This is a genomic window from Mesorhizobium sp. GW821-FHT04C10 (assembly GCF_059420305.1).
In genome coordinates this window covers 1-115,343 of record NZ_JBWKTL010000002.1, presented here as the reverse complement: position 1 = coordinate 115,343, position 115,343 = coordinate 1, and the positions used below count along the sequence as shown (strand labels likewise).

Sequence of the window (115,343 nt, the reverse complement as noted above, 5' to 3'; positions counted from 1 at the left end):
CCAGCGGTGGCCCCCTCGGAGTGTCGGATCCGATCAGCCCACTGCCGATTTCCCGCACCTTCATCCGCGCAGCGCAGGAGGCCGGCATCCCCTACAACCGCGATTTCAACGGCGATCACCAGCACGGGGTTGGCTTCTATCAAACCACAACGCGCAACGCGCGCCGCAGCTCGGCCGCCGTCGCCTACCTACGTCCAGCTATGGCGCGGCCCAACCTCACCGTCTGGACCGATGCGCAGACGCTGCGCCTGAACATCGAAGCCGGACGCGTGACGGGCATCGACGTGGTGCGTAAGGGCCAGACGCGGCCTGAAACGGTCAGCTGCGGTCGCGAGGTGCTTTTGACTTCCGGCGCGATCGGCTCACCCAGGCTCTTACTGATGTCGGGCATTGGCGATGCGCCGGAACTGATGGCGCTCGGCATCGATGTGAAGCACCACCTGCCGGGCGTGGGCAAGAATTTTCACGACCACTTCGACCTGTATGTGGTGTCTGAACTGACCGGTGATTTCAGCTATGACAAGCACAATCGCATCGACAAGTCGCTGATGGCGGGCCTGCAATATCTGCTGTTCAAGAATGGGCCGGTGTCTTCAAATCTCTGCGAGGCTGGTGGATTCTGGTTCACCGACGAAAAGTCGGCCGCCCCAGACATCCAGTTTCATTTCATGCTGGGCTCGGGCATCAACGACGCCGAGACAAAGCTGTCCAACTGCGGCGTCACGCTCAACACAGCGCATATGCGGCCTCGCTCGCGCGGCACGGTGCGTCTGGCAAGTGCTGATCCGAAAGTGGCACCACTGATCGACCCCAATTTTTGGAGCGACCCGTATGACAGGCAGATGTCGCTTGCGGGTCTACGTGTAGCACGCGAGATCATGCGCCAGGATGCTTTCAAGCCCTTCGTCAGCGCCGAGCGCCTGCCGGGGAGCTCTCTGGTATCTGACGACGAAATCGTCGCGCAGGCGCGCCGCTACTCCAAGACCGATTACCATCCGGTCGGAAGTTGCCGCATGGGGCGTGACGACATGGCGGTTGTCGATCCCGGCACTCTCAAGGCCCATGGTCTGGAAGGTCTGCGCATCTGCGACAGCTCGATCATGCCGCAAGTCGTATCTTCGAACACCAATGCGCCGACGATCATGATCGCGGAGAAGGCTGCCGACATCATTGCCGGCAAACCAGCCTACGTGCATCCGCCGGTCGCCGATGATCGGTCGCGGTGGGCCGGCGCACGATGAAGTGGCCGGCGGCGGCCTGACCGTCCGCGTTCCCTCAGCTCGAGCTCAGGCCGCGAGGCCTTTCACGCCGAGAAACTGCGTCATCCGGAATGCCGCCAGATCGGGATCTCGAAATAGGTGCGCCCGATCGGCGAGTTCGAACAGCCTTGCATAATGCATGCTGGACCGTGCCGACTCCATGCCGCTGAGCAGTGAGAAATGATCTTGGTGGCCGTTGAGCCAAGCCAGGAAAACCACACCGGCCTTATAGTACTGGGTTGGCGCCTCAAAGATGTGTCGCGCAAGTTCGAGGGTGGGATCCAGGATCTCGCGAAACAGCACCGTGTCACCCTTGCCGAGTGCGACCAGAGCTGCGGCCGCGCAGGGCGCTATCGGGTCGAAGATGCCAAGCAGGGCGTGTGAGTGTCCGTCCGCGTCTCCTGCAATCAATTCGGGATAGTTGAAATCGTCGCCAGTGAACATAGCAACCCCTTCAGGCAGCCGATTTCTCATCCTGATTTCGTGATCGGCGTCCAGAAGTGATACCTTGATGCCCTCGATCTTGTCGGCGTGCGCAGCGATGAGATCGATGACGAAGCCGGTTGCACGCTCTTTATCGTCGAAGCCCCAGTAGGTTTTCAGACGCGGATCGAAAGCCTCGCCAAGCCAATGAAGGACGACCTTCCCGCTGGACTGCTCAATCAGGCGCCGATAGACGAATGCATAGTCATCAGGCCCTTTTGCCACTGCCGCCAGTGCCGGACTTGCCATCAGGACGGATATGGCGCCCAGGCCTTCAACGAAGGCGAGTTGCTCCTCGTAGGCGCCAACAATGCCGTCGACCGAATGTGGCGGCTCCACGAGGTTATCTGTACCGACACCACAAGCCAAAGCCGCTCCCTCGATCGAACGAGCTTCTCCCGCGGAGCGCGTCATGATTTCTCTGGCACCGGTCCAGTCGAGGCCCATGCCGCGCTGAGCGGTGTCCATGACCTCGGCGACCCCAAAGCCAAGGGACCAGAGATGACGGCGGAAAGCCAAGGTCCGGTCCATGTCTATGGTCGACCCGTTCCAGGGCGATGCGCGTGACAGCGGATCGCTCACCACATGCGCGGCGGCATAGGCGACCCGGCCGAACGGTTCACCGTTTACCTCCGGATAAGAGCTCGCCTGGCTGATCTCGTGACGTTTGTGCCCGCCCTCGAGCGTAGGCAGAAAAATGGTCGCCATCTACCGCTGTCTCTCCATCCAAATGAGTAACAGTTTTATTACTTACGGATTGAGAATGCAATCGGATAGGACCGCAAATCCCTGGCTGGAAGCTACCAGGTCAGCGAGAAAAGAATGAAGTCGGCCACGTGTTTGCGACGCTCGACAATGTACGCATCGGTGGCGATCGATGGGTCGAAAATGGCCGAAAGAGTGTGTCTGTTGGCAAGGCCAAAGTAGCAAACTCCAGCGATGTCGATGTAGAACTGCACGGTGTCCAACCTGCGACGGAACACACCCTCGGCAACGCCGCGATCGATCAACCGGTCGAGGGTTTGCACCAATGGCCGTTGCATGGTCCTTAGATCGGGCGATTGCGACACGAAGCGCCCGCCGTTAAGGTTTTCCTGGCTTAGCAGAGCCATGAACGACGGGTTGGCAACATAATAGTCGAAGGTGAATTCGACCAGCCGGCGTATACCTTGCTCAGGGCCCAGCGCTTCGAGATTGAGGCTCTGCTCCGCATCGCGTATCTGCTGATAAGCAAACTCCAGCGTGGCCGCGTACAAACTCTCCTTGCTGTCAAAGTAGTGGTAGAGCATGCGATGCGAGAGATTGGCATCTCTGATGATATCCACAACGCGCGCACCACCCAGTCCGTACTGAGCGAAGTGCTTCATGCCGGCCTCGAGAATTCGCTGCCGGCTCTCGGCGGGATTGCGTCGTTTCGGCTCAGCTTCCGCGGTCCCAGTTATCGCTGCCAACGTCCGTCTCCCAGGCCAACCTGTCACTCAAACCTCAGGATCGCCGGTCCGGTGTCAAGACGCGGCAGACATCATGCGGCGACCCATTTGAGAATATGGCTCGCAACCACCGCCAGCGTGCCGTCGGCCTTCCTGATCTCGATGTCCGCATTCGACCGTCGCTTGTCAAGGTCGACATCGACGATGCGGTACGTGACGGTGATCGTGTCGCCAATGCGAACACCTGATAGAAACCGGATGCGATCGTAGCCAAGCGAAACCGGCGTTTCAGGCGAATTGGCGCGCGTGGCGTTGCAGGCCATGGTCGAGCACGCGGACATGTAGCCGACAAGCAGTGCGCCGTGGGCGATACGGCCCCCGTAAGGCGTCTTCTTCATCGCTTCCTCATCGACATGGTTGGGCGACAGATCCCCAGTGATGCCGGCGAACAGGTAGACGTCGGATTCCGACACGGTTTTAGAGAATTTGAACTCATCGCCAACGGCAACATAGAATTCCGACATCAGATTCTCCTAATTTGTTTCGCTAGCGAGCGCGGCGAAAAGCGCTGGATCCATAAGACCTGGATTGTCGATGACAGGCACGAAATCCATGTGGTCCAGGATATCGCTCTGCAGGTCCATGCCAGGCGCGATTTCCGTCAGTACCACGCCCCGCTCGCTAAGCGCGAACACGGCCCGTTCCGTGATGTAGGTAACTTTCTGGCCGCGGCGAACCGCCTCTCGGCCGGAAAACGTGATGCCGGACACGCGGTCGACCAGCTTTGCGATCTGGCCGTGCGCATGGATCTCCAGGCGGCCATTGGCCGTGGAAAGCCTCAACCCCTTGGCCGCGAAGCTGCCGCAGAACACGACGTTCCGCGCCCCTTGCGAAATATCTATGAAGCCGCCTGGGCCGCTCATGCGCCCAGCGATATGGGACACGTTGACGTTCCCGTGGCGATCCATTTCGGCCATGCCGAGGAAGGTCTGCGCCAATCCGCCGCCCGAATAGAAATCAAACTGGGACGCCGAGGACACGATGGCCATCGGGTTCGAAGCGATACCGAAAAGGTCTCCCGTCATCAGGACGCCGTTGTGCAGGCCCTGCTCGACGGTGATCCAGTGCTTACCGGCGTCTTTGCCTTGCGCCATCAGGTAGGCGACGTCCGCCGACATGCCGAAGCCGAAATTCAGCGAGCCGCCCTCGACGAGTTCCGACAGCGCACGATGCGCGACAATGCGCCGGATCGTATCCGAAAAGTCCGGCGGGGTGACCGCCGCGCGTTCTTCCGAAAGCCCGGCCAGACTGAGATTGTAGGGCCCGAAATAGGTCTGCGTTTGATCGGGCGTGACAACCACGGCGTCGATCAGCGTTCCGGGAATGGAGACTTCCCGCGGCCGAAACGAACCTCTCGGCCTAATCTCGCGGACCTGTGCGATGACCCGACCACCGCTGTTGCGCGCTGCAAGAGCTACGTTGAAGGCGTCGAGATCGGCCGGCTCCTCGATGGCGCTGATATTTCCGTCCTCGTCCGCGAAGGTGCCGCGCACCAGTCCCACGTCGACCTTGAACGGGAGATAGCGCAGGTACTCCTGGCCGTCGATTCTCATGAGCTCGACGACATCCTCCACGCTGCGCGTGTTACAACGGCCGCCGCCATGGCGCGGATCGACGAAAGTACCGAGCCCGATTTTCGTGATCAGCCCAGGACGGCCGGCGCCGATCTCGCGCAAGAGATGCACGATGGCGCCGCTCGGCAGACAGTAGCCTTCAATGTCGCCGTTGCGCGCCATGTCAAGCATCTTGGGCGACCAAGTCCAGTGGCCGCCGATCACCCGCTTCGTCATGCCCTCATGGGCGAAGCGGTTGGTTCCCTTGCGGCTCCTGTCTCCGATGCCGAGCGCATGCACCAGGGTCAGCCCCTTTGGCCGGCCGGATTCGAGAAAGGACTTCTCGAACCCCGCCAGAAGTTCGTCGGGCTCCAAAAGGCCGCCGCCGGATCCGGTGGTGGCGATCACCGCTCCGTCGCGGATTTCTTTAAGGAGCTGGACGAGGCCAGCCTGATCCAGTTGAAAAACGGACATCTCGAATCCCCGAAATCGCGAATGGCAGCGGCCTCCCGAACGCTTGCACTTTCGAGCAACTGGCCTTAAGTAATAATTCTGTTCATTTATCGATCGGTGGGCAAGCAGTCAACGCCCGCGTCTAATTTCGGAGTTCCATATGACCGCCCGCCCCAGCCTCCCGCCTGCTCCTCGCAAGCTGAAGAATCTGATCGGGGGAAGCTGGAGCGACAGCGATGGCGGTGAAATCGTTCGCCTTAGCCCCGCCCATGGCGTGCCCGTCTCGATCGTGCCGGCAGGTACCGCGGCGGATGTCGACCGGGCAGTCAACGCGGCACGACGTCGGTTCGATGCAGGCGGCTGGGCCGATCTTTCGGCGGTAAACCGTGCGGCAATCCTTCGCAAGGCCGCCGATCTGATCATCCAGCAGAAGGACGAGCTTGCGCTGATCGAAACGCTCGAAAGCGGAAAGCCCCTGTGGCAATCGGCCAACGAGATCATAGGCGCCGCCGACCTCTGGTACTATGCAGCAGGGCAGGCGCAGGCGCTGCATGGCGAAACATTTAACAATTTCGGCCATGATTCGCTGGGGCTCGTGCTGCGCGAACCCGTTGGCGTCGTCGGCCTGATCACGCCCTGGAATTTCCCGTTCTTCATTCTTGCCGAACGCTTGCCGTTCATTCTTGCGGCCGGCTGCACGGTTATCGTCAAGCCGAGTGAGCACACCTCGTCGACGACCCTGATGATGGGCAAGATCCTGGAACAGGCTGGCTTGCCTGAAGGCGTGGTGAATATCGTCACAGGCTATGGCGATCCTGTCGGCCAGTCGATCGTCAACCACATGGATATCGACATGGTTTCTTTCACCGGGTCGACCCGTGTCGGCCGCTCGACCGTCATCGCCTCGGCATCCAACATCAAGAAGGTGAGCCTGGAACTGGGCGGCAAAAATCCGGTCATCGTCACAGCCGACGCCGATCTCGACAAGGCCGCCGACGGTATCGTCTACGGCGTGCTGCACAATGCCGGCCAGTGCTGCGTTTCCGGCAGCAGGCTGATCGTCCATGAAAGCATCGAGAAGCCGCTGACTGATTGTTTGCTCCCACTGATGGCGAAGGTGCGGGTCGGCGATCCGCTGACGCCGGAGACACGGGTTGGAGCAATCGTCAACGAGGCGCAGATGAAACGTATTCTCAGCCTTGTCGAACAGGGCAGGGCGCAGGGCGCGGAGTTGATGACTGGCGGACTGCGCATCGAGCCGCAGGCAGGCTATTTCGTCGCGCCGACGCTGCTGAGCGGGGTGACGCAGGACATGACGATTGCCAAGGAAGAAGTGTTTGGACCGGTGCTGGCCATGTCGTCCTTCAAGTCGACCGAAGAAGCGATCAGGATGGCCAACGACACGGAGTACGGCCTGTCCGCGACAATCTGGTCGACTGATCTGCGTAGGAGCATGGAGCTGATGCGCGGAGTTCGCGCCGGTCGCGTGTGGATCAATACGACGATCACGGGTGGACCCGAGATGCCGATCGGCGGTTACAAACAATCCGGATTAGGGCGCGAAACCGGCCTGTCTGGCGTGGCGGAATATACAGAGGTCAAATCCGTGATCGTCGACCTGGGTGCCCGTGAGCCTTGGGTGATTGGCTGATTTGTACTCCGTCGCACGAACCGGTAACCGCCGAACTGCTCGATCGGGTTCAAATCCGGCGAGCATTTCGGCAGGAGTAGAAGTCAGACGCGCCACGAAATGTCTCTGCCATGCTAGCCGACATCTTGGCCGATGCAACCAATCTCGGTCCGAAGCGGATCGGCTGCGCATCCGAGGGCATCAGCGCCCATCAGATCGGCTGGATGCGCGCCTTCCATGCCCGATCAGAAACCTATCGCGCCGCTCAGGCCTGCATCACCAACGCTCATGCCCGTCGTCCGCATTCCCGCCTATGGGGGTAATGGGACGACCGCGTCGTCCGATGGACAGTCCTTCCAGAGTGGCAAAGCGCGGAGACGTCAATCTGCACTAGGTGTGTAGTCCCTGAGGGTGATGGTGCATCATCGAGCCTGAGTCGTCAGGATGAGGATGCTCTATGGCAAGTGTTCTTCACGGCAGCGCCCGCGTGCCGCCGGCGCTGCAGCTGCCGAACGTCTTTCGCGCAGCGATCGGACGTCAGATACAACGAAGTCCGGATGGCGGTATCATCATCAAATCAGCCGTCGCTGTTTTTTGGTTGACAAAGGCCCCGTTGTTTAGCGGACTTTCAACGCGAGGTCCTCATCTGGCGTGGACATGGAATGCCAAGCACGCACCGCTGAGCTCATCGATCACCGTCAGCATGCGGAAAGCCTTCCGTCATGGGTGCGATCGGCTGTTTTAATTGGCGTCGGTTTGATTGTTGCGCCGGCTCGCAACCGGAATGACGTTTCCGGTGGCGTCGAAAACATGAATGTCGCGCCGCGCCGTGAAATCGACGCTCTGCGAGCGCGCAATGGAACTCTCCCCATCCACCTTGACCAAGAACTTCTCGCTGACGCCGGGTAGATCCACATAGAGGATCTGCACCTCGCCGAGGTGCTCGACGAGATCGACTGTTCCGGTAAATGCCGGCTCGGCCCCTTTTCCCTCGGCGATCCGCAGGTTTTCCGGGCGGATGCCGATGCTGACGGCCTCACCTTTCGAAAGCCTGCCGGGTTCCGCCGCCAGATCGAGGGTGACGCCGCAATCGAGCCGGCAACGCGCCGACGTCCCGGTGCGGTCGACGACCTTTCCCTTCAGGATGTTCATCGCCGGCGAGCCGATGAACTGGGCGACGAAGAGGTTCGCCGGCTTCCGGTATAGTTCGGTCGGCGTGCCCAGTTGCTCGATGCCACCGTCCTTGAACACGACGATCCGGTCCGCCAGCGTCATCGCCTCGACTTGGTCGTGGGTGACGTAGATCATTGTCACGTCGGGCATGCTCCGCTTCAGCTTGGCAATCTCGATGCGGGTGGCGACGCGCAGTGAGGCATCGAGGTTGGATCACTGGCTAGGGGGCATGCCAGCGGATGCGAGGCGTTTGAGCGCTTCCGGCACGCTGACCCCACGATAGCTTTCCCGGGTGCCCTCGCCGATCACGAGATCTCGCCTCCTGGCTTTGGCGATCTCCCTGTCGGCATCGGTGACGTCGGTTTCTCGCTCCGTTATCCAGTGCAGGAAGGCATCGTCTGCCTCTTTGACAGGACGGCCGGTAGCGGTCGATATGCGGTTCTTGGACAATTCGGAAAGCGGACGCAGGGTCTGGGTCGGATTGTACTCTGTACGCTTGTTCAATCCCGTGATCTTCACATCGCCGTTAGGAACCCGGCCAGAGGCATCGTACACGAAAGCGGATGCGATCCTATCGAACGCAGCATCTTCCTCTTTCGGTCGGTGAACGACGTCGCGCATCTTCCTGTTCGGTACCGCCAGTCGAGTTATTCCGCGATCGTTGATTGCATCCAGAACCTCACGATGATCCAAGGTCTCCAGGATAACTTCGCGGCGGGCGGGCCAGAAATCGTAGTGTGCATGAGCACCCAAGCCGCGTCCTATGTGGAAGGCGTAGATTTCAGGATAGACGGTCAGGTTGGTCCTGCGAGAGGCCTTCGCGTCGTAATACGCGCACATGGCGGCCTGCAGCAGATGCGTCGCGCCTAGGCCGCCGAATGCCTCGTCTATCACAAGACCGAAACGATCCAGCGGGTTCCAATCGGGAAACAGTTCATCGATCGAGGAACGCCTTTCAGCGATTTCAATTTCGAAGAGCTCTGACTTGAGCAGCGCCATCACGTGCATGATCTAGTCTCACAGTTCTGAACCGATCCGGTGACAGCACTCGCTGTGACTCGATGGCTCTACCGTTCGTGACAAAATCACAGCTCGCCCACCGTATGCCATACGGAAAAAATTTGTGCCGTCATAAATTCAGTTGAACTGCGTTCCACGGTGTTCCACTCTGGAGAGACCGAACGCGCCGTTTGATGAAGCCTTCGCGCCCGCGCGCATCATATTCGGCAGTCGCGTATCTGCTATCAAATCAATCTATACGTAGATGAGTTTTTTCAGGCTACGCGGAGAGCCTATCGTTTCGTAGGTTCCTGTGGTGTCGATTTGTTCTGCGCAGCAATAGCGGACAGACATCCGGGTGGGAGCAGAGCATTAAACCGCAGACAGCGTCCGAGCAGATCTCGATCGTCTTCTATCTAATGCCGGAGTTCGATCTGCTGGCATACTCGTCAGCGACCGGCATGCTGCATCGAGCTAATCGAGTCCTCGGCTACGAGGCATATTCATGGCGCATCGCCTCAGCGTCCGGGGAACCCTTGGAAGCCGCATGCGGCACCCAAGTCAACTCGCAAACATCTCTTATTGCTGAGCGCAAGGAGCTGCTCATGGGCACCCGCCCCTCGATGATTGTCATATGTGCAGGAGATCACGCCGAGACGCACAGTTCGCGAGGTCTCGAAGCCTGGGTCAGGGAATGTCGGCACCATCGAGTTATGTTGGGAGCCTTGGGTACGGGGACGATCATCCTTGCGAATGCCGGCGTTCTAAAGGACAAGGCCTGCGCCGTTCATTGGCAGTCCCGGCCTGCTTTCAGTGAGCGTTTCATGGACGTGGAAGTCCTGCCTTCGATCTATGCGGTAGATGAGACCTTCTGGACCTGCTCCGGGAGTACGGCTTCTCTCGACATGATGCTGCATCTGGTCGGAAGAGATTTTGGACCGGCAGTCGTGTCTCAGATTTGCGAGCACGCGATGATCGAACGCGTGAGAGGCCCGAACGAAGCGCAAAGGATACCCTTCGTTAAGGGCGGGCGCCTGTCCAATCCTACAGTCGTCAAACTGGTACAGGAGATGGAGCGGACAGCTGACGACCCGATTCCTATGAACATGCTGGCGAAGTTGATCGGCCGCTCGCGCCGCCACATGGAGAGGCTTTTCCAAAGAGAGATAGGCTGCTCGCCGAGCAGATATTATCTCCTACTCCGGTTGGAACGTGCAAAGTTGCTGCTGGTTCAGTCCAACATACCCATCGTTGACATCGCGATAGGCAGCGGGTTCGTCTCCGCCTCTCACTTCTCTAAGCGCTTTCGCGATGTTTATGGTCTGGCACCTCAGGAACACCGTAAAGCGAAGACGGACGACAATCGGCCCGCCCGCCACCACTCACATCAGCAGTGCCTGAAGCCCTTCACCGGGAGTGAACGGATCGTTGAAGTCGACCACGAATTCCGAACGTGACGTGATCCAGCCCGTTCCCGTACGGCGACTCGGACACCCCGATGACCATGATGTTCCGACTCCTTCATGATCTCGACATCCAGCGTGGAATCGAAGATCGAAGCCGTCTGAAGCCTGGCTCCGACGTTCAGCTTCCCTTGAATGAAGAGCTGGACAGTAGCGGCCGTGGACGGCACCCCCCGCGGGGGACCGGTACACGCTGTTGGGAGGATATTCGCAACAGCACACCTTGCGCTGGTATCCGTTCCCCGCATCGCCATCGAGTGGACCTGCGAAGATGACGAAAGACAGCGGACCTTCGTCGCCGAAGACGGGATGAGCAGGGTGCGAGACCTTGCGGGCGAGCGGAACGAAAGCTTTGGCGAAGCGGACCAATTCTTCTTCGTCCTCTTTCACCATGGAGAAGCCGAGCTTCGATGCGTCCACAACCGGGTAGAAGGCACCGGTCCAAAGCATGTCGAATGTAACCTCTCCCCAACCGGGCACGTCGACTACACGACCTTTCTCAGCCATGAAGGAAGGAGACCCTGCTGAATAGGTGACAGCCATCACCTTGCCGTCCCGGCATTCCGCCAGCGTCCGGATAGGGCCGCCGGGAGCCTCCAGGGTCACTTCACGTAGGCCGTCCTTCATTGGAATGCGTCCGGTGCTCATCGTGTTCGTACCGGAAATCAACGGGAACCCATCAACTCCATGATGATGAACCCTGCACCGGCATCAGGATGGGCGCTTGGAACTACCAGATCGGCAAATGGAGACGGATGCCCTCACCGCGGCTCGGTCAGCAGGATTTTTCTCAACCAGTCGCCGTTGGCCCTTAGATATTGCATCTGTTCGACGACGGAGCTACCGGGTAGCGGTTTGACACCGCAGACAACGATACGGTGCAGGTCTCCACCAACGTGCACGTCGACAACTTCGATAGTCGGATTGCGCAACGATACGGTCTGCGGCTGGCTGTCCATTGGTAGCTCCCGAGCGAGTGATCTAGTTCTGTGTGAGGTTGGATGCCCTACCCGGAAGTCGAATATCGGCTTGTCTTAAGGGTGAGAACGCTGCCCGAACTGCTACCTGTCGGGTGCCTGTTCGCCCGACGCTGAGAGTGCGGCTGTGATTTGCCGAAGAGAGATTTCACCCAACAGCTTTCCATCAGAACCAGCCACTACAGCGGTATCCTGATCGGAACTCGCCAAGTCCTTGGCAGCTTCCTCGAGGGTCGTGCCTGGCGCGAGGCGGACGAGCGATTTTGGCTCAGGCGAGGAAAGCGGGTTCATGATGGCTTCGACCTTCAGGAACCGTGCGCGGTTCACGTCTTTCACGAACCGCCGGATATAGTCGTCGGCGGGCCGCAGAAGGATGTCCTGACTGTCGCCCTGCTGGACGATCAATCCATCCCTGAGGATTACGATGCGGTCACCTAACCTCAGGGCTTCGTCCAGATCGTGTGTGATGAAGACGATCGTCTTGTTCAGCTCGATTTGCAGTTCGAGCAGCATCGTCTGCATGTCCGTGCGGATCAGCGGATCCAATGCCGAATAGGCTTCGTCCATGAGAAGAATGGATGCATCGTTGCTGAGCGCTCTTGCCAGTCCTACACGTTGTTGCATCCCACCGGACAGCTCGTGCGGGTAGCGCTGTTCGAAGCCCTTCAGTCCGACGCGCTCGATCCACCGCATTGCGATGTCGCGGGCCTTCGACCTCTCGAAGCCTCGGACCTCCAATCCAAAGGTTACGTTGTCGATCACGGTGCGATGCGGCAGCAATCCAAATCGCTGGAATACCATCGCGGTCTTGTTGCGGCGGAACTCGCGCAAATCGAGTTCTTTCATGCCCAGAACGTCCTGATCATCGATGATGATCGAACCCGCAGTTGGCTCGATCAGACGGTTGATGTGCCGGATCAGCGTCGACTTGCCGGAACCAGACAACCCCATGATCACCTGGATCTTGCCAGCGGGCATCGCAATGTTGATGTCGTTCAGGCCGAGAATGCGGCCATGCTTATCGGCAAGCTCCGACTTCGACATCCCGTTTCGGACGGCTTGGATATACCGTTCAGGTGCCGGGCCGAATATCTTGCAGAGATCGCGGATCTCGATCGATGCACCGCTACTATTCATGCGCGGAACCTCGGTGTTTTTGCAAGCGCTGGCCATAGGCCTGGCTTATCCGGTCGAAGATGATGGCAATGCCCACGATGGCGAAGCCATTGAAGATTCCCTGGGTGAAATACTGGTTCGCGATCGCCTGCAGGACGTTGAGGCCCAGACCCTGAACGCCGATCATGGAAGCGATTACGACCATGCCGAGAGCCATCATGATGGTCTGGTTGATCCCAGCCATGATGGTCGGAAGCGCGAGTGGCAGTTGCACCTTAAAAAGCTTCTGTTGCCGAGAGCATCCATAGGCATCAGCCGCTTCCAACACTTCCTTGTCGACCAGACGGATACCGAGGTCGGTGAGCCTGATGATAGGAGGAATCGCATATATGACGACCGCTATGAAGCCGGGTACACGGCCGATGCCGAGCAGCATCACCACCGGGATCAGATACACGAATGGAGGCATGGTCTGCATGATGTCGAGTATCGTCTGCATGACCCCGCCGACACGACGGAAGCGGTTCAGGATTATCCCGAGCGGGATACCGATCGCGATGGCGAATATCGTGGCCGTGAATACCAGGGAGATCGTCCTCATCGCGTCCTGCCAAAGCCCTAACAGACCGATGGCGATCAGAACGCCGATGACCGATAGAACCACCGAGCGGCTTCGAGCGCACAGCCATGCTATGGTTGCGAGCACGATGATGACGATGGGCCAGGGCGCTCCGGTAGCCACGTTCTCGAAGAAGATGAGAATGCGCTGTAGCGGATAGAAACTGTTTTCGATCGCCGCCCCATATGCACGCGTGAATGTTCTCAACGACCCGTCAATGAAGCGTTTCACGGCCAACAACAGGCCAGGATCGAGTTGAGGAAACTTAAAGAGCCAGTCCATTCAGCAATTCCAGTACAATTTCAAACAGCGTCAACGCAGCATAAACACGGCGACCCGGACAGGCCGCCGTGCCGTAAAGTGTGATCGTAGTCGCAACCGGTAGGCAGGTGCGCAGGATGCGACTGCCGCGAAACCAGATGGATCCACGACGGCCAGCGGTTTTCAGTTCGCGGCGGCTTTTACCTTTTCTGCGACATCTGCAGACACCCACTTCGTCCAGACCTCAGGCATGTTCTTGATGAACCACTTGGCGCCGTCCTCGCCGTTTGCCTGATTGTCGGTCATCCAGAGCATGATCTTGCCGACTTCAGCCTGGGTCCAGCTCCGTTTGGCGAAATACTCTTTTGCTTCAGCGACGTCGTCGCGCTTCATGAACGCTGCGGTTGCGACCGTCACCTCTTCCGCAGGTACCCAGTAATTCACCTTCGGATCGGGGCAATCCTGCTTGGAAGTGCAACGGGCCCATTCTGCGTCGTCGTGAGGACCCTGCAGCATCAACATGGGATACTTCACAAGAAGCGATGTCGGCGCCCAGTATCCGGCTATGAAACCCTGCTTCTGTTCATATGCCTTTGTGATGACGCCATCCAGAGCCGCACCCGATCCGGTGGGGACCAATACGAACCCCTTTTTGTCCGCTTCAAGAGCTTTGAACAACTGACCCGTCACGACCGTAAGGCCCCAACCCTGCGGTCCCTGGATGATCCATCCCTTGGAGGGATCTTCTGGTGATGGGAAGAGTTCGGGGTGCTTCATCGCATCGTCGACGGTCTTTATGTCCGGGTGGGCGTCGGCAACGTATTTGGGAATAAACCAGCCCGAGGTGGAACCGTCGCTGATCGCGAGGCCGATTTTGGTGACACGGCCTTCGGAAGCTCCCTTGGTATATAGGTCGCCGACGACAGACGGTGACACGGCCGGAGAGACGTCGGGCTGACCTTTCTCGATCATTGAAGTGAGAGTTGGAACCGTATCGCCAGCCACCACCGAAACGTTGCAGCCATAGCCGTTGTTGAGAATGAACTGATCGACATAGGTGTTCACTTCAGCTGATTGCCAATTGAAGGCTGACAGCGTGATGTCACCGCATGCCGCGTGGGCAGCGCCGCCACTCATCAGAGCGCCAAAAGCGGCAAATGAAAGCAAATACCTTCTCATTAAGTTCTCCCATCACTATGACATTGTTGATCGTTGGTTCTTGTCACCCGGATTGGATAAGCGGGGTAGAACATGTCGTCAAACATTGGAAAGGGCCTGTTTTTATCGCAGTGGGCTCCACCGTAGCCTCGCGCTGGCGCTTGAAGAAGTACCTAAACTGGCTCCGGCAGCCCTGGAATTCGCGATAAGCTGCTATTATCGCTGCAGAAATCAGAACTCGCGTTGCGTGACGCTAGTAGAGGAAAATAAGTCAGGATTTCGAGCGAGAGGAACTGTCATTGAATGGTTCTATGGCGAAGCACTAACTTTTCGCATCCGGCTCAGCGGCTTTTCCACGGGCTAAGGAGTAAGGTTCGCCTATCTTGAGCCTCCAGGGAGCGGAGAGGGCCATTTTGCCATTCAAAGTGAAATGTCCCGAGTAAGCGGTCTTGACCAAATGCCCATCGGTGAAAATGTATGACCCGCAGATTCTATGGCTTGCCTGCACTTACGACGCTCGCCGTCTTCGAAGCCGCGAGCAGGCACCAGAGTTTCACGATCGCGGCACGTGAACTGAATGTCACTCCGGGTGCAGTAAGCCGCCAGATCAAACAGCTGGAAACCGAACTCGGCTCGCAGGTATTCGTGCGGCGGTCAACTGGAGTACATCATACCCCAGTCGGGGCCGACCTGTTCGTTGCGATCTCTTCTGCCTTCGCCAAATGCTCCGAGGCAATCACCGCGGCCAAGGCGGGACGAAAGGACGAGAGCATTACTCTCGCATGTACGGATTCGTTCGCCACCTTGTGGCTCACGCCACGTATGGCCGACTTCTGGCAACGGTATCCTGACATCTCGGTCCACCATCTCATATCTGACAACATGCGAGACTTCCGCAGATCCGAGGTCGATCTGCGCGTACGATGCGGCAAGGGTGTTTGGGCGAATGAAACCGCCGAACTGTTATCACGTGAAGAAATGTATCCGGTTTGCGGAATAGACTTTGCAGCGCGACACGCAGGAATACAGGAAACCGAACTCTCATCTCTTCCTCTGTTGGACATGGATTGGACCGACCCCGAGTGGCCCAGTTGGGATGATTTTTTTCGCAGTGCAGGCATTGCCAACCCGTGGATGCAGCGTCGGCGGTTCGGAAAGTATCCGCTCCTAATGGCCGCCGCGGAATGCAATCAGGGTCTCGCCTTGGGTTGGGATCTCATGGTCAGGCCCCTGATCGAGTCCGGACGCCTCGTGCGATTGACCGGTCTGACCGTCCCGGCGCCGATCGAGTACTACGTCACATGGAACAGCAACCGGACGTTGCCGAGCCGCGTCAGGACCTTGAAGGACTGGATACTTTTGGCTGCCTGACGGCGACCACGCGTTGAGTTCGTCTCACACCCCGGTGAGCTTTTCGAGAATACAGCCGGAACCAGATGCATGCTAGCGGTTGCTGATGCGCCCGCGTTGAAGGTCGGCGCGGGGCCCAAGACTTACTCCGAGGAAATCCATGTCGATCCACGGCACGATGCTGAACCTCCTGCAGAACAGACAGAAGAACTTCAGCTTGGAGCGGCCGTTCTACACGGACCCCGACTTCTTCAAGGTCGACATCGAGTTGATTTGGTACAAGGAATGGCTGTTCGCCGGACATGAATGCGAACTTCCAAAGGCAGGCAGCTACTTCACGCTCCAGGTCGCGGAATACTCCATAGTCGTTGTCCGGGCCAGGGACGGCCAGATACGCGCGCTTCACAACACTTGCAGACACCGCGGCAGCAAGGTCTGTACAGAACACAAGGGAACCACAGCCCGGCTGGTCTGCCCTTATCATCAATGGACGTACGACCTTGATGGCAGCCTCCTGTTCGCGAAGACGATGGGTTCTGACTTCGATAGGACCGCATATTCCCTCGCAAGCGTGGCCTGTGAGACAGTCGAGGGCATCATCTACATCTGTCTAGCCGATCAGCCGCGTGATTTCGCCCCAGTGCGTGAGATGCTCGGCCCGTATGTCCGGGCTCACGGCATGAAGGATGCGAAGATCGCTCACGAAACGACGATCATCGAGAAGGGTAATTGGAAGCTAGTCTGGGAAAACAACCGCGAGTGCTATCACTGCGCGGCGAACCATCCTGAACTCTGCAAGACCTACCCCGAGTCGCCCACAGCCACTGGAAATGACGGCGGCGCGACGGATCCCGAGGTCATCGATCTCTGGTCACGATGTGAGAGAATGGGTTTTCCAAGCCGATACGCAATCGATCCGGCTGGCCAGTTCCGCGCGACGAGAACGCCACTCATCGACGGCACGGATAGTTACACCATGGATGGAAAGATAGCGGTTTCCAAGAAGCTGTCGGGCAACCATGATGTCGGTTCGCTAGGTGCGCTGCTTTTCTACCACTACCCATCCACTTGGAATCACTACCTGAGCGACCATTCGATTTCGTTCCGTGTCGTGCCGATCAGTGCCACCGAGACGGCTGTGACGACGAAATGGCTCGTTCACAAGGACGCGGTTGAAGGCGTCGACTACGACCTCGATCATCTGACCCACGTTTGGATCATGACGAATGACCAGGATCGTCGGGTGGTGGAGGACAATACTTCAGGAGTGCTCTCTCCTGCATATCGTCCGGGCCCATATTCAGAGGCCTATGAAGGCGGTGTTGCACAGTTCGTCGACTGGTATTCGAACTTCATCTCGCCGCGCCTTTTGTCAGGCTCGAAGCCGCGTCTCGTCAGCGTCGCGTGAGGTCCGCGTGAACGCTATGACCGATCACGCGCTCTATCGCTATCTCGACGAGATGGCTCCTTGGAACAACCGCTTCCAGGTTCTCGAGGTGGTCGGCGTGACCGACGAAGCACCGGAGGTGAAGACCTTCACTTTCCGGTCGGATGCGCAAACCTGGTTCCGATATCGACCAGGCCAGTTCATCACGCTGGAACTGCCCACCACCGAAGGTCCATTGCACCGGACCTACACATTGTCCTCCAGTCCATCACGGCCATTGTCGATCGCCGTGACGGTGAAGGCCCAGACCGGCTCAATCGGCACGCGCTGGATGTTCGACAATCTGAAGCCGGGCAGCCGGATCACTGCGATTGGCCCGCTTGGAGACTTCACCCACCACAACCATCCGGCCTCGAAATATCTGTTCATTTCGGCCGGTTCCGGCGTAACGCCGATGATGTCGATGCTGCGCTGGCTGAACGACTGCGCACCACGGACGGACGTAGCCTTCGTGAACTGCGCCCGTCGACCCGAAGAAATCATCTTCCGCAGGGAACTCGAACTGCTCGGCGCGAACATGCCGGGCCTGTCGCTCGGCTTCATGATCGAGAAAAGGTCTGCCTCGCGCGAAAGCTGGTTCGGGCATATGGGCCGCATCGATGCGGTCCATCTGCCGCTGCTCGCACCGGACTTCCGCGAACGCGAGGTCTTCTGCTGCGGCCCCGATCCCTTCATGCGCGCCGTCCGCAGTATGCTGGAAGCAGCCGACTTCGACATGAAGCACTACCATCAGGAAAGCTTTGGCGCACCGCCGCCAGAAGCACTGCCGAGTGCACCGAACATCGCCGACGAGACCCCCTTGGAAGCGAAGATTTCGATCCGTTTCGTGGGTTCCGATGTCGATGCCGAATGCCTGCCCGGCCAGACCGTGCTGCAGGCGGCGCGAGCGTACGGTGTCCGGATTCCGGCTGCGTGCGAGTTCGGCCTCTGCGGCACCTGCAAGATCATGAAGGTCTCCGGAAAGGTCGACATGAACCACAACGGCGGAATCCTTGACGAGGAGGTCGCCGAGGGATTCATTCTTGCCTGCTGCTCCAGGCCGCTGTCGAACGTTGAAGTTGAGGCTTGATCGGCCAGCTATAAATCCAGTCAATGCGAGGACTTCAATTTTTCCGCCTATAAGGCTGAACGTCGTTCCGGTATCGAACAAGCGTCGGCCGATGGGTCGGCGAGGCATTTGGCAACCTTGACCTCCGAAGATTGTGGCTATCGGGGAGCGTTGGCCGCTAAAGCGCCTCCAAGATGCAGTCCCTGGAGGGAACGATGTCATTGGCCGATGAACCTCTGGATCGAGATATCGGGTCTACACTCGAGCTTTGGCGTTATCCGGTCAGCTCACTGACGGGCGAGCGCATGCACCGAGCGCCCGTTTCATCTCGCGGCCTTGATCTGGATCGCGCTTACGGTCTGTTTGACGAAGACACGAACGACATCGTCTACCCCTCCATTCAAAAGCATTGGAATGTCGCGCCACTGTTCGCGGCTCGGATTGTCGACGCAGGCACACTCCAGATTTCGAGAGACTCCGAAAGCTGGCACGACGCCGACGATCCAGCAATCGCGGAGGTAATGGCAAGGAGCTTCGGCCGGAGAGTGCGGGCTTGTCGATATGGAGAGCACCTCGGAAACAAGATAGCAGCTTCTCGATACGAGCTGAGCCCGATCCATCTTTTGAGTCGGCAGTCGATCGAGGCGCTGCGTCGATCTCTGCCAGAAAGCGAGATCGACGAACGCCGCTTCAGGCCCAATATTCTGGTCGACATTCCCGATTCGGTTGAAATGCCCGAGTACAGCCTCCTAGGAAAGGAGTTCCGGATCGGCAATGTACGGCTACGCGGTACGAAGCCGTGTGGCCGATGCAGTTTCACATCACTTGAGCAGCAGGGGGTGCCGGAGGATCGACGCGTTCTTCGCACCCTCATCGCGCAGTTCGAGAAGAACTTCGGCATTTATTGCGATGTCCTAACCGACGGCGAGATAGAGGTCGGTGACCGCCTGAAAGTATCCTGGCCGGTGCCCAAGCTTGCGCCGATCATAATCGTGGGAGGTGGTCAAGCCGGAGCCATGACGGCGAAGGCGCTTCGGGACCTGGGTTCAGATTCCCCTATAGAAATCTTCGGAGACGAGCGTCACGCTCCCTACGAGCGCCCTCCATTGTCCAAATCCATCGGGTCTCGGGACGACGGGAAGGTGGAACTAACCAGCGTGCTTCCACCTGACGAGATCGAGCGCCTGGACATCAGATTGCATCTCAACAACCGTATCACAAGCATCGATCGTACAAACCGGACGGTCGAAACGTCGGACGGTAGCCGACATGCCTATGAATTCCTCGTTCTCGCTACTGGCGGATCCGCGCGGCGCCTCCCGGGAATCGATCGAGGGTACGGCCACGTTCACTCGGTCCGCACAGCAGAAGACGCGTGGCACTTCAGGCAGCGCCTGGCTCGCAGTTCGAAACTCTTTGTCCTCGGAGGAGGATGGCTTGGCCTCGAAATCGCCGCAGCGGCGAGAACTATTGGTTGCGAGGTGACACTGTTCGCGAGGCAGAAGCGGCTCTGTGCGAAAGCGCTTCCTAAGGTCGTCAGCGACTTCCTGGAGGCAAGGCATCGCGCGGAAGGGGTGCATCTTCGTCTAGGCGTTGAGCCGACATTCAGGGAGACACCCGAGGGGATTGAGGCGGAGATTGGGGAAACCGTCGAACGGGCCGACACTCTCGTCGTCGCTATCGGGATGACGGCGAACGACCTCCTCGCGAGGCACGCAGGGCTGAGCTCCCATGATGGGGTGGACACGGACCAAAATGGTGCCACGGAAGATCCGCGGATTTTCGCCGTCGGCGACGTCGCGCGCCAGCGGGGTCCCAATGCAGCGCAGGGATCACGTATCGAAAGCTGGCACAACGCCAATGAGCAGGCCGTACGGGCAGCGAGAGCAATCCTCTCAAAGCCGACCGATGCCATCCCCCCTGCCCGGTTCTGGTCGACGCAATACGACCTCAACCTGCAGATCGCAGGACTCCCTGACCCTACAGCGAAACCTGTCTCCAGTTTATACGGGCCTGCACCATACTGGGAATTCCATGGCTTCGCGGTCGGCATCAACCGACCGGGCGACGTCCATCGGTTCACGTCGAGAATATCAGGGCCGAACCATTCTTCAGAATCCTTGTCGAGGTCGCGCCCGACCCTCGACGACACGAACTCGACGCTTGAACACCTGTGCCACGCAGATGAACTCCGCGAAGGACAGATTTCGCGCTTCGAGCACACGTCCGCGGGTCCTGTTTCGGCCGGCCTGCTCGACGGCAGGCCGTTCGCCGTCCACGACAGATGTCCACATGCCGATGCCTCTTTGTCGGAAGGTTTCACAGAGGGACGGCGGATCGTATGCCCGCTGCATTTCGCCGAGTTCGACGTGGAGACCGGCGAAGCATTTAACGCCCCGCCAGGATGTGCAGATCTCGCCTGCTACACAGTCGAACTGCAGGGAACGGAACTGTTCATTCGGGTCCCCCGAGGAAATGCCGCAACCTGAATGCGCCAATCCCACGGAAGGCTTCCAGCAGCCGATGTCGCTACCGACTTTGAAACAGTCTATTCCGACTGTGAGCTTAAGCTGGGTTCCCGCAATTCCGAAGTGCTGCTGAGAAACCAATCAACGATCTTCTTGCATGAACTGTTCGCAGTCGCTCTTTCGTTCGCAAGCAGGAAATGGGCGCGGTCGGTCCGGATTTGCATATCCAGCGGACGCACGAGCAAACGGTTGTTCAGCAGCTGCTGCGCGGACATCGCCCAGCCCAGCGAAATTCCTTCTCCGGCCAATGCCGCCTGTAGCGTGAGCTGATAGTCATTGAATACGATGTCAGGTTGAATCTCCGTCGCGTCACCTCCTGCGAGTTCCACCCACTCCGACCAGCTCATTCGCTTGCGGTACAAATCGGAAGAATGAAGCAGCTTGTGTTTGACGAGGTCGTTCACCGTCTCCGGTCTCGCATGGGACCTTAGATAACCCGGCGAGCAAACCGGGAATATCACTTCGTCTGCTATAAACCAGCTGTTGTCCCGAGAGAAGTTGCGAGGCCGGACCCAGCAGGTGATATCCACTTCCTTGTCCGGTTCGATATCACGATCTGTCGAAACCACCTTGATCCGGACATCCGGGTGCTCCTCCTGGAAGTGATATAGCTGGGGTGCGAGCCAATGAGCGGCGATCGATGACGACGCGGCGAATGTGATGTACTTGGCGCCGTGGCCTGAGATGGTTTCCAGCTTCTGCTCGATGCCGCGAAAACCAGAGCGCACTTCCTCGTATAACTGGATGCCGGCTTCAGTCAGGTGAACGCCGCGATTGTCCCGCTCGAAGAGCTCGGTACCGCAGTGCTTCTCGAACAGCTTGATAGCATACGAAATGCTCGGCTGCGTCACATTGAGCTCAAATGCGGCGGCTTTGAAACTGAGATGTCGTGCAGCCGCTTCGAATACGAACAGCGATTGGGTAGAGGGAACCAGTCGGCGAAGCTTTGACATTAAGTCATTCTATATCAGCCTCGATCTTTCCCGTCTACGAGCAGAAACCCTGCCGCGCTAGAAGGGCATGACGAACACATCTTATCGGATGCTCTCCAGTGTTTCCGATTGGCCCTCTAAGCGAGCTGACCGTGGCATCCCTAGCACGTTCTGATAAGCGTATTGCGATTGACCCGCCCCATCCGGAGCCGACGCCGTCTGGCTGGTTTCTGACTTCTGGAGCGGACCTGCCGCTGATACCTCAGCGCGGCGACGTGGAGTGCGAATGCCTCGTTGTCGGTGCCGGATGGATGGGCCTTCATGCGGCCCGGAGATTCGCCGAGCTCAATCCCGATGCGCGCGTCCTGCTGGTCGATGCGGGCCGGATCGGCAACAACGCCTCGGGCCGGTGCATGGGCTTCGTCATTGATCTCGCCCACAATCCCCGCAAGAAGGATTTCGTCGAGGACATCAAAGGCAATAAGGAAGAGCTTTTCGTCAATCTGGACGGCATATCGTACATCCGCAGCGCGGTCGAAGAGCGCGGGGTCGACTGCGATTGGGACCCTCAAGGAAAATACCACAGCGCGGCGACCGATCATGGCGTCGAAGATCTAAAGCGCTTTTCCGAAGCCCTGGACGTTCTCGGACAGAAATACAGCTGGGTCGAGAAACCAGAAATCCAGAAGATCACCGGAAGCAGGCACTACATCAGGGCGCTTCACCATCCCGGCACCATCCTCGTCCAGCCCGCGAAGTACCTGAAGAACGGGGCGCGCGCCCTGCCTTCCAACGTAACCGTTCACGAAGACACCCCGATCGTCGGGATGACTTTGGACGGTTTGAAGCACATCTGCGAGACGCCGACGGGAACTATCCGTGCGAAGAAGATAATTCTCTGTGCGTCAGGCTATCTGACGAAATTCGGATTCTTCCCGCACCGCGCGATACCGCTTTACACCTTCGCGAGCATGACAAGGGAGCTGACGCAGTCCGAGTTGGCGCAGGTCGGGGATCGTTCCGCCTACGGCCTCATCCCGGCCGACAGCTTCGGCACGACGGTCCGCCGGACAGTCGACAACCGCCTGTTCCTGCGGAATGTCTACTCCTATGCCACCGATTTCAAGACCACCGAAGCCGACGTGATGAAGGCCCGTATCCAGCAGCAGGTCGCTTTCGACCGCCGTTGGCCGCAGCTTTCCAAGATGGGTTTCGAGGCGAGTTGGGGCGGACTGCTGACGCTGGCACAGAATGGCGGGATGGTCTTCGGCGAACTGGCGCAAGGCGTGTACGGGGCGGCATTCTGTAACGGCACGGGCGTTGCGCGCGGCGCCGCATTCGGAAAGGCAGTCGCCGAGTTGGCATGCGGAATGTCGTCGCCTGTCATCGACATCCTGAAGAGTCGCGCGAGCCCAAGTCGGCCCTATCCGCGGATCATAACCTCGATGGGCGTAAGTTTTGTGACCTCTTTGCGCTTCCGGCAAGCAGGTGCAGAGGTTTAGGATTCAAGGGAGAGAAGAAATGGCTGATCTGAAGGGCATCAATCTGGCGATGCAAACCCCGTTCAACGCGAACGGGGAAATCGAATACGGCGTCCTCGAGGAACTGATCGACAAGTATATCGACGCGGGCGTGCATGGCCTCGTCCTGGGTGCTGGAACGGGTCAGCATCCATACCTGACCGAAGCCGAGTGCAACCGCCTCTATGAACTCGGAGCGAAGCGCATCGACGGTCGCTGCAGCCTTATCTGCCAGTCGTCGGCCCTGAACATGGACGAGGTCATTCGCCGCTCGAAACATGCTGAGTCGATCGGTGCTGACGCGATCATGGTCCTTCCGCCCTATTTCGAAGGGCCGTCGGACGATGACGGTATCCTCCGGTTCTACTCGGAGGTGAACGACGGGGTCGGCATCGACATCGTCGGCTACAACATCCCGCAGGCGACCGGTCTGTCGGTCTCCCCCGAGCTGTTCCGTCGCCTCAGCGAGTTGAGCAACTTCAACTTCATCAAGGACAGCGGCGGCGACTTCACGTCTCATCAGGAATACTTGCAGATCAACGGCGGTGTCCTGAACGGCTGCGACCCGATTACGGTCTATGCCCTGATGGCTGGTGTGCCCGGTGTCATTTGGGGTGCGGCAAACTTCATGCCCAAGGAAGCCGTCCAGCTGTACGAGCACGTCGCCGCGAAACGCTTCGACCACGCTCTCGCACTCTGGGCGAAGATGTTGCCATCCCTCCTCCATATCTGGCGCTCGCCGTACACTCCATCGGTACTGAAAGCCGCCCAGTGGCGTGGGTTTGGTACGGGCAACGTCCGCAAGCCGCTGGGCGCTCTCTCCCCTGATCAGGAGAAGGCCCTCCGCGCCGCCCTAGAACCGCTTAACGCCTGATCCGATGAAGGTCGTTCTTGTCGGGGCTTTGGGGACGATAGGGTCCGCAGTCGCTGCGGAGCTTCGCCGCAGGCATGAAGTGATCACCGCCGCGCGGACCGGCGGCGATCACCATGTGGATATCGCAGATCCCAGATCGATCACTCGATTCTACCAGGAAGTCGGCGAGTTCGACGCGCTGGCCTGTATGGCGGGTGCCGTGCACTACGCGCATCTCGCTGATTTCACACCTGAACAGTTCGAGATCGGCCTGCGGAGCAAGCTCATGGGCCAGGTGAATCTGGTCCTCCAGGGTCTGCGTAGGATTCGAGACGCTGGATCGTTCACGCTGACCTCGGGCCTGACCAACGAAGACCCGATCGTCCAGGGTGCGGCATCGTCGCTCGTAAACGGTGGGCTGGAAGGTTTCGTGAAGGGTGCAGCGATTGAGACGCGACGCGGCATCCGCATCAACGTGGTCAGTCCGACCCTCGTCAAGGAATCTCTGGAGGCCTACGGGGAGTTCTTCCCCGGAGTTAAGCCCGCTCCGGTGCGGGATGTGATCCTCGGATATCTGAAAAGTATCGAAGGATCGCAGACCGGCCGTGTCTATAGGATGGGCTGGTCCAAGGACGTTTGAAGTTCCGTCGTCGCTCAAGGAGGACAAGTATGCGCGACCATCTGTTCATAGACGGACGTTGGCTTTCACCTGCGAAGGGAGGCACCTTTGAGGTCTTGAATCCTTCCACCGAGGCGCGGCTCCACGATGCCCCGGCAGGCACATCTGCCGATATCAACCTCGCCGTCAAAGCGGCCCGCAGGGCGTTCGATGTCGATGGGTGGGCCAAGACCACCGGGAAGGAGCGCGCGAAGTATCTCAGGGCGATCGCCGACGGTATCCGCTCGCGTCTGCCGGAACTAGCCCGACTGGAAGTCCTGGACAATGGCAAGCCGCTTCCCGAGGCCGAGTGGGATATCGGCGATGCGGCAGGCTGCTTTGAGCACTACGCGGGTCTCGCAGAGTGGCTCGACGTGGACACAGAAGAAGTGATCACGCTCCCCGACGACCGCTTCCGGTCGAAGGCGGTCAAGGAGCCGGTCGGCGTGGCCGGGGCTATCATCCCTTGGAACTACCCCCTGCTGATGGCGTCCTGGAAGGTCGCGCCAGCACTCGCTGCGGGGTGCACGATGGTCCTGAAGCCGTCCGAACTCACACCTCTCACCGCACTTGAACTCGGCGCGATCGCAGAAGAGGCAGGTCTCCCGCCAGGAGTGCTGAACATCGTCACGGGATTGGGATCGGAGGCCGGACAGGCCCTGATCGACCATCCCGACGTCGACAAGCTCGCGTTCACGGGATCGGTTACGACAGGATCGAAGGTGATGTCGGCCGCCGCGCGCGACATTAAGCGCGTGAGCCTCGAACTCGGCGGCAAGTCGCCGTTCCTCGTTTTCGACGACGCCGACGTCGAACACGCCGTCGAATGGATCATGTTCGGAATCTTCTGGAACCAAGGTCAGGTCTGCTCGGCGACCTCGCGGGTAATCGTCCAGAAAGGCATCTACGAGCGTCTCCTCGCACGGCTGATCGAGGAGACGTCCCGGATCACCATCGGAGACGGCCTGGAACCGGGTATCCTGCTCGGGCCTCTTGTGTCGGCAGGCCAGCACCGCAAAGTGACCGCCGCTATCAATGCGGCCCGGGCCGCCGGAGCGACCGTGGCCTATGGTGGAACAAAACCTGCGGGCAGCGATCGTGGCTACTTCATTGAGCCGACGATCCTGACGGATGTCCAACTCGACAGCGATGCATGGCGCGAGGAAATCTTCGGGCCCGTCGTCTGCTTGAAATCCTTTGAAACGGAGGAAGAGGCGATCAGTCTCGCCAACGACAGCCGATACGGTCTGGCCGCCGCCGTGATGTCCAAGGACGACGATCGCGCCGAGCGCGTCGCAGAGGCACTGCGAGCGGGCATCATCTGGATCAACTGCTCCCAGCCGACCTTCAGCGAAGCTCCCTGGGGTGGATACAAGCAGTCAGGCATCGGCCGCGAACTAGGTCGCTGGGGGCTCGAGAACTATCTCGAGACCAAGCAGATCACGCGTTACGCCACCAGTGATCCATGGGCTTGGTACATCAAGCGGTAGCCCCGCTTTCCATTGTCCTGTTTGCCTGATCAAGTGAGGGTCATCCTGTGAATATTCCTTCCAAAGCGCGTGTTGTGATCATCGGCGGAGGTATTTCCGGCTGCTCGGTCGCATACCATCTGGCGAAGCTCGGCTGGACCGACATCGTGCTGCTGGAGCGCAAACAACTGACTTCTGGCACGACGTGGCACGCAGCCGGTCTGATCGGGCAGCTGCGCGGCTCGGCAAACATGACGCGACTGGCGAAATACTCCGCCGACCTCTACGTTAAGCTTGAGGAAGAGACGGGCGTCGCGACCGGCATGCGGCAGGTCGGCTCCATTTCGGTTGCGCTGACCGAAGAACGCAAGCACGAGCTTCATCGTCAGGCTACCGTCGCACGCGCTTTCAACGTCGACGTGCGCGAGATTTCGCCGTCCGAAGTGAAACACATGTACCCGCATCTCAACGTCTCCGACGTTGTCGGCGCGGTCTATCTTCCGCTCGACGGACAATGCGACCCGGCCAACATTGCGATGGCTTTGGCCAAGGGCGCGCGCCAGCGCGGCGCCAAGATCGTCGAGGGCGCGAGGGCGCTTTCCGTTCAGACGAAAGACGGCCGCGTCTCCGGCATGACCTGGGAGATGAACGGCGCGCAGAGCTCGATCGAGACCGACATCGTTGTCAACTGTGGGGGCATGTGGGCGCGTGAGTTCGGCCTGCAAAACGGCGTCACCATCCCCTCGCATGCCTGCGAGCATTTCTATCTCGTCACCGAGCCGATCCCCGGCCTCTCCCGCCTGCCGGTGCTGCGCGTTCCCGACGAGTGCGCTTACTACAAGGAAGATGCCGGCAAGATGATGCTCGGCGCCTTCGAGCCGGTAGCCAAGCCCTGGGGCATGGACGGCATCCGCGAGGATTTCTGCTTCGACCAGTTGCCCGAGGACATGGATCATTTCGAGCCGATCCTCGAAATGGGCGTCAACCGCATGCCGATGCTGGCGACCGCCGGCATCCACACTTTCTTCAACGGCCCCGAGAGTTTTACCCCGGACGACCGTTATTATCTCGGCGAGGCGCCGGAACTTCGGGGCTACTGGATGGCGACCGGCTACAATTCGATCGGCATCGTCTCTTCGGGCGGCGCCGGCATGGCGCTGGCGCAGTGGATCAACGATGGCGAAGCGCCCTTCGACCTGTGGGAAGTCGACATCCGCCGCGCCCAGCCCTTCCAGAAGAACCGCCGCTACCTCAAGGAGCGCGTCTCAGAAACGCTCGGCCTCCTCTATGCCGACCATTTCCCCTACCGGCAGATGGCGACGTCGCGCAACGTCAGGCGCTCGCCTTTGCATGAGCATCTGAAAGCGCGCGGCGCCGTGTTTGGCGAGGTCGCCGGCTGGGAGCGCGCCAACTGGTTTGCGAAGCCCGGTCAGGAGCGCGAATACAAATATTCCTGGTGGCGGCAGAACTGGTTCGAGAACCAGAAGGAAGAGCACCTTGCCGTGCGCAACGGTGTCGGCCTTTTCGATATGACTTCGTTCGGTAAGATCCGCGTCGAGGGCCGCGACGCCTGTGCCTTCCTGCAGCGCCTCTGCGCCAACGACATGGACGTGGCCGCCAACAAGATCGTCTACACGCAGATGCTGAACGAGCGCGGCGGCATCGAGAGCGATCTGACGGTGACTCGCCTTTCCGAAACGGCGTTCTTCCTCGTCGTGCCGGGTGCCACCCTGCAGCGCGATCTTGCCTGGCTCAGAAAGCATGTCCGTGACGAGTTCGTCGTCATCACCGACATCACGGCGTCCGAGAGCGTGCTCTGCCTGATGGGTCCGAAGTCGCGCGACCTGATCAGGAAGATCAGCCCTAATGATTTCTCCAACGAGGCGAACCCATTCGGCACGGCGCAGGAGATCGAGATCGGCATGGGGTTAGCGCGTGCGCATCGCGTCACCTATGTCGGCGAACTCGGCTGGGAGCTTTACGTCTCGACCGACCAGACCGCGCATGTCTTCGAGATGATAGAGGAAGCCGGTGCCGATCTCAGTCTGAAGCTCTGCGGCATGCATACGCTCGATTCCTGCCGCATCGAGAAGGCGTTCCGCCACTTCGGCCACGACATCACCGATGAGGACCATGTGCTCGAAGCCGGTCTCGGCTTTGCGGTGAAGACTTCGAAGCCTGACTTCATCGGCCGCGACGCGGTGCTCAGGAAGAAGGAAGCGGGCCTGTCGCGCCGCATGGTCCAGTTCAAGCTGACCGATCCGCAGCCGCTTCTGTTCCACAACGAGGCGATCGTGCGCGACGGCAAGATCGTCAACATCGTCACGTCGGGCAATTACGGGCATCACCTCGGGGGTGCGATCGGTATGGGATACGTGCCCTCGGACGGTCAAAGCGAAGCCGATATCCTCGGGTCGAAGTACGAAATCGAGATCGCGGGTGAACGCTTCGCAGCCGAGACCAGCCTTAAGCCTCTGTATGATCCAAAAGCCGAACGCGTGAAACTCTAGCATACTCGCCGTCATAAGGACTGACTCGACATGAAGATCGCCGCCGTTGAACTCTACGAATATCAGCTCACGTACACCCATGGCACATATGCGATGTCCAAAGGGCGAGCGGCGAGTCAGCAACCGTCCAATCTAGTCCGGGTGATCACTGACAATGGAATCGAAGGATGGGGTGAAGCTGCCATCCTGTCCGGTAACTACCTACCTCTGTTCGCCGGGGGCACCAGGGCGGCACTCCGAGAACTCGCCCCGAACCTGATCGGCCAAGACCCTCGGGCGACACGCCGGATCGAAGCGGTCATGGACGGAATCCTGATGGGCCAGCTGAACGCGAAGAGCGCCTTCGACGTGGCCTGCTGGGACATCTTCGGGAAATCTGTCGATCTGCCCATTGCCGCCCTGCTCGGCGGTGTGCTTAGCGACGACCTGCCGATCTTCGAGGCCATACCGCTCGCCTCCACCGAGGCGAACATCGAGTTCCTCCGCAAGCGAACCGACGCCGGAATAAAGCGTTTCCAGCTAAAGGTCGGCGATGATCCGAAACGCGATGCCGCGCGTGTCCGCGCGATAGTTGAAGTTGCGGATGATGATATCTTTCTCTATGTCGACGCCAACGCAGGCTGGACACTGCTTGAAGCATCAGTCGGCATGCGGGATCTGGAGGATCTGAACCTCTGGTTCGAGCAGCCATGCAGAGAACTCGCCGACTGCGCCCTGCTCCGCAAGATGAGCCCCCTGCCCCTGATAATGGATGAAAGCGTCGTGAACTGCAGCGACCTTCATCAGGCCAAATACGAAGTCGGTGCGGCGGCCATCAACATCAAGATCGGTCGCGTCGGAGGAATCACGCGTGCCGCCAACATGCGGGACACGGCACAGAACCTCGGGCTGCATTTCAATATCGAGGACATTTGGGGCGGCGATGTCTCAGCTGCAGCCGTCTCTCATGTAGCGGCCAGTTCGAGACCGTCACACCTCCTGCAGACTTCGTTCTTCAATGATTGGACCGACGAACATGTCGCTGGTTACCAACCCCGCGTCCGAAGCGGTCGGGGTGCGGCGCCTACCGGTCCCGGTCTTGGCATCACCGTCGATCGGAGCATGATTGGCGATCCAGTCGCCAGCTTCAGCTGACAAAAGCGTCGCCTCGCAGAAGAAGCAAGCGAATGGCAATCCGGCGAATTCCTCTGCCGGAGATGCTCCTCAGAAGAGCCTGTCTGCAGCCAAAGCGTCTCAAGGTTGTCTCTAACCTGTTGCGACACGCGAGCGGTCACGTGGATCCTGTTTGCTTTTGTCGTCGGTCATGTGGGTCTCTTCCGCGCGATGGTTCTCTAATCAGGGACGCTGGTCGACAAACTGTCGCGCACTCGCCGGATTCGAGTTCAGTATAACTTCAACGCGTCGCATCGATAATTCGCTACCTCGAACAGCAGGTCTATAGACCATCTCCTTCAGGGCAACTTCCGGCTGCAGTGTGTAGTTGAGGAAAGCGTAGGCGGCATCGAGGTTCGGTGCACCCTTCACGAGGGACCAGTTATCGACGAAGATTTCCGTCAGGTCCGGAAACACGCATTTCCAGGTATCGGGCGTGGCGGCGTTCAACATGCCCATGCGCAAATCGCCATTGAAGCCCTGCGTCAGGGCAATGTCGCGGAGCAAGAGTATAGTGGCGAACCAGACTGTCTTCGTCGACCGGAATGTCGAGCAATGTCATTCGCTCGTGTTTCTTGAGAAGCGCTCGTCGGGCCACTTTTCCACTCCACGCCAGAACGGCAACGGCCAAGCCTCTCCCCATGTGGCCTATAGCAGGGACAATGCGTATCCACAGCGAACTGTCGGGATTCACTTTTCGTTCGACCTTACGCAAGATTCTGAACAGCTCTTGTCGCGCCCCCAAATAGTCTCAATATCTTCCATTGCTGCGAAAGATCGAATCAACGCGGTTCTGGGCCTGTTGCAGCGAGACCTCGGGCGAGCTTCTTCCGCTTAGGATGTTGAATATCTCTTCGCCCAGGACTTTGGTGATGGCATGAAACTCAGGGATCGGCGGGCGCGGCCAGATGCGCAGCTCGCCTCTCTTTTCCATGGCATCGACCGCGCTGATGATCGGGCTCATCGCGCGCACCTCCGGGTCGGCGCTTGTCGAAAATCGCGGACTGACCAGACTGCCGTTCTGCACATACCATTTCATCAAATCCGGCTGCGTCAGATAGGCGATCAGGCGCCATGCCTTCATCTGCCGCTCTTCGCTCAGATTGGCCGGAATGGACAGACAAAAGCCGCCAACAGGTGACACGCTGCGCCCCCCGGGTCCACGCGGGTGCAGGACAAAGTCCACCTTGCCGAAGCTCGGCGACGATCGGTCCAGTTCGAAGGCCTCCGCCCTAATCGACCATTCGTAGCACATGGCCGCCTGCCCGCGCGCGAATATGCCGATGCGCTTGTCCCAGTTACACTGGAGACTTTGGGGATGGGCAAAGCTGCGCAGCTCGAGCAGGAATTCGATGGTTTCCCGGCCGATCAGCGTATCGATGAGCGGCCGATAGTGGTCAGGCTTCAGGTCCGACAGATCGAAATCCAGCTCACCCCCGATCCGCGGCAAGTTGACGATTGGTTCACCGAAGGCCGCCTTGGTTTGCATGAAGGTATGCGCGACTGGCGTGCCGCGCCCATAGTTCATCACGATGCCAGCGGGTCCGCCGGTCGGCCGGTGCAACGCCCTGGCGGCCGTTATCACATCCTTGGCCGTGCGCGGAGCATCCAGTCCGGCCATCTGGAACAGATCGCTTCGATAGAACAAAAGCTCGTATGTCGGCTGGATGGGAATGCCGAACTGCACGCCCCGGTAGCGCGCTGCATTCCATGCGCCGCCATGGAAATCCGCATAGGAAAAGCCCTCGCGTTCGATGATGTCATCCAAGGGCCGAATTGCGTGCTGGCTGGCGAATTCGCCGATCCATGGCAGGTCGATCGCGATGGCATCGTAGGCGGAGGTCTTGCGCGTCGCGTTGGCAAGGATTTCCTCGCGCAGGTCGTCGAGCGGCAGATTGACGATTTCGAGATCACCACCGCAGAACTCGCGCAGGTTCTTGGTGAACTCGTTGAGCGTCTTGAACGTGGGATCCGAATTGCACAGGATCCGCACGACGCGGTCGTATCCTAGTCCTCGCGCCATTGCGCTCGGAAAGGGCAGGATGCGCGCGGCCATGTAGGATCCACCAAAGAAGAAACCGTCGGCCGATCCATCGCCGGCATTGAACCCGAACGTGCTTGCGATCAGGCCCTTCAGCTCGGCCGCGTATCCTTCCACCTCGCGTATCAGCATCGGCGTAGGATGAATGGAGAAGGACTTTCCGCTCTTGGAACGCGGCCTCTTCATGAGCAGCCCCTCGGTCACCATGCCTTCGATGCGTCGCATCGCCGTTCCATAGGGAACGCCGGATGCCGCCGCGAGAGATGTGATGGTCAGGGGCTTTCCCTGCAGATGGCGCCGGATGGCATAGGCAACGATATTCCAGCGCGCGTCGACGTCGGCGAGCGCCTTCCTGCCGCTGTTCAGCCTCGTCATCTTGTCGAGGTAATCGAGTACGCGCAGAAGCTCTTCTCGTGTCATCGGTCTACCACCCTTCTGCTCCAGCCCATTGCTCCTGCCAGCTTGCATGCCGGTTCCGCTCGTCGGACATCCAGATAAATCCAATTTGGATTTATCGAGCGTTCAGCACCCCTTACCACCATGAAATAGTTCCCCCGCGGTCTCCCATCGACCGCGGGGGAATGCGGCATGGCATACGAAATCGACCCTTCGGCCGAGACTTACGACTATGTGTTGGTTGGAGCCGGATCCGCCGGCTGTGTCGTGGCCGGACGACTCAGCGATGCCGGATACTCCGTGCTGCTTCTCGAGGCCGGGGGCAAAGACAGCAACCCGTGGATTCACATCCCGCTGGGATATGCCCGTCTTTACGCCAATCCGGCCGTCAACTGGTGCTTCATGTCCGAGCCGGAGCCGGGTCTCAATGACCGTCGACTGTTCCAGCCGCGTGGAAAAGTGCTCGGCGGTACAGGTTCGATCAACGGCATGATCTACATGCGCGGCCAGCGGGAGGATTTCGATGCCTGGGCCACCGCCGGCTGCACCGGCTGGAGCTTCAAGGACGTCCTGCCCTACTACATGAGAAGCGAGGACCAGCAACGAGGCGCAAGCGCCTATCACGGCGTCGGCGGTCCGCTCAGCGTTTCAGACGTTTCGGGCTTCGAACTTGGCGACGCCTTCATCGAAGCCGCCGTCAACCTCGGCGCGCCGCGCAACGACGACTTCAACGGCCCCAGCCAGCGCGGCGCAGGCTACGTCCAGGTGACGACCCGCAACGGCCGGCGCTGGTCGACGGCGGCTGGGTATCTGCGCGGTCAGAAAACGCTACGGGTCGTCACAAGGGCGACCGCCTCGCGACTGCGCATCGAGGGCGGCACCGTGACCGGCGTCGAATACACGGTCGGCGGCCAGGCGAAGCTGGCAAGGGCGCGGACCGAGGTCGTGCTCTGCGCCGGCGCCTATGGCTCACCCCAATTGCTGGAGCTTTCCGGCATCGGCGCCGGTCAGAACCTTGGCCGGATCGGCATCGACCCGCGGCACGAGTTGCCCGGCGTAGGCGAGAACCTGCGCGATCATTTCGGAATCGGGCTTGAGTGCCGCTGCACAAAACCGTTGACGGTCAACGACCTCTACAACAACCCGGCAAGGGGTGGCTTTGAGCTCGCCCGCTACTTCTTCCGCCGCTCGGGCCTGATGGCCACCAATGGCAACTACGCCAACGACTTCATCGCCTCGGACCCGTCGTTGGGCAGGCCGGACATGATGGTCACCTTCATGGCGTGGTGCACGGACGAGCAGCTCAAGCCGCGGCCATACCCCGGCTTCACCATCCTGGCCGAGCACATGCGTCCCGATGCCACCGGATCGGTCCACGTGACCTCGCCCGACCCGCGCGTTCAACCGGCCATCCGCTTCAACTTCCTGGCCAGCGAGGCCGATCGCAAGGCGGCCGTCGCGGGCCTCAGGCACGCCAGGCGCCTTTCGAGGACGCAGCCGATGGCCGCCTATGTGGCAAGCGAGATCACACCGGGCAGCGACAGGGAGAGCGACCAGGAGTTGCTGGACTACTGCCGCTCCAACGGGCTCTCCCTGCTGCATCCGGTCGGCAGTTGCCGCATGGGCACGGATAATGGTGCGGTGGTGGACCCGCGGCTTCGCCTTCGCGGCCTGGGCGGATTGCGGATCGCCGACGCGTCCGTGATACCCGGGCATATCACCGCCAATACGCATGCGCCGACGGTGATGATCGGCGAGAAGGCGGCGGACATGATAATCGAGGACCGGCGCCGCTAACTCGGCTTGGTCGGCTAATCGTCCGGTAGTTCGATGAGCGTCTTCAGATCGCCGGGTCGGCCACGAAGCGTGTCGAATGCCTGCTGGATTTGTTCAAGCGGGTATATCGCACGGGTGAACGGCTCCAGGTCGAAACGCCCGTGGGCCAAGAGCGTCAGCGCGTCATACATGTCCTCGCCCATGCCGGCCACAGACCCCTTCAGACCATATTCCCTGAGCACGGCGGGAAGGAGCGGCAAGGCGAGCATATCTCTCTCATGCGCGAGGCCGAACATGGCGATCTGGCCACCCGACCGGATAAGATCGAGTGCTGTCGCGTAGAGTTCCTTGAGCCCGACGCTCTCGATGGCCAAGTCTACGCCCCTGCCGCCGGTCATCCGGCGCACCAAGTCGGCAAGCTCATCAGGATCGGACGCGGCCGCATCGGCGCCGGCCAGCAGTGCCAGCGCCGCGCGCTCCGGCGAGCGATCGGCCACGATGATGGGGGCGGCGCCGATCAGCCGCATCATCTGGATATGCAGATTTCCGATCGGCCCTGCGCCGAGGACAAGGACGGAGCGGGCAAAACCCGCGCGCGACTTGCGCGTCGAGCGCACCACACAGGCCACCGGTTCCGTCAGGGCCAGAACGCGCATATCGGTCCCGGACGGTGCTGTGATCGCCAGCCGGCCAGGAACCGCCACATAGCTTGCGAATCCACCCGCCCGGTCGATGCCGATCTGCCGCACGGAGGGACAGCTCATCACCTCGTTGCGGCGGCAAAAATAGCAGTGGCCGCAACCGTGATTGATGTCGACGACCACCTTCTGCCCGATCGTCAGATGGGAAACGCCACTTCCGGCCGAGGCGACGGTGCCGGAAAACTCGTGGCCCGGCGTCAAAGGCAGTCGGTGCGGCATGAACTGCCCGTCGAAGATATGACTGTCGGTGCCGCAGATGCCGCAGTAAGCCACCTTGATCAGCACGTCCTCGGCTCCGACGGCCGGCACTGGCAAACGCTGGATCTCGAACCGGCCTGGCTCCACAAGCACCGCGGCAGTCATCAGCGACATTCTTCATTCTCCTCCGGTCGGTCGAGGAAAGCTAGAGCAGCGGGCGCGGCCTTGCCCGGTCGAAAAAAACCATTCTGGATGAAAGTCCGGTTCGACTGTCCGGACCGGTATGGGAGGATATCCAGCGCGGTGCGACGGCAGCGTGGCGAGTGAAATCGGAGGCAGCATGCTCGGAATTTGTCTGTTCGGCAGCGGACGCATGGGGAATGTCTACGGACCAGCCGTCGCGGCCCATCCCGGAATGCGACTGGTCAGCGTCTTCAACCCGAATGTGGCTTCCGCGCTCAAGGTGACCGAAGCCTATGGCGGCCGCGCCGTGGACGATATCGGGGACGCGCTTGCCGACCCGGCGGTCGACGCCGTTATCGTCGCCACGCCGACGAATACGCATCTCGAATACATCCGTGCCGTGGCCGAATCCGGCAAGCCCATGCTGTGCGAAAAGCCGCTTGATCTGGACAAGGACCGGGTGGAGCAGGCCGTCGGTGTGCTGGACGCCAATCCAGTACCGTTCATGCTGGCATTCAATCGACGCTTCGACCCGACGGTCAGCGCCTTGCGCGATGCGGTTCGCGCGGGGGAGATCGGCAACCTCCACATGCTGACTATCGTCAATCGCGACCCTGTCCCGCCGTCGGTGGCCTATGCCAGCACGTCGGGCGGGTATTTCTGCGACAGCACTATCCACGATCTCGATCTCGCACGCTGGATCCTGGGCGAGGAGCCCGAGGAGGTCTTCACCTCTGCCAGTTGCCTGGTCGATCCCGCACTGGGCGCGATCGGTGACGTCGACACGGCGATGACGGTCATGCGGACGTCGAGCGGAAAGCTCTGCCACGTCAGCAACAGCCGGCGCGCGGTCTACGGTTTCGACCAGCGCATCGAAGCTTTCGGCAGTGACGGAATGTTGCAGACGGAAAACGTCCGCGACATCCAGATCAGGCGCAGTACCGCGCTCTACATGGGAGCGGATACCCGCCCCCGGCATTTCTTCCTCGAACGCTACGCCGAAGCTTTCACAAGGATGATCGATGCGTTCCACGAGATGGTCGTGAAGGGGGCGCGTTCCCCGGTCACCGTCGAGGACGGGCGCAAGGCGCTGGTCCTCGCGCTTGCCTGCGGCGCCTCGATGCTGCAGCGCAGGGCCATCACGACGGGACTGAGCGGATCGATCGGATGATGCCGATGAGAAAGGTCGGGATCGGACTGATCGGCGCAGGCTTCATGGGTCGGTGCCATGCCAACGCCTTCCGTTCGGTCTCGGGACTTTTCGAAGTGCCCTTGGTGCCCGATCTGGTCCTCCTCGCTGATTTGAGCGAAGAGGCGGCAAGGCGATCGGCCGCCACGCTGGGGTTCGCGGACGGCACCGGCGACTGGCGGCGTCTGGTCGGCGACCCGCGTGTGGACATCGTCGCCATCACGGCGCCGAACAAGCTGCACGAGGACATGGCGCTGGCGGCGATCGAGGCCGGCAAGACCATCTACTGCGAAAAGCCGCTCTCCGTGACCACGGCAAGCGCGCGCCGGATGGGCGAGGCCGCCATCAAGGCGGGCGTCGTGACCATGGTCGGGTTCAACTTCCTGCGCAACCCGATGGTCAAGCTGGCGAGAGAGATCATCGCCAGCGGTGAAATCGGCGAGGTCACCGGCTTTCGCGGCATCCACGCAGAGAACTACATGGCCGATCCGGACGCGCCGCATTCGTTTCGCACCGATCCAGCCGGCGGTGGCGCCCTCGCCGACATCGGCAGCCACATCATCTCCATGGCCCGCTACCTGCTTGGCCCGATCGAGCATGTGCTGGCCGAGCAGGCGACCATCGTGCCGACGCGCCCTGCCTCGCATGGGGACACGCGCCGCGTGCCCGTGAGCGTGGACGACCGGACGGTCATGCTGTGCCGCTTCGCCAACGGGATCATCGGCTCCATCGAGGCAAACTGGGCGGCAACGGGCCGCAAAATGCAGCTCGAATTCGAAATCACCGGCAGCAAAGGCGCCATTGCCTTCACGCAGGAGAGGATGAACGAACTGCGTCTGCATACGCCCTCCGCGCGGGGCCGCGACGGGTTCACCCGGATCGAAGCCGGGCCCGAGCATACGCCTTATGGCCGCTTTTGCCCCGCCGCCGGGCATCACCTCGGCTTCAACGACCTGAAGGTGATCGAGGTGGCGGAATTGCTCGACGCCCATGCGGGCTTAGCCACGGCCAGACCCGATTTCCAGGAGGCCCTGGAAGTGCAAAGGGTTGTCGACGCCGCCACCAGGTCCGCCGAGCAGCGGAGCTACGTCGCCATCGACAGCATCTGACTGCCCGATCGAAAAAGGGCCGTCATCCGCGAGGATGACTGCCCTTTCCGTGGTTTGGCGATGTGGGCCGGCGGCGCGCGCCCTCCGAAAGGACGCGCGCCGCGTCTCGGGAGGTTACCAGGTCGGCCGGGGGAACTCGTCGACATTCTTGGCCGTGATCTTGCCGATCTCGATGTCCTGGCTCTTCGGCACTTCGATGCCGTTCACGACCTTGATTGCGGTACGGATTGCAAGTTCGGCGTCATCAATCGGCGACTGCTTGCCGGAACCGGTTTCCCAGCCGGCCTTGATAGCGTCCCAGCCTTCGCCGAAATTGTTGCAGGTGACCAACTTCACGTCGCCGGGTTTCTTGCCGGCGGCCTGAAGGGCGCTGATCACCCCCAATCCCATTCCGTCGTCGAAAGCATAGACGCCGTTGATCTGATCGCCGAACTGCGTCAGGAAGGTCTCCATGGTCTTCTGGGCTTTCTCGCGATTCCAGTCGGCGGGCTGGCTGCCAAGGATTTTGATGTCCTTGTATTTGTCTTGAATGACATCGAGGAAGCAGTTGTTGCGGAGGATGGACACGGTATATCCGGGCGTTCCCTCGACCACCACTATGTTGCCCTTTCCGTCCAGCGCGTCACCGAGCATTTCGGCTGCCTGTCCCGCGAGCGCACAGTCATTGGGGCCCGTATGCGCCTTGATGTAAGGCTGCCCCGCCTCGCCGATCGGCGAGTTCGAGGTGATAACCGGAATGCCGGCGCGGGAGGCCTGGCGGACGGCGGGAATGAGCGCGTTCTGCGAGGTCGGCCAAAGAACGATGGCATCCATCTTTTGCGAGATCATGTCCTGCAGCTGGTTGAATTGCGTGGCAGGGTCGCCCTGCGGGTCCATGACGGTTGCCTTGATGCCGAGCTTGGCCGCGTAGTCTTCAGCCGCCTTCGCATACATCGCCTGATAGGAATTCGATCCGGGATAAAGAACCGTGATCCCGATGCGGGTTTCCGCCAGCGGCTTCTTGAGCGGCCCGCCGAGCCAGTCGGGTGCGTCGCCCGCGAAGGCCGCTGTGGCTATTGCCGAAACCGCGAGTGCGCCAATAATTACGCGCATAAAACTTTTCATGAGTATTCCTCCTCCGTTGTCCGCTGCGGCTCGGACCCTTATGGATCAGGGCTCGACCTTGTTCGGATGCAAGAAGGATCGTTGTGACCCCATCCGCTTACAACATGCCAGTTATCCAAAGTGGATTTTTGTCGGCGCTTGCCGGCATGGACAAAAGTCACGCGCCGAACCTTCCCCGATCGCTTGACGGTTGACGCGGCGAATGAAGCGGCGAAGACAAGAAATCCAGATTGGATATTCTTAGCCTGTCGAAGCACTCTCCTTGCCCTTAGAACGGCGAAAAGGCTCCGGCATGACCGGGCATGGGCGACGGCGTGTGGGAGGCACGATCGATGATCGCAAGCAATACCAGCGATTTCATCAGGCGAAACGGTCTTATCGTCGCGTTCGCCGCAATCCTTGCCGTCGTCGCGCTCAGCGCGCCGACATTCCTGACTTTCGGCAATCTGCTTGGCGTCATGCGCCAGATCGCCATCGTTGGAACCATCGCCGTCGGCGCCACCTTCGTCGTGATTTCCGGCCGCCTCGACCTCTCCGTCGGTTCAGGCCTGACTCTGCTGTCGGTGCTGGTCGTGTCCCAGCACAACCATCTCGGGCCGGCCGGGGCGGTGGCGATCACGCTGGGCTGCGGCCTCCTGATCGGAGCTTGCAACGGCTTCCTGGTTGCCTATCTGCGATTCGATTCCCTCATCGCCACGCTTGCCATGCTCTCGCTGCTGCAAGGCGTCACCTTGTGGTATTCCGGCGGCGCCAACGTAAACGTCGCCGACAGCGCGACATGGTTCTCCTTTTTCGGCAGGGGGAACGTTTTCGGGGTTCCCGCTCCCGTGGTGCTTTTGATCCTTGGGGCCGCGGTCGCCAGCTTCGTCCTGATGCGGACCCGCTTCGGCCGTGCCGTCTTCGCCGTTGGAGGCAACGAGACCGCTTCGATTTTCTCGGGAATCGCCGCCTCCAGGATCGTCTTCATGACCTATCTGATCAGCGGCCTCGCGACGGCCTGTGCCGCCGTCATCATGGGCAGCCGCGTGATGGGTGCGCAAAGCACCATTGGCCAGGGCTATGAGCTGACGGTGCTGGCCGGGATCATCCTGGGCGGCACCTCGCTGCTCGGCGGCTACGGCAGTATCTGGCGTACCCTGGTCGGCGTCGCGATGCTCGGCTTCATCGAGAACGGCCTGATCCTGATGGGCTTTCCCTACTACGTCCAATGGCTGGTGACGTGGGCCATCGTCATCGCCGCGGTATGGATCGATCTGGCCGCCAAGCGTGGAAGGTTCCTAGCATGACCCCATCCCTCGTCCAATCCGCGGTTCATGGCCGAAACGACACGGCACGCACCCTGCTGATGCGCAGCCACATCTGGCTTTTCCTGGCGGCCGCCTGCATCTTCTTCAGCGTCGTATCGCCTTACTTCCTGACCGCCAACAACCTTGCCAACGTGCTGACCCAGAGCGCCTTCATCGGCATCCTCGCGATCGGCATGACGCTCGTCATGATCAACGGCGAGATCGACCTTTCGGTCGGGTCGACCCTGGCGCTCGCCTGCGCCTTGAGTATCGGCCTCCACAATGACGGCATCAGCGCGCCGGCCGCGATCACGGTCGCGTTGCTGGCCGGCACCGTCCTCGGCCTGCTGAACGGCTCCTTGGTCGCGCTTTCGGGCATGCATTCGTTCGTGGTCACGCTCGGCGCGCTGATTGGAATCCGTGGCCTGGTCTTCGTGTATACGGGCGGCAATGCCCTGCTCGTGAACGATTTCGACTACACCGAGATTCCCGAGATCTATGTCGGGCAGATTTCGCTGACGGCGATGATCTTTTTCGCACTGGTGCTGTTCTTCCAGTGGTTCCTGACCGGCACGCGCCATGGGCGCGAAGCTTACGCGGTGGGCGACAATATCGAGGCCGCGAGGGACGCCGGCATACGTGTCAGCCGCCACAAGCTAATCAATTTCACGCTGTGCGGCTTCCTGGCCGCGCTGAGCGGTGTGCTCCTCTCCATGCGGCTGGGTACGGCTGAACCGCAGGCCGGCCGCAGCTGGGAGCTTTGGGCGATCATTGCCGTGGTGCTTGGAGGGACCCGCCTCAAGGGCGGCTATGGCGACATGTGGCGGACGCTTGGCGGCGTGCTGGCGCTGGCCGTGGTCCAGAACGGCCTCAGGCTCCTGAACACGCCGAACTACGTCGAACTGATCGTGATGGGCCTTGTCCTGCTCCTGGCGCTCGGCCTGGATCGCATCATGGTCCTCGGCACGAGAAAGGGTGAATAGCATGGCCGGCGGCGAGACGATCCTTTCGGTCGAGGGGATCTCCAAGAACTTTCCCGGCGTGAGGGCCTTGAGGGACGTATCCTTCGAAGTGCGGGCGGGAGAAGTCCATGCCTTGATGGGCGAGAACGGCGCCGGCAAATCGACGCTGATGAAAGTCCTGGCCGGGCTCTATCGTCCTGACGGCGGCAGGATCGTCCACAAGGGCGAGGCGGTCGACATCCGCACGCCGCTCGAGGCACGAGACCGCGGCATCCTGCTTATCCACCAGGAGCTCTCGCTCTCGCCGGAACTGTCTGTGGCTGAAAATATCTATCTCGGCTCGTGGCCCACAAAGGTGTTCGGCATATTGAACAAGCGCAAGCTCAACAGCGATGCCGACCTGGTGCTCGATGCCCTCGGCTGCGACTTCCGTCCCACAACCAGGGTCGGAACGCTGTCGATCGCGCGCAGGCAGATGGTGGAGATCGCGCGCGCCCAGGCGTTCAATGCCAGCGTCGTCATTTTCGACGAGCCTACGGCCTCGCTTACCGATACGGAAAAGGGGAAACTCTTTTCCATCATCGCCGACCTCAAGGCGCGCAATGTCGGCATCGTCTACATCTCGCACAAGATGAACGAGATCTTCGAGATCACGGACCGCGTGACGGTGCTGCGCGACGGCGTCCTTCAGGGCACGGTCGACACGGCCGACGCCACGGTCGAGACGCTGACACGCATGATGATCGGCCGCACGCTGGACAGCTTCTTCACCCGCGCCAAGCCTAATTTCGGCGCCGAGGTGCTGCGCGTCGAAGGCATGGCGAAAAAGGGCATGTTCGAGAACATCTCGCTCGGCGTTCGCAAGGGCGAGGTGCTCGGCCTCTACGGATTGATCGGCGCGGGCCGCTCGGAAGTGGTGGAAACGTTGTTCGGCGTGCGGCGCGCCGACCAGGGGCGCCTGTTCTGGATGGGCAAGGAGATCCCCTTCCCCACCCCGCGTCAGGCCATCGATCTCGGCCTTTGCCTAGCGCCGGAAAGCCGGAAGGAACAGGGCCTCGTCATCGGCATGGGCGGCCGCGAAAACATCACACTGCCGCATCTCGGCCTGTTCTCGCGGATGGGGATCATGAACCGCGAGCGCGAAACGCAGGTGTTCACGCGCTACCGCGAGACGCTCGAGATCAAGACGACCGGCCCCACCCAGCGCGTGGGCAACCTTTCCGGAGGCAACCAGCAAAAATTCGTGCTGGCGAAGTGGCTCTGCAACAAGCCGAAGCTGCTGATCCTGGACGAACCGACACGCGGCATCGACGTCGGCTCGAAGTCGGTCATTCATGCGCTGATCGCGAAGCTCGCCGAGGAAGGACTGGCCGTCATAGTCATATCCTCCGAAATGCCCGAGGTTCTGGGCGTCAGCCACCGCATCCTGACCATGTCCGAGGGCGCCTTGAACGGTGAATTCACGGGCGATGAGATGACCGAGGAGAATCTCATCGCGACAGTCTCGCGGCATCGCGATATGCCATCCGCGCCCGTGCGCCGGCCGAGAACCGCCGCCTGACCGGTCACGGCAGGCGCTAGGCCGCCGGGTGCAATTCCAGGAAAAGTTCGTAACGGTTTTCCGTCCAGAATTGCGAATGAGCTGAACCGATCCGCAGCCGGACGCTCTCGAATCTGCACGATGCCAGGCGGTCGGCCGCGAAATGGCCCCTACAGGTCGGTCAGGGTGCCCAGCGCCCGCTCGGCGGCGAAGGCTACCGTCTCGGATAGGGTCGGATGCGCGTGCACCGTCAGCGCAAGATCGGTCAGTGTCGCTCCCATCTCCAGAGCCAGCCCGATCTCGGCCAGCAATTCCCCGGCGCCGGGGCCGACGATGGTGGCGCCAAGGATGCGCTCGCTTTCCGGCGCATAGGCGATGACGGTCATGCCGTCGCCGCCGCCGGACGCCAGGTTCCTGCCGCTGGCGGCCCATGGGAAGCGGGCAACCTTGTGGGCGACACCGGCTGCCTTCAGCTGCGCCGTGGTCGGCCCGACCCAGGCCAGTTCGGGATCGGTGTAGGCCACGGAGGGAACGAAGGCGGTGTCGAAGGCGCTTGCGTGGCCGCAGGCCACCTCCGCCGCGACCTTGCCCTGGTGCGTCGCGCGATGCGCCAGCATCGGCCCGCCGGTTATGTCGCCGGCGGCAAGGATGTTGGAGCGGTTCGTGCGGCACAGCGCATCGACAACAACCGTTCCATCAGGCCTTGTCTCGACGCCCGCCTTTTCGGCCGCGATCGCCGCGCCGCTCGCGCGCCGGCCGACGGCCTGGATCACCGCGTCCGCTTCGACAGCGCCCGCGAAACCGCCCTCGCAAGAGAGCAAGATGCTCTTCGCACCGGCTTCGATGCCGACGACCCGCGTGCCGGTGTGGACGATGCAGCTCCTGGCCTCGAGCGACGCGCGGACCAGGGCAGCGGCGTCGGCTTCGGCACCCGGCGCAAGCTGGCCGGCGAGTTCGATCACGGTGACGCTCGCTCCCAGAGCCGAATAGATCGTCGCCATTTCGAGCCCAATGATGCCGCCGCCGACGATTGCCAGGCGGCGTGGCACGAAGCGGAGTTCGAGCGCCGCGGTCGAATCCCATATGCGGCTATCCTGCGGCCAGCCTGGCAGTTGCACGGACGAGGATCCCGTGGCGATGATCGCCTGGCCGAATGTCCAGCGCTCGATCTCGCCGTCCGGGGTCGTGATGGCAAGCTCGTCAGCGCCGGCGAACGCCGCGCGCCCGGTGACGACCCGGACCTTGCGGCGACCGGCGAGTTGGCCGAGCCCGGCGGTGAGCTGCGAAACGATCGCGTCCTTTCGCGCCCGCAACGCGTCTATGTCCGTCTTCGGCGGACCGAACGAGATGCCCCAGGCGCCGATATGGCTCGCTTCGTGAATGACGCGCGCAGCATGCAGCAGGGCTTTGGAGGGAATGCAGCCTTCGTTGAGGCAGACGCCGCCGAGCGTGCTTCTGCCGTCGACCAGAACGACCGATCGCCCGAGGTCGGCGGCACGAAACGCCGCAGCATAACCTCCGGGTCCCGCGCCGATGACGATAAGGTCGGCATGCTGTGTCTCGGTCATTGGCATCTCAGATCATCAGCCGGCGCGGATCGGCCAAAAGGTTGGTGTAACGCACCAGGAAGCGCGCGGCGTCGGCCCCATTGACCACCCTGTGGTCGTAGCTCAGGTCGAGCGGCGTCATCGGCGTCGGCGCGAAGGCCTCGCCATTCCACACCGGCGCGACCTCGGTCCGAGAAATGCCGAGTATTGCCACTTCCGGCGGATTGACGATCGGCGTGAAGCCGATGCCACCGATGCCGCCCAGATTGCTGATCGACATAGACGCACCACCCATCTCGTCAGCGCCGACCTTGCGCTGCTGTGCGCGTGCCGCGAGATCGGCAACGTCGCCAGCAATCCGCCAGAGGCCCTTGCGGTCGACGTCGCGGATGACGGGCACAATCAGGCCGTGCGGCGTGTCGACAGCGATGCCGATATGGACGTAGTCCTTCACAAACAGCGTGCGGCCGTCCGCCGATAGCGAGGCGTTGAAGCGTGGAAAATCCCGCAGCGTCCGGGCCAGTGTCTTTACGTGGAAGGCCAGTGCGGTGAGCTTCACGCCGCGCGTCCGCGCCTCATCCCTGAGCGCCGCGCGCGCCGTCTCGACCGCCGTCATGTCGGCGCGGTCATGATGGGTCACCGCCGGGATGACCTGCTGCGCGGCGGCGAGGTTGAGGGCGGCCATCTGACTGAAGCGGCTCGTCGCCTCCTCGCGAACCGGGCCATATCGCGCGTGGTCGACGTCCCAGTAGCGGCGATGGTCCCCGCCGAGGCCGGCGCGCCTGCCTTCCAGCCTATCATCGATATCGCCCGGGGAAATCACATCCCGGCCCAGCTCGGCTGCAAGAGCCGCGAGGTCGACGCCCGCCTCGCGGGCGCGCTGCCGGGTGGAGGGGCTGGCGACGGTCGCTGTCATCGTGCTCACCAATTGGTCGCTATGTACTGGGTTTCCATGAATTCCAGCATGCCGTCCTTGCCGCCCTCGCGCCCGAGGCCGGATTGCTTGACGCCGCCGAAAGGCGCGGCCGGGTCGGAAACGAGGCCGCGATTGAGACCGACCATGCCGAACTCCAGCCGCTCAGACACGCTCAGCCCATGCCGCATGTCCCGGGTGAAGACATAGGCGACAAGGCCGTATTCGGTGTCGTTGGCGCGGGCGACCACGTCGTCGTCGTCGCCAAAGGTCTGGATAGCCGCCACCGGGCCGAAGATCTCGTCGCGCATACAGGCCGCATCACCCGGCACGTTGAACAGCACGGTTGGCGGATAGAAGAATCCAGGCCCATCGGGCACCGTTCCGCCCAGCCGAAGCTCCGCGCCACGCGCCTGCGCATCCTTGACGAAGGCCGCGACCTTGTCGCGGGTGTCCGCGTTGACCAGCGCGCCGACGTCGACACCTGGCGCCAGTCCATTGCCCATCTTGAGCGCGGCCATCCGGGCCGTGAAACGTCGGGTAAACTCCTCGGCGATCCGCTCGTGCACATAGAAGCGGTTAGCTGCCGTGCAGGCTTCGCCCAGATTGCGCATCTTGGCGACCATCGCTCCTTCGACCGCGACATCGATGTCGGCGTCTTCGAAGACGATGAGGGGTGCATTGCCGCCCAGTTCCATCGCCGGCTTGATGACCTGGTCGGCCGCCGCATGAAGCAACTTGCGGCCGACGCCTGTCGAGCCGGTGAAGGAAACCACGCGCACACGGGGATCGTGCAGCATGGTGTCGACAACCGCGCCCGATCTGCGGCTGGGCAACACATTGACAACGCCCGGCGGCACTCCGGCCTCCTCGAGCAGCGGCATCAGCGCCAGCATGGTGAGCGGCGTCTCCGACGCCGGCTTGATGACGACCGTGCAGCCGGCGGCCAGTGCCGGCGCGATCTTGCGCGTGCCCATGGCCGCCGGATAGTTCCAAGGCGTCACCAGGATCGCGACGCCTGCGGGCTTCTGATGCACGAGAATGCGCGCACCCGATGCTGGAGCATGCCCGAGATGGCCCTCGGCGCGCACCGCCTCTTCCGAGAACCAGCGGAAGAATTCGGCCGCGTAGCCCGCCTCGCCCATTGCGTCGGCATGGGCCTTGCCGTTTTCGAGCGTGATGAGGCGGGCGAACTCGTCCAGCCTTGCACTCATCAGATCGAAGCAGCGGCGCAGGATCTCGGCCCGTTCGCGCGGACGCCGCGCTGCCCAGGCGGGGAAGGCGGACGCCGCGGCATCGACCGCCGCACCGGCATCCGCTTCCGTGCCGGAAGCGACCAAGGCCAGAACCGTCTCGTCGGCGGGATTGACGACGCCGAAGCGTTCGCCGGCCGAGGCGGGAAGCCATTGGCCGCCGATGTAGAGATCGACAGGTCCGTCGTAGGACGACATTGAGATTTCTCCTTAAAGAAGCTGGCGTAGTGGATCGGCGAGCCGCGCGGCAAAGCCGGTGACCAGCGCCGTCCCGGCGGCAGGGGTCAGCCGCGACGCGTCAAAGACCAGATGCAGGTTCATCTGGTTGGCGTCGCCGGTGAGCGTCAGCACGGGCGCCGTCTCGCCGGCGAGCCGCGTCGAAACAAGGCAGGTGCCGGTGAGGTCGCGCAAGGCCAGGCTGATCTCGCCTTCCTCCGGCGAGGCCTCGAGGCGCGACAACGGCCCTCGGTCCGGGTCGTGGAAATGCAGGCTGGCGGAGCCCTGTTCGACCCGTATGGATATCTGGCCGTGATCGTCGGACACGGCCCTCAGGCTCGATGCGGCGAAGGCGGCCCACAAGGCCGCTCGTCCTGCCTTGCCGCCCTCCTCGCCGAGCAGCCGAAGCATCCCGGCAAGGCCAGCCGGTTCGATCCTGGCCTCGATCTCCGAGAGCATTGCCGGAGCGGCGATCGCCTGAACCGGCAGCAGCGCGTCGAGATCGGCGGCGTGGAAAGGTTGCCGCATGCCGTGCGCGACCAGCCGGCCGAGATCAAGGCCGCGCTCGGCGGCAAGGCGCTTGGCCTTGGGCGAAGCGAGGATCCTGCCGTCGCCGCCAGTTGTCGGGGGCACCGGCTTTTCGGGCACGATCCTGGCAGGGACCGCGACCTGCGCGATAGGCGCCACCGACCTCTTGGGCACTATCGGCTGCGGAGCAGGTGGCGATGGCACGACCTCGGCCGGCGCGGCGGCAAGGTCGGGCTTTTCGCTGGATATGACGGCGATTGTGGAGCCGACCGGAACATCATCGCCGGCGCCAGCCATCAGCGCGGCGATATAGCCGTCATGCCCGGCCTCGACTTCCATCGTCGACTTGTCCGTCTCGACATCGAGCAGGATGTCGGACGCCTTCACCGCGTCCCCAGGCGCCTTGTGCCAGGCGACGATCAGGCCGGTCTTCTGCGCCATGCCCAGCGCCGGCATGATGATCTCACGCCGCATGGAAAAGCTCTCCACGCACCGTGAGGCGCGCACGCTCGGCAACCGATTCCGGCGTGGGGACGGTCATGTCCTCCAGCACTGGCGAGAACGGGACCGGAACGTCCATCGCCCCGATCCGCTGGACCGGTGCATCGAGATGGTAGAATGCGCCTTCCGCGATGCGGCTGGCGATCTCGGCCGTGACGCCAAAACTCTGATGGCCTTCATCGACGACCATGGCACGCCCGGTCCGGCGGACGGAGGCGAGGATCGTCTCCATGTCGAGCGGAACGATGGTGCGCGGGTCGATGATCTCGGCTGACGTGCCGTCACGTTCGAGGAGGATGGCCGCTTTCTTCGCGACCTGGACCATCGAAGACGTGGCGACAATGGTGATGTCGCGCCCCTGGTGCAGCACCTCCGCCTTGCCGAACGGAATCAGATATTCCTCTTCGGGTACCGGTGCCTTCTCCTGATACATCAGCTTGTCTTCGAAGATGACCACCGGATTGTCGTCGCGGATCGCCGTCTTCAGCAGGCCCTTGGCCTCGTAGGCGGAGGACGGCAGTGCCACCTTCAGGCCAGGTATGTGCGCGACAAGGGCATGCAGCGACTGGCTGTGCTGCGCTGCGGAGCGCCGCGTCGCGCCCAGATTGGTGCGCAGCACGAGTGGTACCTTGAGCTTGCCGCCGGACATGTAATGGGCCTTTGCGGCCTGGTTGCAAAGCTGGTCCATGACCAGGAAAAGAAAATCGCCGAACATCAGGTCGACGATCGGCCGCGATCCGGTCATCGCCGCGCCAACCGCCAGGCCCATGAAGCCGGGCTCCGAAATCGGCGTATCGATGATCCGATCGGTGCCAAACTCCTCGACAAGGCCCGACAGGACCTTGAACGGCGTTCCCGCCTCCGCGACATCCTCGCCGATGAGAAAGATCGACGGATCGCGGCGCATTTCCTCCGCGATGGCCTCGTTGACGGCCTTGGAAAGTGTGATCTCGCGCATATCGGTCTCCTCAGGCAACGATCATGTCGGTGAAGACATGGCGTCCTACCTGCGACGGATCGGGGAATGGCGCCGCCAGCGCATAGGCGACCGCGGCATCGGCCTCGGCACGCACCTCGGCATCGACCGAAGCCAGTTCATCCGGCGTTGCAAGCCCTTCGGTGGCCAGCCATCGACCGAAATTGACGATCGGATCGCGATCTGTCTTCCACAGTGCTTCCTCGTCCTTCGAGCGATAGTACTCGCGGTTGATGTCACCGACGTGGTGGCCGTGGTAGCGGTAGGTATCAAGTTGGATGAAGAAGGGCCCCTCGCCCTTGCGGCAGCGCGCGACCAGTCGCTCCGCGATCTTGTTTACCGCCAGCACGTCCTGGCCGTCCACCTTGAAGGCTTCGATGCCGAAGGCCTCGGCGCGGGCGAGAAGCGAGCCCGCCGCGATCTCCTCCGTCTTGGTGTACTCGCTATAACCGTTGTTTTCGCATGCGTAGATGACCGGCAGCTTCCAGAGCGCGGCCATGTTCATGACCTCATAGAGAAGACCCTGCGCCGTCGCGCCGTCACCGAAGAAGCATACAGCCACGTCCTTACGGCCGAGCCGCTTGGCCGAGAGGGCCGCGCCGGTGGCGATGCCCATCGAGCCACCGACGATGGCGTTGGCACCGAGATTGCCGTTGGACTGGTCGGCGATGTGCATCGAGCCGCCCTTGCCGCCGCAATAACCCTCGGCCCGGCCCAGAAGCTCGCAGAACATTTCCTTGAATTCGGCGCCCTTGGCCACACAGTGGCCGTGGCCGCGATGTGTCGACGTGATCTTGTCGTCGCGCGTCAGCACCTCGCAGATGCCGACCGCGACGGCTTCCTGCCCGGAATACATATGCGTAAGGCCGGGCATCTTGGCTGACAGGTAAAGCTGATTGGCATTGTCTTCGAACACGCGAATGCGCACCATCTGCCGGTACATGCGCAGGTAGGCGTCCGCGTTGGTTTTTCTGGCATTCATCCGTTCGGGTCCTCGCGTCAATTGCCGTCTCAGTACCGATTGGCGATCGGCAGGGTTTCGGCAGGGAACAGGCTGATGACCTCGCAGCCTTTGTCGGTAACAACCACCTCTTCCTCGATGCGGGCAGCCGAATAGCCGTCCGCCGCGGGGCAGTAGGTTTCGAGCGCAAAGACCATGCCGGTCTCGATTTCCATCGGGTGATCGAGGCTGACGGCACGGCTGATGATCGGCCGTTCGTGGAGCGCCAGACCCAGCCCGTGTCCGAACTGGAGCCCGAAGGCAGCCAGTTCATTGGGGAAGCCAAGGCTCTCGGCGGTCGGCCAGACCTTGGCGACGACGTCGGTGGTGACACCCGGCTTGATCAGCGCGATGGCCGCGTCGAGCCATTCGCGAGCCTTCACATAGGCATCGTTCTGTACCGGCGTCGCCCGGCCGATGTTGAACGTGCGATAATAGCAGGTGCGGTATCCCTGATAGCTCTGCAAGATATCGAAGAAGGCCTGATCGCCCGGGCGGAAATAGCGGTCGGTGAAATTGTGCGGGTGCGGATTGCAGCGCTCACCAGAGATGGCATTGATGGCCTCGACGTCGTCCGAGCCCATTTCGTAGAGCATCTTGTTGGCCATCGCGACAATGTCGTTCTCGCGCACACCAGGCTTCAGTTCCTCCCAGATCATGTGGTAGACGCCGTCGACCATGCTCGCCGCCTGGTTGAGGAGATGAATCTCGTCGACGTTCTTGATCTCGCGGGCGGACAGCATGATCTGCTGGCCGTCGACGACCTTGAGACCGGCTTCCTGAAGGGCGAAGAACATCGCGGTCTCGGCGTAGTCGAGACCGACGGGCATGTCGGCGACACCAGCCATCTTCAACAGGCTGAAAATCTCTTCGGCGTAGTGCTTCATCAGGCCGAATGACGGTGGGATCGTACCGCGCATGCCCACGACGCCGGCGCGGCAGCGCTCAGGATCGAGCCAGTTGCAATACTCTTTGTGGTGAACGGCAGCCGAACCGAAATCCCAGACATAGGGCTCCTCGTCGCCGGCAAGAAGCGCGAAGCGGCACATCTTGTCGCGCTCCCATTCACCGATCTTTGTGCCGCTGACATATCGAATGTTGTTGACGTCAAAGAGCAGCAGCGCACCGCAACCGGACTTCTTGAGGGCCGCCTTGGCGCGGCTTAGCCGGTAGCGCCGCAGCCGATCGTGGTCGACCCGACGTTCGAAATCCACGGCGGTATGGCCCAGGGCCGGAAGATGCCTGTCCCAGCGCCAATTGGGATCGATGTCGCCAGGCTGCAGGATGCGCGGATTGAGGGCGTTGTTCGTCTTCATGGAAATTCCTCCGTGCGGCGCGCGGCAGCGCCTCCGCCTGTTACCGTTGGATCGATGGTGAAAGACGGGCCTTGTGGCCGGTCACTGCATGACGATGCCGCCATCGATCATGATCAGCTGGCCCGTCATGTAATCCGACTCCGGGCTGGCCAGGAAAGCGGCCGTGCCGACGACATCGTTGGGATAGGAATAGCGCTTCATCAGGATCATCGTGTTGGCGAGATGGTCCATCGACTGGCCTTCCTTCTCGAACATGCCGATCTTCACGAGATCCTTGTCGAGTTGTTCCCACAGTTCGGTGCGCACGACGCCCGGGCCGTAGCCGTTGACAGTGATGTTGTGTTGCATCAGGGCCTTGGCGCCGCCATTGATCAGGGCGAGCACCGCATGTTTGGAAGCCGCATAGGGAATGACGTCCAGGAAGGCCTGGCGGGACAGGATCGAGCCGACATTGATGATCTTGTAAGGTCCGTTTTCCGTGCCCTGCTTGACAAATTGCTTGGCCGCCTCCTGCATGCCGAGCAGCATGCCCTTGGCGTTGACGTTCATGATCGCGTCCCAATTCTCCTCGGTTATGTCGAGAAACATCAGCGGCTTGTTGATGCCAGCATTGAACAGCGCAACGTTGATCGAGCCGAACGCCTCGACTACGGCGGCCACCGCCGCGGCATTGTCCGCCCGCTTGGTTACGTCGAGCCTGACGGCGATCGCACGGCCATTGCCGCCGGCATTGATTTTCGCGGCCACCTGCTCGGCAAGAGCGATGTTGACGTCGCCGAGGCAAACATTCGCGCCCTGCGCGGCGTAGTACTCGCCGATTGCGGCGCCCATACCCTGCGCGCCGCCTGTAACGAGGACGTTCTTGCCTTTCAGGCGGTTCAAATCCATCGCTTATTCCTCCTAGCTTGAGACTTTGTTTTTCATCACTTGGTCGGCCCGTTTCTGGGCTTTCGCGAGCGCCGCCTTCGGCGTGGCGAGACCACGCAGCATGTCGTGAAGCTCCTCGCCGCAAATCTGGATGATCTGGGAGATCTCGGGGACGGGCGGGCGCGGCCAGAACTGCAGTTCATCGCGCCATGACATGGCGTCGACCGCCTCGAAAATGCTGGACATGCGGCGCACTTCCGGATCGGAGCCAACCGAATATCGGGGGGCGGTCCTGCTCCCATTCTCGACGTAAAGCTTCTGGGCCTCCGGCGAGGTGAAGGCGACGAGTGCCTCGACAGCTTCGTCGCGGCGCTCCGGCGCGATGTTGGCGGGGATGCCCAGCATGTAGCCGCCCACGGGAGCGATCGGATGAACGCCTGCGCGACCTGCGGGATGCGGCATGTAGCCGGTTTGGCCAAAAGCGGGAGACGTGGCGTCGAGTTCGAAATAGGGTGCGAGCAGCGTATATCCGTAAGCCAGCGCAACCTTGCCCGCGGCGTAAGGCCTTATCCGCTCGTACCAGGACATCGACAGAATGTCGGGCGGAGAAAACGACAGCAGCGCACGCAGATATTCGGCCGCCTCGAGACCCGCTTCGGTGTCAATCGTCGCACGCAGGTCGCGGCGATCCAGGTGATCCGCGTCGAAGCCGCCGGCAATGGGTCGCAGATTGAGGATGGGCTGAGAGAAATCGGCACAGGTCATCATAAAAGTGTGTCCCAGCGCCGTGCCGCGCGCCGCGTTCCATGCGATACCAAAGCGGCCGCGCGACGGTTTGTGCAGGATGCGGGCTGCTTCGAGCACGCCGGTGACCGACTGCGGGGGCTCCAGCCCCGCTTCGGCGAAAAGGTCCTTGCGGTAGAAGAGAAGCTCCGGTGTCGTCTGGCTCGGCACACCATAAGGCCGACCCACCCAATGCGTCGCCCGCCACCCCGCGGTATGGAAATCGGCCGGATCGAGCCTGTTCACATCCATGATGTCATCGAGCGGCGCAAGAACGCCCTTCGCCACGAACTCGCCGAGCCACGGCAGGTCAACGGCGATTATGTCGTAGCGGCTGACCTTGCGCTCGACATTGCGGAGCGCTTCTTCGCGCAGTCGGTCGATGGAGAAGGCTCTTTGGTGGATCTTGCATCCGACGATGAGTTCGAACTGCCGCTTGAGGTTCTCCATGACCATGAAAGTTGGATCGCCATGGACAAGAATGCGCACGCCGCCGGCCAATTTCAGCGGTTCGGCCAACACCCTTGGAGCCTGGATCGAGCGCCCGAACATGTAGGAGCCGCCGAAATAGTAATCGCGGGCGGTAACATCCGACGTCTCGGAGAAGCTTTGCGCTGCAACTCGGCGAACACGCCTGGACAGACGGGTCCAGGATTCGATCAGGCGCGCGCTTGGGTGGAGTGAGACGCTTTTGCCGGTGCGTGTGCGCGGTCGGGCCTCCACGAAGCCCGAGGCGAACATCTCCTTCAGCCGCCGCGTCGCGGTTGCGTAGGGAACTCCGGACGCGGCGAGAAGAGACGTCTGGGTGACAGGCTTGGCTTCGATGTGATGTCTTATGAGATGTGCGGCCATGGCAAGATAAGGGTTCGGCGACGACAGCTCGAACGCGCTTTCGAATTCCGCCCCGAAATCCTCCAGGAAAGCGATTGTCGAAAGTATCTCGGTTCGAGCGTCATGCGGCAGTGCGCTTGCGTCGTCTTCCCTTCCCTCTCCTTTCGCGGCGATATCCATTCTGGCCATGCGGGCGCTTGGCAACGCCGGCGCTGCGGCGTTCAGTCTTCGGGATTTGGTCTTCGGCACGGGCCGTCTCCTGCAACTTGTCCGAATTGGCGCACCAGTATCAGCGTCAATTTATCCAATATGGACACAATTATGTTCAATATGGATAGAACTGCTGCGGATTCCCCAGCGCCAATCGGCAGTCTAGGGACGCCCGAGTGTCTCGGGTCGGGCGGCTTGAGGAGCGGCCACGGATTTCAAGATCAATAACGATCGCTTTGGGAGGAGAGTTCAAATGCTCATAATGAACAAACTGGCTTTGGCGGCTGGCACCGCCTTGGCTGTCGCCGGCGCCACGGGCGCCGCGCATGCGGACAAGATCAAGATCGGCATCACGCAGAACAACGTTGGCGTCGACAGCTATCAGACGACCTACGAAAAGGCATTCATCGCCGCTGCCGCGAAGAACCCTGATGTCGAGACCGTCGTCCTGGATGCCGGCGGCGACGTCGCCCGCCAGATCGGCCAGATGCAAGATCTGATCCAGCAGAAGGTCGACGTCATCATCATCTGGCCGACGGACGGCAAGGCGGTCGTTCCGGCGGTTCGCAAAGCGCATCAGGCCGGCATCCCAGTCGTCGTCACCAACTCTAACATCGCCGCCGACGGCATGGATTTCATCACCGCCTTTTCCGGGCCCAACAACATCCAGCAGGGCGCCTCGGCGGCGGAACTGATGTGCGAAGCCCTCAACAACAAGGGGCAGATTGTCCAGATCTCCGGCCAGCCTGGCTACACCACCGCGATCGAGCGCCAGAAAGGCTTCGAGGACCAGCTCGCGAAGACCTGCCCGGATGTAAAGATCCTGGAGACACAGCCCGGCGACTGGAACCGCGAAAAGTCGCAGCGCGTGATGGAAGCCTTCCTGGTGAAATACGACAAGATCGACGGCGTCTATTCCGGCGACGACAATATGGGTGTCGGCGCGCTGAACGCGGCCAAGGCCGCCAACCGCGCGAAAGACATCAAGTTTGTCGGAGCCACCAACTTCGCCGTCGGTTACGAAGCCATGGCGCAGGGCGAATACTATGGCTCGATCTACCAATCACCGGTCGACGATGCCGAGGCCGCCCTGGCGACGGCCATCGCCGTCAAGGAAGGCAAGAAAGTCCCCAAGCTGAACTATTTCGAGACTCCCAAGATCACCAAGGCCAACATGGATAAGTTCACCAAGCCGGTGTTCTAAACCCGGAAACGCGCGGCCGCCACTGGCGACGGCCGCGCGTCTCGGTCATAGGGGCACGTGCGCAAGTGCGCGCACGTTACGGTTGGGAGGAATTTGATGGACAAGGCGACAGCCAGCATCGGCGGTTGGTCGGTGAGGCAGATGTTTGCCCGGCAGGGAATCTTGATTGCTTTCGTGCTGGCCATGCTTGTCTTTGGTCTGTTCTCGGACCGTTTCCTCTCGTTTGAAAACATCATGGCCGTGTTTCGCCAGGTCGGCATCGTCGGCGTCATGGCCATCGGCGTCACCATCGTGGTCATTGGCGGCAATCTCGATCTCTCGGTCGGCTCGATGCTGTCTATGGCCACCGTTCTGGTCGTGGACCTGCATGACCGTATCGGCCCCTCTTGCGCCATCCTGGTCATGTTCTGCGCCGTGATCGCCGCCGGCGCTATAAACGGGGTCCTGGTGGGCTATCTCAGGCTGAATTCGCTGATCGTCACGCTCGGTATGTTGTCGGCGTTGCAAGGCGTCACGCTCATCTACACGGGCGGCAAGAATGTCGACATCGTCAACCAGTCGGACACGTGGTTCGCCATCTTTGGGCGCGGCGACGTAGCGGGCATTCCTACGCCCATCCTCATGTTCCTCGGAATAGCCGTCCTGGGACATGTGCTGCTCACCTACATGCCGTTCGGAAGAAAGGTCTACGCCGCGGGCGGAAACCCGCGTGCGGCGGTCTATTCCGGGATTCGCCGCGGCCGCGTCGTGTTCATCACCTATGTCATCTCGGCCTTAACAGTCGGCTGCTCGGCCCTGATCCTCGGCAGCCGCGTCATGGGCTCGCAGAACAATGTCGGACAAGGCTACGAGCTTCTGGTGCTCTCGGCCGTGATCCTGGGCGGCACGTCCCTGCTTGGCGGATCCGGCAACATATTGAAGACCGTTATTGGCGTCCTGATCCTGGGTTTCATCCAGAATGGGCTGCTGCTGCTTGGCTTCCCCTATTACGCGCAATGGCTGGTCACCTGGGTGGTGATCATCCTGACCGTCTGGCTGGATGTAGCCTCGAAGCGACACTCGCTTTGGTCGCCAATTGCCTGAAAGTGCTGCCTGATGGCCGAGATCAAGAATAACAGTCCGCTTCGCTGGCTCATGAAAAACCCGATCTGGGGTTTCGTGGTGATCGTCTTCGTATTCTTCAGCTTCGCGGCCGATCATTTCTTTGCTCTGCAGAATGTCGAAAACATACTGGTCCAGGCCTCCACGATCGGCCTGATCGCGCTTGGACTCACGCTCGTCATGATCAACGGCAACATCGACCTGTCGGTCGGTGCGATCCTGGCCCTCGCCGCCACGGTTACGGTGGACATGCAGGGGTGGGAGTCGCTCGCATTCCTTGGTGATTGGGCTCTTGCAGTGGCCGTCCTTGCCGGGCTCCTGTGCGGAACGCTGCTCGGTGGACTGAATGGGCTAATCGTCTGGAAGACCGGTGTCGATTCCTTCATCGTGACACTGGGGGCCATGCTCGGTATCCGCGGCCTTGTCTTCGTCTACACGCGCGAGCAATCCTTCTACGCCTCCAACTTCGCCTATTCCGATTTCGGTTCCAGCGGCATCGGGCCGCTGCCGACGCTTGCCGTCCTGTTCATCGGCTGCGCGGTCGTCATTCACGCGCTGTTGTCACGCACCGTACATGGCCGCAACACCTACGCCGTCGGCGGCAACCGCGAGGCCGCGGTCAACGCCGGCATACGCGTTGGGCCGAACATGGTGATCAATTTCATGATTGGCGGCTTCTTCGCCGCGCTCGCCGGACTTGCCCTCTCGACCCAGATGGGCGCGTCGACGCCCAATATGGGACGGGAATACGAGTTGTGGACAATCACCGCGATCGTGCTGGGCGGAACCAAGTTGACCGGTGGCAGTGGCAGTATCGCGGGCACGCTGGGCGGCGTCCTGGCCATCGGCATCCTGCGCAATGGCATGAACCTCATGCAGGTGCCGTCCTTTTACGTTCTCATCGTGCTCGGCGTCATCCTCATCGCCGTTTTGGCCCTCGACAAGCATCTCAACCGCAAGACAACCGGCGGGCCGGCGCTATGACAAAAGCCGAAGCCGTCCCCGCCCTGAGCGTCAAGGACATCGTCAAGAGCTTTCCGTCAGTGCGCGCGCTGGACGGGGTGAATCTCGATGTCAGGCGCGGCGAAGTGCATGCCCTGCTGGGCGAAAACGGCGCCGGCAAGTCGACGCTGATGAAAATCCTGGCCGGTATGTTCGCGCCCGACTCAGGCACCATCTCGATCGATGGCCGCGACGTGACGCCGAGATCCCCGCTTGAAGCCAAGGCCCTTGGCGTCGTGCTGATCCATCAGGAACTCTCCTTGGTCGAAGAGTTGACCGTGGCGGAGAACGTCTTCCTTGGCGCCCTGCCGCGCCGCGCCTTCGGCTTCGTCGATTGGACGAGATTACATCGCCAGACCAGCGATATTCTTCGGCGGCTGAACTGCGATTTTTCGCCGGCCAGCATCGTGGAGGACTTGTCCATCGCCCGCAAGCAGATGGTGGAGATCGCCCGCGCCCTGACCGTCGATGCCAAGGTCGTCATCTTCGACGAGCCGACCGCGTCGCTGACGGACCAGGAGAAGCTGGTCCTTTTCGACGTCATCGCGGATCTCAAGGCGGCGGGCGTCGGCATCGTCTACATCTCTCACCGCATGGAGGAGATCTTCCGCATATCCGATCGCATCACCGTGCTTCGTGACGGCACCTATCGCGGCACGCTCGACACCGCCGGCGCGGACGAGGCGGAGGTGACCCGCCTGATGATCGGACGGGCGCTGGATTATTCCCGCAACAAGGAAACCGCCATTGCCGGGAAGATCGTGCTGGAAACGCGTGGCCTGTCCTGCGGCGATCTCTTCCAGGATGTCTCTTTCACGGTGCGCGCTGGCGAAGTCGTCGGGTTCTCCGGCCTGATCGGCGCGGGCCGAAGCGAACTGGCCGAGACGCTGTTCGGCTTGCGCCGCCCGACAGCTGGCGCAATCGTGATCGACGGCACCGAAGTGAGCCTCGGATCCCCCTCGGATGCGATCCGGCAGGGCATTTCGCTGGTGCCGGAGAGCCGCAAGGAGCAAGGTCTGATCCTCGGCATGAACTGCCGCGACAACATCACCCTGCCGCAGATCGACAGCTTGCGGCAGGGGCCCTTCCTGTCCTCGGCCGCTGAACTCGAAATCTACGATACCTACCAGAAGCGGCTGAGCATCCGCTCGCCGGGCTGGCGACAGATTGTGGGGAACCTGTCGGGCGGCAATCAGCAGAAGATCGTCATCGGCAAGTGGCTGGCGATGAAGCCCCGGCTGCTGATCGTCGATGAGCCGACACGCGGCATCGACGTCGGCTCGAAAGCGGAAATCCACGGCCTTATCCGCAAGCTAGCGCGCAGCGGCTACGCCGTGATCGTCATCTCGTCGGAGATGCCCGAGATCCTGCACGTGTCCGACCGTATCGTGACCATGTATCACGGCCGCATTACGCGTGAATTCAAGGCGGCGGAAGCCAGCGAAGATTCGCTCGTTCAGGCGATCTCCGGCTTGAACCCGTAGGGTGCGGATCGTGTCCCGCCAAATCTTCAAAATTGCACTCCGCATATTTCAGATGGTCCATAATGCGCTTAAGAAAAAACTAGGGTTGAAAGCATCGTGGTTGTTTCTGATCTCTGTCTTCCTTTTGGGAATTCTGTTCAACCTGTGGATCGTTAGCCAAGCTACTTGGCGATAATCTCAACTTGGGGTCATCCCTAGGTCAGCGTCTTCAAGTATGTGCCGTTCAGAATCATCTGTCGCTGTCCAGAAGGGGCCACGACAAGAGCTGTTCAGAATCTTGCGCTAAGCCGAACGGACCATGAACCCTATGCCACATGGGGGGATTGCTGTCGGGAGTCTGAGCGGCCGGAATCCTTCCGACATCTGATGTTCGGCAGGTGGGCGACAGCACGCTCGATGTAAACTGTATTCCAATGAACGATCGCGCTGACGACGAGGTTCAGGCCTGATGCGCGGAAGGCTTGGCTCTCAAACGACCGATCGCGGATTTCACCGCGCTCATGGAAGAATACCGCTCGCTTGAGCTTGTGCGCCGCTTCACCCTTGTTGAGGCCGGCCTGGCAACGCTTTCGCAGCGTCGGGCTGGAGTACCACTCGATCATGAAGAGGGATCGCTCAATGCGACCAAGTTCGCGAAGGGCTCGCGCAAGCTGACTCTCCCTCGGAGATGCGGAGACCTTCTTCAGGATCGTCGACGGTACGACGGATCTTGTGGTGATCGACGCTGCGAGGTGCAGAAGATCGTCCCAGTGGTCGATGATCAGGGTCGTGTTGATCGGCGCCCCGATATGGTTTTCCAGGGCTGGATAGGCGTCGCCTTTCTCGACTGTGTGGAACTTCCGGTCTTTGAGATTGCGCAGCCGCGGCGCAAAGCGCTTTCCTATCAGGGCGAACATTCCGAAGACGTGATCGCTGGCGCCGCCGGTGTCGGTAAAGTGTTCCTGGATGTCGAGCGCCGTGTCCTGATCGAATAGCCCGTCGAGCACATAGGCAGCTTCGCTCTCCGTGGGGCTGATCGGCAAGATACTGAAGTAGCCGTACTGATCAGACAGATGGCTGTAGAATTTCGAGCCAGGTTCGCTGCCGTAGTGGAGATTGATGTCGCCGCGTTTTGCCGCCCTGTCACTCGCACGAAAGAACTGGCCATCGGAGGACGATGTCGTTCCGTCGCCCCAGAGCCGGGAATGCGGGTGCTGGGAGTGTGCGTCGGTGATGCATGCTTGCGCAGCACGATAGGTCTCTGATCGTGCATGGAACATACGCATCCAGCTAATCTGGTGAGCTGTGATGCCCTTCGAGGCGCCGGCCATCCGCTTCGGCCCCAGGTTGGTTGCATCGGCCAGTACGCCAGCCAGCATAGCTGAGATATTCCGTGGGCTGTCACCGGTGCGAACATGCGTGAAGTGATCGGCGAAGCCGGTCCACTCGTGCACTTCTCGTAGGAGGTCGGGCACTTCGACCAACGGATACAGCTCGCTGATGTCGGCATTCAGTTCTTCAGCCGCAGCGGGCACCTCACCCGCATTCGGCGTGACGATCAAAGTGCCGGCTTCAAGCCGAACTCCTTCGAGCTTTCCGGATCGAGCCCTGTGTGCCAGCCGCTTCAGGTTGAAATCGAGCATTTGCCGCGCTTCGGCAAGCCACGCGGCGGCATCATCCTGGACGCCGAGGCCGAGCCGATCCTGCTCCTTCATGGTTGTGAACGTTGAGCGCGGCATCCGGTATTCGTCGATCGGTCGGAAGGATCGACTGCCGTCCACCCAAATATCGGCGGATCGAAGCCTGTCGCGCAATGCTGCCAGAGTCGCAACCTCATAGAGGCGGCGATCCGGTCTATCCTGCCCGAAGATGAGCTTACGATCTGCCTGGCTGAGATGAGTTATCGGCACGCGCTCGGGAAGCGTTCGACGCTTCTCGACATAGAGACGTCTCAACAGATCCACTGCCGCGAGAAGCGGATCGTGTCGACGTGCCGACCGGAATGTGAACGTCCGGAGAAAGTCGCCGACGTACTTGGTCACGGCCGCATATTGCTCGACCGCCACCGTCAAGGGTGATGCCTCGTTAACCTCGACCATGGACTCGAGGTCTGGCTTTATCCGCAGCAGTCGATGCCAACCAACCTCCTGATCAAGAACCTCCAATGCATTCCGGCCATAGTCGCTCGCTGATTGCAGGGCTGTGATTGTGTCAAGGAACATGCGCAGTGCCTTCGCAGCGTCGTGCCGATAGTCCATATGCCGCTGCTTTTTACGATTGTTGGCTTGCGAAAACAGCCGACCCATCAGTTTGATGAACATGGTCACGGCATCATCGGTAAGCTTCTGCCCGAGCTTAATGACCTGCGCGACGATCAAGGCGCGCCGGCGACTCGCGTTGAAGTCGTTGGCCAGCCAGGCTGGCGTGGCATTGCCCTCACGGATCATCTGGTCCCAACGTCCTGAAGAGATGCGTTGCTGCAGTGTGGGATCGATCTTCAATGCACGCAGAAAGGTGATCCGTTCGGTTAAGCCGATCAGGTTGGAACCGCCTGGCGCCTCCGGTGCAGATCGCAGCCAGCTAAAGCGGGTTTGTCTGATTTCCTTGTCAACCTCCAACAACCCGTCCAATGTTTGAAGCCTGTCGAGCGGGATTGCTTCGAGCAGAGCCGTTTCTGCTCGGCGCCGAGCAACGGCGCGTGCCGCCAAGCCCATCCGTTCGATGATGTTGCCCACCAGGAGCAGCGAATTCCGATTGCGAAACTCCGCTACAATAGCGCCTGCTATCGAAACACCGGCATCTGTGGTTGACGCTGTCTCGATTGCAGAGAGCAAGGCGGCGCGCCGGTCCTCGGCGGTTGCGTTTCGCTTTTGCAGATAGCCCTGAAGATGCGAAATAGATTGCTGCGGGTTTCTTCTCGACGCGCATACAACCGAAATGCGACCGAACTAACGCCGACCTGCGCGGCGACATAATCAAGCATGGCCTTCGGCGGAATCTCGTTGGCCAACAGCGGCCGGCCCGGATAGCGCATCAAGCAGAGCTGGATCGCAAAACCGAGTTGATTGTGTTCTCGCCGGCGCATTTGGATTTCCAGCAGATCGGCCGGAGAAAGCGTATAGTGACGAACCAGACTGTCTTCATCTACCGGAATGTCGAGCAACTTCGCTCGCTCGTATTTCTTGAGAAGCGCTCGCCGGGCCACTTTTCCACTCCACGCCAAAATGGCAAAGGCCAAGCCTCTCCCCAATGCGGCCTTGCGGCATAGAAGGGAGACTGCGTATCCACAGCGAACTGTCGGAGTTCGTGTTTTGTTCGACGTTAACGCAAGATTCTGAACAGCTCTTGTCGCGACCCCCCTCTTGGGTTTCATCACCAGAAACCCAGAGGCAAAGCAGAACAACCAGAACGGCGGGGTTCTCATCACGGTAGAGCACGATTCCATATTCATCGCCTCCAACGTCTCCGCGCAAATAGCGGAGACCGCCGTCTTCGAGGAAGCCGTCGCGGTCCAATCTGGTGGTGAGGCAGCGGGCTAGTGGGGGCTCCATCAAGGGCCAGGCGTTGTCACTACCGCGTGGCTAAGCTGCGGCCTTAATTGAGCCAAGCGGAAGTCGATCTGGCGGTCCCCTGCTCATGTAGAGTTGGCGTGACGTGAAAGGTCGAGGTAGTCCGTCGCGTCCTCGTCGTAATTCTTGATGGCCTCGTGTAGACGTGCCGAGTTTCCGCCTTCTGAGGTAGATCGAACTCCGGTACCTGACCTGCGAAGGTGGTTGTCCCCCCGCCACCGCATACACGACGATGGGTTACTTCTCGATGGAAAAAGAGCCAATCCCACTCAGTTGGTTATGGATGGAAATCAGCATCCCGGTGACATGCTGAAGCGCTTGAGGCTGAAGGCCCGCATTTCGAGGGGAATGACTCCTTCGGCGATCCATGCGGCGGTCTCAAAAGCATGGATCGCCGCAAGGGACACACCACTGTGACACGTGACCAGAAACGCTCCAGGCGCCACCTCTTCATAGATTGGCGCGGCATCAGGCGTTATGATTCGGAGCGCGGCCCAGCTGCGCACGATGCGAACGTCTTTTAGAAACGGAAAGAAACGCAGCGCATCTCCTGCGATACGGTGCGTGACGTCGAATGTCGTGCTCAGATCGAAGCCGACCTCCTCCCAGCTCCCGCCGATCATCAGCGTGCCGTCTTCCGTCTGCCTTACCTGCTCGATTGCCAGATTGAACAGCGGAGGCAAACGCTCCGTCACCAGTATCTGGCCGCGTACGGGCTTCACGGGAATTGTTACCCCAAGCATGTCGCCCAGCGCAGCATTACCGAGGCCTGAAGCAAGTGCGATCCGGCTTGCGACCACCTGGCCCTTGGCCGTCTTGAGCACGAACTTGTTCCCGTTGTGCCCTATGTCGAGAACGCCGCTGTCCGGAATATAGCGGCCCCGGCGCCGTTGATAGCCTCGATGCAACGCATGGAGCAGCCGGAGAGGATTGGCCTGGCCGTCATATCGTGAATAGCTTGCTCCGGCGACGTCCGGGCCGATTTCCGGCACCAGCTTTCTGATCGCGCCGTTATCCAGCATTTCATAGTCGATCGTCCCATCGAAACGCGACTTCACCGCCGCCATTTGCTCTGAACGCAGGACCATTGCCTCAGGGGTCCTGCAGAGATAGAGACCGCCATTCTGTGTCAGCCCCACATCGATCCCGGTCTCGAGCACGAGCTGGCGGGAAAATTGAGCCCATGGCTCGACAGCGCGCAGCGCCCAGCCGGTGTAGGCGGGAAGGCCGAGACCCTTGCCCTGTACCCAGACCAGGCCGAAATTGCCTCGACTGGCCCGAATCGCGCCGTCGCCCTCGTCCAGGACCACACTGTCGACGTTTCGAAGTGCGAGACCGTAGCCGAGCGAAATTCCAACGAGGCCGCCGCCAATCACGGCTACCTCCGTCTCAAGCTGCATGATGTCTCGCATCCTGGTTGTCGTCGTCGCCACATCGGGCCATTTCCGACACGGTTATGGGCTTCAGTGGAAAGCGCACATTGTAGGTGCCGACGTCCGAGATGGTTCGGTTCGTCTCATTTGCAATCAGTAGGGACACGACCGGGCCGCAAAGCCGCCCCTGGCAGAATCCCATCCCGCAGCGCGTGAAGGCCTTGGCCTGGGCCGGCCCCATGGCGCCGTCCCGAATGGCAGACCGTATCGTGCCTGCACTCACCTCCTCGCAACGACAGACGATGGTGGCATCGGAAACGGGTGCGGCCGAAATGCGCGGGGGGTAGAGCTCGTCAAGGAAGGGTCGAAATGCGCGTTCGCTCGCCAAGGTCGCCGCAGCCTTCCGGACAGCGGCACGGGAGGCTGCGCGAACATACCCCATCTGCTCCAGGATCCGGCCGACCGCTATTTCGGCCGACGCAGGTGCTGCGACCGCTCCATTGATTGCGGCGCCGTCCCCGACGATGAATACGCCGGAAACGCTACTTTCTCCAAACCTGTCGATTTCAGGCCGCAGGCATTGCTGGCTTTCGTCCCAAACATGCCTGCACCCCAGCGCGCGGGAAAGCTGCGTGTTGGGAAGGATTCCTTCGTGAACGAACAAGGTGTCGACCTCGGCTTCCCGTTGCCGGCCATCCGATTCGAAGGCGATAGAAACAAGGCGGTCGCTTCCGCGCGCGAGAAGGCTGGAAACGTTTCGGTGAACTGGGACCCCGGCAGCACGGATGTCCCGCAGCATTCGCACGCCTTTGCGGACCTTGTCGCGATGGCGCACGAGCGCGCTGATATTTCTGAACGCGGCACCAATGGCACTTGCTTTCGGCGCGGTATCGAGAATGGCGGAGATCTCGATCCCGAGACCGAGCAACTGCGTCGCAAACAGCAGCACCAATGGTCCGTTTCCGGCGAGCACCAGGCGATCGGACGGCGCGATAGCCGATGACTTCAAGAGAAGCTGGGCCGCGCCGACGCTCATCACGCCGGGAAGCGTCCAGCCCTCGAAGGCGACGGGGCGCTCGATCGCTCCCGTGGCCAGGATGAGCTTTTTGAAGGCCAGGCGCCGGGAAATGCGATCCTTGCTGTAACTCGCCACGCCGCCGGTTTCTGTCATATCCACGCGCCAGAGGCTTGCGCCAAAAAGCGTGACAACGTCGGTTGTCCTGAACCGTGCAATGGCCTTCGATCCGCTGGAATAATCCCGGCCAAGAGCCGCACTATGCCGGAAGGGGCCGTCTTCCAGTCCTCGGTATATCTGCCCGCCGGCACTGGGGCGCTCATCGATCAGGGCCGCCGAGAGTCCGTGTTCCGCCACCATCACCGCAGCCGCCAATCCGGCAGGACCTGCGCCCACGATTAAGATATCGACAGCGTGGGTCATGCCTGCGAAATCCCTCCGGCCGACGCCCTTTTCATGCCCAACTGCCTCTTGATGCACATGTCCTGTTCGACCTTTCGAAGGCACCCCTGCTGATTTGGCACCCCATCGATTTCGACTAGGCACTCGAAGCATACGCCCATCATGCAGAACGGAGCCCGCTCCGATCCCGACAGGCTGCTGCGGCGATAAGGCGGCGGTCCGTGCAGGATGACGGCCGCTGCCACCGTGTCGCCTTCCTTGCAGAAAACCTGGCGGCCGTCGATTTCGATACTTATGGTTCTGCGGTGGTCGGGCACATTCACCTTGCCGAACAAAGATCACCCTCCTGGGTTGGCATTGGCCGCCATGGAAGCAACGACCTCCTGGCCTGCTTTTGTGAGGCGTTTCAGCGCCGTGGAGTTCAATGGCGTATGGAATGAGCCCGCGAAGAATTCGGCCTTGCTCCCGCCTAGATGTCGACTTGTCCTGCTTGTCCCAAATCCCGCCTTCTTATTACGGGCGCTCGCCCGGCTTCTAGCTTCGAGAAGCACTATCGAAAAATTCGGAACCACCGGCAAATATCAAGGCGATGGAAGTTTATCGCGGAAAGTTATGAGTTGGGGCTATATCTCGGAGGTAAGCTCTCCCCGACGCAGCCGCCCTTACTCAACGCTTTCTGTCGCTATTCAGTGCAGGATCTGCCTGAGGAAGAGCTTGGTGCGCTGGTGCTGCGGATGCGCGAAGAACTCGGCAGGCGAGTTCTGTTCGACGATCTGGCCCTGATCCATGAAGATGACGCGATTGGCGACCTGCCGGGCGAAGCCCATTTCATGGGTGACGCAGAGCATTGTCATGCCTTCCTCTGCGAGGGCGACCATGGTGTCGAGAACTTCCTTGACCATTTCCGGGTCAAGCGCCGAGGTCGGCTCGTCGAAAAGCATGACCTTCGGCTTCATGCACAGCGCCCGCGCGATCGCTACGCGCTGCTGCTGGCCGCCGGAAAGTTGGCCGGGATATTTGTCGGCCTGTTCCGGAATCTTGACGCGCGTCAGATAATGCATGGCGATTTCTTTCGCCTGCTTCTTCGGCAGTTTGCGTACCCAGATCGGCGCCAGTGTGCAGTTCTGAAGGATGGTTAGGTGCGGAAAGAGATTGAAGTGCTGGAACACCATGCCGATCTCGCGGCGCACCTCGTCGATTTTCTTCAAGTCGTTGGTGAGTTCAATGCCGTCGATAACGATTTTGCCAGCCTGGTGCTCCTCGAGGCGGTTGATGCAGCGGATCATCGTCGACTTGCCCGAGCCCGAGGGGCCGCAGATGACGATGCGCTCGCCGCGCATGACCAGGAGGTTGATCGCACGCAGCGCGTGGAAGTCACCGTACCACTTGTCCATGTTGATCAATTTGACGGCGACTTTTGTATCGGCGATGAGCCGTTTTGTTGGAGCGTCAGCCATGTTCCAGTCCCTCGATCTCCTGTTTGCGCGTTGTCTGCGCTGGCGTCCCCAAAGGGAACATGGCTGTCGGCGCGCTGCATACAGGCCAACGCGAACCAATACTCATCGGTTGTGCAACGGCTGTGTCTGAGGAGCGGAGATTGCAGGTGCGGTCTCGCACCTGCAAGATGCGGCTGCCTGAGGCGAGCGTCTCTCCGGCCATGACGGTTATCCCGGAATTGCTACGGTGAATTGAATCTCGACCCGGATATCGGGTAGGCCCAGGATGGCCTGCACGGTTGCGCGCGCGGGTGGTTCGTCCTTGTCGATCCAGTCAACCCAGGCGATATTCATCTGATCGAAGTCGGCGATATCGCGGAGCCAGATTGTCGCGCTGATGATTGAGGATCGATTGGACCCGACAGCTTCCAGGTATGTGTCGGCCTTTGCAAGGATTTGCACGGTCTGGCCGAGCGTGTCCTGCTGTCGGTCGTCCGCCGTCATTCCGGAAAAGTACGCTACCTTCTCGTTTATAACGACGCGGCTTAAACGTTCGGTTTTTCCAATCCTCTGCATACTCACGGCCTCTGCCCCTCAGTTGGTCTAGCCGGCGAAAAATCGGTTTGGACGGAAGTCCCGCAGGCTCTCTTGCACGCATCCCCGCACGACTTCGTCGGCCACGGCTTTCCCGAGATAGGGAGCAATCGTCGCTCCACTGTGGGTGACCGCCACGTAGTAACCTTTGACGCCGGGAAGCCAGCCGCTGCAGGTCAGTCCATCGCCCGGAATGGGGCGCGTCGTCGTTCGAACGGATTCAAGATCGTGCGTCTGCACCGACGGAAGAACTTTTCGGACTGCAGCCAACAAGAGGCCGGCTTCCTCGCCCTTGGGACTGAGCGCCTTCTCTTCTGACACGAGGGAATCCACCGAGATCTTGTGGATCATCAGGCGTCCGGCGCCATCCGGCCGCACATCGAGATCGTCCATATGGAACTGGCGTTGCAGCGTCGAGGCCACGGGGAAGGTGAAGCCAAGCACGCCGATGTTCGATGACATCGGGATTGCAGGGACGCCTTCAAGACCGCGGCTGGCCCAACTTCCGGTGCAATTGACGATCGCGTCCGCCTCGTAGACGCTGCCATCCGCAGTGCGCACGGCCTTTGCCGCGCCGCCCCGGACATCGATGGCCGTAGCGCCTGTAAACGGGTGCACGGAGGCATTCCATCGTTCTTTGGCGACCCTCAGAAGCCAGGCCGAGTAAAGTACGGGATCGACCCAACCCTCTTCCGGATAGTAAACGATGGGGGAGTCGCCGATGGCGGAAAGGTCGATTTCAGGTTCGAGTTCAGCCAGCCTTTTTTTGCTGATCCATTCGACCCCGTAGCCCCAGTCCTGCATTTGGGCCGCATTTTCCTGCTGTGCGGGCCAGTCCCGCTCCTCGGAGTGCCATTCCAGGCTGCCGGTCTGCTTGAACCAAGGAGAATTGCCGAACTCGCGGCTGAGATCCAGGTGCGCCCGCATGCCGGCAACGTTCAAGGCAAAATAGCTCTGGGGTCTTTTCCCGGTTGCGTTGGTCCAGGCGAAACTGGCCGCGGAAGCCCCTCCGGCAATCTTATTGGCCTCAAGCACCGTCACTTGCGCACCGGCCCTGGCCGCCTCATATGCGACGGAACTTCCTATGATCCCCGCTCCGACCACAACGACACGCATATTTTTCTCCGGCAATTATTTTGACAAGTAGGGTTGCTTTGAGGAGGAAGCGGTCGCCGAGGCGGTGACCTGTCGCTCTTTTGGAGAAGGGGGGCGGCGCGGTCAAACAACTCCACCATGGCGGATTATAATCAATAGTTATGAAGGCCCCTGCTGGGGCGCAAAACCCAATTCAGCAAGGCCTATAAGAAAAGTGAAAAAGGTCATTGCTGGTGGTTATCAAGTTTTTCGGCCCTGACCGCTCTCCAGATGATATCGCTCGCGGCATCCTGAGTTTGTTAGAGGTTAAAATGTCTCGGCCTTCTCCTCGAACAGGAAGTCCGGCGGCTGAATTGCTCGTTATCGACGGAGCGACGGTCGAGGCACTGGTCACCTCCGGGGAGGCTATCGAACTGGCCGAGGCCGCGCTGAAGAAGACATCCGGCGGCATGGCCGATCAGGACATCAGGCGTACGCTGGAACTGCCGGGGGCGGCGGGCTCCTGCCTTTCCCTCATGTATGCGTCTCTTTCCGACAGGGCATATTTCGGCGCCAAAGTCCTTTCGGTATATCCACAAAACTTCGAATATGGCATGCCGTCCCACCAGGGTGGCGTACTGCTCTTCGAGAAAGAGAACGGGCGCCCGGTTGCGTTGATCAACGGGCATGCGATTACGGGCCTGCGGACACCGGCCGCGACGGCGGTCGCGACGAGAACGCTTTCGCGCCCCGAGGCTTGCGAACTGGCTGTCATCGGCTATGGCGAGCAAGCCGAACGCCACATAGAAGCGATTGCCCTGGTTCGCCCGATCTCCCGCGTTCGCGTTTGGGGACGGAATCCGCAAAAGGCGTCGATGTTCGCCGACGCCCAGAGCAGGAAGGGATTTCCAACGGTATCGTTCCCGACGGCCAAAGGCGCTGTCGAGGGAGCCGACATAGTATGCACCGTCACCTCGGCAAGATTCCCCGTCCTTGAGGGCAAGTGGCTAACGCCCGGCGCGCACGTAAATGCAGTAGGGGCAAGCGTCGCCGCGCTTCAGGAACTGGACATGGAATGTGTGATCCGCTCGAAGATCTGGGTGGATTACATGCCGATGGCGATGACCTCTGCGTCGGATCTGATCGAACCGCTCAAGGAAGGCATTATCGATCGATCGCAAATCGTAGGAGAGATCGGTGCCGTGCTCAACGGCAAGGTTCCCGGTCGCCGAGATGCGTCAGAAATAACCCTGTACCGGTCGCTTGGCGTACCTGCACAGGATATCGAGCTTGCAAACTTCATCTATCAAAAGGCGAAAGACCTCGGTCTAGGCGTCGAAGTCTCCTTGTAAGGGCTCCTCCAATGCTTCCCTGCCAGCGGCATCTGTTTTCTATTCCCGAAGACGTCATCTACCTGGACGCTGCCTATATGACGCCGATACCGCGGAGCGCCGTGGAAGCCGGGGATAGCGGCGTCCGGGTGAAGGCCGCGCCATGGGATATGACCATCGATTCCTATTATGACGAAGTCGAGAAAGCGAGAGAACTTGCCGCCTCCTTCATCGGGGCGAGGCCTGACGACATAGCGGTCGTTCCGGCGACCAGCTACGGCATTGCCGTCGCCGCCGCCAACGTGACGGTCCCGGCCGGCTCGGCCATCCTCATGATGGACAACGAGCATACCTCCCACCGCTATGCCTGGTATGAACTGGCCAAACGGAGGGGCGCCCGCGTGGTGACGGTCAAACGGCAGCCGGACGAGCAATGGGGTCCGCGGATCGTGGCGGCGATCCGGGAATCCGGAGTTCCCGTTTCCGTCGTCGCCGGGACGATCGTGCATTGGTTCGAAGGGACAGGTGTCGACATCGAAGCTGTATCGGAAGCAACGCACGCCGCCGGCGCCAGCCTTGTGATGGACGGGACGCAATGGGTGGGTGCGGTTCCGTTCGATGTATCGCGCGTTCGTCCGGACTTCCTGAGTTTCGCCACCTACAAATTCCTTCTCGGACCTTACCGCCTTGCCTTTCTCTACGCCGACAAGGCCTGGCAGGAGAAAGGGCGGCCGATCGAGTTCCATTCCTGGAACCGCATCGGCGGCGAGAGGCCGGACTTTTATCTGGAGACGATGCCCGACTATCTGCCGGGTGCGCGTCGCTTCGATATGGGAGAGCGCTCCGATTTCGCGGTCCTGCCGATCGCAATCAATTCGCTGGCACTACTCAAGAGCTGGGGGACCACCGCCGTATATGAACGGCTAGTGCATCTGAACCGTCTCGTCTGGAAGGAGGCGGAGCGACGCGGTTTTAGCGGGCCCAGGGAGGACCTGCGCGCCGGTCACATTTCCGTCGTGGAACTTGGCGACAGACACCGCCCCGACCTCGCCAAGCGGCTGCGCGCCAACAAGGCCTTCGTGACGGTGCGAGGCACGAAGATGAGGGTCACGCCGCATGTCTACAACGACGAGAAAGATATCGTGCGGCTCTTTGATCTCGTCGAAACCTTGATGTCGGACCCGACACCAGACGGCCGATAGTCATATCGCCAGGTTTAAAGCTCGCCGAACGCGCTTATGTCGCGATCGACGACATTCATGAACTCCCTGGTCCTCTGAATGAGATGTTCGACAAATGTGTCGGCCACCGACGATGCGATGATGCCCCACGGCCTGTAGACGCTCAGATTGATATCGAGGTGTGGTTGAAAGTCACGGATTTCAATGGGAAGGTCTTTTCCCATCCAGGCGGACAACCTGTCGACCACGGCCACGCCCACGCCGTTTGCGACGAGGTTCACACAGGTATCCGAGAGGGCCGCCTCGACTTTGAGGGACCGATTTACACCCCTCTCCTCGCATAAAGCATCCAGCTGCCGGCGCATGGGATCTCCGACGCCCAGCGATATGAAATTCAGGCCATCGAGATCATCGGCCTGGATCACTGAAAGCCTGCCGAGCGGATGACCTTTGGGCATGATGCAGACGGGAGGTGTGGCGATGAGCGCGCGGCGGACGACGGACGATGCTTCGGAGGGCGTTTCATCATTGACTTCCGACGCGACGCCGATATCAAGCTGGTTGCGGCTTGCACGCTGTATGATGGTCGACGAGCTTCTTATGTCGAGTGTGACCGCAACTTCCGGATATTCCTTCGTGAAGCTCGCGATTATGGAGGGCAGCAAGGTAAGGCCGAATGCAGGAAGCGCCGAGACATTGAGTCGCCCGCTTCTCAAGTCCCGGATCTCTCTCGCCGCCCTCGATATGCCCCTCACGGTCTCAAAGACGCGCCGGACCTCCGCGTACAGCATGTGCGCTTCCGGCGTCGGGATCAATCTCTGCCGATGGTTTCGAAAAAGCGGAAATCCTGCCTTGCTGGTTAACTGAAGCAATATCTTGCTTACCGCCGGCTGCGTGATGTTGAGGGCGTCTGCCGCCTTTGTCGTGGTTCCATGCGACATCACGGCGGCGAATACCTCGATTTCGCGAGGCGTGAAATCAACATCCTTTGAGACCAATGGAACCTCTAGGCGCGAGCGAACAATCACTACAGTCCCGATCAATAACGTGAAGTGATCCGCTTTTCCACAAGCCTGAAACCGGATGTGATGACAACGGCGAGCAGAAAATACGCCAGAGCAGCCGCAAGAAGCGGCTCATAAACCCGAAATGTCTGCGCGCGGACGAGGTTCGCTGCGGCCATCAATTCGAAGACCGTTATCGTCGCCGCAAGGGCAGTGCCTTTCAAAAGCAAGATGTTTTGACCGCCGATGGAAGGTAGCGCGATCCGGAACGCCTGTGGCAGCAAAACCGACAGCATAATGCGTGTTTTTGAAAGGCCAAGCGATCTGCCCGCCTCTCTCTGGCCATTTGGAACTCCCAATATCGCCCCTCGCCATATCTCGCCGCAATATGCGGCCGTGTTGAGAGAGAGCGTGAAAAAGGCATAGCAATATGCGTTCCGGAAAAACGGCCAAAGCGGGCTATATCGTATCGAAGGGACACCGGCCAGGATTTGGCCGACACCGAAATAGACAAGATAAAGCTGAACGAGGAGCGGGGTTCCCCGGAACGCAAGGACAAACCCAATCGCAGGATATCTCAGCCATCGCCTGCCAGACAGTCTTGCAAAGGCCACCGGAAGAGCAAGTAGATTCCCAGTTATTGCACATGCGATAAATAGGACGATCGTTGTGTTTAGACCGGCTAAAATTTGATCAGTCAGATATAACCAAAAATCGCCCATGCTAATTTCGCCTCCACGCGTGGAAAGCCTTAACTTCAATCGAATGCAATATTGCTGTTGAAATACCTGATAAAATCAGGAAAATAGCGCCCACCGCAGAGTAGAAGAGTAGATAGTGCCGCGTCGCGCCGGCAGCCATCTTCCCTACGAGCACGAGCTCTGTAAACCCAATAAGACTCACAAGCGAGCTTTCCTTGAGTACCACTAGCCATAAATTGCCCAGACCCGGTAAAGCCAGAGGAAACATCTGCGGCAGGATGACCAGGAAGAAAGTTTGGCGGCGTGTCAAACCGACTGCATGGGCAGCCTCGGACTGTCCGCGCGCCACCGAGACAATGGCGCCTCGCAAGACCTCGGTACTGTAGCCACCTTGGACAATTCCTAATGAAAGGGCGGCGGCCACAAATCCGTTAAGTTGAAATTCAGCTGAAAGTCCGATTAGACTTGCCAGCGACCGAACCGCGTCCGTAGAGGTATAGTATACGAGAAAAATAATGAGGATGTCTGGAATGGAACGAATTATCGTCGTGTAGGCGCTGGCGATCGAGGTGGCGAAAACGTTTTTCGATATCTTAGCCACGGCGCCCATCAGGCCCAAGGCCAGCCCGATCAGATACGCACTGATTGAAATACCAAGACTGAAACAAGCGCCCTTGAGAAGTTCGTCGCTCCAGCCCTGGTCTCCGAAGCTGAGCAGGGTCAGCCAAGACGATGTCGAATCCATGCAGCATTTTCCAGTTCAACAAGGAAGGTGCCGACGATGACACGACACCGCCGGCACCAAGCCTGGATCCGATCATCAGTCGCCGTAAATATCGAAATCGAAGTAGCGCTTTGTTATCGCATCGTATTCACCGCTCGCATGTACCGCCTTGAGGGCAGCGTTAAGGCGGTCCCGGAGCGCGGTGTCTTCCTTTCGGACACCGCCGCCGTCTCCGTCGCCAAACATCTTCTCATGAGGAAGAGTGACCTTAACCTCATAGGCCTGACCTTCCGGCCTCTTCAGGAAGTCCTGAATCTGGATGCCGGCCGCTGCCATCATATCGACACGCCCTGCCTGCAGGTCGGCCACTTCATCGTCGAGCGTCGGATAGATCTTCAGGTCAACAACGCCGGCGAACTTTTGCTGTAGGTACGTTGCTTGCAGGCTTGCGCTTTGTGCAGCGACCACAAGTCCCTTGAACGTCTCAGGCTTGGAAACGTCGAATGTTCGTGCATCAGCCTTGGCGCCCACCAGAACGTTGGGCGAGTAGTAATACTTGTCAGTGAAGTCGATGATCTTCTTGCGCTCGTCCGTGATCGACATCGAACTCCAGATCACGTCGAATTTCTTGCCCTGCAAAGCTGGAATGATCCCGTCCCAGGCGACATCGACAACCTCGCACTTCGCTTTCATCTGCTTGCAAACGGCGTCCATGAGATCGATTTCCCAGCCCTGCCATTTGCCGCTTGCGTCCTTGACCGAGAATGGTGCGTAGGGCTCGGCGGCAACGCCAAAGCGTATCACGTCGTCGGCGGCCGAGGATGACTTGGCGAGCCCGAAAGTGGCCGCTATCACAGACAAGACAACTGCAATCCTTTTCATGCTTATTCCCCTTTTTTGTTGCTGTGGAAGTTATGAAACGCCGCCCCAACCGGGCTCCAATTGCTGGAAAATGCCGCAGATTGAAAACAACTTGGGCTCCATTTTGGGGAGAGTTGATATCTGGACGGACGCAGGGAGCGCGTGTTTAGCGGGCAGCGGAATCGCCAGGGCAGGAACGCCGAAAAAATTCGCCCAACGCCGAAAGCTGCCGCCGGCCAAGCCATATGGGACAAAGTTCGATCCGACCTTTGTCCTTTCATCCGAAAGGCGTGGCGCGAGCCCGGGAGCGACCGGCGTGGCGAGAACATCGACCGTAGAGATCAACTTCAGGAAGTCGTCCCGCGCGTGGGTGCGGAAAGCAAGGGCATTGCGATAGGTCTTTTCGTCTATCGATAAGCCCTCCGAGACGAAGTCGAGGACAGCCTTCCCAACGCATTCCGGGTGCTTCTCGATAAGTTGGCTGTATTGCGACGCAAACTCGTACGCGAGGATAGTGCGGCCGGCTTCCTTGACTTGGTTCGCAAGCGGAAATCCAAGAGTTCGGATTGACGCGCCTGCCCTGCTCAACGAACCCAGCCAGGTATCATGAGCACATACAACGGCCGGATCGACCTCTTCGGAATGCAGGTCCGGGCACAGCCCGATCAGAAGGCCGGAAAGCTCGAGCCCATGCTGCGCCGGTGCCGCGGCTCCCAGCATCGCAAAGTGGATCAGGCGAACGTCTTCGACGCTGGCGGCTATTGGTCCAATCGTATCAAGGGTGGGAGCCGTCGGTCGGACACCGGCACGATCGATCACGCCGTTGGTTGGCTTAAGGCCGACCAGTCCCGTCGCGGCGGCCGTCGACCGGTTGGACCCTCCGGTGTCAGTCCCGATGGCGGCGACACAATATCCGGCCGATACCGCAGCCGCCGATCCACTGCTTGTCCCTCCCGTGCCCCTGGAAGGATCCAGCGGATTTACGACTTTTCCGAACCATGGATTGTCATGACCGCCCGCTGTCAGTTCATGAAGATTTGTTTTCCCAATGATTATCGCACCGGCCGCGCGAAGGTTTGCAACGCATGCCGCATCCACCTTCGCGACGTGATCTTGGAAAAGTCTCGACCCCGCTGTCGTAGGCCATCCGCGCACGTCAATGACATCCTTGACCGCTAGCGGTATTCCATGCAACGGGCCTCGTCGCTTTCCGCAGTGGAACTCGGCCTCGACCTGTCGCGCATCATCGAGCGCCTCTTGGTGGCCGACAAAAATCATGGCTCTGTATGCGTCGTTGCTATTCTGAATTCGACCCAGACACGCCTCAACTAACGCCACAGGAGATAGGCCATCGGCGAAATCCCGTTGTACTTTGGCGATCGTCTGGGGAACAAATCTCGCCATCAGGTCCAGTTCGCTTTTTGGTTGGGCGCTCGCAGGAAAGACGCTAACAGGTCAGTTCGGCGCTTCCTAATTCCCTGCAGCGCGCGGTTAATTACCAATAGTTATGATCCGCCAAGGGCGCTTTTCGGTGATGTATCCAGAGAAAGTTTCCAAGCCGATAGGTTGCTCGGCAGGCACGGCGCCCAGTCCAACTTTCGTTCGACATGCCTGGCAGGGGCTGCCCTCCGACGGCCGCCACACCCTCAGTCGCAAAAGTGTTTGGCATGCTGGTCCGATCCAGCTTCTCCAATGAGAAGCAGCCGGCTTGACAGGAACTAAGTTGGACTTCCCGGAAGGATACCGTCGTCGAAGGAACTCGTGACGTTCGGAAGCCGAAAGGTAGGATCGTCGGAATAATCGATTTCGGCCTGCCGGAATACGAGTTTCTCGAAGGCCTCAACCAACTTGGATCGTGGCTGGAACCGGGGTCTCATAGCCCACAGGGTGAGGTACTGCGCTGGCTCCAACGACCTGAACTCCACGGAATTACTATCGTGTTCGCCGGCGGTCTGGCTATCGATAATGGTAATTCCGATACCACCCTCCACCAATCTTAGGCGAGAAATGGACAACGATGCTTCAGCGCGTTCCGTCGGCTGTACGTTGTCGGCGGCCAAAAACTGCTGAAACTGTTCCCGGGTATGGTCCAGAATGCTGGAGGTGACAAAATCCACTCCCCGAAAATCAGCCGGGCTCAGTCTTTCCTTTCCGCACAAGAGATGATCGAACGGCAGCGCCGCCAAAAGCTCGGTCTCGAGCACCTTTCGGTATTCAACATTCGGGTCGACGATCGCGAGCGTTCCGAGGGCGAAGTCGAGCTGGCGCTGTGACACCAGTTCGATCAACTGTCGAGAGTCCTTGGTTTGGATGCAGGTCGCTACGCCCGGGTGGGCCGCCATATATTGCGCCATGACCTTGGGAAGCCATGTCCCGGAGAGTTGTGGCGTTGCCCCAACGGTCAGCGAACCATGACGTATTTCGCGAAGGTTTCGGGCGCGCAGTTCCAGTCGCTGCAGGCCGATCAGTGATGCCTCGGCTTGTTCAGCCATCAGGCGTCCCTCCTCGGTCGGATAAAGTCGCCCGTTCAACCTCTGAAAAAGCAGAAGCCCAAAATGGTCCTCCAGCCGCTTGAGCATCTTGCTGGCATTTGGCTGGGTCATGTGCATCGCCTTAGCGACATCGGTTATGGAGCCTCGCCTGACCAAACTGCACAGGAATTCCAACTCTCGAAGTCGCATGGCATGCCATTTCTTCATGGATCGATGAAAAATCGCAATTTGTGGAATGATCAATATTGTCTTACGACAACTTATGCAACACGCGAACGGATTGGAGCGTCTCACTCTAAATTCCTGTGTTGGAATTGGGTGGCTCCGAATCGAGGTTCCCATACAATGTAACTCCTCGACTACATGCAGGTATTAACCTTCCACTTTCGACCAATGCCAAAGATGTATTTGCTTTTGATCGCCATACCTACAGATACTCCATAACCGTAGCGGGGTCATAAGAAAAGTGTCTTTATCCATGTGCAATATACGGGTTCGACATAAGCAAGGATGAGTTTCGATAATGTCTGATAATCTGAAGATCGTTGCTGCTGACGTGTGGCAGATCCGCGTGCCCCTGGCGCGCTCCTATCATCTCTCGCCGGTTCTCGGCACAATGACTCATTCCCAGGGGTTTATCGTTCGGCTGACGCTTGAGAACGGCATATGGGGTTGGGGTGAAGGCAATCCGCAATTCGATTTCGACGGCTATACGCAAGAAAGCGCCCATTCGCGGATTATCGGTTGCGCGCGTGAAATGATTGGTTGGAACGTCTCGGATTTTACAGCACGGGACCATGGAACCGAATATCACGGCGCACCTGCGGCGGCTTTGGACATCGCTTGTTTCGATGCATTGGGAAAGGCGCGGAGCGTACCGGTCTGGAAACTCCTCGGCGATCAGATGCGTGAAAGCATCGACGTGCTTTGGCCGACATCAAACGGTTCAGCGTCGGATGACCTCGAGATCATCCGGGCGCGGCACCCTGACGGCTTTCGCACGTATATGATGAAGATGGGCAGCCAACCGATTACGGCGGAAATCGATCGAACCCGGGAGGTGATCAAAGCGCTGCCAGATGGCGTCCGAATAATGGTTGACGCCAATCAAGGCTGGGACCGCGAACAGGCACGGGACTATGTGAGGGGTTGTGGAGATCTACCGATCATATTGGTGGAGCAGCCGCTCCGTTCGGACGACATTGACGGCCTTGGAGAGTTGCGAAAAAATAGCGAACTCCCAATTTCGGTCGATGAATCGGTGTCTACGCTTTCGCAGGCACGGGAGGTGATCGCAAAAGAGGCCGCCGATATCTTTTCGATCAAAGTCTCCAAGAACGGCGGTTTATCCAACAGCAAAAAGATCGCGAACCTTGTCGCCTCGGCGGGCAAGAAAGTTCTCATGAACTCGATGATCGAACTGGGTATCTGTCAGGCTGCGTCACTGCAATTGGCGGTCACACTCAACAACCTTTTGCCCTGTGGGCACGCCTACATGTCGACCTTACGCATGGCCGACGACGTAACCAATTTTTCCGACCGAGTTAAGGGAGGGCGGGTAACAGTGACTGATCTGCCAGGCCTTGGGATCGACGTTTCAATGGACAAGATCAAACAATACCAGTTCGACCATATTCAACTGGGCTGAAGGTCCTTCACGAGAATTCCCTTCCTTCACGCGACCTGAAGGCAAGGAGCCAAGGAAGCAAACAAGTTTCCGCATCGCCAGGCGCCGTGATGACCTGGCCAACGAGTCGCAATCGATCCAGAACGCAACCGCGCATAAAAGAAGGGAACAAAACATGAGAATTGTCGCAACCGCTATGTCATTCTTCCTGGTCTTGGCGATGGGAGCGCCAGTGTCGGCCAGAGCGGAGACGATCCGCTTTGGCATGTCCGCTGAATCCTATCCACCTTTTTCCTATCAGGAAGCCAGTGGGGAATGGCGGGGATGGGAAATCGACCTCATTCACGCCATGTGTGCTGAAATGAAGTCGGACTGCGAAATCACGTCGATCGCGTGGGACGGCATCATACCCGCGTTACAAGCCAAGAAATTCGACGTGACCTGCTCGATGTCGATTACGGATGAACGCAAGAAGGTCATCGATTTCACCGATAAATATTTCTATTCGCCGAATGTTATCATTGGCGCAAAAGCCGATACGCGCAAACTTGACGTGAATAAGCCGGAAACGTTCCAAGGAGTAACGATCGCGGCGCTGCGATCGACGACACATGCAACATATCTGCAGCAAAACTTCCCGGGGATTGTCAATCTGAAGCTTTATGACACGAACGAGGACGAAATTTCGGACCTTCAGGCCGGCAGGGTCGATCTGATGATGGCTGCCGGCGTTCAAATTCAAGATTTTCTGAAAAAGCCTGATGGGCAGGCTTACGAAATAAAAGTCACGCTGCCGCACTTGCCCTTGTTCGGCTATGGCGACGGCGGCGGTGTTCGCAAGGACGACGTCGCTCTCAAGGAGAAACTGAACGCGGCCCTGAAGGCCGTTCACGCGAGTGGAAAGTACGATGAGATAACGAAGAAATACTTCGACTTCGACATCTCCGGCGATTGACCGACCATAGGCACCCGATGCCGGTTTTTTTCGGCATCGGGTCCTTAGACCAGCATGGCGTTCCGAGTCTCGCCGAAGGTAGGTGCTTTCCCCTGCTACCTATCTGGGAATCCTTGACGCGGCCAATGCGACTGTAGTCCGCGTGAACGGTCTTCGGGAAGATCGCGTGGACGATCGTCACACAAGTCGGTATGCGGCGCTGGCGCGAATTTAGGACTAAAGATGGAGAGCATCGTCGAGACAACGAACGGGCGGCTGCGAGGGCGAATCGAGGAAGGCGTCCATGTTTTTCGCGGTATCCGTTACGGCGACACAACGTCGGGCGGCAATCGTTTTCTTTCTCCACAGCCAGTGATGAAATGGCGAGGTGTCCGGGATGCTATCCACTTCGGCGCCTCGGCACCTCAATTTGCTTGCCCGGAAAACACGGATCCCTTCTTCAGTTGGTATTCCGCGATCGAGACGCCAAGCGAGGATTGTCTTTTCCTCAACGTGTTCGCGCCAGCGTTGGGGGGCAAGCGACCGGTTCTGATGTGGATACATGGCGGGGGATGGGTAAGCTATTCGGGGACAGCCCCAGGGTTTAATGGCACCGTCTTGGCGCGCGAACAAGATGTGGTGGTGGTGTCCATCAATCATAGGTTGGGTGTTTTCGGTCATTTGCACCTCGGTACGAATGATGAGCGGTTCGCCGACGCGGGCAATGCTGGCTTGCTGGACATCGTCGCCGCGTTGGAGTGGGTGCGTGGCAACGCGGCGTCCTTTGGGGGCGAGCCAGCCAACGTCACCGTGTTCGGCGAATCCGGCGGCGGCTCCAAAATTGCGGCACTTATGGCGATGCGTCGAGCGAAGGGGCTTTTCCACCGGGCTGTCATCCAAAGCACGGGAAGTGGGGCAAAACTCGCTACCTTCGAGGAGGCTGAAAGGATGACCGCAAAGCTGGCCGGGGCACTTGGTCAGCCAAAACTCGAGCCGAAGATGCTTCAAAGTTTGCCTACGGACGCCATTCTCGAGGCAGCAAAGGTCAGCCAAGGACTATTTCGAGGTACGATCGACGGCCGGTACTTTGACTCGCATCCCTTCGATGGTGTGGCGCCGGCGATCGCAACCGACATACCGTTGATGGTTGGATGCACGATGACGGAGTGCAGCTACTACATGCGAGGAGACAGCAGGAATTTTTCGCTCGCACTATCGGATGTTCAAGACCGCCTCATGCGATTTTTGGAGATTGATCGACAACGGGCGGGGCGCATTGTCGATACCTATGGAGGCATCTATCCCGATGCCGCGCCAAGCCTTCTTCTTCTCGTCATCTGCTCCGACTACATGTTCAAACGGTGCACCTATAAGATAGCGGAGCAGCAATCGAGATCCGCCCGGGTGCCTGTCTATGCCTATCATTTTGAATGGCGGACGCCGATCGAGGGGGGCCGGATGGGCTCACCGCATACCAGCGAGCTTCCGTTCATTTTTGGCACAACCTCTGCTGCGGCGGCTTGCGTTGGACATGGTCGAATTCAGACCGACATGAGCCGGAAGATGATGGCGACCTGGGCCGCGTTCGCGCGCACCGGCAACCCATCAAACCCCACGATTCCGCAATGGGAACCATTCGAATCCAGCGAGAAGCGGATGATGTGCCTTGACAACGAATGCCATGTGAAACGAGATCCCGGCGGTCAGGCGCGAGCCGCTCTTGATGATCTCCAAGACTATAGATACGGACAAAGTGTTTTACCGATGACTTCAGGTCGGTAGATGGTACCGATCGATAAGGCGGCCAGATGCACGACCGAACGCCGGAGTAGCGCGGACGGCATCCGGGCCACTCCGATCACTGGCAACGGCGACTACTGCGCAGCGACGCTTTGCTTGGCCATAGCGTCGGCAAGCTGGTCAACGTTGTAGCGGAACATCTTCTCATAAGTCGGCGCAGGACCGTCTTCTTTCGAAAGAGCTTCGACATAGAGTTCGCCGCCCGCTTGCGCGCCGGTGGCACTGCGATCTGCTGGACCAGGCGCGGGTCGTTGGAGTCTTCGAAGAAGTAGACCTTGATCCCTTGCTGCTTGATCTGCTCGATCAGCTTGGCGACGTCGGCCGCAGATGCCTCGGCCTCGGTCGACACGCCGAGCGGCGAAAGGAAGGAGACACCGTATTCACGGCCGAAATACCCGAACGCGTCATGGCTGGTGAGAACCTTGCGCTTGTCCTGGGGGATCGCATCGATCTTGCCATGGGCGTAGGCATCGAGATCCTTCAGGGTCTTGGTGTAGGTTTCCGCGTTCGCCTTGAAGTGATCGGCGTCTTCGGGGTCGGCGGCTGCTAGCGCTTTTTCGATGTTGCCCACCCAGATTTCGACGTTGAGCGGGCTATTCCAAACGTGCGGATCGGTAATGGTTTGGCCATCTTCATCCATGGTGCGAGTGTTGACACCTTCGGAAGCAACAACAGGGGTGCCGCTGTAGCCCGAGCCGCTGATCAGGCGATCCATCCAGCCTTCCAGCCCTTCGCCACTGACGAAGACGACATCCGCCTCCTTCAGGTTCCTCGCATCGTCGGGCGTCGGTTCGTATTCGTGTGGATCACCACCCGTGCCGTTGTGCCCTCAACGATCTTGAAGAAGCTCTCGGCATCACCGAAGGAAAGCCAACTGGCCAAGCCTCTTCGGGAACTCGGCCGCATCGAGCGATCGCTTTTCATGATCGAATGGTATTCGAGCTCGACATTGCGCCGGCGCTGCCAAGCCGGCCTCAACAAGGGCGAGGCAGCGCACAAACTCAAACGCGTAGCCTTCTTTCATCAGCGGGGCGAAATCCGCGACCGGTCGTTCGAAAGTCAGGCATTCCGCGCATCGGGCCTCAATCTTGTCGTCAGCGCGATCGTCCACTGGAACACTGTCTATCTCGACCGCGCGGTTACAGAGCTCAAACGAGCGGGAAGGAACATCCCAGATACGCTGTTGAAGCATATCTCGCCTCTGAGTTGGGAGCACGTCAACCTGAGGGCATCTACACGTGGGACAGCGAGCAACATCTCCCGGAAGGCTTCAGGTCGCTTCGCCTCCCCGCAGGGCTACGACGTGCCGCATAACGTTCCTGCTCCGTTCGACCTTAGCGTACGATATTGAGCAGTTCTTGTTCCGGCCCCTTGTTCAGATCATGCATGGCGTCGCGCACGGTTTGACTGGTGCCGAGCTCGCGATAATTCTTGTAGAGAGACCGGTAGGCGCCCGCGCTTTCGCGACGCGGGTGGTAGGGCGTGAAGGCACGCGCCCCGAACCGGGTCGTGCCCTCGACGAAGCCGCTGACCAGTTCCGCCGCGACCGCGCCATGAATAGCCGCGCCTACGGCCGTCGCATGGGCAATGCTTGGAACCTCCACGACACGCCCCAGCACGTCGGCCATAATCTGCACCAGAAACGGATTGTTCTGGGCCAGCCCACTGGTCAGGATAACGCGGTTGATGGCGAAGTCACCGGCCTCGAAGAGGTCGACCACGCTGCGGGCGCCGAAGCAAAGCGACTCGATCAGCGCACGGTAAATGCCGGCGCCCGTCGTTTCGGTCGTGAGGCCGAGGAGCAGGCCGCTGAGGCCTGAATCGGCGAGCGGCACGCGGTTGCCGTTCCACCAGTCGAGCGCCACGAGATGATTAGCGCCGGGTTCGAGCCTGGCTGCCTCGCGGTTGTAGACGCGGAAGCTTTCCGCGGCGTCGGGACCACGCGGGAAAGCCTTGACGAACCAGGCGAGCATGTCGCCGAAACCGGCCTGGCCGGCCTCGTAACACCAGAGATCGCGGACCGATCCGTCCTTGGCCACGCCTTCAATGCCAGGCGGCAAGGGACGGAACTGTTCGTTCAAATACAGATAGACAGCCGACGTTCCGAGCGCGCCGACGAGACAACCGGACGACACGGCCCCGACCGCCGGCAGCACCACGTGTGAATCAATGACCGCCACCGCGACAACCGCGCGACCGCTGATCCCAGTACGCACCTGCCACGTCTCCGACAGGCTTCCGCCCGCTACGCCGATACGATGCGGCACCGATAGTTTTTCGGACAGACCGGGCACGATCCCCTCCGGATAGCCCTCGGTCTCAGAATACTGGGCCTTGTAGGCCGCGAACCCCAGGCTGCGCGCCTCGTGGCCGGTCAACTGCCAGACGAGCCAATCGCCGGACTCGATGAATCGGCCAGCCGCGTCCCAGATGTGCGGTGCCTCGTGCGCGATCTGGGCGGCCTTCGGCAGCAGCCACTCCCCGGAAAGCTTGCCACCGAAATTGCGCAGGAAAGCTCCTCCCTTGCGGTTGATCGCGTCCGCATAGGGCTGCGCGGCTCCGTGCTTCCACAGCTTGACATAGGCATGAGGCTCGCCGGGATGAAGTTCCGAGAAGGCCGTACCGTCGGCGGTGGTCGGCATCGGCGAGCTTGCCGAGAAGCCCAATCCGATGGACTCGATGACCCGTCCACGCCCAAGCACGTCCAGGATTTCCTCCGCCGCATCGAGATAGTCGGCGGCGTTCTGCAACGCCCAGGACCGCGGCAAGGGCGTGCCGTCAGGGAGACTGAGCGTCATGACGCCATGGCGATAGGCATGGATGTGGCTGCCGATCAGCTCTCCGGTCGCCGCGTCGAGCAGAACACCACGGGCTGACCCGGTACCGTAGTCCAGTCCGATGACATAGGTGGCTGTCATCGCGCCTGTCGCCTTTCCAGGTCCGGCGACGCGGCGCTACGGTGTTTCTCGAGCGCCCTGAGAACCGCCTTCTCGACGGCCTCGACTGTCAGATGGAAATGCTTCTGAAGGATCTCGGCCGGGGCCGATTCGCCAAACGAGTCGATGCCGACGCATTCGCCTTCGAGGCCCACATGTTTGCGCCAATAGTCAGTGACACCGGCTTCGACGGAGATGCGGGGAACGCCTTGCGGCAGCACCCTGGACTTATAGCCGGCATCCTGCCGGTCGAAGGCCCTGGTGGACGGCATGGACACCACGCGAACCTGAACCCCTTGCCTCGCAAGCCGCTCATGGGCGCTGACGGCGAGCTGTACTTCGGAGCCGGTGGCGATGATGACCGCGTCCAGCCGCCCGTCTTCCCTGCGCAGCACGTAGCCGCCCATGCGCACCGCTTGAACCTGGTCCTGGTCGCGCGGTTGGAACGGAAGATTCTGGCGGCTGAGCGCCAGGCTTGTCGGCGTCGCCACCTGCTCCAGCGCGACCTGCCAGGCAACCGCCGTTTCAACCGTGTCGCATGGCCGCCATACGTCCATGTTTGGCATCAGCCGCAGCGTCGCCAATTGCTCGATGGGCTGATGCGTCGGGCCGTCCGGACCGAGCGCGATGGAATCATGGGTGAAGACATAGATGGCGCCGAGCTTCATCAGCGCCGCCATCCGCAACGCGTTGCGCGCATATTCCGAGAACATCAGGAACGTGCCGCCGAACGGACGAACCCCCCCATGGGCCATCAGGCCGTTCATGATCGCGGCCATTCCGAATTCCCGCACGCCGTAATAGACGTAGTTGCCGCCGCCCGAAGCGGACGTGATCGGTTCGGCGCCCTGCCAAAGGGTGAGGTTCGAGCTGGCGAGATCAGCCGAACCTCCCATCAGTTCGGGAAGGAAGCCGGAGAAGGCCTGAATGGCGTTCTGGCTGGCCTTGCGGGTCGCCAGCGTCTCGGCCCTCTCGACGGTCTGCGCGACGAATGCATCCGCCTTGGCGGCGAAGGCGGCGGGAAGAGCGTGCACGGCTCGCCGCTCGAATTCCGCTGCCTCATCGGGGTAGGTCTTGCGGTATGCCTCGAAGCGGTGGCTCCACTCGGCTTCCAGCGCGGCCCCCCCGGCCGAGGCGTTCCATGTCTGTCGAATTTCTTCTGGAACCTCGAACGGTGCATGCGGCCAATCGAGTGCGAGCCGAGTCCGGCCGATCTCGTCTGCGCCCAGCGGAGAGCCATGGCAATCATGGCTTCCCGCCTTCGTCGGCGCGCCCTTGCCGATCGTGGTCTTGCAGCAGATCAGCGTCGGCCGGGCCGCTTGCGCCTTTGCCGCGGCAATCGCCCGGTCGACCGCTTCGACATCATGCCCATCCACATCGGCGATGACCTGCCAGCCATAGGCTTCAAACCGCTTCGGCGTGTCGTCCGAAAACCAGCCACCGACATGGCCATCGATGGAAATGCCGTTGTCGTCGTAAAGGACGATCAGCCTGCCCAGGCCGAGCGTTCCGGCAAGCGAGCACGCCTCGTGCGATATGCCTTCCATCAGGCAGCCGTCCCCTGCCAGCACAAAGGTATGGTGGTCGACAATGTCGTGGCCGGGCCGGTTGAATGTGGCAGCCAGGGTCTTTTCGGCGATGGCCATTCCGACGGCATTCGCCAGGCCTTGCCCGAGCGGCCCGGTCGTTATTTCAACGCCCGGCGTATAGCCATATTCCGGATGGCCTGGCGTCTTGCTGCCAAGCTGCCGGAACTGCCGCAAATCCTCGATCGAGACGTCGTAGCCCGAGAGATGCAGCACGCTGTAGAGCAGCATTGAGCCATGGCCATTGCTCAGCACGACGCGGTCGCGATTGACCCAGCCGGGGTTGGATGGGCTGTGGCGAAGGTGCCGGTGCCAGAGCGCCACCGCGATCTCGGCCATTCCCATCGGCATGCCGGGATGCCCGGACTTGGCCTTCTCGACTGCATCCATTGACAGCGCGCGAATGGCATTTGCCAGGAGGTCCGGGCGGACCAGGTCATTTTGCGCTGCCAACATGTGAGATTCCGTCGATCGAGTGACGGAGAAAACATCCGAAGAGCCGCAGGCTGGCCTACGGCAAGGATCGTCGTTTCCTCCCAAGTCATGCCAGATTAGTCGTGTAAATATCTATAAGTCAACGTATTATTGCATAATTTTTGACAAAACATGCGCGACTTTATGGCGGGACATGCCTTTATCTTCCGAGGGTTTGTGGCTAAATCTCGGGACAAACAGGGAAGCGCGTAATGGCCAGGACAAATGGTACGACGGAGCATCCGGCCCTTGCCAACAGCGGCGAAATTCTCTCGCTGATTGCCACGGGCGCCGCCACGTCCCGGTCGGCCTTGCTTGACGCGTCGGGGCTGTCGCGCGTGACGGTCACCCAGCGGCTGAATGCACTCATCGACTCAGGGTTGATTCGCGAGACGGCGCGGACGATGCCGAGCGGCGGACGGCCGACGCGCGTTCTCGGTGTCAATGAACGGGCGGGCTTCCTGCTGGTCGCCAACATTGGCGAAACCTACATCCATCTTGCCGCCATGGATCTCGAACCGGCGATCGTTTCCCAGAGCACGATACCGTTCAACGCGGCCGACGGACCGGCGGCCACTCTCGACCGGATTGCCGATGGGTTCGACATCCTCGCGGCCAAGGCCCGGGCCAGTCATGGCTCCCTCTTCAGCGTCAGCCTCAGCATGCCCACGCCGGTCGATTTCAAGCGCGGCCGCGTGGTCGGTCCTTCGGTCCTTCACGGGTGGGACGAATTCGACATCATCGGCTGGCTGCGCCGTCGCTTCGATGCGCCGATCTATGTCGAGAACGACGTGAACCTGATGACGATCCACGAACATCGCCAGAATTTCCCGCATGTTGACGACATGTTCTTCATCAAGGCGGGAACGGGTATCGGCAGCGGCATTGTCGCCGGCGGCAGGATCTTTCGCGGTGCCCAGGGGGCGGCAGGCGACATCGGCCATATCCAGTTCAACTCCGAGAACGCGCCACTGTGCCGTTGTGGCAAGCTCGGTTGTGTCGAAGCCCGGGCCGGCGGATGGGCGATTGCCCGGGATCTGTCGAGCAAGGGCTTCAAGGCCGAGAACGCCCGTGACGTGATATCACTGGTCGAAATGCAGAAGCCGGAAGCGCTGATGCTGCTGCGCAGCGCCGGGCGCGTGATCGGCGAAGTCGCCTCCGATGTCGTCAGCATACTCAACCCGAACCTGATCGTGGTGGGCGGCACGCTCGCCAAGGGCGGGGAGTTTCTGCTGTCGGGTATCCGCGAACTTGTCTACCAGCGGTGTCTGCCTCTCGCCACGCGCGAATTGCAGATCGTACTTGCCAACCCACAGAAGGACAGTGCGCTTTTTGGCGCCGCTCATTTGGCGCTCGAGGATATCTTCAGCCTCGGCAAGGTCGAGGACCTGATCGACCGGCTGACCATCGACCGGGCCCATAAACCTTCGCAAAGCGCTGCGATTCCCGGATGAGGCCGGCTTGGCCACGAGACGTTGTGGGACTCTTTTTTCGTGTGAATTCCATCAGGCTCGGCAGGACAGAAGCGGGCTAACCGACCCGGCGATCATAGATGTCCGAGATGATCCGCGCCACGCGAAGGGCGCCGTTGCCATCGGGTTTGGGACCAGCCGCCAGGATGCAGTCGATGAACGCCGACACGCAGGATCGCCAGGCCGGCTCCAGATCCGCATGGTCTGCCTTGATCGAGACGGGATTCGAAGACAGATCCGCGTCGATGGCATGCATTGGTGTCGCTTCGCCATAGTGCTCAGGCCAATAGTCCATTCCACCGGCATCGCCGACCACACGCACCCTGTTCTCGTCGGGACCGGCATAGGCCCACGCCAGCTCGCAGCTGACTTGGACGCCGCTTTCCGTTTCGAATGAGACCGTCGCCCTGTCCTCGACATCGAACTGCAGGGCCGGCTCGGTGACAGGCCGATGAGGGCTCCAGTCGCCGAGCCCGACGCCCCGCGCCCCTTGGCTGTTCCACAGCGTGGCGCGGATGTTCCTGCCCTCGCCGCAGCCGGCGAACCAGAGAGCGAGGTCGATCACGTGCGGTCCGAGATCGACAAGCACGCCGCCACCTGACAGCGCCTTCTGCGTGAACCAGGTCCCAAAGCCGGGAATGCCGGAGCGGCGCAGCATCCGGATGTCGATCGAGCGCACGGCGCCAAGCGAACCACTGTCGATCACCCGCTTGATCTCGATCATCGATGGACGGTGGCGTTGTGGAAGGTTGACGGCGAAGGCGACATTGGCGGTCGCCGCGTCCGCAACCATCCGGCGCGCGTCGTCGATGGTGGTTGCCAGCGGCTTTTCCATCAGCAGGTGCAGGCCGGCGCGGGTCGCCGATGCGGCCGCACCGGCGTGAAGAAAATTGGGCAGCGCGACAATCGCGGCATCCAGTCCGGGAAGCCGCAGCGCTTCATCCACGCTCGTGGCGACATGGGCGACACCGAATGCCTGCGCCAGCTCGCGCGTACGTGCCGGATCGCGGCTGTAAAGCACGCGGATCTCGGCACGATCGTCGCTCAGCAGCGACGGCAGATGAGCACGGCTGACGATCGTGCCGGTGCCCAGGACGGCAAATTTCAGCCTGGCCATTTCAGTCCTCGCAAGGCGTCGGCGGGAAGCGAACACTTCCCGCCGGTTGTTTCTTCAGTTCTTTCCGCAGGTATCGGCCATGTCGGGCGTGCACAGCACGAAGCCCGTGTCGATGTAGGGCGGAACGGTCTTGCCCTGCTTGAGGTCATGCAGCGCCACGATGGCCTTGTATCCCATCTGGTACGGGCTCTGCCCAACCTGATAGTGGCTCAGCCCATCCTTGAGCAGCGGCATTTGCGGCGCGAAGGCATCACCGAAGGAAATCACCAGCTCCTTGGCGTCAACGCGCGCCTTGACCCGTTCGACCGCCTTGCGGTAGGCGGCCGGTGCATACTGCGCCCATCCGCCAACGGCGATGAAGGCATCGAGCTGCGGATTGGCGACGAGGACATCGTTGAGCTGCTGTGCCGAAAGCGCGATGTTGTCATTGTTGTAGATCGGGCAACCGGCAACCTCGGTCCAGCCGTTCTGGCCGTCGAGATGCTTTACCGGCTTGTCTTTCGCGACCTTGGCCAGCGTGTCGCGCACACCTTGCACGCGCAGATCGAGATTCAGGGAACCCGCCGTTCCGGTCTGGATGCAGACGGTCCCGCCCTTTGGCTTGTACTCGAGAACTTTCTTGGCCAGTTCGACACCGAAATTGTAATTGTCGGTGCCGATGAAGGTCGAACGGAGTCCAGCGTCTTCCGGAAGCAGGTCACCGTCGAAAGTGACGACGGGAATACCGGCCGCCTTGGCCTTTTGCAGCAGGCGCGCCGTCGATTTCGGATTGGTGGCCGACACCGCGATGCCATCGACGCCACGCGTCAGCACGTCGTTGATCACCTGGATCTGCTTGGCCTCGTCCACTTCGGACGGACCGATATAGTAGCACTCGACGCCAAGGTCCTTGGCGGCTTTCTCGCAACCTTCCTTGATCGGCGCGCTGAACACGTCGTTGACGGTCTTGACGATCACCGCATAGGTTTCGGCCGAGGCCGGTGCGACGAAGGTGCCGCAAGCGACCGCGGCCGCAAAGGCGGTGCCGGCGATGCGTGACGCCGACGCTCTGAAATTCCATGTCATTGCTTTTCTCCTCCTGGATGGATGTGACTTCTCGATTTCTGCAACCCTCCTCACGCTCGGTCCTGTGTCTGGGCGTTCACCTCCTTCGTTTGATGGATCCGCTGGATTGGGTTCAGGCGCGCGCCGAGCGGAAACGCTCAAGCAGCACGGCAAAGAGGATAAACAGGCCAACGAACGTGCCCTGCCAGAACGGATTGACGCCGACGAGCAGCAGCGCATTGCGGATGACTTCGATCAGCACCGAGCCGATCACCGCCCCAAAGGCCGAGCCGAAACCGCCGAGCAGGTTGGCGCCGCCGATCACCGTCGCGGCGATGACCTGAAGTTCCTGCCCCTGGCCGAGCGCATTGGTGGCCGCGCCCAGCCAGCCCACCAGGAAGATCGCCGTGACGCCGGTCATGGCGCCGAGCAGGACGTAGACCGAGACCTTGATGACATCGACCGGGATGCCGCTCAGTCGCGCGGCATTCTGGTTGCCGCCGATGGCGCGCACATAGCGGCCCCAGCGGGTCATCGTGAGCAGGAACTGCATTGCGGCCGCGGACACGATCACCGCCCACAGCACGTTCGGCGCGCCGAGCGTGGAGCCACTGCCCACGGCAAGCAGCGTGTCCTGCGCCGCCCCGAAATCGTAGACGACCTGGTTGTTGGTCACGACAAGGGTCTGCGACCGCACCAGGCTCATCATGCCGAGCGTGACAATGAAGGGCGGAAGCTTCAGGTAGGCAACGAAAAGGCCGTTTATCAGCCCGACGCCCGCGCCGACGAGGATGACCAGCACGGCCACCACCGGAAAGGGCAGGCCGGCGCTGCACAAGAGCCCCAGCACCACGCCCGTCAGGCCGAGCGTCGATCCCACGGAGATGTCGATGCCGCCGGTCATGATGACAGGCGTCATGCCGATCGCCATCAGGGCGGTGAAGCAGAAATTCTGCAGCATGTTCGCCATGTTCGTGGACGACAGGAAACGCGGCGCGACCAGCCCCGCTGCCGTTCCGATGACCAGGACGGCGATCACGATCCAGAACTCCTGGCTGCGCAGCACGTCCGAAATCCAGGTCCGTTCGCTCAGCCGGAAAACGCTGTCGAGATCGGCGGCGTTGTCGCTTGTTTCGCTCTGATTTCTCATTTGAGTGTCCTCCGCGCCCTCAGGCATTGGCCTTGGCGCCCACGATCAATGCGGTGATTTCCTCAGGCGAGGTCTTGCCGACGGGTTTGTCGGCGACAATCCGGCCGCGGCGCAGCACGGCAATCCGGTCGCAGACGGCAAAGACATCCGGCATGCGGTGGGAAATCAGGATGACGGCGACCCCGCTCTCCTTCAGCCGCTTCACCAGCGCCAGGACTTCCGCCACCTGCCGGACGGAGATGGCGGCGGTCGGCTCGTCCATCAGCACGATCTTGGCCTGTGCGAGGCGGGTGCGGGCGATGGCCACCGCCTGGCGCTGGCCTCCCGACATCCGCAGCACGAGATCGCGCGGCCGCGTCTCGGATTTCAGGTCCCGGAACAGTTCGGCCGAGCGTTGCCGCATGGCGACATGATCGAGGACCTTGAACGGACCGAGCGAGCGCATGACCTCGCGGCCCAGGAAAACATTGGCCGCCGCGGTCAGATTGTCGCAAAGGGCAAGGTCCTGGTAGACGACCTCGATGCCGGCGCGGCGCGCCTCGATCGGCTTTGAAAAGCTGACGCGCGCGCCGTCGAGCAACATCTCGCCGGAGGATGGCGGGAAATTGCCGGCGATCATCTTCACCACCGTCGACTTGCCCGCGCCATTGTCGCCCATCAGCCCGACGATCTCGCCCGGCGCTATCGTCAACGACACGTCGTCCACCGCATGGATCGCCCCGAAATGGCGCGAGACGTTCTTCAGCTCCAAAAGGCTCATGGCTTCCTCTCTTGCGCGGCGGCGACTGCGATCTGGCGTTGGTCCGCGACCAGGCGACCCGGCTGCGCGCCATCCAGGACGGCTTCGCTGTTGTTGTCCCGCAGATGCTCCCGGGCGACCTGCAACGCTCCATGCAGAACAGCCCGCCAGCCGAGCTCGGCCCAGCGCAGGTCCATGGGCCGGCCGGTTTCGGCAAATGGCGCGTTGGCAGCGACCAGTTCCCCCAAGCGCTGCCTTGGAAAGGCTTTGATCGCGCAGACGCCACCGCCAAGAATGATCGTGCCCGGCGAGAACAGGGCGACCGCCGTGCCGATCGCCAGCGCCTGGTCCTCGATGAACTGGTCGATGTCCCGCTCGAGGTCAGGAGCCCGTGGCGTGATGGAGAAAATCTCAGCGATCGGCACGCCGTGACGATCGGCGATCAGCTGCAGGGCGCGGCCGGACACGTAGGTTTCGAGGCAATCCGTGCGCAGCCCTTCCAGCTTGCGCCCCTCGCCCTTGAACGGCATATGGCCGATCTCGAGCGCCCAGCCGGAACCGCGGAACGGATGCCCGTCCTCCAGGTAGGCGGCGCCCACGCCGGTGCCGAAGTAGATGCCCAGGACGCTTTCCGCGCCCTGCCCCGCACCGGCCAGTGTTTCGCCGCTCAGCGCGAGAACGGAGTCGCGCTCCAGCACAACCGGCATGCCGAGCAGCGCGCCCAGTTCGCTTGCCAGATAGTGCCCGTTGAGCTGAAGGACATTGCCGGCGAAGAGCACGCGGTCGCTGTCGGTATCGATAAATCCCGGGACGGTCGAAACCAGCATATCTGGCTTCATCCCGGTGTCGGCAAGAACGTCTTCCACGATCTTTGCAAAGCTGCCGACCGGATCGGGATTGCGAAGCAGGGAGGTTGGGAAAAGCCGCTCATATTCCAGGGGAACGCCGTCGATGACGAAGCCGCATTTCAGGCTCGTCCCCCCGACATCAATCACCAGGACCGATTTGTAGGAAAAGTCGGCGGTGACGTTCATTTCGCATCTCCCGTCGCGGGGAGAAAACGTGACAGGGCGCCCCGGAACTCGGCGACATAGGCGTCGCGGTCGACGCTCTTGGAGGTGATCTGCTGCAATTGGGCACCGGATATCAGGCGGCTGAGCTGTTGCGCGTAGGCCATGGGGTGCACGTAGTCCTCGCCATTGCCGATGATCAGCGTCGGCACCTCAAGCCTTTCCAGCGCTGCGCGCGCAACGCCGGGACCGTCATTGGGAATTCTGGAAAGCAGGGCGACCGTGGTTTCCGGGCGAGGCCGCGAGAAGAAGCCTACAAGCGAGTTGGCGTTGTCAGGCGAAGCAGCCAGAAGCGCCTGGAACACGGGGGTTTCGCGGAAACGGCGAAGGCCCTCATCTGGACCGAACCGGTCCAGAAAGAGCGCGGCTGCCGGATAGGACATCTGGGTTTCCGGCGCGGGTTGGTCGACCCATGCCGGCCGTGCCAGCACCAGACGCGAAACCCGCCTCGGGTGAAGCGCGGAGAGACGAAGCGAGATTGCCGCCCCCAGGGATATTCCGCCCACGGCGGCCCGTGGCAGCTTCAGATGATCGAGCAGCGCCAGGGCGTCGTCGGCGAACTGCGCGATGGAGAGCCTGTCCGCATCGCCGAGTTCGGACGCGCCGTGGCCCCGGCATTCCAGGGTAATCCTGCACAGACCGGCCTCGTGCGGAAACACCTCGGCCGGTTGCGCGCGCGTCGCGCCGAGCCCATGCTGCCAGAGCACTGGCTCACCCTCGCCGGAGGTCTCGTAGGAGAGACGGCAGCCATCGGCGGTCAGGATCGTGCCGGCACTCACGACACACCTCCGACGAGCGCGTTGAGCGCCCTGGCCGACCGTGCGCTGTCCTCGTGGTTGAAACCATGGCCAATCAAGGCGCCGTTATAGCCGGCGGCGCGCAGCAGCCGCACGAACTCCGGCAGGTCGACGGCGCCGGCGCCGGTCGCCACCACGGTTCCGGCTGCATCCATGTCCTTGGCATGCGCCAGCAGGATATCGGCGCCAAGCAGATCGATTGCCTCGACCATGACGGCGCGCTGGTGCGGCAGTGTTGTCGGTGACAGCAGATTGGCCGCGTCGAGAATGATGCCGAGGCGGCTGCTTCCGACCTGGTCGAGAAGCTTGCGCGCGGCCCTGGCGTCGCCGACCACGTTTCCAGGCTCGGGTTCGATGGCGAGAGCCAGCCCCGCATCGTCGGCCAGATGCAACGCGAAATCGAGCTCCCGCCGGAAATCCGACCACGCGGCCGGCGAGCGATTGTCGGGGTGGCAGGCCCACATGTCGTCGCGATTGCGCGATCCGGTGCACAGCGAGACGATCGGGGTGCCCATGCGGGTGGCGGCGGTGATCACATTGGCGAAGCGCGGACGCGCCGCCAGCCGAACCGCCTCGTCGGGATGCGCCATGTTGTAGGTGCCGGAAAGGGCCGCCACGGCAAGGTGCCCTTCGGCAGCGAGCGTTCCGACGGCCTCGGCGGCGCCGTCCGGCAGCGTGTCGGGAAGGCTGGCGAGGCCAATGCTGGAGAGGTTGAACTGGACACCCTCATAGCCATCCGCCCGAACCGCATCGAACACGTCGACGGCCGTCCTGAACGGATAGGTGCGGGCAAAGACGGCGGGATACATCAGACGGCCCCGCCGGCATCCGAAAGCAGAACCGGCTTACCTGTCCTGGCCGACTGCGCGATCGCCACCATGGCGCGCACCGAAGCGACGCCGTCGTCGATCGAGGCGCCGTTCATCGCAATGCCTTTCAGCACCACGTCGGCAAAACCCTCGATCTGACGGCGATAGAAATGACCGTCGGCGCCGAGCACCCGGCGAGAAGCGCCCTCACTCTCGCGGAAGATGTCGACCTCGCTCGAACGGTAATACCAGGGATTGAAAATCTTGCCGATCGCGCTGCCGTTCTGGCCGTAGAGCTGGAAGCCTTCATGCCAATCCATCCGCACCGCGATGGTCAGGTCCAGATGCCCGAGCGTTCCGTTTTCGAATTCGGTATCGACGAACCAGCAATGGGCGCCGAAGCGCTCAGACAGCCTGGTCTGCACGGCCTTTATCGGACCGGCCAGGTAGCGCGCGAGATCGACCAGGTGGCTGCCATGCGCGAGCATGTAGTAGCGCCGCTTGTCGGCCTTCTGGTCGCCAGCCGGCTTTATCGCCCTGGATCCGGTGCGCGCCAGCGGCTGAAGCGCGTCGGTAACGGTGTAGCGGTGGGTAGAATCGCAATACCAAGCCTTCAAGGCCAGCAGTTCGCCCATCTCGGCGTCGATGAACTCGCGCGTCGCCTGGATGCCGGGATCGAAACGCAACATGTGCCCGATCTGAAGCACCAGTCCGCTACGCTCGACATGGCCTTTCAGCTCCTCCACCTCCTCGACCGAAAGGCCGATCGGTTTTTCGCAGAACACGTGTTTGCCGGCCGACAGCGCCCTGATCGCCACCGAGACATGGAAGGCATCGGATGTCGCGATGATGACGGCGTCGACTTGCGGGTCGCGGAGCATCTCGTCGTAGTCGCCGTAGATGCACTGCGCGTCGTAGAAATTGCCGAACCGCTGAGCCAATTCGGCATCCGCGTCGCAAACCGCCCTGAGCGTGACGTTGCGCCCCTTCTGGACCGATTCCAGATGCGCGAATTGCGAGATGGGACCACATCCCAAAATGCCCATGCGCAGGCATTTTGCTTCCTTGGCAATCGGCACGCTCTTTCCTCCCGGGTATGTTTTTGTATTTGTTTATGACAAAAACATATTGAACGTCAAGCGAGATTTGCCGAAACCTTCTGCTGCAGGCAATGGCCTCGATCCGCCGGTGCGATGGGGTCGTGGTCGTGCCTTCGGCGGCGCTTTGCGCCTGTTCACGGGAGGTGATCAGGTGGCGTGCCGATTGAGTCGGCCACTATTCGTCGCGGCCCACCGAGACGATGACATCAGGACGGATGTCCGGTATCGGAGCCGTCGAGATCAGGCATGGCAAACATCGTCTCCCGAATGGTCGCGGCCGCCCCGATCGCCGCCCCATCGGCGCCGAAGCGCGTGACAAGCACCTGGGGCAGCACGAAGCCGGGCAACAGCCTTGCCTGCAGCCTGCCCCTCACCTGCTCGGCGACATGGGGATAAAGCGCCGACAGGGGTCCGCCGAGCACGATGCGTCCCGGGTCAAGCAGGTGGATCGCATTGGCCAGCCCGGCCGAAAGCGCTTCCGCCCAGAAGTCGAGCACATCGGCGACTTCCGGCCTGCCTGCCCGGGCAAGCAGCATGGCGACACCTTCCGCGATGACTTGATCGGGTCTGAAGAAACCGGAGAAGGATTTCGACCCGGCAAGCATCTCGAACGTGTCGGTGCGCCCTCGCGCCGTTACGATCGTATGCCCAATTTCACCGGAATAGCCATGCGCCCCCGCGATCACGCGGCCATCATCGACAATCGCGCCGCCGATGCCTTCCGACATCAGCACCAGCAGAAGGTTCTCGGCCTTGTTACCCTCGGAGACGGAACGCTCGGCGCTGGCAAAGGCAAAGGCATCGTTGCAGACCATCACCGTCCACTCGGACGGATAGCGCGCCATCAGCTTTTCGCGAAAAGGATGGTTGCGCCATTCAAGAAAGGGTGCGTTGACGACGCTGCCGTCCCGGGCCACCAGGCCGGGAATTGAAACGCAGATCCCTTCGATCTTTTCGCGATCGATGGCGACGTCCTTCACCAGTTGCTGCGTCGTCGCCAGCAATCGTTCGAACATATATTCGGGATCGCGGAAGTTTGGTCCGGTCGGCTCCACGAGACGGATGACGACATTCATCTGAAGATCGAGCAAGACACCTGTCAGTGACCGCGTGCCGATATCGACGCCGATGAAATAGGCACCGGAGGGATTGAGCGCGACCGCCACGCCAGGACGCCCCTTGCGGGCCTCGACCACGGTATCGGACCTCTCGATCACCAGGCCCGCGTCCAGCAGCACGAGTATGGCGTTGCCGATGGTCGCACGGGTCAGGCCCAGTTCCCGGGCGATGTCGGCACGAGAAAGTCCGCGCCCGCTGTCGAGCAGGCGCAGACAGCGTCGCGCATTGATGTGGCGCAATAATCTGGTGGTGCTCAAAGTTGACTTGCCTGTTGCGAAGCCGCCGTTCGGCGGCTCGGCCCAGACCTACAACCGGAAATCGCGCTTTGACAAGGGACGTGGTCCCATTGACCCTACCCAGGGTCGAGTTCGGCCGCGACGGCCTTGGCGGCGTCTAGCTGAAAAGGCGCTGACCCGACACCGCGTCGAAGAGGTGTGAGTATTTCAGCGTCGGGCTCAGCCTGATCTGGTCACCGGGGCGCAGCGTGACGCGGTCGCGGAAAGCCGCCACCACATCCACTGTGCCCACTTTGGCGAAGACCTGCGTCTCGGAGCCGGTTGGCTCCACGACGACCACCTCGCCGACGATGCCGCCTTCGGCGACGATCTCGAAATGCTCGGGACGGACCCCGTAGATGACGCGCCTTGGCTCATGCACCGCATCGATCTTGCCGACGGGCAACTCCATGCCTTCATCGTTGCAAAAGCAGGGATGCTCGCCGGCGGTCAGAACGCCGTCAAAGAAGTTCATGGCCGGCGATCCGATGAACCCGGCGACGAACAGATTGCTCGGCCGGTCGTAGAGCTCCAGCGGAACGCCGCACTGCTCGATACGTCCGGCATTCATGACCACGATCTTGTCGGCCATGGTCATGGCTTCGACCTGGTCATGGGTGACATAGACGGTGGTCGTGCGCAGGCGCTGATGCAGCGCGCGGATTTCGGTGCGCATCTGCACGCGAAGCTTCGCGTCGAGATTGGACAGTGGTTCGTCGAAGAGAAACACCTTCGGATCGCGAACAATCGCACGGCCCATCGCGACCCGCTGCCGCTGCCCGCCCGAGAGCTCGCGCGGAAAGCGCGTCAGCAGGCCCTGCAATCCCAGGATTTCGGAGGCTCGGCCGACCCTTTGTTCGATTTCGGCAACCGGCCGGCGCATCAGCTTCAAGGCGAAGCTCATGTTCTGGGCCACCGTCATATGCGGATAGAGCGCGTAGTTCTGGAAAACCATCGCGATATCCCGCTGCTTGGCGGGCACGTCGTTGATCACGTCGTCATCGATGGCGATCTCACCGTCGGAAATCTCCTCCAGGCCGGCGATCATCCGCAGCAAGGTCGACTTGCCACAACCGGACGGCCCGACAAGGACGACGAACTCGCCGTCATCGATCTCCACCGACAGGTTCGGGATGATCTCGACCTTGCCATAGGCCTTGTGCACATTCCTGATCGATACGTTCGCCACTCTAACCTCTTTTCTGATGCAGCCGAACCGGCAACGCCGATCACTCAGCGATGACGCCTTGGCCGGCATACCGGGTGAACAGGCCGTCGGCAGCGAGCCGCCATGCCGTGACATCCGCCCGGGCGACGTCTCCCTTCGACGAGACGACCTCGACGTCGACAGGCCCGCTGATCAGGGGGATTACCCTCGTCGCGCAGATCGTGTTGTCGATGAACAATTCGAGCACAGTGCGGTCGATGAGGACGTGCAGGTCGGTTGTCGCCGTCACACGATCCGCGGAAAACGAAAATTCGCCAATGCGGACGGACTGGCCGTCGAGCCATATCTCGAAATCGCCGCCGGCATGGCGGATGCGAATTCCAAACACGGCGCCTGGATCATGCTCCAGGCGGGCGCGGACTTCCATCGCCTGGCCATCGCGGAGATGGCCGACCGCGGCGGTCCCGGACTGTGCGAGCGGTCGGTCGAAAACAACGTGTTCGGCCCTGAGATTTTCGAGTTCCCGCACAGGGCGCTGAAGCAGCTTGCCGTCGGCCGTCACGTTGAGCTGTCGCGGCAGCGAAACGCAGCCGTTCCAGCCCGAAGTGCCGCTGAACCCTTCGACGGCGCCCCACATCACGGCGCGTCCCGCACCGTCGAACAGCACGTTCGTGGCGTAGAAATTCCGGCTCTGGTCCACGATGCCGGAGGTTTCGACGGTGAAAGTGTAGTTGGTCAGATCGAGTTCGCCCACATAGTATTCGACCTCGACATGCGGGGAGACGAGCAACACCCACTTGCCGTCGATCTTGACGAGGTTCGGGCATTCGGCGCTCGGCACGGTCTTGCGTGGATGGCGGAAAATGATGCCGCGATAGGCCCAGGACGTATAGGCTGGATCCGTCGCCTCATAGAGCGTGACGACCGGCGTGCCGCCTTCCGCGTCCACGGTGCGCCCGCCAAGGATCATGAAGGTCCTGCCGCCCTCCTTTAACAGGAATGGGTCTCGCCATTCGCGCACCAGATCTTCGCCATGTGCCGTGTCGGTCAGCAGCGGATTGCTGGGAAGAGCCTTCCACGTCATCAGGTCGGGATCGCCCAGCGCCGCCCATTGCTGGGCAGTGTCTTCGGGACGCATGTCCGGGCCGATCGCGGTGTAGATGGCCATCGGCACGCCTTCGCCATTGATCACGGTGCAGCCGAACCAGATGAAATGCTCGCCCTTGTCGATCGCCGGATAGATGGCGATCGGCAGATGTTCCCAATGCACCAGGTCCCTGCTGCGCGCGTGGCCCCAGACCGTGATGCCGCCTGTCCAATCCTCGCTGTTGGGATCCCAGACCCGCACCGCGGTCTTGTAGACCATGCCCGCCCGATGCTTGGAGGTGTGGGGGTTGAGGCTGTACATCATGTGGTACATGCCATCATGGAAGATGATGCCGTTGGGATCGTCCATCCACTGCGCCGGCGCGCGGAAGTGATATTGGGGGCGGCTCGGGTCGGCATCCGCCACCCGCGCCGCGGCGCGGATCGACGCTTCGGCGGTGTCGACGAGACATTGGAGATCTTCGGACAAAACTGATCCTTTCAACTACTTGAGGCCGGTAAGGGCGACGCCCTTGACGAAGAGATCCTGCAACGCAAGGAACATGATGACGACAGGCAGTAGGCTGAGCGCTACGGTCGCCATCAGCATCGGCCAGTCGGTGGAGAACAGTCCCTGAGCCGCATAGATGCCCAGGGTGAGCGTCTGGTGCTCATTGCTGCTCAGGAAGATCAGTGGGCGCAGGAAATCATTCCAGGTGCCGACGAAGGTGAAGATGGCCAAGGTGGTCAGCGCCGGCTTGGAGAGCGGCAGGAAAATCCGCCAGAAGATGCCCCACGGGCTGCATCCGTCGAGCGTTGCCGCCTCGGCAAGTTCCTTCGGGACGCCGATGAAGAACTGGCGCATCAGAAAGATGCCGAAGGGCGAGACTATGGTCGGCAGGATGATCGCCCAGACCGAGTCCAGCAGGTTCATCGTCCGCAGGAGGGCGAAGGTCGGCACAAGCAGCACGTGGTAGGGTATCATGATCGAAATCAGGACAATGACGAACAGCGTATCCTTGCCGGGGAACCTGAACACCCATGAGAAGGCGAAGCCCGCCATCGCGCTTGTGACCAGTGTGCCGATCAGCGTGAAGACGGCTATGAAAGCGGTGTTCCAGAGCTGCTTGGCAAAGGGCGAGGCCTCGAGCACTTTCAGATAGTTGCCCCACTCTATCGAACTGCCGACAAGCGTCGGCGGATACTGGAACACCTCGCCGGCTGGCTTCAGCGAGGTTGCGATCATCCACACGAAAGGCAGCAGCATCACAAAGGCGCCGATGCTCAGCACGATGTAGGAGAGGATGTTTCCAATCCGCAGGTTGCGGCTCTTGCTGGAATAGCGGCGCCGCCTGGGCTGTGCGCTTTGCAACGTCATTGCGAGCCCTCATTGGTCCGATTGGCACGAAACTGGATGAGTGTCAGGGCGAGCACGAAAATCGTCAGCGCCCAGCCCAGCGCGCTGGCGTAGCCCATTTTGTAGAACTGGAAACCGTTCTGATAGATGTAGTGCACGAGAACGGATGAGCTTCTGTTGGGTCCACCGCCGGTCATGACGATAACCTGGTCGAAGACCTGGAAGGAGTTAATGATGGTGATCACCGCCACGAACAGCGTGGTTGGGCGCAGCGAGGGAATGGTGATGTACCAGAGCTTTTGGAACCAGTTGGCGCCGTCGATTTCCGCCGCCTCGTAGTAGGATGTGGAAATACCCTGGAGACCGGCCAGGAACAGCATCATGTTGAAACCGATGTTCTTCCAGATGCTGGCGATCATGACCGCGGGAAGCGCCCAGGTCTCACTGGTGATCCACTTTGGACCGGCGACGCCGACAAGGCTGAGGGCCCAGTTGATGAGGCCGAAATCGGCATTGTACATCCATTGCCAGACCATCGACATGGCGACCATCGACGAGATCACCGGTAGAAAGAAGGCGGCGCGAAAAAAGCGAATGCCGTGGATCTTCTGGTTCAGGGCGATGGCAAGCAGCAGCGGGACCACCAGCAGCACGGGAACGGTGACGATGGTGAAGTAGACTGTATTCCAGAACACCTTCACCGCGGTCGGATCACGGAACATCCGGGCATAATTGTCGACACCCACCCATCTCAGCGGCCTGTTGAGATCCCAGTCCGTGAAGCTGATGACGAGCGAAGCGATCGCCGGGTAGACGGTGAAGGCACAGAACCCCAACAGGGCGGGCGAAAGAAAGACGAGCGGCCAGAACCACTTGGTGTGGGTTATGTTGCGCCGGCCGCGGGGACGGCCTCCGCCGGGCGGCGATGGCGCACGATGCCGTGCGGCTCTAGCTTCCACTTGCATTCATCTTTTCCGCTTTGTTCGCGCTGCCCCGGATGCCCGATATGCGGCACCCGGGGCCTGGGTCGTTGGGAGGTTATTGTTGCATGGCGTCGTTCACGCGCTGCTGCATCTCTGGCAGCACTTCGTCGAGCGATCGGTCCGAGTAGAAGTAGGATTGCAGCGCATCCGACGTGATGCTGTAGACTTCGTCGGTATGCTTGATCCGGTCGAACCAGCGAAGCTGGCCCTCGGTCCACAGCGACTTCATGTCGATCCAGCCTTCCGGATAGACCGACTTGTCATACCAGGTCGAAAGCTTCTCCGGCGTGTACATGGAGAGACGGTTCGGCATCCACAGTCCGCTCTTGTAGATCGGCGTGGCGAAGTCCATCGAGGTCAGATAGGTTACGAGTTCAACGGCCTCCTTGGGGTGCTTCGTACCTGACCAGACAGCATCGATATTGCACGATTCCATCGGGACGAAACCCTTGGCCATTTTCGGCGGCAGGCCGGCGCCCAGGTGGATCTTCGAGGCCGCCAGCTCCTGAAGTCCCCACGAGCCCATGAACAGGGTCGCCACGCGGCCCGTCAGGAGCAACTGAGTGGGAGAGTTGGTGGTCTCCAGGCCGATCGTTGCTGGATCGGGCGCGATGCCGGACGTGCGCAGCGCCTTGATCTTCTGCAAGGCGTCCTTGGTGGCATCGGAATCCATGCCGACGGCCTTGCTGAAGTCGTCGTTGAACCAGGTCGCGCCATTGGAAGCCAGCATTTCCTGTGTCGTGTACAGGTTCATGCCTTCCTCGAAATTCGCGGTGCCGTATTGCGTGGTCTTCCCGTCCGTGACCTTGGTAAGCTTCTGCATGTAGCCGACGAACTCGTCCCAGCTCCACTGATCCTCCATTTTGGTCGGCGGATAGGGTACCTTGGCTTCGTCGAACAAATCCTTGTTGTAATACAGGACCGGCCCGACCGTGCAGACATCGACGCCAAAGATGTGTTTCTTGCCGTCGATCTCAACCTGGATCTTGTCACGGGAGCTCGGGATGAAGTCATTGATGTCCCAGTATTTCGGGAACATCTCCGTCAGGTCCAGAATCTGTTTGTTGTCGATGAAGTCGCGCTGGTAGTCAGGATTGAGATAGAACACGTCGGGCGCTGTGCCGGCCGCCATCATCGTCCTGAGTTTCGCATGATGCTGCGCGAACGGTGCGGTGACGTATTTCACGGTGACATTAGGATGGGTTTTCCTGAAGCCATCGAGCCCAGCCTGAATGCTGGCGGATTCCAGCGGGCTCGCCTCCCAGCTCATGAACGTGAGTTCGATCTGCTCCTGGCAAAGCGCCATTTGCGACGCGAACATTAGAGGCAGCGCAAGCGCCGCCGACAAGGCAGTTTTCGTTCTGAAATTACGCACGTTTCTCTCTCCCTGGTTGACGTATGACTGTGGGGGCAACTCGGCAAACCCGAAGGCCTTGGCCCGAAGGTACTGATTGGCGCGGAACCGATTGGTTAGCGAAGGCTGCGGAGCATCGTGCCTGGCTTTTTGGTTGCTCGGCGCGACGCCGCTCCATGAACGGCTTCCGCGCGCTTGCCCGCCGGCCTCTGCCTGCCCTGAGCGTCGACTCCTCCCAAGCCACTCTCCTCCATGGCAATCATTCCCCTATAGGAGCTATTTTTGCATAAAGTGTCAACTGTTATGTATAAATCTTTGCATAATTAAGCGATATGATTGATGGCGACCCGTACCCGATGCCGCGCAGCGCCGCGCGCGCCTGCGCGGCAAGGAGATTTTTGGCACGCTCAGGAACTGCCTCAATTTCTGTCACAACAGAGCTGGCTGCCGATTGACGCGGGCGAACGCTTGTGCCCAAGGCCGCTTCGGCGCCCAGCAGCGGCACCGCATGGCCCCAACCCAGCCGTTGCGCTAGCAGGGCGTCGGGAGCCAACATCCGAAGGTGCGTGCGAAGCCACCGCGTTCGGCGACCGTGAACGCGCCCGTCAGCATGCCGACCATTCCAATGCCCGCGGAAGCTGTCGAAGATCGTCCTCCAGGTTGCTGACCACCTCATCATCGGGGGCGTAGCCGAACTCTTCCAACGCCCCGGCGAGATTTTTCAACGTCAACAACTCCTCTGCAGGCTGGGCGGCCAGCCGGCGCCAGGCGAGGAGCAAAAGTCCGGCGGGACCGACGGACAAAAAATCGCCCGGCCTTGTGAGCAGCAAGGCAGGGAGCAGCGGCTTGATGTTGTCTTCGGGCTGCGATCTTCACGGGCGATGACCTATCTTTGCCCAATGTTCATCGCCAGCCGTAGGCCGCGATCGCGACCACACCACGCGATGGGGATTTCTGCCTCAACGATAGCGGCCGCCCGATCCCCGCGATGACCTTGCCCATTTCCGGGTGCCGGTCATGCGAATTGTAGACCGCCTCGCCACCCCCAATAGCGGAGAAGATCCCCGATACCGCCCTCGCCGCACGAGGGTGAAGAAACAGACCCACAGCATGCCAGCACGGTAGCGGCTTGGTTGACTGCCTTTAGGCGCTCGCCATGGTTCGACGAGATCAGTTCGTGCCGGATTGCGGCATCGATCCGACGGGACACGAGATCGACGTTGAGCAGTGCCATGCCATTGGCTCTGAAGTCTTCGACGGAGGGCCACGTCTCGGGCCGATCGAGCTCGATCGTCGGGCGTCACTCATTCCCCGCTGGCTTCCCGCGCGGCAGCGGCGGCCAGGACCCTCTCCCCCTGATGCCTGGCCATCAGCACGGTGAGAATGGTCATGCAGGTCAGTCGAGAGACGCGTAAGAATGCATCGCACACTTCGTAATATACGCTCTCATCCTGCTTGGGATCGGTGCCGCTGATAGCCATAGTCGCCATCTGTGTTGCCGCCTCGGTCTCGGTGATCGCTGTGAAGAGATGGCGAAAGCTGAGATGAACGAAGTCGGACGTCTGCTCGTAGAGCGGCTCGATCCAAGCATGATCCTCCGCGAGTTTCTTCTTGAGGAAGGCATCGGTGAGACGCTCGGCCTTGCCGCCAGGGGCGGTAGGGCGCGACATCAGGCGGTCGAAGGTGCGCTCGCCCTTGAAGATACGCTGAACGTCCTCGTCGACGTTGTTCATCATCCTAAGGCCGTTGATCCGCATAGCGGTATCGATCTGCGTACGCAGGAGGACCGTTGCCGAAGGAAAGTTGCGCGCCTTGATCAAGATCCGGAAGGCGGTCGACTGCGAAAGCGTGCGCTGCGTGGCACCGAGGATGAAGAAATCCACGACGTTGACTGCACCCTTTGGAAGGATGGCATACGCCTTTTCGACGAGCTCTGTCTCCAGGTTCTCGATGGCGCTGAGCCGTTGCGTCAGCGTCATCGGTGTTTGCGCGCGTTCTTCGCCCGACATGTCGGATTCCTCAAAGCGACTTGTGACAGCGGCTAGTTGAGCGGCTCTTGGAAAACCGCCTCGGCATCAAGGAGGCGGAGGTTCCAAAATGCGATCGCCTCGTGAATGTCCGGCATCACGAGACGGCCCTCGGCGTTCCTGAGCCTCTGGGCATCCATGGTCGTCACAATCGATACCATATCGGGCATCGAAGGATCAGCCACAACGGCCGGCGACTCGAAGGCGTCATCGCGTAGCTCAAGGCCGCCTTTGAACTGCTTGACCAAGTCGTTGCGCGTGGGTTCAATGAAAGTTTCGAAGATCGGAGCCCGTTTCCACTCTTTCCACCTGGCATCGGCCCATGTTTTGCGTTTGGGGGTGTTGCAGTCGACCTTCTCGAAGACATGCCCGACGGACCTCAGAAGGGTGATGATGGCGATGTACTGCGATTGGAACACGATGATGGGCTGCATGATATTGCTCGACCGCTCGAACTGCGCGACGAGGGTCTTGATGAAATCGAGTTGTGCGCGGGCAACCAACATGGTCACAAGGCCCTGAAGGCGGATTCGACGTCAGCGGCAGGCGTGCTGTTGTCGAAACTATGGAGGACGGCGCCAGTCTGGGTGCGGTCTCTGATCTCGATCTTCTCTGTCTCGTGGTTGTAGGCAAACACGTAGGTATTCCCGCCGATCTTGGCCCAGAGCATATTGGCGGGGGTGCCGGCGAAGCTGCGAATTCGGGTGGAATCGGGTTCGCCGCGCCAGATGATCCCGCCCAGGATGGCGAGCGCGATGCCCTTCACCGCACCGGCATGATGGTCGGCGCGGCCCATGACGCCCTCGGCGTAGGTATGCAGTTCCTCGACGTCTTTGGCAGTGATGGCCAATATGTCCTCCCGTTCGGTCAGCGTGGTCGATTGGCGCCCCGTCAACGTCAGCGTCTACTGGCGGATGAATCGACCCGGGCGATTGCCACGATTGTTGCAGATGTAGGTGTTGCCGGTAGCTTGGCTCGACAGCATGACTGAGCCGCGCCGGGGCTGAAGGACAGCCGCTACAGCCGCCGTAAAATCGGACCATGACATGCCACGCGGACGCTCGATCACGAGCGAGGTCTTATGCGGCAGGACATGCGCCTTAAGCCCCAGCCTGCGCAACATTTTCGCCGCGATGCGGATGTTGTCGCGGATGACCCGGTTGAATTCTCCGAAGTACCTCATCTCTCACTCTTCCTCTTCGTCATCGGTGGCAAACGAGATGGATACGGACGCAAGTCCGTTGCTTGGACTGAAGCCGACAAGCACGCCCTGGCGCGTCAGGGCCTTCCTTATCGCCTTGAGTGTTGCGGGCCGACCTTCCCGTCCTCGCTCCACATTGGAGACCGTCGCCGCGGACACGCCAGCCTCTGTGGCAAGCGCGGCCTGATCGAGCCCGGCCAACATACGGGCTGCGGCATAGGTTCGACCGCGGGCTTCGGTGTTCGTCAGGCTAAGCGGCATCGCTCATCTCTTCCGCCTACTTAGTGTAAATTTACATTTTTCTATATATAGAACAAATTTTGTGAATGCAAGCTATTTTGAAATCGCAGGTTTTCACCTTGATGGGCTCGACCTTCAAGGTCGGATCAACAAGGTCGCGCGGCTTGAAGTCCTTCGGCAGGCTGCGGGATTGGGCCGGGTCCACTGTGATGGGCCTCGTCACCCCTGCGGAGCGGAAGGGGGAATGGCGAGCCGCGTTTGCCGACAGTGGCGAACTCGGCCGAAAGGTCGGTGAGCTGGTGGGCGACTAGATGCTCCACGCCTCCCCTCGCGCTGCTTTGCGCGAGGGGAGGCGTGGAGCGCTACTGGTCTCGACCGGCGGAGTCGCTCCCACCGCTTTCCGCGCCGAGGTTCATCAGGACTCCATGCGCTTGGCGGACCAGTCAAGATCATTACGAGTTGCCGCTTACTTTACCAAGCGAATGTCCGGCTTATGGCCCGAAGAGCTGCCCGTTCTCAGGGTTCTGTTCGAAGGTACGGTTTGACCTGGGAGGGGCTATCCCGCGACTGCCTGGTCCGGAGCGAAGACGTGGGGCAGGTAGTTCATCAGCGTCTGTGGGGCAATTTGGGAGCCGGCTCCAGGGCAACGGCAGGTCGACCATCACAATGACGGTGAGATCCTGTGGGCCGCGCCCGCGTGGCTTGACTGCACGCTTTCCCTGCTTTCAAGCGGCTCGTTTACTCAATCAAGCGTTCAAAATACGGATCGACGCAGGAGTATGATGAAACAACAGGGGTCACGGCGGTGTTCGTTGGCCTCAGGACCGACGCAGCCGAACCTCGCACCTGGTACGCCAAGAAAGCCTCACGCCAAGAGAACTGAGCCCGATCTTGCAAACCAATGCATGTTGATGCCTTCATTCGCGGAAGCTTGAACGTCCGCTAGCGATGCTCGGTGCCCAATTCTCCCCAGGCCGCGTCCCACAAGTCCTCGCTCTCGACCGCAACCACAGCCGTCGTTTTTCGATATTCGGTGAGCACCTCCGCTGCCGGCCGTCGCCGGTCCGTCACCGCATCCGCGTAGCCTGTTTGTTCATGGCCGTCAGGTTCGAACCATTCCATGCGTTCGACGCTCGCCATGGGATCGCCCTTCGTCCCGCGCGAGATCCTGATGATAGCCGAGCCGCCGAAATCCATAATGTCCGCATCCATAGCGACGCGTCGCCACCGCCTAGCCATCTAACTCTCCACACCCATCTTGTTCCACGGTGGCTGGATCATTTTGATTAGCCCGGCTTCTAGCCCAGCGGCCGTGATCACCGGCAAGCCGTTCCACTCGAGCGCAGGAGGCATGGCGATGTAGATCTCGACGACTGTGCCTGCTGTTACGTGTTCGTTGATAATCTGGTTCACGCGGGCGCTGGTTTTTTGTCCGGCCTGGCCGAGCCGGTAGTTTGACATGCGGCTGCGGATGCCAGCCCGACTTACGCCGATGTACTTGATGATACCGTCGACCACGAACACGTAGACGCCGGCGTCACGCGGTGCGGAGGTGTCGAGCCCGATGCCGCCTGCGCCGTCGGCCACCCACATGCCCAGGCGCTCGAATCCGGCCTCCGCGAGCACGTCGATCGCGACATCGGCGCGAACCTTCGGGATCGGCTTTGACTTGGGAACAACGACAAGGCCGCGCTGGAGGCCGCCTTCGATGCCGGCGTCGACCGCCACCTTGCGGACGTGTTGGTACCGGATGTTGAGGAAGTCCGCGACCTCCGTCCGCATGTACCCTTCGTGCAACAGCGCGCGGATCTTCTCGCTCTTGGTCTCCAACCCTGCGATGACAACAGTCATTTCACGCTTCATTGGTGAAGAAGCTGCGAGATCAGCTCATCTATGTCAACTGCTTCCACGGATGGCGTTGGCGGCAGCTTGTATCCAGACACGCCGAGCTTCCCAAGCCTTTGGCTTTGCGTGCATCCGCTCTCCCTGCAAGCCATTGGCCGGCGGCGCTACCCGCAGCTAGCCCTAGCGTCGCACGTGCTCCATACGACACGACGTGTTCGTGCACAGCGTGAGGTCGCTTCCGTGACATGTCCGTCATGCTGAAAGAGCCTCATCATCGTGGCCTTCTTCATCCTCGTCGGTCGTCTCGCCGACCGGCATCGCATCCGCAGTGGGGCAGTTTCGGTTCAACAAGCCAGCGTCTTCAAGGGCTTCCAGTTCGGGCAGGTCGCGCAGCGTGTCGAGCCCGAACTGCAGCAGGAACTCTTTGGTCGTGACATAGGTATAGGGAGCGCCAGGTGTCGGACTTCGCGGACCGGAGGTTATCATGCCCGAACCGCGGAGATGGCCGATCAGATCGCGAGAAATCTCCTTGCCGAAGAACGACGACAGTTCTCCACGCGTGATCGGCTGGAAGTAGGCGATGTACATCAACACGAGCACTTCGGATTGTGTCAGGTCAACGGCTCGCTCGTTGGCGCCGACCGCGGTCTGGATGGCATCGGAATAGGCGGGCCGGGTCAGATGCTTCCAGCCGCCGGCGACGGCGACCAGGTCGTAGGGCCGGCTGCGCAGCTCCTCGCGGATGTCGTCGATCAAAAGGTCGATGCTGCAGCTTTTCCCAACGATGCGGACAAGCGTCTCGCGCCTGACCGGCTCGCTGGCGGCGAAAATCGTCGCCTCGACGCGGTTCATCCATTCGCGCCAGCGCGCTTCCGGCGGCAGGTGATCCAGCTCGCGGTCGAACAGATGGTCATCTGATCGACCTTTCCCCCTTTTCGCACGCGTCGCGTCAACCATCGATCACAACCCGTAGATCCGAAAGGTCGGGCGGCCAGACAGCTCGCGCACCGCCCCGAGCTCGAGCAGCCGGTCGAACAGCCGGCGCAATCCGCGATCGCTCATGCCGGTCTTGTTGTCGCCGCGCGAGGCGACGACGGCGTCATCGCCGAGAAGCGTCTCGATCACCGCGCCGGCACCTTTTGCCCGCAATTTCGGCGCGACCGCGATGAGCCGCTCCGCGCGGCGACCGAGCTCGCCCGCAAGATCCACCGCCTGCAGCGCCGCCCGCGCATAGGCGGTGAAAATGCGTTGGCGCGATGCCGGCTGCGCTTGCCGTTGGTCCCCTTGCGACAATCGATCGCTGGCTGTTGACGGTGGGGAGTAAACGCCGAGCAAAGGGACCGCGCGCGCCCACCCGAGCCGGCCGGCGACAATGGCGTCGGCCAGCCATGGCCCGAGGTCACGCGCGACGCGCTGACTATGGCGCTCGAGCATCGCGATGGCGTCGGCGGCCGCGCCGACCGCATTGGCGTGTGCGCCAGCAAGACCCTTGATCTCGTCGCCGAGACGCCCTGCCGCCTCCTCATCAATGAGACTGCCGAGATCTGCGGCGACCTCGCGCAACACCGTCTCGCCAGCCAAATGAGCCACAGGACGCGAGGCCAGCCTGCGCCAGACCAGCAGCATCCGGCCGGCTGGCCCAACGTCGTCGCCGGGACGGGTGAGCAGCAGCGCGTCGCGCAACGCCGCGGCGTCCTCCATGCGGCCAGCGCGTTTGGCCGTTCCCGCCGCCGCCGCGAGTGCCAGACGCTGCCCCCAGGCGCCGGCCCATTTTTCGTTGCGGCGCACGAGCGCATCGAGGGCAGTCAGCGCTGCGGCAGCGGCAAACGCGGCATCTTCAAGCGATTGCGGGGCGGCCGCCGCGGTGCGCAGCCATGTCGGCACCGGAGCGGCCGGCGCAACCGGGCCTGAGCTCGCGGCGGCCGCCGGGGCATGGTGGACCGTTTTCGGGTGGAGAATCATCCCGGAGAGCATGAACCAGCGCGGCGCTTATGGCAACGGTTCTTGCCAGAAACCGCCGCGCCTGTCGTCGGCTAGGAACGAATGATAATGTTGCATTATCGTTCGTTTTTAGCCATACATGCGTAATGGCCCCTATCGTCGACCAAAGCACCGAAAACCACGCTCAGGAGAGCGCGGCACCGTCCCACAGCACGCCGGCGACCGTCCGTTCTCCCAGTTCCTTGGCGTCGGCCGACGATCTGCCTGACATCGTCGATATCGTCATGGAAATGGGGCGGAGGTCAGACGAGCCGCACGTTCCCCCTCCCCTGCCCGCGCATATGGAAAAGCTTGCCGATCGCGCCCGCGATTATGTCGAGGCGGCGAGTTCAGCCAACACCCGTCGCGCCTATGCCGCCGACTGGAAGCATTTTTCGGCTTGGTGCCGGCGTCAGTCCTTTGACACCATGCCGCCGGACCCGCAGATTGTCGGGCTCTATATCACGGCCCTGGCTTCTGGGTCGGGACGGGAGAAAAAAGCGGTTTCGACGATCGAAAGGCGGCTTTCGTCCCTCAGCTGGAACTTTGCCCAGCGCGGCCAGCCGCTCGACCGAAAAGATCCTCACATCTCAACCGTGCTTGCCGGCATTCGCAATACCCACGCAAAACCGCCGATCCAGAAGGAAGCCATCCTGCCGGACGACCTGCTGGCCATGCTGGAAACGCTCGACCGCGGCACTTTGCGGGGTCTGCGCGACCGGGCCATGCTGTTGCTTGGCTTCGCGGGCGGGCTGCGGCGCTCCGAGATCGTCGGTCTGGATGTTGCCAGGGATCAAACCGAGGACGGCTGTGGCTGGATCGAGATTTTGGACAAAGGCGTTCTCCTCACATTGCGCGGTAAAACCGGCTGGCGCGAGGTTGAAATCGGCCGCGGCTCGGCCGACAGTACCTGCCCCGTTTTTGCCCTGCAAATCTGGCTGAAATTGGCGCGGATTGGCCATGGACCGCTGTTTCGGCGCGTCACCGGCCACGGCAAGGCCGTTGGCGCCGATCGCCTGAACCCGCAAGAGGTCGCAAGGCTGGTCAAGCGGGCGGCGCTTGCTTGCGGTGTTCGCAGCGACCTGTCCGAGGGTGAGCGAGGGGCACGATTTTCCGGCCATTCCTTGCGCGCCGGTCTTGCCTCATCGGCCGAGGTCGACGAGCGTTACGTTCAAAAGCAGCTTGGCCATGCCTCGGCTGAAATGACCCGCCGTTATCAGCGGCACAGGGACCGGTTTCGGGTCAATCTTACCAAGGCGAGTGGTCTGTAGCTCCTCCCTGCCCTTCGGGATCCCGACGCCACCCCCTATCACCAGGACAGCTGATCCTTGGGCAGCCGGCCGCTCGGGTCGAATACCGCGACCTGGTGGGGCAGATCCTCGCCCCAATCCCAAAGGACCAGGTTGCGATCCTCCATCTCTGCCCTCGGCGCGAAGCTCGGAACCACAATGCCGGCAACATTTCGAGGTCGCAACCGGTCGTAGATGGACCAGGACGGCGGGCGCGCTCCGTCGCTGAGAGCCGCCGCCCAGGCACAGGCCATCTCATCAAGCGTCACAGAAAACGCTCCCCTCCCCTCTTCGGTTGTCAGATCCGCGATGTCCTCACAATCGATTTCATAAGAACAAAGCACGCACGGGTCGATCCGCTGTGCGAAGCCTTGGTTGGCTTCCTTGATCGCTGTCATGATGGTCAGCGCCAGATAGAGCGCCGGCACGCCTTTGGGATTGAATCGGGCCCCTCGGATCGCCGCTCCTTCTCCGGAAGTCGGCTTGAATGCCCAACGTGGATCATGTGCGCGGAAGCAGGTTCCGACAAACCTCACGCAAAACCACCAACGGCCATGTGATCGAGATAGTCGCGGACCGCTGCTGCCTTGCCATCCTTCACCAGCGCCTCGGCGGTGCGTCCCCCAAATGCCGGAAGCGGCTGGGCCCGATACCAAGCCATGGCCTGCTCCTTGCCCCCCGCCCAATCCGTCACGCGGCTGATAATCTCGAGCATTTCGCGCAAACGCCCCTGGGTCTTTACCCCAGCACTGCGCTCTGACCGGTAAAGGGTCTCACGAGCAAGGCCTGCGGTCTGGGCCAACTGGCCCTTGGACATGCCAAAACCGTCAGCGACCTGTTCGATTGCAATCTTCCCGTTCCGGTCCATGTAGGACAAGACAAGAGGTCCATTTTGCTCGGGGTTTTTGAGTGCCTGGCCCATAAAACGCATATACCATATCAAGAGTCATATTTATTGTGCAGAAGATATGGCACTTGCCGGCAGCTTTCAAGCCAAGATCGGCCCGCCATAGCGACCGCATCGCAATGGCGCCAAAGGGCTCAAGGGCCCTTGCCGGCAAGGCACGCAATCGGTCTCGACAAGTGCGTTGCACCCGTAGCCTCACAGTATCCCCCGCCTATCCGGTCATCCGAGCTATGGCGCCATTGGCCTTCAACGCCGCCATGAGCATCGGTCCGACCGAGAACTCCCCTACCCGCGCCTTCTCGGTCAGCACCCGCAGATAACCGCCAGCCGAATTGATGTGCTGGGTCCTCTGCAGGATGCAGGCAATCACGATTGCAGCAACTTCCTGGCCCATCACGTGGCACGCCTCCTCATAGGCGGAGGGCGAAACGCCGAGGTAACCTCGCACCTGGGCGGCTGTCATCATCAGGTCGCGCCAGCTTCCGATCCCGTTGACGGCATAGTCGACGATTTCGGGACAGGCCCGCAACACCAATCCAATTGGGTAGCCTTTCGGCTTCTCGGCCGGAACGGCGCTTGGCTCAACGGCCGCCCTGCTTTTTTCGAAAGCCGGTTCAAATACAAAGGTGGAGTCTGTGTTTGAATCAGATTGCTGCCGCTCGTTTTGGGATTCATTGGCGCTTGGATTCGTGGAATTCATGAAGCTTTCCAGCATGCTGTCCACTTGGTCGTGAAGCACCGTCAACTCTGCGACGATGCCCTCGAGCTCAGCGAGCCCTGCCCGCCTCGGAATTGCCTCTGCGATGGCCCGAAACCGCCTCCAGATGGCTCCCCAGTCGCCAGGGACTCTCTCCTCGATCGCGGCCTCGACAAGTTTATGGATATCGCGCCGATGCAACGTGATCCGCTCGCGCATCAATTTCAGCGCGAGGTTGTCGGCGCGGACCTGCTCGGCCGCGCGCTGAAACTCCACTGCCCGTGTCAGCAGTGGCGCCAGCGAGAACCCGAACGCCTCGACAACCGACCCGCCCTGCCCTTTCCGAGCAAATCGTTTGCCGTTGGGGCTATCGCGGCGGATGATCAGCCCGCAACTCACCAGCTCCGCCAAATTTCTGCGCAACGTGGAATCGGCCATGCCGTGTGCGCGCAGCGACAATTGTGCGTTTGAAGGAAAGACCATCAGGCCGTTTTCTTCGCTGATCTGGTCGTCCGGATAGAATGACAACAGCCCGCTCAGCACGGCCAAAGCGCGGTCTCCAACGCCGATGATCGACTTGCCCTCGCAAAGCCAGCGATAGACCTGCCATTTCTCCACCAAGGATCCTTGCGAGATCTCTCGGGATGCCGCGTTGGCTTGCACCAGGGCAAGCGTCATCGGCCGCCGCCCAAAGGGCGTCGTAGCGTATTGCCTCTCCATTTCCTTCACCCTCGATCAGGCAAAAGAACTCTGCTCGCCGAAACGGCGCCAACGACTCTTGACAGTGATTCGGGGAAATGCGATTCTCAGCTTGCTACAGACGTGAGAAGGGCTTCCGCGACGGTGACGTTCGGGGGCCTTTTTCTTTTGCGGTTTCAGTCTCCTGTTTTCTTCGCCATGTCCGATTTCCGGAAAGCCTCGAAGAGCTCATCCAGCCGCTCGGTGATAAACGCGCCAAACGGCGACGCCTCTTTCGACTTCAAGGCAAGCGTGAAGACGCTCCCCGTATCGGTGATTTTGGCGCGAACTGACTTGTCAGGCGGCGCCCAAGCCTTTTCTCGCCCCTGGGACGATCCGCTCCGCCGCTTCGCCGGCGCACGCAGAGCCTCGGAAAGATGAGAAAACCGTCCGTCACTGTCGAGCTTGGCAAAATCGCTGCTCTTCACGTGCTCGGCCGCCCTGCCCGCGTTGCTTGGCAACTCCATAAGCTTGGCAAGCTGCCACCAGCGATCACGTCCGATTGCCTTGGCGGCGCCGACCGCCAAAATGATCGGCTCCGGAACGTTGGCGGTCACGGAGCGCATCTTTGAGTAGGTGGTGTCGTCGAGCCCCAAGGCCGACTTCACAGTGTCGGCCGAATGTCCCCGCTTGAGGACGCGATCGGCAAACAGCGTCCGCTCGATGAACGACAGATTCTCCCTGGCGGCATTCTCCTGGCCTTGGGCGATGACATGGTCTGCATCGTCCATCGTTTTGACCACGGCACGCACGGGCCGGCCAAGCTGGCGGGCAACCCTGACACGCCGGTGGCCAAAGACCGTCTGGTAGCGACCTGACGCGTGAGGATGCGGTCTGACCAAGACCGGTGAATCCTGACCGCGGTCACGAATGGCTGCAAGCAGTTCCTGGAACGCTTGGTCGTCGTCATCGAGACGATCCGAAACGAAGGAGCCATCAATCAGATCCGGATTGAGATCGACGACCGATCCCTTCGAGAGTTCCTCGAAAGACTGAATGATGGAACGCGACGCACCGCGCACGGCATAGCCCGACACTTCACGCGTGTCGGCAACAGCGACCGCAGGCCCCATCACGCTACCGAAAATGTCCTTGCGCGCCATTCACTTGCTCCGATTTTGGTCTAGTCGGCTGATTCTGCGCGTTAATTTGCCAGTATTTACTGCCGTAAAACCCGTCATGACCGCCCCCACGCACGATGGATGAGGGTTGCGATCTCAGCATTCACAGCATCCAGGGATTCGAGCGCCCGGTCGTAGGTTGACCGGGTGAAGGCCGATTTCTCGACCTCGTAAAGCGTCTGCTTCGTCAGTCCGGCATCCGAAATTGCCGTCGACTTCAGCATCGGGTTTTCCAGGATCTGGCCGGCCAGCATCGATTGCATGAAACCAACCATTTGTGCCTGCGGGATATCGGTCGGCTCGTAACGGGTGATTAGGTAGCGAAACCAATCAAGTTCTATCGCCGCGCCGGCGGCCTTGATGGTTTTCAAGATACCGCCGAGCATCAGCAGGAACTGGCTCATCGACATCAGGTCGAGCATCTGAGGATGAACGGTGATGAGCACCGACGTCGCCGCCGACATCGCCGTCAAGGTGAGATAGCCAAGCTGTGGCGGACAGTCGATGACAACGACGTCGTAGCGCGCCTCGACTTCCGCCAACGCCCTCGCCAGCCGCGTGAAAAACTGGCGACCGGCAGTGGAGGATTTGTCCTGCATGGCCAGCGGGGTGTCGTATTCATATTCCTGCAATTCAAGGCTGGCCGGGATGATGTCGAGGCCAGGGAAATTCGTCGGCACGATCACGTCGGCAATGGCTCGACGCTCCTCATCGTAGCGGATGGCCTCATAGAGCGACAGATTGCGATCGAGCTCCGGCTGAAAGCCATGCAAGGCCGATAGTGAGGCCTGCGGGTCAAGATCGATTGCAAGCACCCGGTGCCCGGTGAGCGCGAGATGTTGAGCAAGATGGGCCGCGGTCGTTGTCTTGCCGCTGCCGCCCTTGAAGTTGACGACCGCAACAACCTGAAGCTTGTCGCCGGGCTTGCGATGCGGGACGTATTTCTTGACTTCGGTCCTGCCATGACGGTCGAGGAAATGGCGAAGTTCAAGCATCTGCTCAGCCGTATAGGAGCGGCGACCCGAGGGGATTTGCTCAGGCATTGGCCCCTTGCCTTCCAGGTGAAGGCGCTTCAAGTTGTTTTGCGACACCCCAAGATAATGGGCGACTTCCGCCATCGAGAAGGATCGAAGCGTCTTTGTCGCGTTGGGGGGAAATTTCTCCATACGCAGCTGGTTCAGCCGCCTGGATATTTCGGCCCCTTGTTCGAGGATCTTGTCGTCGAACTCAAAGCGTGGAAGCCGCAT

At 60.7% G+C, this 115,343-nt stretch carries 98 protein-coding genes and 6 pseudogenes (1 of these 104 running past the window's edge); 34 read left to right on the top strand and 70 right to left on the bottom strand.

The window, feature by feature from the left end; translation table 11 throughout:
• Nucleotides 1-1,241, top strand: the 3' portion of a protein-coding gene (locus tag AC07UC_RS34085) for a GMC family oxidoreductase (protein ID WP_494909135.1). It extends 406 nt beyond the left edge of the window; only the last 1,241 of its 1,647 coding nucleotides appear in the window; the start codon falls outside the window, past its left edge; the stop codon is at nt 1,239-1,241.
• Between the two features lie 45 nt (nt 1,242-1,286).
• Here AC07UC_RS34085 and AC07UC_RS34080 read toward each other — a convergent pair whose 3' ends face one another.
• The 4 genes from AC07UC_RS34080 to AC07UC_RS34065 all read right to left on the bottom strand — a co-directional run bounded on the left by AC07UC_RS34080 (nt 1,287) and on the right by AC07UC_RS34065 (nt 5,259).
• Nucleotides 1,287-2,450 (bottom strand): dihydrodipicolinate synthase family protein, encoded by a 1,164-nt coding sequence (locus AC07UC_RS34080; RefSeq protein ID WP_494909134.1) that lies wholly within the window; start codon nt 2,448-2,450, stop codon nt 1,287-1,289.
• Between the two features lie 92 nt (nt 2,451-2,542).
• The gene (locus AC07UC_RS34075) at nt 2,543-3,193 is read right to left on the bottom strand and encodes a TetR/AcrR family transcriptional regulator (RefSeq protein ID WP_494909133.1); all 651 of its coding nucleotides are present in this window, start codon (nt 3,191-3,193) and stop codon (nt 2,543-2,545) included.
• Between the two features lie 71 nt (nt 3,194-3,264).
• Nucleotides 3,265-3,696 carry a MaoC/PaaZ C-terminal domain-containing protein gene (locus AC07UC_RS34070; protein ID WP_494909132.1) on the bottom strand — a complete coding sequence of 144 codons (432 nt, stop codon included), beginning with the start codon at nt 3,694-3,696 and terminating at the stop codon, nt 3,265-3,267.
• A gap of 9 nt (nt 3,697-3,705) precedes the next feature.
• Nucleotides 3,706-5,259, bottom strand: a complete 1,554-nt coding sequence (locus AC07UC_RS34065; RefSeq protein WP_494909131.1) for an acyl CoA:acetate/3-ketoacid CoA transferase — start codon at nt 5,257-5,259, stop codon at nt 3,706-3,708.
• Between the two features lie 139 nt (nt 5,260-5,398).
• Here AC07UC_RS34065 and AC07UC_RS34060 point away from each other — a divergent pair, with 139 nt between their 5' ends.
• From AC07UC_RS34060 to AC07UC_RS34050, 3 genes and pseudogenes are all read left to right on the top strand, one after another.
• Complete coding sequence (locus AC07UC_RS34060) at nt 5,399-6,889, top strand: aldehyde dehydrogenase family protein (protein WP_494909130.1); 1,491 nt, start codon at nt 5,399-5,401, stop codon at nt 6,887-6,889.
• Between the two features lie 86 nt (nt 6,890-6,975).
• Nucleotides 6,976-7,259: pseudogene (locus AC07UC_RS34055) on the top strand (Tn3 family transposase); the annotation flags it as partial.
• A gap of 90 nt (nt 7,260-7,349) precedes the next feature.
• Nucleotides 7,350-7,463, top strand: a pseudogene (locus tag AC07UC_RS34050) (IS1595 family transposase); the annotation flags it as partial.
• Between the two features lie 146 nt (nt 7,464-7,609).
• On the opposite strand, the pseudogene AC07UC_RS34045 reads toward AC07UC_RS34050, so the two are convergent.
• Nucleotides 7,610-8,254, bottom strand: a pseudogene (locus tag AC07UC_RS34045) (ABC transporter ATP-binding protein); the annotation flags it as partial.
• On the bottom strand, nt 8,255-9,049 hold the full coding sequence (locus AC07UC_RS34040) for a hypothetical protein (RefSeq protein WP_494909129.1): 795 nt from the start codon (nt 9,047-9,049) through the stop codon (nt 8,255-8,257).
• Between the two features lie 320 nt (nt 9,050-9,369).
• Between AC07UC_RS34040 and AC07UC_RS34035 the strand changes: the two genes are divergently transcribed.
• The gene (locus tag AC07UC_RS34035; RefSeq protein WP_494909479.1) at nt 9,370-10,497 is read left to right on the top strand and encodes a GlxA family transcriptional regulator; all 1,128 of its coding nucleotides are present in this window, start codon (nt 9,370-9,372) and stop codon (nt 10,495-10,497) included.
• On the opposite strand, the gene AC07UC_RS34030 is transcribed toward AC07UC_RS34035, so the two are convergent.
• The 5 genes from AC07UC_RS34030 to AC07UC_RS34010 form a co-directional block, all read right to left on the bottom strand.
• Nucleotides 10,423-11,151 (bottom strand): proline racemase family protein, encoded by a 729-nt coding sequence (locus AC07UC_RS34030; RefSeq protein ID WP_494909128.1) that lies wholly within the window; start codon nt 11,149-11,151, stop codon nt 10,423-10,425. The two genes, AC07UC_RS34035 and AC07UC_RS34030, sit on opposite strands and share 75 nt — an antisense overlap.
• A gap of 113 nt (nt 11,152-11,264) precedes the next feature.
• Nucleotides 11,265-11,462 (bottom strand): proline racemase family protein, encoded by a 198-nt coding sequence (locus AC07UC_RS34025; protein WP_494909127.1) that lies wholly within the window; start codon nt 11,460-11,462, stop codon nt 11,265-11,267.
• Between the two features lie 102 nt (nt 11,463-11,564).
• Nucleotides 11,565-12,617: a quaternary amine ABC transporter ATP-binding protein gene (locus AC07UC_RS34020; RefSeq protein ID WP_494909126.1), complete on the bottom strand. Its 1,053-nt coding sequence runs from the start codon at nt 12,615-12,617 to the stop codon at nt 11,565-11,567.
• Nucleotides 12,610-13,497 carry an ABC transporter permease gene (locus AC07UC_RS34015; protein ID WP_494909125.1) on the bottom strand — a complete coding sequence of 296 codons (888 nt, stop codon included), beginning with the start codon at nt 13,495-13,497 and terminating at the stop codon, nt 12,610-12,612. Before AC07UC_RS34015 ends, AC07UC_RS34020 begins: the two co-directional genes overlap by 8 nt.
• A gap of 162 nt (nt 13,498-13,659) precedes the next feature.
• Nucleotides 13,660-14,655 (bottom strand): glycine betaine ABC transporter substrate-binding protein, encoded by a 996-nt coding sequence (locus tag AC07UC_RS34010; RefSeq protein WP_494909124.1) that lies wholly within the window; start codon nt 14,653-14,655, stop codon nt 13,660-13,662.
• Nucleotides 14,656-15,111: 456 nt separating this feature from the next.
• Between AC07UC_RS34010 and AC07UC_RS34005 the strand changes: the two genes are divergently transcribed.
• The 4 genes from AC07UC_RS34005 to AC07UC_RS33990 all read left to right on the top strand — a co-directional run bounded on the left by AC07UC_RS34005 (nt 15,112) and on the right by AC07UC_RS33990 (nt 20,968).
• Nucleotides 15,112-16,005: a LysR substrate-binding domain-containing protein gene (locus AC07UC_RS34005; protein ID WP_494909123.1), complete on the top strand. Its 894-nt coding sequence runs from the start codon at nt 15,112-15,114 to the stop codon at nt 16,003-16,005.
• A 139-nt stretch (nt 16,006-16,144) separates the two neighbouring features.
• Nucleotides 16,145-17,392 (top strand): aromatic ring-hydroxylating oxygenase subunit alpha, encoded by a 1,248-nt coding sequence (locus tag AC07UC_RS34000; protein ID WP_494909122.1) that lies wholly within the window; start codon nt 16,145-16,147, stop codon nt 17,390-17,392.
• A 16-nt stretch (nt 17,393-17,408) separates the two neighbouring features.
• Nucleotides 17,409-18,500: an FAD-binding oxidoreductase gene (locus AC07UC_RS33995; protein ID WP_494909478.1), complete on the top strand. Its 1,092-nt coding sequence runs from the start codon at nt 17,409-17,411 to the stop codon at nt 18,498-18,500.
• Between the two features lie 194 nt (nt 18,501-18,694).
• On the top strand, nt 18,695-20,968 hold the full coding sequence (locus AC07UC_RS33990) for an FAD-dependent oxidoreductase (protein ID WP_494909121.1): 2,274 nt from the start codon (nt 18,695-18,697) through the stop codon (nt 20,966-20,968).
• 59 nt (nt 20,969-21,027) lie between these two features.
• Here the strand turns inward: AC07UC_RS33990 and AC07UC_RS33985 are convergent, their stop codons facing one another.
• Nucleotides 21,028-21,960: a LysR substrate-binding domain-containing protein gene (locus AC07UC_RS33985; RefSeq protein WP_494909120.1), complete on the bottom strand. Its 933-nt coding sequence runs from the start codon at nt 21,958-21,960 to the stop codon at nt 21,028-21,030.
• Nucleotides 21,961-22,091: 131 nt separating this feature from the next.
• Here AC07UC_RS33985 and AC07UC_RS33980 point away from each other — a divergent pair, with 131 nt between their 5' ends.
• From AC07UC_RS33980 to AC07UC_RS33955, 6 genes are read left to right on the top strand one after another with little or no spacing between them, the layout of a single operon-like run.
• A complete protein-coding gene (locus AC07UC_RS33980) occupies nt 22,092-23,441 on the top strand; it encodes an NAD(P)/FAD-dependent oxidoreductase (RefSeq protein ID WP_494909119.1) in 1,350 nt (449 codons plus the stop codon).
• Nucleotides 23,442-23,460: 19 nt separating this feature from the next.
• On the top strand, nt 23,461-24,333 hold the full coding sequence (locus tag AC07UC_RS33975) for a dihydrodipicolinate synthase family protein (RefSeq protein ID WP_494909118.1): 873 nt from the start codon (nt 23,461-23,463) through the stop codon (nt 24,331-24,333).
• 4 nt (nt 24,334-24,337) lie between these two features.
• A complete protein-coding gene (locus tag AC07UC_RS33970; protein ID WP_494909117.1) occupies nt 24,338-24,952 on the top strand; it encodes a short chain dehydrogenase in 615 nt (204 codons plus the stop codon).
• A gap of 29 nt (nt 24,953-24,981) precedes the next feature.
• Nucleotides 24,982-26,460 (top strand): aldehyde dehydrogenase family protein, encoded by a 1,479-nt coding sequence (locus AC07UC_RS33965; protein ID WP_494909116.1) that lies wholly within the window; start codon nt 24,982-24,984, stop codon nt 26,458-26,460.
• 47 nt (nt 26,461-26,507) lie between these two features.
• Nucleotides 26,508-28,949, top strand: coding sequence for a GcvT family protein (locus tag AC07UC_RS33960; protein WP_494909115.1), 2,442 nt, complete (start codon nt 26,508-26,510; stop codon nt 28,947-28,949).
• A 30-nt stretch (nt 28,950-28,979) separates the two neighbouring features.
• Nucleotides 28,980-30,083: a mandelate racemase/muconate lactonizing enzyme family protein gene (locus tag AC07UC_RS33955; protein WP_494909114.1), complete on the top strand. Its 1,104-nt coding sequence runs from the start codon at nt 28,980-28,982 to the stop codon at nt 30,081-30,083.
• A 201-nt stretch (nt 30,084-30,284) separates the two neighbouring features.
• Here the strand turns inward: AC07UC_RS33955 and AC07UC_RS33950 are convergent, their stop codons facing one another.
• On the bottom strand, nt 30,285-30,560 hold the full coding sequence (locus tag AC07UC_RS33950) for a hypothetical protein (RefSeq protein ID WP_494909491.1): 276 nt from the start codon (nt 30,558-30,560) through the stop codon (nt 30,285-30,287).
• Nucleotides 30,561-30,852: 292 nt separating this feature from the next.
• A complete protein-coding gene (locus AC07UC_RS33945) occupies nt 30,853-32,610 on the bottom strand; it encodes an extracellular solute-binding protein (RefSeq protein WP_494909113.1) in 1,758 nt (585 codons plus the stop codon).
• 120 nt (nt 32,611-32,730) lie between these two features.
• On the opposite strand from AC07UC_RS33945, the gene AC07UC_RS33940 reads away from it, so the two are divergent.
• Nucleotides 32,731-34,335: a GMC family oxidoreductase gene (locus tag AC07UC_RS33940; RefSeq protein ID WP_494909112.1), complete on the top strand. Its 1,605-nt coding sequence runs from the start codon at nt 32,731-32,733 to the stop codon at nt 34,333-34,335.
• 14 nt (nt 34,336-34,349) lie between these two features.
• Here the strand turns inward: AC07UC_RS33940 and AC07UC_RS33935 are convergent, their stop codons facing one another.
• A complete protein-coding gene (locus tag AC07UC_RS33935) occupies nt 34,350-35,387 on the bottom strand; it encodes a zinc-dependent alcohol dehydrogenase (protein WP_494909111.1) in 1,038 nt (345 codons plus the stop codon).
• 166 nt (nt 35,388-35,553) lie between these two features.
• On the opposite strand from AC07UC_RS33935, the gene iolG reads away from it, so the two are divergent.
• Together iolG and AC07UC_RS33925 are read left to right on the top strand one after the other, a co-directional pair.
• Nucleotides 35,554-36,567, top strand: a complete 1,014-nt coding sequence (iolG, locus tag AC07UC_RS33930; RefSeq protein WP_494909110.1) for an inositol 2-dehydrogenase — start codon at nt 35,554-35,556, stop codon at nt 36,565-36,567.
• Nucleotides 36,564-37,694, top strand: a complete 1,131-nt coding sequence (locus AC07UC_RS33925; RefSeq protein WP_494909109.1) for a Gfo/Idh/MocA family protein — start codon at nt 36,564-36,566, stop codon at nt 37,692-37,694. Before iolG ends, AC07UC_RS33925 begins: the two co-directional genes overlap by 4 nt.
• 114 nt (nt 37,695-37,808) lie before the next feature.
• Here AC07UC_RS33925 and AC07UC_RS33920 read toward each other — a convergent pair whose 3' ends face one another.
• The gene (locus AC07UC_RS33920) at nt 37,809-38,798 is read right to left on the bottom strand and encodes a sugar ABC transporter substrate-binding protein (RefSeq protein WP_494909108.1); all 990 of its coding nucleotides are present in this window, start codon (nt 38,796-38,798) and stop codon (nt 37,809-37,811) included.
• 332 nt (nt 38,799-39,130) lie between these two features.
• On the opposite strand from AC07UC_RS33920, the gene AC07UC_RS33915 reads away from it, so the two are divergent.
• Genes AC07UC_RS33915 through AC07UC_RS33905 form a run of 3 tightly spaced genes read left to right on the top strand, consistent with a single transcriptional unit; the run spans nt 39,131 to nt 42,607 of the window.
• A complete protein-coding gene (locus tag AC07UC_RS33915) occupies nt 39,131-40,084 on the top strand; it encodes an ABC transporter permease (RefSeq protein ID WP_494909107.1) in 954 nt (317 codons plus the stop codon).
• On the top strand, nt 40,081-41,067 hold the full coding sequence (locus tag AC07UC_RS33910; RefSeq protein ID WP_494909106.1) for an ABC transporter permease: 987 nt from the start codon (nt 40,081-40,083) through the stop codon (nt 41,065-41,067). The genes AC07UC_RS33915 and AC07UC_RS33910 overlap by 4 nt, the downstream gene beginning before the upstream one ends.
• Nucleotide 41,068: 1 nt before the next feature.
• Entirely contained in the window at nt 41,069-42,607 is a 1,539-nt protein-coding gene (locus AC07UC_RS33905) for a sugar ABC transporter ATP-binding protein (protein WP_494909477.1), read from the top strand.
• 149 nt (nt 42,608-42,756) lie between these two features.
• On the opposite strand, the gene lpdA is transcribed toward AC07UC_RS33905, so the two are convergent.
• The 9 genes from lpdA to AC07UC_RS33860 all read right to left on the bottom strand — a co-directional run bounded on the left by lpdA (nt 42,757) and on the right by AC07UC_RS33860 (nt 52,987).
• Entirely contained in the window at nt 42,757-44,154 is a 1,398-nt protein-coding gene (lpdA, locus tag AC07UC_RS33900) for a dihydrolipoyl dehydrogenase (RefSeq protein ID WP_494909105.1), read from the bottom strand.
• A 7-nt stretch (nt 44,155-44,161) separates the two neighbouring features.
• Nucleotides 44,162-45,049, bottom strand: coding sequence for a 2-oxo acid dehydrogenase subunit E2 (locus AC07UC_RS33895; protein WP_494909104.1), 888 nt, complete (start codon nt 45,047-45,049; stop codon nt 44,162-44,164).
• Nucleotides 45,050-45,054: 5 nt separating this feature from the next.
• The gene (locus tag AC07UC_RS33890; RefSeq protein WP_494909103.1) at nt 45,055-46,497 is read right to left on the bottom strand and encodes an NAD-dependent succinate-semialdehyde dehydrogenase; all 1,443 of its coding nucleotides are present in this window, start codon (nt 46,495-46,497) and stop codon (nt 45,055-45,057) included.
• Between the two features lie 12 nt (nt 46,498-46,509).
• Nucleotides 46,510-47,517 (bottom strand): biotin/lipoyl-containing protein, encoded by a 1,008-nt coding sequence (locus AC07UC_RS33885; RefSeq protein ID WP_494909102.1) that lies wholly within the window; start codon nt 47,515-47,517, stop codon nt 46,510-46,512.
• A complete protein-coding gene (locus tag AC07UC_RS33880; protein ID WP_494909101.1) occupies nt 47,507-48,502 on the bottom strand; it encodes an alpha-ketoacid dehydrogenase subunit beta in 996 nt (331 codons plus the stop codon). Before AC07UC_RS33880 ends, AC07UC_RS33885 begins: the two co-directional genes overlap by 11 nt.
• Before the next feature lie 10 nt (nt 48,503-48,512).
• On the bottom strand, nt 48,513-49,502 hold the full coding sequence (locus AC07UC_RS33875) for a thiamine pyrophosphate-dependent dehydrogenase E1 component subunit alpha (RefSeq protein WP_494909100.1): 990 nt from the start codon (nt 49,500-49,502) through the stop codon (nt 48,513-48,515).
• A gap of 29 nt (nt 49,503-49,531) precedes the next feature.
• A complete protein-coding gene (locus AC07UC_RS33870) occupies nt 49,532-50,836 on the bottom strand; it encodes a M24 family metallopeptidase (protein ID WP_494909099.1) in 1,305 nt (434 codons plus the stop codon).
• Nucleotides 50,837-50,917: 81 nt separating this feature from the next.
• A complete protein-coding gene (locus tag AC07UC_RS33865) occupies nt 50,918-51,724 on the bottom strand; it encodes an SDR family oxidoreductase (protein WP_494909098.1) in 807 nt (268 codons plus the stop codon).
• A 12-nt stretch (nt 51,725-51,736) separates the two neighbouring features.
• Complete coding sequence (locus AC07UC_RS33860; protein ID WP_494909097.1) at nt 51,737-52,987, bottom strand: ABC transporter substrate-binding protein; 1,251 nt, start codon at nt 52,985-52,987, stop codon at nt 51,737-51,739.
• 793 nt (nt 52,988-53,780) lie between these two features.
• On the opposite strand from AC07UC_RS33860, the gene AC07UC_RS33855 reads away from it, so the two are divergent.
• From AC07UC_RS33855 to AC07UC_RS33840, 4 genes are all read left to right on the top strand, one after another.
• Nucleotides 53,781-54,731 carry a sugar ABC transporter substrate-binding protein gene (locus tag AC07UC_RS33855; protein ID WP_494909096.1) on the top strand — a complete coding sequence of 317 codons (951 nt, stop codon included), beginning with the start codon at nt 53,781-53,783 and terminating at the stop codon, nt 54,729-54,731.
• A gap of 96 nt (nt 54,732-54,827) precedes the next feature.
• Nucleotides 54,828-55,814, top strand: a complete 987-nt coding sequence (locus AC07UC_RS33850) for an ABC transporter permease (protein ID WP_494909095.1) — start codon at nt 54,828-54,830, stop codon at nt 55,812-55,814.
• Nucleotides 55,815-55,826: 12 nt separating this feature from the next.
• A complete protein-coding gene (locus AC07UC_RS33845) occupies nt 55,827-56,816 on the top strand; it encodes an ABC transporter permease (protein ID WP_494909094.1) in 990 nt (329 codons plus the stop codon).
• Entirely contained in the window at nt 56,813-58,318 is a 1,506-nt protein-coding gene (locus AC07UC_RS33840) for a sugar ABC transporter ATP-binding protein (protein ID WP_494909093.1), read from the top strand. Before AC07UC_RS33845 ends, AC07UC_RS33840 begins: the two co-directional genes overlap by 4 nt.
• Before the next feature lie 341 nt (nt 58,319-58,659).
• Here AC07UC_RS33840 and AC07UC_RS33835 read toward each other — a convergent pair.
• A pseudogene (locus AC07UC_RS33835) lies at nt 58,660-61,502 on the bottom strand (Tn3 family transposase); the annotation flags it as partial.
• Between the two features lie 157 nt (nt 61,503-61,659).
• Between AC07UC_RS33835 and AC07UC_RS33830 the strand changes: the two are divergent.
• Complete coding sequence (locus AC07UC_RS33830; protein WP_494909092.1) at nt 61,660-61,836, top strand: hypothetical protein; 177 nt, start codon at nt 61,660-61,662, stop codon at nt 61,834-61,836.
• Nucleotides 61,837-62,156: 320 nt separating this feature from the next.
• Here the strand turns inward: AC07UC_RS33830 and AC07UC_RS33825 are convergent, their stop codons facing one another.
• The 6 genes from AC07UC_RS33825 to AC07UC_RS33800 form a co-directional block, all read right to left on the bottom strand.
• Nucleotides 62,157-63,266: an NAD(P)/FAD-dependent oxidoreductase gene (locus tag AC07UC_RS33825; RefSeq protein WP_494909091.1), complete on the bottom strand. Its 1,110-nt coding sequence runs from the start codon at nt 63,264-63,266 to the stop codon at nt 62,157-62,159.
• The gene (locus tag AC07UC_RS33820; protein ID WP_494909090.1) at nt 63,256-64,677 is read right to left on the bottom strand and encodes an FAD/NAD(P)-dependent oxidoreductase; all 1,422 of its coding nucleotides are present in this window, start codon (nt 64,675-64,677) and stop codon (nt 63,256-63,258) included. The genes AC07UC_RS33825 and AC07UC_RS33820 overlap by 11 nt, the downstream gene beginning before the upstream one ends.
• Complete coding sequence (locus AC07UC_RS33815) at nt 64,674-64,991, bottom strand: (2Fe-2S)-binding protein (RefSeq protein WP_494909089.1); 318 nt, start codon at nt 64,989-64,991, stop codon at nt 64,674-64,676. The genes AC07UC_RS33820 and AC07UC_RS33815 overlap by 4 nt, the downstream gene beginning before the upstream one ends.
• Before the next feature lie 351 nt (nt 64,992-65,342).
• Complete coding sequence (locus AC07UC_RS33810; RefSeq protein ID WP_494909088.1) at nt 65,343-66,113, bottom strand: amino acid ABC transporter ATP-binding protein; 771 nt, start codon at nt 66,111-66,113, stop codon at nt 65,343-65,345.
• 207 nt (nt 66,114-66,320) lie between these two features.
• Complete coding sequence (locus AC07UC_RS33805) at nt 66,321-66,668, bottom strand: RidA family protein (RefSeq protein WP_494909476.1); 348 nt, start codon at nt 66,666-66,668, stop codon at nt 66,321-66,323.
• Between the two features lie 27 nt (nt 66,669-66,695).
• Complete coding sequence (locus AC07UC_RS33800; RefSeq protein WP_494909087.1) at nt 66,696-67,802, bottom strand: NAD(P)/FAD-dependent oxidoreductase; 1,107 nt, start codon at nt 67,800-67,802, stop codon at nt 66,696-66,698.
• 212 nt (nt 67,803-68,014) lie between these two features.
• On the opposite strand from AC07UC_RS33800, the gene AC07UC_RS33795 reads away from it, so the two are divergent.
• Both AC07UC_RS33795 and AC07UC_RS33790 read left to right on the top strand, forming a co-directional pair.
• Nucleotides 68,015-69,112, top strand: a complete 1,098-nt coding sequence (locus tag AC07UC_RS33795) for an ornithine cyclodeaminase family protein (RefSeq protein ID WP_494909475.1) — start codon at nt 68,015-68,017, stop codon at nt 69,110-69,112.
• An 11-nt stretch (nt 69,113-69,123) separates the two neighbouring features.
• Nucleotides 69,124-70,293 (top strand): aminotransferase class V-fold PLP-dependent enzyme, encoded by a 1,170-nt coding sequence (locus AC07UC_RS33790; RefSeq protein WP_494909086.1) that lies wholly within the window; start codon nt 69,124-69,126, stop codon nt 70,291-70,293.
• Between the two features lie 14 nt (nt 70,294-70,307).
• Here AC07UC_RS33790 and AC07UC_RS33785 read toward each other — a convergent pair whose 3' ends face one another.
• The 6 genes from AC07UC_RS33785 to AC07UC_RS33760 all read right to left on the bottom strand — a co-directional run bounded on the left by AC07UC_RS33785 (nt 70,308) and on the right by AC07UC_RS33760 (nt 76,243).
• Nucleotides 70,308-71,270: a LysR family transcriptional regulator gene (locus AC07UC_RS33785; protein ID WP_494909085.1), complete on the bottom strand. Its 963-nt coding sequence runs from the start codon at nt 71,268-71,270 to the stop codon at nt 70,308-70,310.
• Nucleotides 71,271-71,311: 41 nt separating this feature from the next.
• On the bottom strand, nt 71,312-71,998 hold the full coding sequence (locus AC07UC_RS33780) for an ABC transporter permease (RefSeq protein WP_494909084.1): 687 nt from the start codon (nt 71,996-71,998) through the stop codon (nt 71,312-71,314).
• Nucleotide 71,999: 1 nt separating this feature from the next.
• Nucleotides 72,000-72,722, bottom strand: a complete 723-nt coding sequence (locus tag AC07UC_RS33775; RefSeq protein WP_494909083.1) for an ABC transporter permease — start codon at nt 72,720-72,722, stop codon at nt 72,000-72,002.
• A gap of 75 nt (nt 72,723-72,797) precedes the next feature.
• On the bottom strand, nt 72,798-73,583 hold the full coding sequence (locus AC07UC_RS33770; protein WP_494909082.1) for a transporter substrate-binding domain-containing protein: 786 nt from the start codon (nt 73,581-73,583) through the stop codon (nt 72,798-72,800).
• A gap of 30 nt (nt 73,584-73,613) precedes the next feature.
• A complete protein-coding gene (locus AC07UC_RS33765; RefSeq protein WP_494909081.1) occupies nt 73,614-74,966 on the bottom strand; it encodes an amidase in 1,353 nt (450 codons plus the stop codon).
• A gap of 314 nt (nt 74,967-75,280) precedes the next feature.
• Nucleotides 75,281-76,243, bottom strand: a complete 963-nt coding sequence (locus AC07UC_RS33760; protein ID WP_494909474.1) for a LysR family transcriptional regulator — start codon at nt 76,241-76,243, stop codon at nt 75,281-75,283.
• Nucleotides 76,244-76,577: 334 nt separating this feature from the next.
• On the opposite strand from AC07UC_RS33760, the gene AC07UC_RS33755 reads away from it, so the two are divergent.
• The 3 genes from AC07UC_RS33755 (at nt 76,578) to AC07UC_RS33745 (ending at nt 80,397) form a co-directional block, all read left to right on the top strand.
• Complete coding sequence (locus AC07UC_RS33755) at nt 76,578-77,702, top strand: mandelate racemase/muconate lactonizing enzyme family protein (protein WP_494909080.1); 1,125 nt, start codon at nt 76,578-76,580, stop codon at nt 77,700-77,702.
• Between the two features lie 154 nt (nt 77,703-77,856).
• Nucleotides 77,857-78,636, top strand: coding sequence for a transporter substrate-binding domain-containing protein (locus AC07UC_RS33750; protein ID WP_494909079.1), 780 nt, complete (start codon nt 77,857-77,859; stop codon nt 78,634-78,636).
• Between the two features lie 222 nt (nt 78,637-78,858).
• Nucleotides 78,859-80,397, top strand: a complete 1,539-nt coding sequence (locus tag AC07UC_RS33745; RefSeq protein ID WP_494909078.1) for a carboxylesterase/lipase family protein — start codon at nt 78,859-78,861, stop codon at nt 80,395-80,397.
• 92 nt (nt 80,398-80,489) lie between these two features.
• Here the strand turns inward: AC07UC_RS33745 and AC07UC_RS33740 are convergent.
• Nucleotides 80,490-81,235 (bottom strand): annotated as a pseudogene (locus AC07UC_RS33740) (metal ABC transporter solute-binding protein, Zn/Mn family); the annotation flags it as partial.
• Between AC07UC_RS33740 and AC07UC_RS33735 the strand changes: the two are divergent.
• A pseudogene (locus tag AC07UC_RS33735) lies at nt 81,221-81,729 on the top strand (Tn3 family transposase); the annotation flags it as partial. The pseudogenes AC07UC_RS33740 and AC07UC_RS33735 sit on opposite strands and share 15 nt — an antisense overlap.
• A 20-nt stretch (nt 81,730-81,749) precedes the next feature.
• Here AC07UC_RS33735 and AC07UC_RS33730 read toward each other — a convergent pair.
• Nucleotides 81,750-83,333, bottom strand: a complete 1,584-nt coding sequence (locus AC07UC_RS33730; RefSeq protein WP_494909077.1) for an FGGY-family carbohydrate kinase — start codon at nt 83,331-83,333, stop codon at nt 81,750-81,752.
• Nucleotides 83,330-85,393 carry a transketolase gene (gene tkt, locus AC07UC_RS33725; RefSeq protein WP_494909076.1) on the bottom strand — a complete coding sequence of 688 codons (2,064 nt, stop codon included), beginning with the start codon at nt 85,391-85,393 and terminating at the stop codon, nt 83,330-83,332. The genes AC07UC_RS33730 and tkt overlap by 4 nt, the downstream gene beginning before the upstream one ends.
• A gap of 230 nt (nt 85,394-85,623) precedes the next feature.
• Here tkt and AC07UC_RS33720 point away from each other — a divergent pair, with 230 nt between their 5' ends.
• A complete protein-coding gene (locus AC07UC_RS33720) occupies nt 85,624-86,865 on the top strand; it encodes an ROK family protein (protein WP_494909075.1) in 1,242 nt (413 codons plus the stop codon).
• Between the two features lie 76 nt (nt 86,866-86,941).
• On the opposite strand, the gene AC07UC_RS33715 is transcribed toward AC07UC_RS33720, so the two are convergent.
• From AC07UC_RS33715 to AC07UC_RS33600, 24 genes are all read right to left on the bottom strand, one after another.
• Nucleotides 86,942-88,000, bottom strand: coding sequence for a Gfo/Idh/MocA family protein (locus AC07UC_RS33715; protein WP_494909074.1), 1,059 nt, complete (start codon nt 87,998-88,000; stop codon nt 86,942-86,944).
• A 54-nt stretch (nt 88,001-88,054) separates the two neighbouring features.
• Entirely contained in the window at nt 88,055-89,065 is a 1,011-nt protein-coding gene (locus AC07UC_RS33710) for a sugar-binding protein (protein ID WP_494909073.1), read from the bottom strand.
• A gap of 112 nt (nt 89,066-89,177) precedes the next feature.
• Entirely contained in the window at nt 89,178-90,194 is a 1,017-nt protein-coding gene (locus AC07UC_RS33705; protein WP_494909071.1) for an ABC transporter permease, read from the bottom strand.
• A gap of 19 nt (nt 90,195-90,213) precedes the next feature.
• Nucleotides 90,214-90,954, bottom strand: a complete 741-nt coding sequence (locus AC07UC_RS33700) for an ATP-binding cassette domain-containing protein (protein ID WP_494909070.1) — start codon at nt 90,952-90,954, stop codon at nt 90,214-90,216.
• Nucleotides 90,951-91,967: an ROK family protein gene (locus AC07UC_RS33695; protein WP_494909069.1), complete on the bottom strand. Its 1,017-nt coding sequence runs from the start codon at nt 91,965-91,967 to the stop codon at nt 90,951-90,953. Before AC07UC_RS33695 ends, AC07UC_RS33700 begins: the two co-directional genes overlap by 4 nt.
• Complete coding sequence (locus tag AC07UC_RS33690) at nt 91,964-92,782, bottom strand: alpha/beta fold hydrolase (protein WP_494909068.1); 819 nt, start codon at nt 92,780-92,782, stop codon at nt 91,964-91,966. Before AC07UC_RS33690 ends, AC07UC_RS33695 begins: the two co-directional genes overlap by 4 nt.
• Nucleotides 92,779-93,609, bottom strand: coding sequence for a sugar phosphate isomerase/epimerase family protein (locus AC07UC_RS33685; RefSeq protein WP_494909067.1), 831 nt, complete (start codon nt 93,607-93,609; stop codon nt 92,779-92,781). The genes AC07UC_RS33690 and AC07UC_RS33685 overlap by 4 nt, the downstream gene beginning before the upstream one ends.
• Nucleotides 93,609-94,655, bottom strand: coding sequence for a Gfo/Idh/MocA family protein (locus AC07UC_RS33680; protein ID WP_494909473.1), 1,047 nt, complete (start codon nt 94,653-94,655; stop codon nt 93,609-93,611). Before AC07UC_RS33680 ends, AC07UC_RS33685 begins: the two co-directional genes overlap by 1 nt.
• A 260-nt stretch (nt 94,656-94,915) precedes the next feature.
• Nucleotides 94,916-96,085, bottom strand: coding sequence for an ROK family transcriptional regulator (locus tag AC07UC_RS33675; protein WP_494909066.1), 1,170 nt, complete (start codon nt 96,083-96,085; stop codon nt 94,916-94,918).
• A gap of 136 nt (nt 96,086-96,221) precedes the next feature.
• Nucleotides 96,222-97,292, bottom strand: a complete 1,071-nt coding sequence (locus tag AC07UC_RS33670) for an ABC transporter ATP-binding protein (protein WP_494909065.1) — start codon at nt 97,290-97,292, stop codon at nt 96,222-96,224.
• Between the two features lie 40 nt (nt 97,293-97,332).
• Entirely contained in the window at nt 97,333-98,847 is a 1,515-nt protein-coding gene (locus tag AC07UC_RS33665; protein ID WP_494909064.1) for a glycoside hydrolase family 32 protein, read from the bottom strand.
• Between the two features lie 15 nt (nt 98,848-98,862).
• Nucleotides 98,863-99,735, bottom strand: coding sequence for a carbohydrate ABC transporter permease (locus tag AC07UC_RS33660; protein WP_494909062.1), 873 nt, complete (start codon nt 99,733-99,735; stop codon nt 98,863-98,865).
• Nucleotides 99,732-100,679 (bottom strand): carbohydrate ABC transporter permease, encoded by a 948-nt coding sequence (locus tag AC07UC_RS33655; protein WP_494909061.1) that lies wholly within the window; start codon nt 100,677-100,679, stop codon nt 99,732-99,734. Before AC07UC_RS33655 ends, AC07UC_RS33660 begins: the two co-directional genes overlap by 4 nt.
• A 73-nt stretch (nt 100,680-100,752) precedes the next feature.
• On the bottom strand, nt 100,753-102,072 hold the full coding sequence (locus tag AC07UC_RS33650) for an ABC transporter substrate-binding protein (RefSeq protein WP_494909060.1): 1,320 nt from the start codon (nt 102,070-102,072) through the stop codon (nt 100,753-100,755).
• A 584-nt stretch (nt 102,073-102,656) separates the two neighbouring features.
• On the bottom strand, nt 102,657-102,881 hold the full coding sequence (locus tag AC07UC_RS33645; protein ID WP_494909059.1) for a hypothetical protein: 225 nt from the start codon (nt 102,879-102,881) through the stop codon (nt 102,657-102,659).
• Nucleotides 102,882-103,355: 474 nt separating this feature from the next.
• On the bottom strand, nt 103,356-104,060 hold the full coding sequence (locus AC07UC_RS33640; RefSeq protein ID WP_494909058.1) for a hypothetical protein: 705 nt from the start codon (nt 104,058-104,060) through the stop codon (nt 103,356-103,358).
• 32 nt (nt 104,061-104,092) lie between these two features.
• Nucleotides 104,093-104,584, bottom strand: coding sequence for a hypothetical protein (locus tag AC07UC_RS33635; protein ID WP_494909057.1), 492 nt, complete (start codon nt 104,582-104,584; stop codon nt 104,093-104,095).
• Between the two features lie 2 nt (nt 104,585-104,586).
• Nucleotides 104,587-104,928 (bottom strand): hypothetical protein, encoded by a 342-nt coding sequence (locus AC07UC_RS33630; RefSeq protein WP_494909056.1) that lies wholly within the window; start codon nt 104,926-104,928, stop codon nt 104,587-104,589.
• A gap of 54 nt (nt 104,929-104,982) precedes the next feature.
• The gene (locus tag AC07UC_RS33625; protein ID WP_494909055.1) at nt 104,983-105,261 is read right to left on the bottom strand and encodes a hypothetical protein; all 279 of its coding nucleotides are present in this window, start codon (nt 105,259-105,261) and stop codon (nt 104,983-104,985) included.
• Nucleotides 105,262-105,264: 3 nt separating this feature from the next.
• Nucleotides 105,265-105,540, bottom strand: coding sequence for a helix-turn-helix domain-containing protein (locus tag AC07UC_RS33620; RefSeq protein ID WP_494909054.1), 276 nt, complete (start codon nt 105,538-105,540; stop codon nt 105,265-105,267).
• Nucleotides 105,541-106,461: 921 nt separating this feature from the next.
• On the bottom strand, nt 106,462-106,716 hold the full coding sequence (locus AC07UC_RS33615) for a hypothetical protein (RefSeq protein WP_494909053.1): 255 nt from the start codon (nt 106,714-106,716) through the stop codon (nt 106,462-106,464).
• Between the two features lie 42 nt (nt 106,717-106,758).
• Nucleotides 106,759-107,370, bottom strand: a complete 612-nt coding sequence (locus AC07UC_RS33610) for a GIY-YIG nuclease family protein (protein WP_494909052.1) — start codon at nt 107,368-107,370, stop codon at nt 106,759-106,761.
• Nucleotides 107,371-107,616: 246 nt separating this feature from the next.
• Nucleotides 107,617-108,321 (bottom strand): SMC-Scp complex subunit ScpB, encoded by a 705-nt coding sequence (gene scpB / locus AC07UC_RS33605; protein WP_494909051.1) that lies wholly within the window; start codon nt 108,319-108,321, stop codon nt 107,617-107,619.
• 3 nt (nt 108,322-108,324) lie between these two features.
• Nucleotides 108,325-109,338: a DUF1403 family protein gene (locus AC07UC_RS33600; RefSeq protein WP_494909050.1), complete on the bottom strand. Its 1,014-nt coding sequence runs from the start codon at nt 109,336-109,338 to the stop codon at nt 108,325-108,327.
• A 113-nt stretch (nt 109,339-109,451) separates the two neighbouring features.
• Here AC07UC_RS33600 and AC07UC_RS33595 point away from each other — a divergent pair, with 113 nt between their 5' ends.
• Nucleotides 109,452-110,615: a site-specific integrase gene (locus tag AC07UC_RS33595; RefSeq protein ID WP_494909472.1), complete on the top strand. Its 1,164-nt coding sequence runs from the start codon at nt 109,452-109,454 to the stop codon at nt 110,613-110,615.
• 38 nt (nt 110,616-110,653) lie between these two features.
• Here the strand turns inward: AC07UC_RS33595 and AC07UC_RS33590 are convergent, their stop codons facing one another.
• The 5 genes from AC07UC_RS33590 to repA all read right to left on the bottom strand — a co-directional run bounded on the left by AC07UC_RS33590 (nt 110,654) and on the right by repA (nt 115,343).
• On the bottom strand, nt 110,654-111,169 hold the full coding sequence (locus AC07UC_RS33590; RefSeq protein WP_494909049.1) for an RES family NAD+ phosphorylase: 516 nt from the start codon (nt 111,167-111,169) through the stop codon (nt 110,654-110,656).
• Nucleotides 111,166-111,555 carry an MbcA/ParS/Xre antitoxin family protein gene (locus AC07UC_RS33585; protein ID WP_494909471.1) on the bottom strand — a complete coding sequence of 130 codons (390 nt, stop codon included), beginning with the start codon at nt 111,553-111,555 and terminating at the stop codon, nt 111,166-111,168. Before AC07UC_RS33585 ends, AC07UC_RS33590 begins: the two co-directional genes overlap by 4 nt.
• 196 nt (nt 111,556-111,751) lie before the next feature.
• Nucleotides 111,752-112,957, bottom strand: coding sequence for a plasmid replication protein RepC (repC, locus tag AC07UC_RS33580; RefSeq protein ID WP_494909048.1), 1,206 nt, complete (start codon nt 112,955-112,957; stop codon nt 111,752-111,754).
• Nucleotides 112,958-113,112: 155 nt separating this feature from the next.
• Nucleotides 113,113-114,078 carry a plasmid partitioning protein RepB gene (repB, locus tag AC07UC_RS33575; RefSeq protein ID WP_494909046.1) on the bottom strand — a complete coding sequence of 322 codons (966 nt, stop codon included), beginning with the start codon at nt 114,076-114,078 and terminating at the stop codon, nt 113,113-113,115.
• 74 nt (nt 114,079-114,152) lie between these two features.
• Nucleotides 114,153-115,343, bottom strand: coding sequence for a plasmid partitioning protein RepA (gene repA / locus AC07UC_RS33570; protein WP_494909045.1), 1,191 nt, complete (start codon nt 115,341-115,343; stop codon nt 114,153-114,155).

Excerpts from the sequence above, each read along its gene's own strand:
- tkt (WP_494909076.1), bottom strand. The coding sequence starts at position 85,393 with ATGTTGGCAGCGCAAAATGACCTGGTCCGCCCGGACCTCCTGGCAAAT.
- AC07UC_RS33755 (WP_494909080.1), top strand. The coding sequence starts at position 76,578 with ATGTCTGATAATCTGAAGATCGTTGCTGCTGACGTGTGGCAGATCCGC.
- AC07UC_RS33910 (WP_494909106.1), top strand. The coding sequence starts at position 40,081 with ATGACCCCATCCCTCGTCCAATCCGCGGTTCATGGCCGAAACGACACG.
- AC07UC_RS34015 (WP_494909125.1), bottom strand. The coding sequence starts at position 13,497 with ATGGACTGGCTCTTTAAGTTTCCTCAACTCGATCCTGGCCTGTTGTTG.
- AC07UC_RS33925 (WP_494909109.1), top strand. The coding sequence starts at position 36,564 with ATGATGCCGATGAGAAAGGTCGGGATCGGACTGATCGGCGCAGGCTTC.
- AC07UC_RS33990 (WP_494909121.1), top strand. The coding sequence starts at position 18,695 with ATGTCATTGGCCGATGAACCTCTGGATCGAGATATCGGGTCTACACTC.
- AC07UC_RS33635 (WP_494909057.1), bottom strand. The coding sequence starts at position 104,584 with ATGTTGGTTGCCCGCGCACAACTCGATTTCATCAAGACCCTCGTCGCG.
- AC07UC_RS33935 (WP_494909111.1), bottom strand. The coding sequence starts at position 35,387 with ATGTCGCTGATGACTGCCGCGGTGCTTGTGGAGCCAGGCCGGTTCGAG.
- AC07UC_RS34065 (WP_494909131.1), bottom strand. The coding sequence starts at position 5,259 with ATGTCCGTTTTTCAACTGGATCAGGCTGGCCTCGTCCAGCTCCTTAAA.
- AC07UC_RS33685 (WP_494909067.1), bottom strand. The coding sequence starts at position 93,609 with ATGTATCCCGCCGTCTTTGCCCGCACCTATCCGTTCAGGACGGCCGTC.
- AC07UC_RS33585 (WP_494909471.1), bottom strand. The coding sequence starts at position 111,555 with ATGGGCCAGGCACTCAAAAACCCCGAGCAAAATGGACCTCTTGTCTTG.
- AC07UC_RS33810 (WP_494909088.1), bottom strand. The coding sequence starts at position 66,113 with ATGGCTGACGCTCCAACAAAACGGCTCATCGCCGATACAAAAGTCGCC.
- AC07UC_RS33825 (WP_494909091.1), bottom strand. The coding sequence starts at position 63,266 with ATGCAGCTTGAGACGGAGGTAGCCGTGATTGGCGGCGGCCTCGTTGGA.
- AC07UC_RS33710 (WP_494909073.1), bottom strand. The coding sequence starts at position 89,065 with ATGACATGGAATTTCAGAGCGTCGGCGTCACGCATCGCCGGCACCGCC.
- AC07UC_RS33955 (WP_494909114.1), top strand. The coding sequence starts at position 28,980 with ATGAAGATCGCCGCCGTTGAACTCTACGAATATCAGCTCACGTACACC.
- AC07UC_RS33920 (WP_494909108.1), bottom strand. The coding sequence starts at position 38,798 with ATGAAAAGTTTTATGCGCGTAATTATTGGCGCACTCGCGGTTTCGGCA.
- AC07UC_RS34020 (WP_494909126.1), bottom strand. The coding sequence starts at position 12,617 with ATGAATAGTAGCGGTGCATCGATCGAGATCCGCGATCTCTGCAAGATA.
- AC07UC_RS33610 (WP_494909052.1), bottom strand. The coding sequence starts at position 107,370 with ATGACTGTTGTCATCGCAGGGTTGGAGACCAAGAGCGAGAAGATCCGC.
- AC07UC_RS33600 (WP_494909050.1), bottom strand. The coding sequence starts at position 109,338 with ATGCTCTCCGGGATGATTCTCCACCCGAAAACGGTCCACCATGCCCCG.
- AC07UC_RS33625 (WP_494909055.1), bottom strand. The coding sequence starts at position 105,261 with ATGAGGTACTTCGGAGAATTCAACCGGGTCATCCGCGACAACATCCGC.
- AC07UC_RS33985 (WP_494909120.1), bottom strand. The coding sequence starts at position 21,960 with ATGTCAAAGCTTCGCCGACTGGTTCCCTCTACCCAATCGCTGTTCGTA.
- AC07UC_RS34025 (WP_494909127.1), bottom strand. The coding sequence starts at position 11,462 with ATGGACAGCCAGCCGCAGACCGTATCGTTGCGCAATCCGACTATCGAA.
- AC07UC_RS33940 (WP_494909112.1), top strand. The coding sequence starts at position 32,731 with ATGGCATACGAAATCGACCCTTCGGCCGAGACTTACGACTATGTGTTG.
- AC07UC_RS33805 (WP_494909476.1), bottom strand. The coding sequence starts at position 66,668 with ATGCAGAGGATTGGAAAAACCGAACGTTTAAGCCGCGTCGTTATAAAC.
- AC07UC_RS33775 (WP_494909083.1), bottom strand. The coding sequence starts at position 72,722 with ATGGATTCGACATCGTCTTGGCTGACCCTGCTCAGCTTCGGAGACCAG.
- AC07UC_RS33950 (WP_494909491.1), bottom strand. The coding sequence starts at position 30,560 with ATGGGCATGTTGAACGCCGCCACGCCCGATACCTGGAAATGCGTGTTT.
- AC07UC_RS33790 (WP_494909086.1), top strand. The coding sequence starts at position 69,124 with ATGCTTCCCTGCCAGCGGCATCTGTTTTCTATTCCCGAAGACGTCATC.
- AC07UC_RS34060 (WP_494909130.1), top strand. The coding sequence starts at position 5,399 with ATGACCGCCCGCCCCAGCCTCCCGCCTGCTCCTCGCAAGCTGAAGAAT.
- AC07UC_RS33745 (WP_494909078.1), top strand. The coding sequence starts at position 78,859 with ATGGAGAGCATCGTCGAGACAACGAACGGGCGGCTGCGAGGGCGAATC.
- AC07UC_RS33680 (WP_494909473.1), bottom strand. The coding sequence starts at position 94,655 with ATGGGCATTTTGGGATGTGGTCCCATCTCGCAATTCGCGCATCTGGAA.
- AC07UC_RS33770 (WP_494909082.1), bottom strand. The coding sequence starts at position 73,583 with ATGAAAAGGATTGCAGTTGTCTTGTCTGTGATAGCGGCCACTTTCGGG.
- AC07UC_RS34005 (WP_494909123.1), top strand. The coding sequence starts at position 15,112 with ATGACCCGCAGATTCTATGGCTTGCCTGCACTTACGACGCTCGCCGTC.
- repB (WP_494909046.1), bottom strand. The coding sequence starts at position 114,078 with ATGGCGCGCAAGGACATTTTCGGTAGCGTGATGGGGCCTGCGGTCGCT.
- AC07UC_RS33845 (WP_494909094.1), top strand. The coding sequence starts at position 55,827 with ATGGCCGAGATCAAGAATAACAGTCCGCTTCGCTGGCTCATGAAAAAC.
- AC07UC_RS33870 (WP_494909099.1), bottom strand. The coding sequence starts at position 50,836 with ATGAAGACGAACAACGCCCTCAATCCGCGCATCCTGCAGCCTGGCGAC.
- AC07UC_RS34070 (WP_494909132.1), bottom strand. The coding sequence starts at position 3,696 with ATGTCGGAATTCTATGTTGCCGTTGGCGATGAGTTCAAATTCTCTAAA.
- AC07UC_RS33700 (WP_494909070.1), bottom strand. The coding sequence starts at position 90,954 with ATGAGCCTTTTGGAGCTGAAGAACGTCTCGCGCCATTTCGGGGCGATC.
- AC07UC_RS34030 (WP_494909128.1), bottom strand. The coding sequence starts at position 11,151 with ATGAGCACCGGACGCATTCCAATGAAGGACGGCCTACGTGAAGTGACC.
- AC07UC_RS33705 (WP_494909071.1), bottom strand. The coding sequence starts at position 90,194 with ATGAGAAATCAGAGCGAAACAAGCGACAACGCCGCCGATCTCGACAGC.
- AC07UC_RS33640 (WP_494909058.1), bottom strand. The coding sequence starts at position 104,060 with ATGTCGGGCGAAGAACGCGCGCAAACACCGATGACGCTGACGCAACGG.
- AC07UC_RS33995 (WP_494909478.1), top strand. The coding sequence starts at position 17,409 with ATGACCGATCACGCGCTCTATCGCTATCTCGACGAGATGGCTCCTTGG.
- AC07UC_RS33875 (WP_494909100.1), bottom strand. The coding sequence starts at position 49,502 with ATGAATGCCAGAAAAACCAACGCGGACGCCTACCTGCGCATGTACCGG.
- AC07UC_RS33655 (WP_494909061.1), bottom strand. The coding sequence starts at position 100,679 with ATGCAAGTGGAAGCTAGAGCCGCACGGCATCGTGCGCCATCGCCGCCC.
- scpB (WP_494909051.1), bottom strand. The coding sequence starts at position 108,321 with ATGGTTGACGCGACGCGTGCGAAAAGGGGGAAAGGTCGATCAGATGAC.
- AC07UC_RS33885 (WP_494909102.1), bottom strand. The coding sequence starts at position 47,517 with ATGCGGCGTGAGATCATCATGCCGGCGCTGGGCATGGCGCAGAAGACC.
- AC07UC_RS33730 (WP_494909077.1), bottom strand. The coding sequence starts at position 83,333 with ATGACAGCCACCTATGTCATCGGACTGGACTACGGTACCGGGTCAGCC.
- repA (WP_494909045.1), bottom strand. The coding sequence starts at position 115,343 with ATGCGGCTTCCACGCTTTGAGTTCGACGACAAGATCCTCGAACAAGGG.
- AC07UC_RS33850 (WP_494909095.1), top strand. The coding sequence starts at position 54,828 with ATGGACAAGGCGACAGCCAGCATCGGCGGTTGGTCGGTGAGGCAGATG.
- AC07UC_RS33595 (WP_494909472.1), top strand. The coding sequence starts at position 109,452 with ATGGCCCCTATCGTCGACCAAAGCACCGAAAACCACGCTCAGGAGAGC.
- AC07UC_RS33620 (WP_494909054.1), bottom strand. The coding sequence starts at position 105,540 with ATGCCGCTTAGCCTGACGAACACCGAAGCCCGCGGTCGAACCTATGCC.
- AC07UC_RS34080 (WP_494909134.1), bottom strand. The coding sequence starts at position 2,450 with ATGGCGACCATTTTTCTGCCTACGCTCGAGGGCGGGCACAAACGTCAC.
- AC07UC_RS33715 (WP_494909074.1), bottom strand. The coding sequence starts at position 88,000 with ATGGCCAGGCTGAAATTTGCCGTCCTGGGCACCGGCACGATCGTCAGC.
- AC07UC_RS33820 (WP_494909090.1), bottom strand. The coding sequence starts at position 64,677 with ATGACCCACGCTGTCGATATCTTAATCGTGGGCGCAGGTCCTGCCGGA.
- AC07UC_RS33965 (WP_494909116.1), top strand. The coding sequence starts at position 24,982 with ATGCGCGACCATCTGTTCATAGACGGACGTTGGCTTTCACCTGCGAAG.
- AC07UC_RS33915 (WP_494909107.1), top strand. The coding sequence starts at position 39,131 with ATGATCGCAAGCAATACCAGCGATTTCATCAGGCGAAACGGTCTTATC.
- AC07UC_RS33890 (WP_494909103.1), bottom strand. The coding sequence starts at position 46,497 with ATGTCGTCCTACGACGGACCTGTCGATCTCTACATCGGCGGCCAATGG.
- AC07UC_RS33895 (WP_494909104.1), bottom strand. The coding sequence starts at position 45,049 with ATGACAGCGACCGTCGCCAGCCCCTCCACCCGGCAGCGCGCCCGCGAG.
- AC07UC_RS33750 (WP_494909079.1), top strand. The coding sequence starts at position 77,857 with ATGAGAATTGTCGCAACCGCTATGTCATTCTTCCTGGTCTTGGCGATG.
- repC (WP_494909048.1), bottom strand. The coding sequence starts at position 112,957 with ATGGAGAGGCAATACGCTACGACGCCCTTTGGGCGGCGGCCGATGACG.
- lpdA (WP_494909105.1), bottom strand. The coding sequence starts at position 44,154 with ATGACCGAGACACAGCATGCCGACCTTATCGTCATCGGCGCGGGACCC.
- AC07UC_RS33840 (WP_494909093.1), top strand. The coding sequence starts at position 56,813 with ATGACAAAAGCCGAAGCCGTCCCCGCCCTGAGCGTCAAGGACATCGTC.
- AC07UC_RS33855 (WP_494909096.1), top strand. The coding sequence starts at position 53,781 with ATGCTCATAATGAACAAACTGGCTTTGGCGGCTGGCACCGCCTTGGCT.
- iolG (WP_494909110.1), top strand. The coding sequence starts at position 35,554 with ATGCTCGGAATTTGTCTGTTCGGCAGCGGACGCATGGGGAATGTCTAC.
- AC07UC_RS34010 (WP_494909124.1), bottom strand. The coding sequence starts at position 14,655 with ATGAGAAGGTATTTGCTTTCATTTGCCGCTTTTGGCGCTCTGATGAGT.
- AC07UC_RS34040 (WP_494909129.1), bottom strand. The coding sequence starts at position 9,049 with ATGCACGTGATGGCGCTGCTCAAGTCAGAGCTCTTCGAAATTGAAATC.
- AC07UC_RS33760 (WP_494909474.1), bottom strand. The coding sequence starts at position 76,243 with ATGCGACTTCGAGAGTTGGAATTCCTGTGCAGTTTGGTCAGGCGAGGC.
- AC07UC_RS33970 (WP_494909117.1), top strand. The coding sequence starts at position 24,338 with ATGAAGGTCGTTCTTGTCGGGGCTTTGGGGACGATAGGGTCCGCAGTC.
- AC07UC_RS33945 (WP_494909113.1), bottom strand. The coding sequence starts at position 32,610 with ATGCAAGCTGGCAGGAGCAATGGGCTGGAGCAGAAGGGTGGTAGACCG.
- AC07UC_RS33695 (WP_494909069.1), bottom strand. The coding sequence starts at position 91,967 with ATGAACGTCACCGCCGACTTTTCCTACAAATCGGTCCTGGTGATTGAT.
- AC07UC_RS33660 (WP_494909062.1), bottom strand. The coding sequence starts at position 99,735 with ATGACGTTGCAAAGCGCACAGCCCAGGCGGCGCCGCTATTCCAGCAAG.
- AC07UC_RS33975 (WP_494909118.1), top strand. The coding sequence starts at position 23,461 with ATGGCTGATCTGAAGGGCATCAATCTGGCGATGCAAACCCCGTTCAAC.
- AC07UC_RS33780 (WP_494909084.1), bottom strand. The coding sequence starts at position 71,998 with ATGGGCGATTTTTGGTTATATCTGACTGATCAAATTTTAGCCGGTCTA.
- AC07UC_RS33720 (WP_494909075.1), top strand. The coding sequence starts at position 85,624 with ATGGCCAGGACAAATGGTACGACGGAGCATCCGGCCCTTGCCAACAGC.
- AC07UC_RS34000 (WP_494909122.1), top strand. The coding sequence starts at position 16,145 with ATGTCGATCCACGGCACGATGCTGAACCTCCTGCAGAACAGACAGAAG.
- AC07UC_RS33865 (WP_494909098.1), bottom strand. The coding sequence starts at position 51,724 with ATGGATTTGAACCGCCTGAAAGGCAAGAACGTCCTCGTTACAGGCGGC.
- AC07UC_RS33800 (WP_494909087.1), bottom strand. The coding sequence starts at position 67,802 with ATGCGTGTCGTTGTGGTCGGAGCGGGGATCATAGGAAGTTCCGTCGCA.
- AC07UC_RS33905 (WP_494909477.1), top strand. The coding sequence starts at position 41,069 with ATGGCCGGCGGCGAGACGATCCTTTCGGTCGAGGGGATCTCCAAGAAC.
- AC07UC_RS33880 (WP_494909101.1), bottom strand. The coding sequence starts at position 48,502 with ATGCGCGAGATCACACTTTCCAAGGCCGTCAACGAGGCCATCGCGGAG.
- AC07UC_RS33765 (WP_494909081.1), bottom strand. The coding sequence starts at position 74,966 with ATGGCGAGATTTGTTCCCCAGACGATCGCCAAAGTACAACGGGATTTC.
- AC07UC_RS33615 (WP_494909053.1), bottom strand. The coding sequence starts at position 106,716 with ATGGATTTCGGCGGCTCGGCTATCATCAGGATCTCGCGCGGGACGAAG.